This window comes from Flammeovirgaceae bacterium SG7u.111, from assembly GCA_034044135.1.
In the GTDB taxonomy this organism is placed as follows: Bacteria; Bacteroidota; Bacteroidia; order Cytophagales; family Flammeovirgaceae.
In genome coordinates, this window is the sequence record CP139021.1 from 1,881,959 (window position 1) to 1,997,301 (window position 115,343).

Here is a 115,343-nt window from a genome sequence, read left to right on the forward strand (position 1 = left end):
CAGGGATTGTTTTTTTAGAATAGTTTTTTAAATGAAGCACATACCCTTGGGCATTTCCAGAAACAGACTCAATGGCGTTGAGATTTACGACATAAGAGCGGTGGGTTTTAAAAATGAACGGATAAGAGTTTAATTGATCAGCAAATTCTTTCAAGGTCAGTCTTTTTAAGTCTCTTTTATAGTCATTTGAATGATCGCAAAATACTTCTAGATAGTTGCCATCCACTTTTGCATAAAGAAAAGACTGAATATTTAACTTAAAACCCTCTTCTATTATTGGTGTAACAATTTGAGCAGTTGTATTGTTTTCATTGTTACAATGTTGGTTTACAGGTAATTTTTTTAAATCATTTGAGTGCTTGTTAATCATACGCTGCAGATTTAGTGGTAAAATAATTGTCAACAATAAAATACCGACTAAAAAAGCATTTCTTATCTCCTCCCAAAAGTAGTGTAAAGACCAGTTATCGGGATTTGTATAAATAAAATCTCGAATTAAGAAGCTAACAAGACCTATAAGAAGCAGGATTACTGCCAAATGAAAAAACTCCTTGCCTAGAGTCCAGTTTTCAATGTTTTTTACCGATTTATTGAGCAAGAAAAAATAGGCGAAAGCAACAGGAATCGGTATAACTGAATGCAATACTATAATCAATAAGTTATCTATTTTATGTTCGTCAACATTTACAATAAATGGTTCAAATAAATAAGTAAAAAGAAAACTTGCTATTGCAATAAAACAAAGAAATATTAATGCTTTTTTTAAGTCCTCATAATAAAATGGATATGGCTGTTTTAGATAGGTGCTAAATGTCATTAATTTTCTTTGGTTAATTCGGACTGTTTTATTCAGGCTTGTTCGTTAAGATATATGATTTACACAAGTTAAAGATTAGTGTTTACACTAAATTAGTTTCTAACCTTGCATACTGATCTTTGTTTTTTAAGTTGGTTTAAAAATACATTCCGATAATACACTCTCCAAATTTCATTGCCCACAGGTTCTACTCCCACAAATTTTCCTTTCAATGCCGCGGTTAGATAAACCTAATAATATGACTTCCATCGGATGGAACCATTTTGAGTTACTTTAAGGGTTTTCCAGTCATGGTAATAGTGAATAGATGACAATAGACTTTATACCCCATTAGGAACTTACCTTTGTAGTCAGCTGACCAAACTTCATTACACTCTTTAGGGTCGAAAATAGGGAAGAGTGGCTTAAGCCTTCTCATTCTTTTTTTAATAGATACTAACCCATTTTCTTCGAACCGTGTATTAATTTGTAGGCAGTAGGCCTAGAGCTTTCGAAGCTTTTACATAAACCTGTTATGGAGTATTTTCCTGTTCTCCATTCACAGATAAATTCAATTTTTTGTTCTATAGTTGTTGTTTCTTTCCAAGGTATGTCCATCCAATTTTTATGGATTTCTACGTCTAAAAAAGTGTAAAGCATGTCCCTTTACCGTACCCTAATTATCGCTAACGTTAAATGTATGAATCGTAGCTTTGGTCTGTGCGTTTGCCTTGCATGGCTATGCATTATACATATTGTGTGCGCCTTGAATGGTGAATATAGCTCATGAACTTGAGTGTTCCAAAGGCACGCCCAGTGAGGCGCACCGTAGGCTTATGGGGCATGCCTAGTGGCTCTCGACCGCCTACTCAATTGTGTGTAGTTATTTTTTTATTTCATTTTTTAAGTCCAACAATTTCAATTCTTTGTGGTAGTTCTCAATTCTTGAGTGTGCATTTCCGTCAATTATTAAAATGACAATTAACATTGAAATGGTTGTAACACTAATTGCTCTCCAAGTTGGTGTATTAATAAATAGAATTAATAATGCTGCTACGATAATTAATATTGGAACTACTTTAAATACAAATATAAATTGCTTTAAAGTGCTTTCAGAACGTTCAATTTCTGACTGATAAAAGGCAGTTTCATCAGTATTAAAATCCTTATCAAATTGTTTAACCCTTTGAATATTGGTGTAATTAGTACCGCTGCCAATTATTAATAGTAATATACCTGCTACTAACGTTGGAATGATATAAGCCTTTGCTAAATCTGTTTTTCCTAATTGCCAAAATCCAATACTTGCGATTAAAAAGCCAATCGCGAAGAAAATAAAGAAACGTGTTGAGAATACTTCGGCTTTTGCCCATTCGATTGCTAGCTTTAATACGTTCATAGTTTCATTTTTTAATTCTGACTAACGTTTTTTTAAATCATCACAATATCAGGCGTTTACAAATCTTTCAAATTACTCCAAATTTTCATTAAAAATCTAGCTAAACGTTAGCTTCGGAAATTAATCCAGATTTCCGGGATATGGGGAATTACACACAACGGTTTTGTGTATGATTTGTGGGACTTAGAATCCGTAGGATTTTCAGTTGCAGCAAATCAGTTGTTTAAAGATATAAATGTAAGTAGGAGGTTAGTATGGGTTATACATGTTGTTGTGCAACGTTTTTATTTTTCCAATTGTTTATGCGAACCGTCACAATTAGGCATTCGTTTTGATAATCCACAAATACAATCATTTAATCCTTTACCGTTAAAAATTCTATCCATATTTTTTTCTATTCTAGATATTCGAGTTTTTGATTGTTTTGATTGTGCAAAGTGTAAAAGATAACCTCTTTTTCTACCTTCAGTTAGATTATTAAAGGCACTTTCAAAGTTTGAACTTTCTTTGAATTTTGTCATTAGTTCTTCAGGAATCTCAAAGTCAGATGTTTGCTTTTTCTTTACTTTTATTCCTGCTTTTTCAACTTCAACAGCTTCAAAAATATAGGCTTTTATCTCAGCCGTCATGTTTTCAATCTCGCTAAAATGTGTAAACCTTATTTGACGTGTTTCCTGTACGTTTTTCGTTTGCTGGATCAATATATTATGTGTGTCTTTCAGTAAAACACCTTTGAAGAAATTAAGTGCACAATATTCTTTAAAACCATGTATAATTAAGATATTGGACTTTTTATTTGTGTAACAAGGGACACCCCATTTTAATTCTTCAGTTAAGCCGCAATCCAGAACTAAACTTCTTAATATCTCCATTTCTTTTTGCCATTGGACGGCATTGCTTAAAAATTCATCAACCTTTGGATTCATATTTTTCTATTTCGAATCTTTCTTAAATGTTGCACAACTGTTCGTGTGAGGATAGTTGCGTGATTAAGCAACTAACTTAGTAAAAATGGAACGAACCAGAGGAAAATCCGCAGGATTTTCCGAGTAGGCAGGAACCAAGTAATTATTTTATACTTTGTTGGGATTTGTTTTTATATTCATTTATTATTTCGTCGTCCCATACTTGGGCTTCAATATATTTATCATATTTAAACCTTTCTTCTGTCAAACATTTTTCATCCGATGGAACTCCGTATTCATTTATAAGGTCATTCATTTCGTCTAACAAGAAAACCTGTCCGTTACAATCTTTTCTATAGGTTTCAAGTTTTGGCTCATCGTAAAATTGAAATGACACCATACTATCGGGATAAGTAAAACTTATGTATTCAGGCTTAAAGTCGGTTAAAGGAATTTTTATAACTCCTGGCTTTACATACCAAGATTTTGCCCAATCACATTCTCCCAAAGTAAAATAAAAAGGGTCATTTCTATTGGGTTTTCCTCCTTTTAAAATTAATTTTTCTTTAATTCTTTTTTCTAATGCTAATCTTAATTCAATATAATCCTTGGGTCTTTTGCTATTCCAACCTTTTGAGATTTGACTTTGGATTTTTTTAGCTTTTTTATAACCCTTTTCAGTAATATTACGGAATGGCCCGTTATCGAATTCGTAATAATGAAATAAGAATTTCGGTATAGTCATATTATTTTCTTAAATAAAGCCTAACGTTAAATGTATGAGTAGTAGCGGACTACAAAGCGGTTTCGTATCAAGTTACTAAGTAGCCAAAGCTGCACTTTATCTAAATAGTCAAATCGGCAGATTTGGCGGGGTTGATTAGAACTACTTACGCCCAAATACCCACAGAAACCGCTATTACTTATACATATTGTTGGGGCGTCGTGCTTTCTATTTCTCCTCATCAGGTAGAAAATTTGGTTTATAGTCCTCCTTTGTATACTCCTGCCAATACCAATTACTTGCAAATGCATAGTCTTTATTTTTTAAAAAATCTTTTTCCTCAATGTGTTCTGATGTTCCATTCATAAACTCTGTTCCGTCTCCGACACATAAATTAGATAATATATAATCATACACTTTCAAACCTAGTTCAGATGGTCCAGGAAGAACAATAGCAAATTGTCTTGAAATACTTTTTGTCTCTAATCTGAAAATTACAAGAAAACAACGAAGTTCTTTTGGTAATGTAATAATATTAATGCCTTCCATCTGTTTAGGAAATTCATACTTAATCCAAAATACATCTGGAATTATTTTTTTGTCTGGATTCAATATTTGCTCTCGAATTTTATACAATGCTCCATTAATATAAAATCCATTTCCAAGCACAGAATATGCTAATAAGTAAGCAACTCTAAGCAATGCAATTTCAGCTCTCCTTTCGTTTGATGTTTTTTTAAATTTCAAGGAAAACGGGAGAGTCTTAAAACCGTTGTCAAATACCTTATCTGGATAAAACAAAGGGTTGTAAATTGTTCTTGGTGGTATTAAATCTTCATTGAACTTTTGGGCTTTAATTGGATTTGAACGATTCGTTTGTACTTCTAATTTCAACTTTCCTTCTTTGTCGACCTCTACAGTTCCATTTACTTCATTCCCATTAAGCTCAAATGTTGTGTCTGTTTTTGAGTTTGGCAAAAAAGAATGTGAATCTAATTCCAGAAGCCTATTTAATAGGTGATTATCCAATTCATGTCCACTTCGAGAATTGCATGTTTTACATGTTAGAGTAAGCGGTTTACCACCCAATGATTTAGGAGGTACATCTTCAAGTGTTAAATAATTGCTCAAACTTGAATCAAGGTCTTTTTCATAAAAAACCTCAAAGCACAAAGGGCATAGATATCCATTAGAAAAGTCAGGTTGAAAAGATATAGAAGGATGTTCTTTTACCCATTCCAAATTTTGAGAGAACAACTCAAATATTTTTTTCTTTTTATCTCTGTTTTGATTTGCCATTACTCTAATCTAAATGTCTCTGCCTTGCATGCGCCCCAACTTGTTTATATATGCAATTGCACATATATCCCTTATATTTATCTCCTTAAATATAGTACAGAAGAGTTGGTTTTTTGAGTGGAAACCCTAAAAGGTTATATAAAATAAGCGTTTCATAGATCAGAGGACATTATTAACTGATGTTTTGTCTTTCCATCCTTTTTCTTTATTGAATATACAAATAACCTATTTTTCAACCAAAAATAACCGTAAAGTTATACGTTAGTTAAACGTTTAATCCTACGGTTAATAAGGGTTTTAGCTTGAGCAATGCTATTATTCTAACTAATGGTGTTACTAGGCTTGGCGGCTACTTTGTTTTTGGTGTGATATTTAGCTTTTTCCAAGACTTTATCATCCCGCTAGTGTTGGTGTACCATGTATAGAGTTGCTGGGCATTGGCTTCGTAGATGTTTTGCGCTTCGCTTCTTTCCTCTTCGTCTGTTTCTTGGACTAGCTTAAGGCTTACCATTTCTTTATAGAGCTTCATTCCCTCGCTGATGTATTCTTTGGTTATATTTGACGCTACGTAGTGTTCGAGCAAAGCTGCATCGTTGAGGATAGCAGAATAAAAGTTGAAAATCTGCATGCGTCGCTCAGCATATTTAGATTTTCTTATACCTTTGAGCTCTAGCCTTTTTATGATCATTACATCTTCTTTAAATAGCTTTTTTGAGATCTCGATCATTTTACCATAATGCTTCTTAAGGGCATCAATGGCTTCATTGAGGGCTGAAGTGGCACTCATTCTACGTCCTTCTGCCGTAGTTTCTACTTGCTTTAGCTCTATTGTTTTGTTGTAGAGCTTCAGTGCATCTTCAAACTGTTTTTTGGTGAAACCAGCGGCAATTGCCGTCTCCAATTCTTTTGGGCGGTTAAGTGTATGGTTTATAAAGCCCCATACATCTTCTAGTACTTCATTAATTGTCTTGTTCATGCTTAAAAAGAGTTTAGTTTAACATAAATTAGACTACAAATAAAGCCGAGCTGACAACGTAGAACCGTTCGCTTTTCCTATTTTTCTTCTCTATGTAAGAATAAGCTTGGTAGTGAGTGTTTTATGGCTTGAAATAGCAGAAGGGTGTTCTCCTTTTTTTGTCGAGAAATAGGGTTCTGAAGGGATTTGGCAAGTAGAGAGCTTTAAAAGTCACTATTAAAAATCCCTAATTATAGTGAGAGGAATTAAATCAAGAAAATGTAAGAGATGTTAATGGTTAGCCAAGAAACAGGGGGTGTTTTTGATTTTTCTTTGTTATTCTTAGCCGAATTTCAATTTCATTTGTTGAAATACCAATATTCTTTGGTAAGTATCCATAATACCAAATATCCATTGGTATCCTTTGTTTAAATATATCTTTATTCTACCGAAATAGGGTAATTATTTGTTCGAATACCAAATATTCTAGAAGAAAAAGGGCAATATTTACTTCAAATGCGAATATCCCCAAATGAAATGCCAATATACCTTATTCAAATGAGTAAATCCCTTGTTTAAATATTTAAGTCCTTTGTTGAAATGTATTTATTCCCAAATATTATTTGGAAAGGCGGAGTTAGCTATCACGCTATAGTAGTGAATTTTACAAAATAAAGACCTTGCACAGGGCAAGGTCTTTCGGTAGTCATCAATTACTCAACATCTTTACATTTGTTGTTCTTCTGTTTCCTCAGGTACTTCTTTTTTGAGGTATTTATCGAGGAAGGCGAGGATATCACCATAGCCTTTGATGCGGTTTTCCTTTTTGCTGAAGCCATGTCCCTCATCGTCGAAGACTACATATTCTACAGGCACGCCATTATTCTTAACTGCTTCCACTATTTCGTCCGATTCGGCTTTGAGCACCCGCGGATCGTTGGCTCCTTGCAGCACCATCATCGGTTTTTTGATGTTTTCCGCATGGAAGAGGGGAGACTTGTTGTAAAGGGCAATGGAATCTTCTCCATAGGGGTTGCCCATCTCTTCGTACAGCGCATCTTTGAACGATTCCCACCAAGGCGGTATGCTCCTGAGCGTTCTTATCCAGTTGGTTACACCAAAGATATCTACACCCACTTCAAACTCGTCTGGGGCGAAAGCCATTGCTGCTGCGGTCATGTACCCACCATAAGATCCCCCAATGATACCTACTTTTGTAGTATCTACATAGCCAAGCGATTTGAAATATTCCTTCGCCCATATGCAGTCTTTCAAATCCACATCTCCGTGCTTTTGATCATCCATTTTATTAAATGTTTTACCGTATCCGCTGCTTCCTCGGTTGTTTACACCGAGTACTACATACCCGTGGTTGGCAAAATATTGCATAATAGCCGAATAGTTAGCACGGGTTTGTCCACCTGGGCCACCATGCACCCATACCAAAGCAGGAACTTTATTGTCTGCTGTAGCATTGTGAGGTTTGTATAGGATAGAAGGGATTTCCAAGCCATCGAACGATGGATAACGGATTACTTCTGCCGTTACCAAATCAGCAGCATTGATTTCTGGGTTTAGCGTATTGGTCAGTTGGCTTGCTTCGGTTTCCCCCATTTTTCCAAAGAACAAATTGCTTGGCATGTTCGATGCCCCGGCATAAAAAGTCAATACTTCTTCATTATCGCCAATATTCACCGAGGTAATATCTCCGCCTTCTATGCTAGGGAATTGCACCTCTTTTCCAGATGCTATTTCAAACACTTTGATGCTGTTCCTGCCATCTTCGTTGATTCCGATGATGCGGTATTTCTCATTGAAGGAAGAGTAAGCATACATCACATCCCAGTCGGCTTTGAAAACTTCCTCTTTTTCCCCACTTTCCAAGTCGTATTTAGCCAGATACATGTATTCATTGCCTTCGTTGGTGGTAAAGTAAAAGGTTTTGTTATCGAGACTAAATTCTGAAGCCGAATAGCTGTTTCCGTTGGCTGGGGCGAGCAATTTCATCTCTTTGGTTTCAGTATCGTAAATGTACAGCTCATTGCTGCTGGTAGTAATGGTTTTTGAAAGGGCAAAATAGCGCTTGTCGTTGGACATACCTGTAAAATCCATGCCTGCATCGTTTTGGTAGATCATGGTAGGTTCGAAAGTCTCGATGTCCATTTCATATACATCCACAAATTTGTTGTCCCGCTTGTTTGAACCAAAAAAGAACCCAGTTCTTTCCCTGTTCCAGCCATAGAAATTGGAGCGAGCACCTTCCCAAGGAGTAAGGTCGCTGACTTCTCCTTCGGGTGTTTGCATAAAAATGTGGTTTATTTCGTCCCCATTGTTGTCGGCACGGAAAAGAAAACGGTCGTCGTGGGGGAAATAGGCTGATGCAAACACAGTTTGGCTGTCCGATTGGGTGAGCTGTATAGGTTCGCCACCTTCTATAGGAACGCTGTACACATTATAGATCCCAGACTCATCGCTGGAAAACAAAATCTTGGAATAATCGTGGGAAAAGGAACTTCCCCCAATACTTGTGTTACCAAAAAATTGCTCGATGGTATATTCCTGTACCATCTGGGCTTCTTCCTCTGGTGGGGCTTGCTTACTACATCCCCAAAGGGCAAGAGCCATCAATACGAGTATGCTTAAGTTTACTTTCATTATATATAGGTTTTATTGAATAATTTAATATGCTTGATGAATTACTAGGTGTTTTAAGTAGGTGAACATAAAAAACCATATATTTTGACTATTTCTTTTTCTGCTATGCTTTGTTGCAAAATCATTCCGTAGCTGGGCTATGCAAGGATTTTTTGCCTTGCCTAACGAAAAAATAACCGCATCCAAATATATGTTTACTTATGTCCACCTACTTAATGAGTTTTTACCTCTTTATAGATATTGCTGAAGGTTGTTGGTTACGAGTTACTGGTTTTTTACTTAATAAAGCATAGTTTACTTCTGCTTGGTAAAATCATCTAAAGCTTAGTTTATTACCTATTAAATAGTGTAGCGAAGTGTATTTGTGAAAGCTTCTGGATAGATAAAGTATAGGAAGGGAAGTGTTTGTATGGTTCAATTTATGAAAAAGGAAGAGGGAAACAAATAGTAATATGACAAATGGGGCAAATCATTGGTGTATGGAAGTAAGGAGGAATATCTGTTAGCTTTTATATGTAAGTTTGTTGTAGTCACTTTATTCGGAACCAAAATCAATAAAATGAAGATGAAATCGAAATTGCTTTTCTTCTACCTACTTATTTTTAACTTTTATTTTTTATCATCTTGCCAAACCAATAAGCCCCAAGAAGCTCTCAAAGAAACTCTTGCAGAGGAGGTAACAATTGAATCTGTTTTAGCCCAAATCTCTGAGCCGACTATTCCTTCAAATGCCATTAACCTTACTGATTTCGGTGGGGTGGGAGATAGTGCCACGAATAACCAACCTGCCTTTGCAAAAGCTATTGAGGAATTAAAAAATAAAGGAGGAGGCAAGCTCATTGTCCCTGCGGGGAAGTACATCGTAAATGGCCCTATCCATCTTATCAGCAATATGGACTTGCATTTGGAAGAAGAGGCAACGTTGCTCTTCGGTTCGGATGCGAAAGATTACCTGCCTGTAGTGAAAACCAGTTGGGAGGGGACGTTTTTATACAATTACAGCCCATTTATCTATGCATTGGAATGCGAAAATGTGGCGATTACGGGAGAGGGAACAATAGACGGAGAAGCCTCAGAAACTTGGAACACTTGGCGCGATAAGCAGAAGGAAGATCAGTTGCTAAGCAGGGAAATGAACCATACGAATGTGCCCATTGAGAAGCGTGTGTTTGGCGAAGGGCATTTCTTGCGTCCGCAACTTATCCAGTTTTTCGATTGCAAAAATGTAAAAGTAGAAGGGGTTACCATCGAGGATTCGCCTTTCTGGTGCGTGCATTTGCTCCGCTGCGAGAACGTGATCGTGAGAGGGGTGAAATACAATGCATTCAACAAGAACAATGATGGCATCGACCCGGAATATTCTCGCAATGTGCTGATCGAAGATGTCCAATTCAACAATTCTGATGATAACGTGGCGGTAAAAGCTGGCAGGGACGATGAAGGAAGGGCTTCTGAAGTAAGGTCGGAAAACATAGTGGTGCGAAATTGCCATTTCAAGGGCTTGCACGCTATGGTAATTGGCAGCGAGATGTCGGCAGGCGTGCAAAATGTGTTTGTGGAAGATTGTACGTTTGCAGGCTATCTAAAAAGAGGGATTTACCTAAAATCCAACCCAGATAGGGGCGGCTTCATGAAAAATATTCGTGTAAAAAACGTGGACTTTGGGCTGGTAGAAGATTGCATTTACATCACTTCTTTCTACCACAACGAGGGCGAAGGGCATGCCACGGAGATCAGCGATATTTACTTTGAAAACATCCATTGCAACCGTGCGACCAACAATGGAATAGTGATTCAAGGCTTCCCAGAGATGAAAGTCAGGGATATTCATTTCACGAATGTGCAGATAGACACGGCAAAAAATGCCATGAGCATGACCGATACCGAAAACATCATTGTCAGCGATCTGCTCATTGGCGAACCGGCAAACCCTCCTTCTGCGGTGAAGTAATATGGTTCTTATTTCAAGATATTCCCGATTTTGAGAAAAACAAAGGCAAGGATCACCCCGACCAAACCTCCTGATACAATCGCTACAATGAGTTGGCTTTGTGTGAGAAGGTTTTCTTTTTCGAGTTCGAGCAAAATGAATAATGCAAGGGGAAGGTTGATCAATATTCCTGTGATGACCCCAGGTGCGTACTTCTTTAAATAAATGGTAGCGATAAGGTGTGGGAAGAAAACATTTAGGAGGATCATTCCTGCAAATCCGGCAATTACCCAATAGTAAAGGCTTTCGGAGGGGTATAACCCATCAGCATAAACGCTTATGAAACCAAGCAAGGTAAATAGGCTTACCGCTATGGCAAATTGCTTGGTGATAACGGGCTTATGAAAAGAAGGAGGAATGGATTTTGTCCATTTTTCCATACCAAATACCTCTTCGAGGTTATGTAGTGCAAATGCAAACGGAAGTAGCGCAACTAATGTGTGTAGGTTCATAAGATAATTAGGTTAAACCCTTAGTCATTTACCATCAACTTTGTACAAATACCTTCCCGAAGTTAGAAGGGACGCTTAGCGTGACCCATTCATAATCTGAAACGACCTCAAGGGTTTCTCCATCTTTATTTAACTGTTCTATCCAAGTTCCTTTGCGTAGGTATAAGCTAAGCTCTTTGTTGCCTTCGCTAAAATTGATCAATACCAATACATTTCCTGTGGAGTAGTTTTGGTCTTTTATTCTCAAGAATGCGACAAGCCCGTCGTATAAGCGAGATTCTTTATCATAGAAATACGAGAACCTGCTCCGAAGTGCTGGTAGCTCTTGCCTAAGTTTCCCCAATTTGCGGTAGAGGTTTACGAGCGTCCTTCCGCTTTCTTCGTAGAAGTAATTCCAGTGCAACGGCCTTGCGGCAAGCACCCGAGAGCCGCCATCGTCGTGCTTGCCATAGATTTCCCCAAATTCTTGCCCCTGCCAAATCATGGGGATGCCCTCGGAGGTGAGTAGGGCGATAGCAAAAGGTTGCAGCCTATACCATTTGGAAATATCTCTTCCAAAGAGATCGAAACCGCCGTGATAAGAAGAGTGCTGACCGCTCAGTAGATACATTAACCTGCTTTTATCGTGGCATTCGATGAATTGGATAGGTGCAACAGGAAATTCATCCATTCCGTTGTCGTAATTGCTGGGCCAGTTGTGGTTAAAGTCTATCAGCAGCATTTCATCTACAAAAGCCCTTGGGACTTGCCCATAGTTCTTGATCATATCTTGGGATAACAGCATCGGTTCCCAGCGCTTGCTGGCGCTTGTGTAGGTAGTTTCCAATATCTCTTTTGGGCGGGACAAATACTCCGCTGCTTGGATGATTTTAGAATGTTGTGCGTTTTGAAACTTCGGAATAGTTTTGCTGTACTGGTAAGTTTCGTACACCAGCTTTGCATATCCGATGCCCATAGGTCCGTCGTAAATCCCAGGCACGTAATCATAGCGGAAACCATCCATGTGAAATTCTTCCATGAAGTATTTGTTAACGGCTAAGAAATATTCGAAGGTGAAACTCTTGTTAAAATCCGTGCCGACCCCAAACATGTCCTCGGCAAATGGCCCAATCATTGGGTTTTCCTCGCCTACTTCCCAATACACTTTTTTGTAGCAAAACTCATCGTGCATGTGGGAGTACACCGCATCGTGGATCACCGCAATTCCATTTTTATGGCATTCGTTTACAAATTCTTTTAGTCCCGTTTGCCCTCCGTAGCGTTCTTCTATGGCAAAATAGCTCATAGGCATGTACCCCCAGCGGTAGGGCTCGGGAATATTTGTTACGGGCATAAGCTCAATGCAATTGATATGGAGTGATTTGAGGTATTCGATTTTTTCCAATACTCCGCTAAAGTCATGGGCAAAGTCATCTACCATCATTTCATAGATCACCAAGTCATTGACATTGGGCGGGGTAAAACTTGCGTCAGTCCAAGTGAATTCTTCATCGGTTTTGTACGAAAAAGAAGAGTAAGTTCCCGTGCCGCTTTCCTTGGAAAAAGGATCAGAAAAGGATCTGCACTTTACTACATTATTTTTCAAAAGGCGGAAACGGTAAATGTATTTCCCAGCTTTTCCCAACTCGCCATAAGCAGGGTTTTCTTGAAAAGCATTTTTATATTCCCAGATTCCTTTAGCTTGATCCACATTGATTAGCTCCATGGGAAAAGCAGGAATGGCTTCCTTAAATTGATCATTGGAGTGGATGATATCGGCAAAAAGCCTGTATCCTTTGTCACTGGTAATGTTGGGCAAAAAAGCTCTGATGGTAATTTCAGTAGGAGAGACGCCCGAAAAACTAACTCCAAAGTCGGTTGGATTCATGATAGAGAAGATTTTTAAGTTTGAACTATATGGTAGTAAATGCTGGGGGCTGGCGCAAGAATTTTGACTACAAGATAGGCTACAAAACTAATTTCTCAAAGGAAAAGCAATGTTATAAAATGTGTTCTTTACCAATCTGCCCTTTATATAAGTCACTGCCAAGTGAATTTAAGTTCTCACCTTCAGGCAGTTTGAATTATTTTATTTGGAATTGATCTAAATAATTTTCCATCTCTCGATTTTTGCTCTAGATTTGCATCTGTTTATAATAAATCTAAATTAAAATAAGACTTTGAAACAGTACACCAAACTAGCTGTGCTCCTTTGTATATTCATCTGTTCCTCCAAGTTACTTTGGAGTCAAGGCACAGGTAATTCACGTGTGTTTGGAGAGGTCTCTTCAACTTCTGGGGAGCCTCTGACAGGTGCAACAGTCTTGCTCAAAGGCACGGACAAAGGTGTGGTCACGGATGTGAAGGGGCAGTTTGAGATAAAAGGTGTTGGTGCTGGAAGTTATGTCCTTCAAGTGAGTTTTGTAGGCTTTGAAAGCCAAGAGAAACCAGTTCAAGTGAAGAAATCACAAAGCTTGGAGATAAACATTAAGCTGCAAGAAACATCAATGGAGCTTGAAGGGGCGGAAGTTGTGGGGAAATCCATGGTGCGGGAAGTGAGTGAGCAAGCTTTTGCCGTTACGGCTATTTCTACCAAAGAACTTTACAACAGTACTGCCAATGTAAAGGGCGTATTAAACCGCGTTCCGGGTGTCAGGATTTTGGAAGAAGGAGGAGTTGGTTCGGATATCAGTTTTACCCTCAACGGGTTTTCTGGCGATCAGGTGAAGTTCTTTATGGACGGCATCCCCATGGATAATTTTGGCTCATCTTTGAACCTGAGCAATATCCCGGTGAATATGATCGACCGGGTGGAGGTCTATAAAGGCGTAGTGCCCGTTTGGTTGGGGACGGATGCACTTGGTGGGGCGGTGAATATCATTACCAGCTCAAAGCAAAACTTTTTGGATGCCTCTTATTCGATCGGCTCGTTCAACACGCACCGAGTTTCGCTAAACGGCGCATATACGAACCCCCAAAATGGGTTTATTGTAAAGGGAAATATCAATTACAATTACTCTGACAATAACTACAAAGTTTGGGTGCCGATAGTGGAGGGAAACAATGTAGTGGATACTGCCGATGTGGAGCGCTTCCATGATCGATACCGCTCGGGCATGATCAAATTGGAAACTGGCTTAGTGAACAAAACCTTTGCCGACAAGCTCCTTATCGGAATCATTGCCTCTACTGATGACAAGCAAGTGCAGCATGGGGCGACCATGAGTTCTGTATATGGCGGCATCCTGCGCAATAGCCAATCCGTGATTCCGAGCTTAAACTACAGCAAGGAAAACCTTTTTGTAGAGGGCTTGAATGTGAGTTTCCACGGCCTTTACAACGCTACTAAAAATGAAGTGATAGATACGCTGAGCGGGGTAAGCTATAATTGGTTGGGGGAAGCAACGGTAACGCCCGGCTCTGATGACGGGGAATTGTATCGCACGTTCACCACCATGAACGACGATGAATTTAATAGCCAGTTCAACGTGGGTTACACTATTAGCCCTCAACATTCTCTTGCCTTCAACTATTCTTATTCTTATTTCCACCGAGAAGCTTTTGATACTGAGCATCCTGATAACATTGAAAACCAATTTCCTAAATTGCTCCACAAACAGGTGGTAGGCTTGGCTTACAAATTCGATCTGAACCAAAAATGGAGCACAACGCTTTTTGGGAAGTATTACTTTTTGAAGGCGAAGACGAGCAAAGAATTTGATTTTGCACAGGAAACCCAGCGAACCGAAGCATTTGAAACCAACAAAAACAATTTTGGATACGGACTTGCCACTTCTTATTTTTTACTTCCAAAGCTGCAATTCAAAGCTTCTTACGAGCATACGTATCGCATGCCTTGGGCAACGGAAATATTTGGGAATGGCTTGTTTGTAACGGCTAACCCTGACTTGGGACCAGAGCAAAGTGATAATATGAATTTGGGTTTGGCATATCGCTTTAAGCTAAATGCTGATCACCAGTTCACCCTCGAAAACAGCTATATCTACCGCAAGGCAAATGACCTTATTTACCAAGTGGTGAAAGTTTCCAGCCCCGAGACCTATTATGAGAATTTGGCGGAAACCCGCACGCTCGGCGTGGAAGGAAGCGTCAATTACCAATGGAAACAAACGCTGCGCATTGGGGCAAATATCACTTTCCAAGACATTACAGACCAAGCCGATTTTGTATATAATGAATCATACACCAACACGGGTTACCAAAAGAACTTCCAAAAAGGGTACAGACTTCCGAATACTCCGTACTTTTTTGGAAATGCCAATGCGGGGCTTTCTTTCAAAAATGTGCTTTCTGCAGGCTCGCTGTTGAACTTCAACTACTATTTCAATTTTGTGGAACAGTACTTTTTGAGCTGGGTCGAACTGGGCTCTAAGGATACCAAAAAAGTAATTCCCCAGCAAACTTCACACGATTTGGAAGTATCCTACAGCTTACTTGACGGGAAATATAACCTTTCGCTAGAATGCCGAAACCTGGCCGATGCAAGGCTTTATGATAAATATTATTTACAAAAACCTGGACGCGCTTTTTATCTCAAGGTGAGGTATGTGCTAGGTCAATAATCAATGATAGTTTTACAACTTTTAAATAAACTTTTAAAAAAAATGACTTCATCTAGAAAATTCACAAAGTTTACATTTTTGTTTCTAAGCATTATTGCTTCCATTTTTATTGCAGGTTGTAGTGATGAGGACAACGACGACCCTATTGATCCATCTACAGAAGAAAAACCTTTCGTAGTTTCTTTGGCAATACAAGGTAGCGACAATTCTTTCACCTACTACACGGTTCCTTTCGCAGATGTGATGACGGGTTCTTTATCAGCCGTTGGTCAAGGAGTGGAGCAGCCAGGTTATTATGACTTCACCCAAATAGATGAAACGATATACAGCATTGGCGGCCTAGATGACGTCAACGTAGTGGGCATCACTCAAAATGAAGATGGTACACTTGCTCAAATTGGTGATATTTCGTTCGATAACAGCCTTTCTGATATTGTGAAAGGTGACGACAACACGCTTGTGGCGTTGGAATTTTCATCTTCTTCAGACCAAGTAAAATTCCATACGATTGATGTGAACACGGTTGCTGTAACCAATACGGTGCAGCACCCAGTTTCTGATCTTACTAGTCTTTCGGCTCCTTCTTACTCAGGGATGCGCGTGAGTGGCGATCACTTATTTTTGAGCTATTATATAAGCGATCCTTCTACTTGGGCAACAGATTATACCGATACTGCTTGGGTAGCTGTGTATTCGTACCCTGAGTTGGAATTCCAAAAAGTAATTACCGATACCCGTACGGGTTCTATTGGTGGGTTCAACGTAAAAGCAGGTTTGATCAAAGATACTAATGGCGATATCTATGCGCTTTCCCACTCTAACCCAGCAAACGGCTATAGTCAAACAACAAAAGGGGGAGCAATCTTGAAGATCAACAGCGGGGAAACAACGTTTGACCAAGATTATTTCTTCGATATTGAAGCGGCAACAGGAGGTTTCAATACTGCTCACTTAAAATACTTAGGCAATGGTAAAGCTTTTGCCGAAATCAACATGGCTGCAAATGCCGAACAAGAAAGATGGTCTGACGGACCTTTGCAATCTGCGGTGGTTGATCTTTACAACAAAACGGTAACGTTTATCGAGGGAGTGCCAGAGCACGCTGGCAATGGCAGAAGGTTGGCATGTCTTTACGACGACGGTTTCATTTACCTTTGCATCCCTGAAGATTCGGGCATATTTGTGTACAAAATGGATATTGAAAACCATACTGCAACCAAAGGCGCTGAAGTAGAGGCTAACTTTGTGGCAGGGTTCTTCAAATTTTAATTTCCCTTCTTAACTTGCACTACTGGCTTTATAAAAGCTGGTAGTGCTGTTTTTAACTTCTGCGTTGAACAACTTCCCATACATGAAAAACAAATCCAACAAAAGCAAAGTAAGGCAACTCAATGACTGGCTTCACCTCTGGTTAGGCTTAGTTTCAGGAATTGTCGTTTTCATTGTAAGTATTACTGGATGTTTTTATGCTTTTCAGCAAGAAATAAAAGATGCTGCAGAGTCATGGCGATTTGTGGAAGCTCAAGAAAACCCATTTGTGCCGCCTAGCCAATTGCTAGATACGGCGCAGAGCTACATGGGAGATAGCAAACCAACAGGATTGACCTATAGCAATGGAGAAGGAGCTGCGGCAGTGGGCTTTTCTTCTTTTGAAAAAGGGAAACGAAGCTTTTCAGTGGTGTTTATGAACCCTTATACAGGGGCGTTTTTGAAGAAGCAACAGACGATAGGAGAAGGAGAGTTTGATTTTTTTCGCTTCATTATCGATGGACACCGTGCCCTTTGGCTGCCTTATGAAATAGGCCGTCCGATAGTTGGGGTTTGTACCCTCATTTTTTTATTCCTATTGTTCTCAGGCTTGGTGATGTGGTGGCCCAAAAACTTCAAGAAAGCCAATTTCAACAAGAGTTTTAAGATAAAATGGAATGGCAGTTTCAAAAGAGTCAATTATGATCTACATAATGTATTGGGCTTTTACACCCTTGTGCTAGCTTTTATACTTGGGGTGACAGGGTTGGTTTGGAGCTTTGAATGGTTTGAAGATTCGTTGTATTACATCACTTCTGGAGGAGAAGAAAAACCGGGGCATCATCACCCACATTCGGATATTATAAAAGCAGGTGAATTAGCTAATGACAGTATTTCGATGCTTGATAGAGCTTGGTACATAACTATCGCGCAGGAGCAAAATGCCCAAGGCTTTTATATGACGCCCATACTCGAAGACCCAGACGATGCCATCGAGATCATTGCCTATCAGGACAAGGGTTCGTGGTACAACAGGAATGAATATTACTACGATCAATACACCTTGGAGCGGTTTAGGGTGCAAGGCGACCGCTTTTCGGAAGCTAGCTTTGCAGACCAACTGACTATGCTCAATTACGATATCCATATTGGTGCTGCGTTAGGCTTGTCGGGTAAAATCTTAGCCTTTTTCATTAGCCTCGTTTGCGCCAGCCTTCCTATTACAGGCTTGATGGTTTGGCTGAACAAAAAGAAAAAAGGCAAGAAAAAGGAGGGCGACGCCAGTTTGAGTTCGAATAAAAAAGAGAGGCAGTCCAATGCTCAAAGAGCTGCCAAAACTGCTCAGGAAGTTTAAGCAAATGAGAATTAAAGGTAAAACCATACGCTAGAAATCTGCTACTTGAGTTTGGCAAATTTAGATTCAATGTTATTCATCCATTTTGTACGTTTTTCACTTGAAACCATTTCAACCATATTCAGGCTGATTCATTTGCGGTTTTTATACCCTATTTTCCAAAATGTCCCCCCCATCATCTCCTTTTGTATGGCATTTCCGAAAATCGTCCGATAGAAAATGACTTTATCGATGAACCCCTTCATCAAAGCAGGCATAAGCTCCCGCCAAATTGGGGAAAATAAAAACAAGATGGTCGGCTTGTTTAAGCCTATCTGTAAATTCTCAAACTCTCGATGGATGAAATACCATGCCCTTCAAAGAAAAACTGGAAAGTAATATCCTTGTCATTGTTGTTAAAACAAGCCCTTATGCATTCTTTTTCAATGTAAAATGCTTTTTTGAAACCTCCCCTTCGCTCAAAAAGAACTGTTTTTGCAGAGATTTCTAGCCGCTTCAATAGATGTAGGAATTTCTTCCATTTTGTTTCAATTGGAGTTTGCGAAAATGCTACTTAATATTGTTACTAATATCCTAATTATAGGAATATTCCAGTCCACTTTGGATGTTATTTCTCTTATATTTATACCGCAATAATAGGCTGCAAATAATAACACAAAAAACTGGTGGGTTTTCAACTTCCATTATAAAAAATAGTTAATTCGAGTTGTATTATTATCGAGCTTTTACGCATTGATTTAGAATCTTAAACCTGTTTTTTTATATGAGAAGTTATACAATTCTCTTTTTCTTTTTTTGTAATGGCTTTTGCTTGTCTTTATTTGCCCAAGCGCCAGATAATGTTGCCATTGCCGAGCAAATACAAAAATTGAAAAAAGATGCAAGAGGACCTTACAAAGATATCCGTTGGTTTTGCAAAGATGGGTCAATACTGATGCCTACCGAAAGATGTCCCGAAAAAGGGGGCGTGCAAAGAGCGAGGTATAAAGACGAGGTAGTTGCGCTGGCAAAGAACCATCATATTTTTATTGGGCAAATACTTTCCACTACCTTGGTGGATGATTTTTGGGATGCAGCGCATAACCAATCGAGGTTGAAGCAGTACATGTTGGAAAAATACCTCCGCACGGTAGACAACGGTTGGGTGCTTCAAAAAGGGCAATATTACCGTGGTGCTATTCAGATTGAAGATGAAGAAGAGTGGGGGAAAGAGTTTTTCACCTGGTTATTGAAAGATAGTGTCAGTTTAGTGGAGAATTATTTTTTAGTGAGGCAAGCGCTAAAAGACGTGCCGCATTTTGGTGATAACAACAAGGCACAATTAATAAGAAGCCAATCCAAAATACTTGCCGATACTTTCCCTGCTTTCATGAATTTACGAATTAAAATCCATGGACAACCCGATGCTTCGGATATAACCAGTGTGGAAAAGTTTAAAGCAAGCCATAGCCAGCAACTTTCCCCTAAGCTCACCAAGCAATTTGATGGACTCATTGATAATTTGAAAAGCTACTATGAATTGTCTGATGTGGCGGCGCTGAAAAGTGCTACTAACAAACTATCCCCCACTTCAGCCTTGAAAACTCAGGTAAATAGCTATTTATCAGCGCAGTATACGAGTGGGTCTGAAGAGGGACTTATCCAAGCTACCGCACAGTTGATGTGGGAAATTCGGGTGAATTTGCCACAAGAAAAATCCAAGGACAAATTAGCTTTGCTCGATATTTCCAATTTATTGGAAACCTATCTTCTTAAGCAATTATCGAAGTGGAAATGCGAGAACTTGCAGGAATTGCTACATCGTATTCAGTATTTGTCCTTGGCAAGTGCGGGCGCGGGCTTTGTGGAAAAGTGGGAGTGGGAGAAAATAGAAGCCAAGCTTCAATTGGAAGAACAAAATGAGATGAGCTTAGGTGATTTGACCGACTATATGAACCGAGGCAGGAGTCAATTAGAGTGGGGAATCGGGATGAACAAGGCTGTTTTTCAGGAGACGATCAACTTGTTTTATGGCTTTGAAAAAATGGCTTCTGGCTTTATAGACGATAGAATAAGGGCTTCGGTACTGTTGGATTTAGGCAACAGCATTGGGCAATTGGGCGATATTATAGCCAAGGAATCTTCATTGACAAATCAAGTGTTGGGCATTGCCAACCAAAGCCATATTAGGGGACTTAATCCTGGCTTTTCTAAAGGAGAGCTGCAAGTAGTTGAAGGAGTGGCGGATGAAATAGAGGTTGCAGCTAATAAGATTTACATTTTCGAAAGAGCTCCTGCCGACCTGAAACCCGTTGCCGGGATCGCCACGGTTTCGGAAGGAAACATGGTTTCGCACGTACAATTATTAGCCAGAAACTTGGGAATTCCCAATGCCATCGTATCGGATGTCAACTTGAAAGATTTAATGCAATTTTCGGGGAAGCAGGTATTTTATGCGGTTTCTAGCAAAGGAACGGTCATTATGAAAGATACCAGTGAAATGACCGAAGTGGAAAAGAAGTTGTTTGCAGGCAAAAGGATAATGGAGGAAAAAATACGTGTGCCGATAGATAAAATGCAACTCGGCATCACAACACTTCCCAACCTCAGAACCTTGAAAGCCAATGACTCGGGGATAATTTGTGGACCGAAAGCAGCTAATTTGGGCCAGCTAAAGTACGCCTTTCCCGATAATGTAGTCGAAGGATTTGTAATCCCTTTTGGCGTTTTCAGAGAGCACATGGATCAGAAATTACCCGATTCGGAGCAAACCTATTGGGAGTTCCTTACGCAAACTTTTGAAGAAGCGGAGAGTATGGCTGCCAACGGAATTGACGAAGCCGAAATAGAGGAGTTTCAATTGAAACAATTGGCGCAACTACGGGAAGACATAAGTAAAATCACGTTTTTACCTTCATTTCTAGAAAATTTAGAAACTAGTTTCCAAGAAATATTGGGCAAGCCCATGGGCAAAATAGCGGTGTTCCTGAGAAGCGATACCAACATGGAAGACCTCAAAGATTTTACCGGGGCAGGGCTTAACCTTACCATTTTTAATGCCGCAGCGAAAGACAAAATATTGCAAGGGATCAAAAGTGTTTGGGCTTCGCCTTATACCGAGCGTAGTTTCAAATGGCGTCAAAAGTTTCTGTTAAACCCCGAAAATGTGTATCCATCTATCTTAATTATTCCGAGTGTAGATGTAAATTACTCGGGGGTGCTGATAACCAAAGGGGTGTCAAATGGAAACACAGAAGATTTGACCATTGCCTTTAGTCGGGGAGCTGGCGGTGCGGTAGATGGACAAACTTCTGAAACCTATTTGGTGAAAAGTGATGGGGAAAATAGCTTGCTGAGCCCTGCCAGAGAAACCTATTATAATCAATTGCCTACAAGCGGTGGAGTGCTGAAAGGGAAAGCTAAATTCAATAAACCGATTCTTCAACCAGAAAATATAGAAGAGATAAGAAAACTTACTCAGCAACTGAAGGAGGTTATGCCAACTACGCCCGGCATTGAATCGGATGGTCCGTTTGATGTAGAATTAGGCTTTTTGGATAATAAGCTATGGCTTTTTCAGGTAAGACCTTTTGTAGAAAACAAAAAAGCGGTCAGCTCCGATTTTCTACAATCTATTGACCCTGAAGAAGTAGGGACTGATAAAACGGTTTCATTGCTCATGAAGCTTTAACAAAAGGATTCATGCTATTTTGAGGTACAAGAGAAGTTAGAGGCTAGAACTAAAATGTGTTTTTTCAATTTTGCCTTTTTTCTAACCTCCAATTTCTAGTTTTTACCTTCTTCACCATCAAACTTAAATTTTTCTATAGGTTGAATTTTCAAGTAGGTTCATAAAGAACCCTTAAACTATAAAAAAGATGAAAATATCTATTCGTAAAATGATGTTGTTAGGATCGGTTTTAGCCCTGATTATGTCATTTACACTTGCCCCATATCCCATAGACGGATACGAATACACAGGTATTAGGCGGCTACTGCGCTTAGAGCTGATAATGAAGGATGAGCTAAAAGACGCCAAGCCTCCGCTAGGTGCGCAAAAATCAATGGCCGATATTAAGTTAAACTTGGTCGGCAGCCGAGGTGATAGTTTAGATGTTTTGCCTGCTGTTGATCCTGCATTTCAAAAAGCAGTCAGTGGTGTTTTTTCTGGATTGGATGCGAGCTATTCGCTTGCCATAACAGAGATCACGAAAGACAAACCTCTGCGGTTTATGAAGTTGCAAGAGAAAAGGGGCTATCAGCCGGGCAGTGTAGGTAAATTAGCGGTATTGACAGGTTTCTTTCATCAAATAGCCAAGATTTACCCCAAGAGCTACGCAAGCAGGATAGAGCTGATGAAAACCAAGCAAGTACGAGGGGGAAGATGGGTGCTCACCGATTCGCATACCATACCTGTGTATGATATTGAAACTAAAAAACTAACCAAACGAATAGCGAAAGAAGACGATGTTTTCAGCTTATTCGAGTGGATAGACCACATGCTTTCGGTCAGTAACAATGGAGCTGCCAGCGTGGTTTGGAGAGAAGTAATGCTCATGGATGCCTTTGGCGAGAAATATCCCGAACTGACGGATGACGAAGCCAACGAATATTTTAAAAATACTCCTAAAAAAGACCTTTCAGATATTGCCACAAGGGTGGTGAATCAACCTTTGCGTGACTTATGTATTGACGAGCAGGAATGGAAGCTCGGCAGCTTTTTTACTTATGGCGCAAGCAATATTGTACCCGATAAAGGTGGGAGTATTGGGACTGTTATCGGGTTAATGAAATATTTGGTAGCTGTTGAGCGAGGAAAGGTAATTGACCAAGAATCCAGTTTAGAGATAAAACGCCTTATGTACATGACCGATAGAAGGATACGGTACGCGTCTGCCCCAGCGCTGAGTACTGCGGCAGTGTATTTTAAGTCGGGAAGCTTGTACCAATGCAGGGAAGAAGAAGGCTATAACTGCCAAAAATACATGGGCAATAAGTCCAATTTTATGAATTCGGTCGCGATTATCGAACATGAGAATGGTACTACTTATTTGGTGTGTTTGATGTCGAATGTGCTCAAGAGAAACTCTAGCAGCGATCATTTGGCGCTGGCAACTTCTATTGATCGTATCATGCAAAAATAAGCTGGTTTTATTCTTTTATTTGTAGCGCTTTTGAAGCGAATGTCGCAATTTTAATGTTTGGAGCATTTAGGTATTGCTCAACTAAAGGATGAAATTTTTTATCTTTTAATTGGGCAATCAAATGTAAGACCGCCAATGAAATTCGCTGGTCGCTCATGTTTAGAAGAATGGTAAAGCACTCAAGGTCATTCGGGATTTTGATGTGCAATGCTTTTAATGATTCTTCCGTAGGATGATCTAAAAGATTGACTTCAATAATGGGTATGAGTACTTTTTTGAGCTCGAAATGCAACAATATTTCTAAGTACTGGATAGCGGTGACTCTTATTTCTTTTTTGTTATTGGTAATTCCTTTGTAGGTTGAAAGCACATCGTCAGGGGGGTATTTTAACCCTAATAACAAAAAGATTCTTTCCAAGTCGGCGTCTAGCCTTCTCTCCAACAATTCAATCAAACTCTGCCTAGCATCGTATTGCGCATGTTCCTTTCCTATACTGCTAATTTTTTTGGATTGGGCGTACATGGAGCTTAGTACATCTACATAGACTTTAGATTCCTCAATAATTCTGGATATGATTTTTTTATGATAAAATTGTAAATGACCATTTTGTAATTTCAAGTGGCGCAAAGCATTTATGGCTTCCTTTTTAAACGCATGATCGGGCACTTCTAAAAAATAGAAGAGGCAATCTACAGCCTTTTGGTAATTAAATTGTTTGATGATACTCGGTATGTACCTGAGCGAGGCATCAAATTCCTTTTTCTCTACTACCAATTTTTTGAGGCGATCAATAATAGCCAAGCCGTAGTTAACTAGTGCTTTTTGCGCAGTCTCTCGGTACGTTTTATCTTCTAAACACAGTACAAGGGTTTCTATAAAAATAGGATTTAGGCTATACCCAGCACTAGTGATAGCCTGTTTTTTTATGGTTATATTTTCATCTTTCATCTTTTCCCCAATAAAATAATGGAAGAAAACGATGTTGGCGTGGCCTATGACCTCAAGCAAATTGATTGTTTCATTGAGCTTCTGCTCTCTCTCCAATTTTACTAATCCATCAATCTTTTTCTGGATAGTTTGCTCTAGTTGAAACTGCTCCCTAAGGGTCGGGTTATCCCGCGTTTCGGTAGCCAAACTGATGAGTGCGGCATTTAATACCCTTTCGTCAGGGTCATTTAGGTAGGTTGAAAATGTTTGGGTAAAGTCATTTCCCGAATGCTCGATGATATACTCAAATGCGGCAATTCGCACTTCTGCGCTTTCATCCGATACGAAAGGCTCAATTTCTTGTAAGATGATTTTTTGTTTGCAAAAGTATAAGGTGTTAATAACCTTGGCTCTTACCGAGGCTGAAGGGTGGGTCAGCAAGTTTTTTATGGGATCGAAGAAAACAACTACATTGAGGCTTGAAATCTTTTGAAGTATAAAACAGATTTGACTTTCCGTGCCTGTTTGTAATACTTTCAATATACCACTGTTCACCGAAGCAATAGGGATAACAGGCTGTGCTTTTTTCTTTTCGGCAGGTTCAAAAACAGCTAAGTTACTTTTGAATGCAGCTATGTATTCTTTTCTAACAAAATAGACAAGTGTTCCCCAGCCTATAATAAAGAGGATAATAATAAGGTTGATCGTCTGGGTAGAGAGGTTAAACCCTCTAATGACAAAAATAAGAATGATACCTGCCAGCCCCGTTGCGATGCTATCGACTACTACATCTATGAATATCTTTGTTTTGTTTTTTATCTCAAGGGGGATCGGTAGTGCTAGCAATTCGGTTGCCGATTTATTGACCGATTGTTTCAAACTGCCATCGATTGTTTTTAACAAAATAACAATCCCTAGCTCGGGAAATACAACCAGAAGGAGGGTAGCTAATAATATGCCTAAAGGCAAGAATAAAAGCGAACTTCCCACGCCCCAGATACCTACCAAACGGTTGGTCAAAAATACCTGAACAAAGAGTGATAATAAGTTGAGGTTAGATGCCCACAACCCAAAGAAAGCCGTCAGTTCATCAGGGTCTATAAGATGGCGAGAGGCAATATCATTAAATTGATAATCAACGAGTTTGGCTACGATGATGCTCGCCCCAATAATACCTGCTAAGTAGGTCAAATGCTTGGAGCTTAGCACGAGCTTTAGGGGATTGGTAACCCTTCCTACTTCTCTTTTCAATCGCCTAAACTCAGATAATTTATGGATGTTTTTAAGCCATATTTTTCTTAGCAAGAAAATATTGATACCCAAGAAGAAAGTAGCTACTAAAAAGAGGTTTTCGTTACCTATAAATGGAGCTAGGATATTGGTGAGATACCCGCCAAATATTCCACCTGAAATTGCCCCGACACCCACTACGCTAAATAGCCTTTTGGCATCCCTTATATTAAAAACCAAATTGGCTAAAACCCAAAATTGGGAGGCGGTCAGCACACCAAAAATGGAAACCCAAATAAACATAAAATAAAGGATCCACCCGTACAGGAAGTCTAGGGCAAATAGCAATCGGATGAGCAATAAAAAAAGGATAGAGATCCAGAGCGTTTTTTCGATAATGCCTTTTAGCAAGCCTTTTTTTAACCATTTGGAATAAAAAACGGAGGTTAGAATAGCTGCTAAAGCCACCATTATATAGGCTAAGGGGAGTTCTTGAACACCTAAGCTTGAGATAAAAAGTGCATTGATAGTTGGTTTTACTATCAGTAGGGTAGATATTAATAAAAAAATGAACAGTTGCATAAATGCAACTGTTTCAAGTTCCCCGTCTCTAACATTAAATAATTTTTTAAATGCAATTTTAATAGCATTTTCAACTGCAAACATCCATTTTAATTTATATGTAATACTTCTTCTACAGGAAGTATGAGCTGTCTGATGATGCTTTCCCCTTCTGGGTCTTCGATTAGCGCTACTAAAATATAGTGCCTGTCCGACATATCCCAGACTAAAACAGAATCGGAGTGAAAGTTTTTCCACGAGCCAGATTTCCTAAAAATCCGAGCATTGGGCACGATCTGATCAAGCGTATGCACAAACTTATGATGAAGTGCTGGATCTTCCATGATATCAAGCATTTGTTTTGAGCGCTCATAGGAAACGAGCCTACCCGAAACCATCAGGTAATAGAACCGGCTCACCTGATAGGCTGTAGCCGCATGGCTCAAACCTAGGATAGGATCAGGCTTTCGTGCGCCCGTTTTAGCGTATCTTTTGCCTACCCACAATCCGCCATTGTACTTCTCTGAGTATAATTCATATTGCGGGTCTCTGAGTACCGAAGCTATTTTATCGTAGCCCAACAAGTCAATCATGCGGGTGGAGGCGGCGTTGTCCGATCTGCTGATCATTAACTTTAAGTCTTCGTCAATAGCAGGAGTTTCTTCAATTTCGCCTTTTTCAAGGGCATCCATGGCGGTGAGCAATACGGCAATTTTGGGCAAGCTAGCCGCATACATCATTTCGTTATCATTTATACCTGCATATTTGATCTGCTCAGGATCTCTTAGATCGACTACGCCAATGGCCATTTTTTTTTGGGCAATCAATTTCCTCCATTTTTCATTGGTTTTGAGTTTTGTCAATAGTTCTTTTTGCACAGAATCATTTCTATACATATTGAGCTTAGACGTAGATTGATCGGGGAGATCTAGGGGTAACGAATTTTGGTTTTGCATTGAAATGCCTTCTATTGCCTCCCCAGCTTCTTGTCCATGAGCACAGGTCGTTAACAATAAAAGAAAGATAATTTTTATAGAACTTTTCATCTAGCTTAAACACGTTTAAATTTTCCAAACTAATACATGGATTGCTCTCAAATTATGATCCATATATTTAAAGAAGGCTTGTTTGCATAATCATTTTAATGCATGTTTTGCATGGACTTTTGGGTTACTTATTGGTATTCTTTTTTTATTATTGATAATCAGTGTATTATGTTGAATGTTTACTGCTCTTTTTTTTGGAAAATGTAAATAAAATTGATAGGGAAAGAAAAGTTATTTGGGGCTAAAAACCGGTTAAATATTGTGTGCCCCGTGCCATCAGTTGCAGCTGGCAGGGAGTCCTTCTTATTGATTCCGGTTTCCCTAGTTTATGTTGTTTTGAAATAGATAAATGTTTCTACTACAGTTTTCCTTTTCTATCTTTGGCGTAGGTTACTTTGTAACAGTATGTATGTTAAATGAAAATAATCTATGAAACACTCTGCGTATTTTTTCTTCTTATTACTTTTTTTAGGAATTAGCTGCCAAAAGGAAATAAAGCCAGTTACCATTTATATGATTGGTGACTCAACCATGGCGAATAAAAAGCCAAATAAAGCTCCAGAAACAGGTTGGGGGCAGGTATTCAATCAATTGCTTACCGAAAAAGCTACGGTAGATAACCATGCTGTAAATGGGAGGAGTTCTAAGTCGTTCTTAGGGGAAAACCGTTGGAAAGCCGTACTCGATTCTTTGAAGGAAGGCGATTATGTGTTCATCCAGTTTGGGCACAACGACCAAAAAACCGATTCGGCAAGGCACACTACTTTGGAAGAGTACAAGCTCAACCTTGAGAAATATGTAAAGGAATCACATGCAAAAAAAGCCAATCCAATTCTGTTTACTTCAGTGATGAGGCGCAGATTCGATGAAAACGGTAAGTTTTTCGATACGCACATGGGATACCCTGATGCGGTGAGGGAAGTTGCCAAGGAATTGAATGTGCCGTTGATCGATTTGCATAAAAAAACAGAGGAGCTTATTGTCTCTATGGGAGAAGAAGAGTCGAAAAAGCTGTTTTTGATCTTGAAGCCTAGGGAAAGTGAAAATTACCCCGATGGGAGAGAGGACAATACGCATTTCCAAACATATGGAGCTTTGGAAGTTGCAAAACTTACAGCTGCTAGCATTAGGGAACAGAACTTGCCGTTGGCAGCATATTTAAAGTAAAAAAATCCTATTTGTTGCAATGTAAAACGGGGCTCTGAGGCCCCGTTTGTTTTATAAAAGTAAGGAGAGTTATTCTTTATCTAATTCACTACCAAACCAGACCACAGCATAACCGCCATAAATTCCAATTCCTATCGCATTCCAATTGTGTCTGCTCCAAATGCCCTGGTTGATGATTACTGTATTGTGCCCGCCACTCCCTTTCCAGCCATTCAACGAACCTAAAGCAGTTGCTCTTCCACTACTCCAGTGCGATATTTCAAAGCCGTTGCCGGTATAAGAGGTAAGTTCTCTTGGCTTGTCCCACATGCAGCTTGCTTGTTTGTGGTCAGGAGTATAGCAGCAGGGAGACCATTCTCCCTTGTTGGACCAACTGTGCATATTGCATGCTCCTTCGTCTGGGCTGTTATTTTCAAGGTCTTTCACATGGGTTTGGGCCACATAGGTCAAGGATTTTGATAAGGGAATAGCGGGAAGGTCGAGCTCTTGTCTATATTCCATGATCAATGCGTACAGCTTTTCTTCTTCTGAGGTAAGCGATTGGGAAAATGAGCTATTGAGTAGGGATAAGTGTAAAATAATAGCTGATAAGGTGCTTTTTACCATCATAGGTGTGGGTTGTTTTTTTGGTTTTACTTCTGAATATATTGATAGGAACGGTTACCCATGTTTTGTAAAGGGGAATTTCCGCATGTGCGAGAATAACGGAAGAAATCACCCGAAGTTTTCCATGATAATCAAGTATGGCTTTATAATAACCCTATGATAAAAGTTTAAACCACTTCATATCTAAGCTTAAGTAAATTTTATTTTTTTTATTACAAATCCAGTAATGTTCAAGGTAAATCCTATCTATGCTAATAGAGCTGGAATATAATTCATTCTAAGTGAGGCAGGGAATAGGATTAGGAAAATTGAAGCTAATATCAGAATTAAGCCTAATGCAAAAATCAGGGTACTAGTTTTCATAGTTCTGTAGTTTTTAGTGTTTTATCAAAAATAATATAAGGCTTTTGACAAAGTATTGATTTGGTTCTGTTTCTTAAAAAATAATATTGCGAACGGGTAAAAATAAAGAATGTTTCATGCTTTTTTACAAAAAACAAAAGAGCCTGTAAACGACCTTCGATTTCTTCTTGCATATTCTTTTCTTTGGATTCCATCATTTCGAAAAAGAGGTTTGTGCGCCACAAACTATGGGTTGGTATTTCAAGCCATCTTGATTTTCGATTTTATTCTTATCATTTCGCCTAACAGCTTAGTGTTGGTTACCAATTCAGGCATCCCTATTTCATCAGCAAGCCTTGAAATTTCCAAATTTAAACTTTCAATTTCGGTTCTTCTTCTATTTCTGATATCCTCATAGGTAGAAATAAGTTGCCCGTCTGCTCGCTTGCTTATCAGTATTAATTTTTCTTCAATTTCTTTTGGATCTAGTTCGATTTTATATTGATTGGCTAATGCTACACATTCTCCAATTATGATTTTTGCTAGGTTTATAGCTTCAGGATTTCTTTGGAAAATACCATTGTCCACTTCGAGTAATGGGCAAATGGAATTAAATGCACAATTTATTATTACTTTATCCCATACATATTTTAAAATATGTGGCTCACTTTTAAAACCAAAATAGGGTGTGTTAACTTGGTTTACTATTGAATCTAAATTTGTATTCTTTTCTTGTATATTTCCTATTGGAGATGCTGTGACCGTTTTAAAGGCAAGGTTGTTTTCACTTGTAACCTGACTTGTTGAAAATAGAACGCAACGAAAGACTTTATCAAAGTATGCAAAAGGTTGTTCAATATTAAGCCCATTTTGGAGCAAAACAATTGTAAAGTCACCTTTTTTATCTTTTAGTTTTTGGGCAAGCTCAATATTTGCAAATGTTTTGGTTGCAATTAAAACAATACCATTTATTATGGGTAAATTATCTAATGTGATAGTTGTTATTGTTTGCTGAAATGTCTGATTATTTTGATTTGTTACCGTAATTAAATTTTCTATAGTAGGTTTGTTTTCTACACTACCTCTTACAAGAGTAACCTCTTTGTTTGCTTGCTGTAGAAAAACAGCTAATGCTTTTCCAATTGCTCCCGAACCAATGATATAAATTTTACTTCCTCTCATAAGTTTACTTTTTGTTAAAAGCAAACTTATCATTTGTTTTATTAAGTCAAAATAGCCAAGCTTGATTTATCCAATGTTTTTTGTTTAAAGTAGATTTCCTTCTCAGATATCCACCTTATTCTCACATTTTCTCAAACATCCATTTGTATCCTTCGTATGTAAAGTAGGATTCACCTAAGGGTGAAGCCTCTTTTTTTAACAACAACACTTTCCAAATGATACGAAGTTTTGTACTCATAGCTATTACTATTTTTTCTTTCTCACTTTCCCAAGCACAATCTGTAGAAATCACCCGCTGGATGGGGCTTCAGGGCTATCCGTATGGGGTAGAGCATGTCGCTATTTCTAGCGATGGGCGCTACTTTGCCGTACTGCCCAAGCAGCAGAGCAACACGGTTGATCTGTACGATGAGAACTACCAAAAGGTATGGTCGCACCGAGGAGTACTACGAGGGAAATCGAACGTGGCAGCTTTTAGTCCTGATGGCAAGTACTTGTTTTTCTCCAACTACGGAAAGGGCACGGATATAGGCGTGCTAAATGTACAAACCCGCAAAATAGTTAGGAAACTACGGAAGCACATGGGCTTGGTAACGAGCTTAAGCTTTAGTGCCAACGGTAAGTACATGGTGTCGGCTGGTGAAGATGGCTTTATAAGGGTGTGGGAATACACCAACGAATCTTTCTTCGAGATCCAGTCTTTCAAAAGCAATTCGGGGGCAATCCGAAATGTTGCTTTTGCCGATAACGGGCAACTCTTTGCCGCAGCTAACTCTAACCAAACCGTAACGATTTTTTCTTTAGAAGGAAAACAGTTTAAAGCTTCGAGTGCACTCAAGCTCAATGGGGTTCAGGCAAAGGAAATTGTGTTCGGTAAGAATGCCAGCCAGCTAGCCATGGTACAGTCCGACGGCTCGGTGCAGGTGTTCAACCGGTCTGGCTATGACTACCAGTTTGCTTTTAAGCTACCGACAGGCTACGGAACGACAAGCCTTGCTTTCAGCCCAAACGGTGATTATTTGCTAGTGGCAGGCAGCGATAGATCGGTGAAAATGTATGGAATTACTAAGGAAAGGGCACTTTTGAGCGAAACGCTTTGGGACCATGAAAAAGCAGTGGCGGATATTGCCATTTCGGGTAATGGAAAAATGATGCTGACTGCTGGGGCGGAAGGTGTGGCAAATATTTGGAAGGTAGAAGGGATGAAAGGTAGGGGCGAAATCCTAGGGATTTCGGGAGGAACAAGTAGCCGACCTTCGGGCTTGCCTCCAGTGCTTTCTATTGAGGAAATCAGTTTTTCGGAGTCTGTGCTCGATGCCGAAGAATCGGCTGAGCTAAAGGTTACGGTGAAAAACTCGGGACCTGGAGAGGCTCAAAATGTACGTTTGTTGCTCAGAGGAAGTCTTGGTGAGGTATTGATTCCGAAGGAAACGACTTTTCCTTCTATAGCAGCTAAAGGAGGTTTGGAAACGCTTACCGTACGCATCAGTGGCTCGGCAAATTTACCAACTTCTTCGGCATTTATAGATATAGCAGTTGAACAAGCCGATTTTGGTATTCGCTTGCAGGGCAGAAGGCTTACGTTCAATACGAGGCACAGCCCTAAGCCCAGGCTTACACTGGCTAAATTTGCTGTGTTGGAACATGTATCGGCTTCACCCAATAATCAGGTGGATTTGAATGAGATGATAGATGTGAAGTTTGTGGTGCAAAACGTGGGTGAAGGAACTGCCCGGGATGTGGAGTTGAACTTGACAAACAACCAAAAAGGCGTGCTGTACCTAGGCGTGGAAGAGCAAGGCCAGCTTACAAGGCAAAACCCTCGGATTTCTGAAATTCCTTCGGGTAAATATGTGACGGTGGTGTATCGCTATTTTGTGAACAGTGAGTTTGCTGGAACGGACTTGTTATTTGACCTCAATGGTAAAGAACGGTTGGGAAGCTTTGGTTTCAATGAACGCAAGTCGGTAGCCATAAACAAGACCCTGCGAGAGGAGGGACAAATAGTGGTGATGGATGGGAATACACCAGATTATCGCCCTGGCCAAGTGGAAGATGTGCCTGACCTGTATGTGGATGTTAGGCAAAATATTCCGCAGACCCGCAAGGTGAACAACGATGCTGTAGCGGTGGTGATAGGAAATCAGCATTACCGAAACAGAGATGTTCCTTCGGTAGATTTTGCCATAGAAGATGTCCAAACAATGAAGGAATACTTGGTGAAAACTTTTGGTTTTAAAGAGGGAAATATCTTGTATTATAAAGATGCTACGCAAGCAGATTTTAATGCGCTTTTTGGTACGCCTACGAACCCAAGAGGACGGTTGTATAATTATGTAAAAGCGGGAATATCCGATGTATTTGTCTATTACAGTGGGCACGGCGCGCCAGATCCAGAAAGCAAAGAAGCCTTCTTTGTACCTGTAGATTGCGATCCTTCGGTAGTGGCGCTCAACGGCTACGGAGTGAATACCTTTTACAATAATATTTCCCAGATCCCTTACCGCTCGCTTACAGTGGTGGTGGATGCTTGTTTTAGTGGAAGTTCAGCGAAAGGAATGCTCTTAAAGAATATTTCACCTGTGTTCATCCAGCCTAAAATGAAGGTAATTAACGATGAAAAAGCAATTGTATTCACTTCGGCAGGGGGCGAACAAGTCTCCTCTTGGTATCCCGAAAAAAGACATTCCCTTTTCACTTATTATTTTCTAAAAGGCTTGCAGGGCGAAGCAAACACCAACAAAGATAGGCAATTGACCTTGGCAGAACTAGAGAGTTATATCCAAAGCCAAGTGCCGTACATGGCGCGTAGGCTCAATAATAGGGAGCAATCTCCTGAGGTTTTTGGAGAGCAGGAAAAAGTGTTGGTCGATTATTAAGAAAGGTTTTATTCTTGGAAAAAGTAGAAAGCTCCCCATCAGGAGCTTTTTTTATTTTGTAAGGGCTAATGATTGAGAAAAATCAGCTAAAATAATTATAGAAGGCATAGATTAGATAGGTAAAGGATTTAGTTTTGCAAAAGGGCAGAATCCATCTGCTTTTTTTTGATTTTTAACTTACTAAAACAGCGCAAGACCTATGTTTACCGGAATAGTGGAATGTACGGGAGAGGTGGTGACCATCACCAAGGAAAATGAAAATGTGACTTTTGAAATAGCTTCGCCAGTGAGCCATGAGCTGAAGGTGGACCAAAGCGTAGCCCACAATGGTGTTTGCCTTACCGTTACGCACGTAGCCGATGGGAAACATAGGGTTACCGCCATTTTGGAAACCTTGCGGAAAACAAACCTTGGAGATTGGGTGGAAGGCTCGGAAGTGAACATAGAGCGTTGCATGCAAATGAACGGAAGGGTAGATGGACATTTGGTACAAGGGCATGTTGACCAAATAGCTACCTGTACCAGCGTGAAAGACGAAGACGGAAGCTGGTTCTTTACCTTCGAATACGATCCTTCTTTTGGAAATATCACAGTAGAAAAAGGATCGATTACCATCAACGGGGTGAGTCTTACGGTAGTAAATTCCCAAAAAGGGGCACTTAGTGTGGCAATAATTCCTTATACCTATGAGCATACTAACTTCAAACAGTTCAGAGTAGGGACCAAGGTGAATTTCGAATTTGACATCATCGGGAAATATTTACAAAAGATGTTTGAAAACAGTCCTTACTATCAGCACTTTAATCAACCGCCTGCTGCTGAGTAGTGTGAAAGGTATAATGTGCTATTTTATTTGAAGTTGATGCTGTATCACCAAAACTGGTGAAAAAAGCAATCCAGATTTGATTGAATACGGTTTTTATAAAAATATTATTACCTTACAAAAAGGTTCATCTTGTGATAAGTATATTCTGGTTTGTTTTTTAACCAAATATAAGTTTGCTTAAAAATCACAAAGCAATTGAATCTTTCGTTATTAAACCCAAAATCTAACACGCCGACCTCTAGGAAGGCTTAACCTAACCTACTTATTATGAGATGTATAGTTGTTGATGATGACCAAGTATCGAGGACGGTTATCAATGATTATATCGAACGGACGGATGGATTGGAGCTGGCAAAAGATTTTGACAATGCTATTTCAGCATTGCAATATTTAAAATCCGAAGCTGTAGACCTAATCTTCTTGGATGTAGAGATGCCCAAAATGTCGGGTATGGATCTGGTAAGCACTTTAAAAATACTGGATAACCTACCTCACGTCATCATTATGACGAGCAAAAAAGAGTATGCGTTTGATGCGTTTAAGTTTGAATTGACCGGCTTCTTGCTCAAAGATATCAAATATGCTGAGTTTTTAGAGGAAGTGGGGAAAGTGAAGCAAGTAAGGGAGCAAAGTGTAATAGAATCGGACAATCAAGAGGCTATTTATGTGAAAGCCGACAACAAAATCCAGCGAGTGAATTTGTCGGATATGTTGTTCATTGAAGCATTATCCGACTATGTAATTATCAATACAGCGCAGAAGAGGTTAGTGGTACATTCGACCATGAAGGGAATAGAAAAGCGGCTAGCCTCTAACGATTTTGCTAGGGTTCACCGCTCTTATATTGTAAATATTTCTAAGATTGAGTCCATCGAAGACATGAACATCAGCATGCAAGGGAAAAGCATCCCCATAGGTTCTTCTTATAAAAATGACTTCTTGGCTAAGCTTAACTTGCTGTAGTCTTTTTCTTAGGTCTAATGTATTTGTCGGCGAGTAGGTATATTTTGTATGCAAGCCATCCCCAAAATATACCTGCTATAGCGCCAACAGTTATATCTCCCGGATAATGCACCCCAACAGCTATCCTGCTATAAGCCACAATTGCCGCCCAAGCAAAGAGCAACCACAAGTATTTGAGCCTATCTTTGAAAAGTAAATAGATAAACATAGCTATAGCAAAGGAGTTGGATGAGTGGCCAGAAATAAAGCCATAGCCTCCGCAGCCATCGCGAGTGGTGTGTACCAAATGCCCTATTTCGGGGCTGGCGCAAGGCCTGAATCGTTCGAAAAAGGGTTTGCAAAAGCCTGAAGAAAACTGGTCGGCGAAGGTGATGGTCAAGGCTACGCCTATCAGCACGATGAACCCCCGCCACTTGTATTGCCAGAAAATATATGCCAAAATGAGGGCATAGAAGGGAAACCAAGTTTCCTTTTCGGTAATGAACTGCCAAAAAATATCGGAGGTATCGCTGTGAAAGCTATTGAGCCAGAGAAAAAGTTCTTTATCTAACTTATCCAGATAATCTATCATGAGTTTGAGATTAGTGTTGCATGGAAAAAATACCTCGCAAGGATAAGAAAAAACATGTTCCTTTCAAATCTGGGGGCTTAGTTTTGGGTAAATGGAAATTGCCAATAGCGGGGGAAAACCGTACCTGTTTATTCTTTTATAAATCAGAAAGGTTTATTTATATGTCCAGAGAAATCGTGTAGTGGAAAAAAAATATTAGAACATGTCCAATTCCAATTTCCTCATTCGTAGTGAGGGTAAATCAAACTAAAACTTAATACCATGAAGGAATTTATGATGCTTTTTAGAAGTGAACCAAAAATGTGGTCAGAGCTCTCTCCAGAGCAAATGCAATCCAATATGAAAAAGTGGCAAGATTGGATTGGTGGGATTGCTGCCCAAGGAAAGTTTGTAAGTACTAGTCGCTTAGGATTTAATGGAAAAACGGTAAAGCCTGATAACACTGTTACTGATGGACCTTACGCTGAATTAAAAGAGATAGTGGGAGGGAATATGGTGGTAAAAGCGGAAAATATTGATGAAGTTGTCGAAATGGCGAAAGGTTGTCCTTCCTTAGAGATTGGTGGTCATGTTGAAGTTAGGGATACCATGGAAGTTACCCTTTAATTTGAATCAACCCTTAAATAGGACTTACGTACTAACCCTGCCCTTGAAATTACGTGGTTAATCGGTATGTTGAATTTTATACCCAAATGCGTAAGTCCTGATTTTACAGTTTAGATTTTAAATTTCACTACGATGGACAGTATATTTAAAGACACGACAATTAGTTGTTTTATAGAAAGAATCAATAAAATAAGTGAAAGTTCAATTGCTGAATGGGGTAAAATGAACCCTTATCAAATGTTGAAGCATTGCACAGAAAGTGAAAAAGTAAACCTTGGGGAATTGAAGCTGAAAAGATTATTTATAGGGAGATTATTTGGTAGGGTAGCATTGCAGTCCATTATTAAAGATGGAGCTAAGGAAAAGAAAAACTCGCCCACCCATCCAGCTTTGGTCATTTCTGAAACAGGCGATGTAGAACAGCAGAAAGTGGCATTGATCAACCAACTTAAAAAGTATTCTAAAGCGAATCAAAGCGCCTTTGCTAGCCGGATACATCCTTTTTTTGGGAAAATGTCAATTAATGAGTGGGACATGCTTATTTGCAAGCACCTTGACCATCATTTACGACAGTTTGGGGTTTGATAAGTCTTATTAATTATAATTTGAGCAAGGAGTATAGAAAATATGCTAAGTAAAAATGTATGAATCATACAGAGTTGATTCCTAATTTATTCAAATCGGAGTACAGAAAAATCGTTTCTGTACTCTGTAAATTATTTGGTACAGTCCATATTGAGATTGCAGAAGATATCACGAATGATACTTTTTTATTGGCATCGGAGACGTGGGGATTGAAAGGTATTCCAGCTAACCCTAAAGCTTGGCTTTATTTGGTTGCAAAAAATAAGACGAAAGATTATCTCCGAAGAAATAAGCTTTTTACCCATAAAATCAAAGAGGAAATAAGGGATGCTTCTTCTGATTTCTATGAACCAGAAATTGACTTATCTGACAGAAATATCAAAGACAGTCAGTTGCAAATGATTTTCGCTATCTGCACTCCGTTAATTTCCAAAGAAACACAGGTGGGCTTAGCTTTACGAATCTTGTGTGGTTTCGGTATCGAAGAAATCTCCCAAGCTTTTCTCACCAACAAAGAAACGATCAATAAAAGGTTGTTTCGAGGCAAGGAAAAATTGCGGATAGCCAACCTGAAAATTGAATTTCCTGACCAAGAAAGCATAGACGAACGCTTGGAAAATGTGCTGACTACCATTTACTTGTTATTCAATGAAGGGTACTATTCTTCCACTCAACATAAAATACTGAGAAAAGAGCTTTGTATGGAAGCGATGAGGCTTACCGCTCTTTTATTGGAGAATGAACTGACCAACAAGCCTAACGTAAACGCTTTGATGTCATTGATGTGTTTCCATGCATCGAGGTTTGAAGCAAGGGTTTCAGAATGTGGTGATTACTTACTGTATGCCGAACAAGATCGGGATAAATGGAATAGTGAGTTAGTGCTAAAAGGAGAGTACTTTCTAAATGAGTCTGCTACGGGAGATCGGTTGACAAAATACCATTTGGAAGCGGCGATCGCTTTTTGGCATACCGAGGAGGAGGGGGAAACCAGCGAAAAGTGGGAAAATATACTTCAATTATACAATCATTTGCTCCAACTAGAATATTCGCCTATTGCAGCACTGAACCGAACCTATGCACTGGCAATGGCCAATGGAAAACAAGAAGCCATTGAAGAGGCATTGAAGATAAACTTGGTTGGAAACCATCTTTACCATTCTTTATTGGCTGCACTGTACGAAGGGGTTGATTCAAAAAAGCAATTGGCGCAATTACAATTAGCTATTGGCTGTGCTAAAATGGAAAATGACCAAAAGGTTATCCTTTCGAAAATTGAGAAAATAAGTGGGTAATAAGCAATCCTTTTTTAAGAAGGTCACGGTTACGTTCGCTAACGTGAGATGAAGAGCCTATGAAGTACATAAAAAAGGAACATAGAAACTATTAATAGACAGTGTCTCCGAACATGGGAAACACATATTGGCTCAGTAAACGGATAGCCAAATCCTCGTTTATGAACCTGAAAATGCTAAAATAACAAGCAGATAGGATTGATACATTATAGTCAATCTTTTTTCTTTTTCAAAAACTCAGCAGGAACAGCATCGGTAAGCCAAACCCCGTTTGCCGAGAGGAAAAACTGATGCCCTGCCTTAGTCATTTCCCCAGCCAACACTTCTAGCACCACGGGCTTTCCGTGCCTGCTACCTACTTGAACAGCGGTTTCCACATCTTTGCTCAAATGCACATGTTGCCTGTTCCTTTTCTCCAACCCTTTTCCCAAAATGCTGGCAACGTTCTTTTCGGCAGTGCCATGGAATAGGATAGTGGGCGGTTCTATTGGTTCAAATTCTAGATCCACATCTATAGAATGCCCTTGGCTTGCTCTAATCTTTGTTTTGCTTTCATCAAAAGCATAGCGCTTTTTATTGTTGGTTTCAACTATCTTCTCTAGGGTTTCTTGATCGAGTTTTCTTCCCGATGCGCTCACCTTGGTAAGTAACTCATCCACATCTGCCCAGCCGTTTTCATCTAGGCTGATGCTAATTGCCTCAGGCTTGTGGCGTAGCACAAGGCTCAAGAATTTGCCGAGCCGTTTTAGTCTTTTTTCTTCTTCTGTCATTGGTTCGTGTTTTTATTTGTTGCAAAAATAAGGTTTGGTGTATAAAAGGTTGGGAAAAAGGACTACTCTAGTTTCAAGATCAACTTTTTGATGTAGTTCTCATTTTTCTGAATGTCTTCAACTGTACCTTGGAAAGTAGAAACCTTGCTGATATTTGGGAACTTGATCGCCTTTCTGGCTAAAGAGACGGAAGCCATCAAATTGAAATAATTGAAGGCAAGGATAAAGGTTTGGATAGGGTCGGTACTGACTTTTTTCATCCCAATTTTTGCAGCTGTTTTTTCATTGATGATGTAACTCGTTCCTTTTAGGATTACCCCTTTTTCCTCTTGTTGGATGAGCTGAAGCAAGCCTTTTAGATATTCTGCCATGATGAGCTTTGTTCGTTCTTGCCCACTCAGCTCTTTGTCCAGCACAAAGTAATAATCGAACAAAGTTCCACCATGAATGGTGACACTCCCTTTCTTTTTCCTTTCGGATAAAAGGAAGAGGGAATGATAGGTCAAACTTCCTTTTTCTACCAAAGCAGGAATATCAAAAAATGGGGCTACTAGAGATAAATTGATAGCAATTGCGAGAAAAACCAAGGGTAAAAGGTGTAAGTCGATTAGGAAAAGCACTAGCCCAAAGAGGGTAATTCCCAACAAGCTAAAAAGCCCAAGCTTTACCTGAAACAGCGTTTGCTGTTTCTTTGGCATCGAATAAAATTTGTTCATTGTGTCAGTCTGGAGTCACGATGTCGCTCGCAGCGACGTCGTGACTGGTTAATGAAGTGCTTTCTACAACTCCCTAATCTCAATATCCTTAAACCGTATAAAATTAACCGAGTTTTTGTGGAGCTGGATGGCGATATGCCCTTTGCTGCCGACTTTGTGCTTTTTGTGCCCTTTGTCGTCGAGTACGCCAGTGCCGTCGTAGTCCGATACTTTTACATTGTTTACGTAAGTAGTGATCTGGTTTCCTTTACAAATGATGGTCATGTCGTTCCAGCCTGTTCCTTGGTCAGCCCAGTTGTACACCACCTTTTTGGGAGCATATTTTTCCTTGTCTATGTTCCAATCGGGTAGGCTAGGGTTTATCCAACGCTTCGCAGTTCTTGTCTCGTCATAGATGAAACCATTGCGCCAAGGGTTGTTCGGTTCTATGTCTACCTGTGGACCATCTAGCCAGCCTTTTACTCCTTTTTCCACCTCTGCTTTTTCATCGAACCTACTGCGGACTTGCACACCGCTGTTGCCTTTGTGGTCTCGGGTGGCTTGGAATTTCAACCTTAGTTCAAAGTCGGAAAACTCTTCATCAGAATACAACCACATGTAGTTGTGATCTTTTTTGCCTTTCGTATCGCACAAGATTGTTCCATTTTCTACTCTCCAATATCCCTTTCCCTTATCGGCATCGGTGCATTTTACTTCCCATCCGCTCAAATCTTTTCCGTTGAAAAGGGGTTTCCAGTCGTGCTTAGCCGAAAATACTTCTAAGGTATTGAGGTTGCCCCCTCCCTTGTTGGGGCTTCCGGCAGCTATATAGATATCATTTTTGTAGAGGATTGCTCCTGAGCCATGTCGGCCGGTGGTCATGGGGGCGAGTTGCTCCCATTTGCCTGTTTCCAAATCCATTGCTTGGGTGAGGTTATACGCTGAAGCGTAGTTTCCTTCTCCGCCCATGTACAAGATTTTGCCTTCAAACTCCATCAAGCCACCAGCAGCAGTGGGAACGGGAAGGGTTTCTTCTAGGGTTATCCATGTTCCCGCTTCAAAATCATAGACATCTACATAGGGCATGGTCGCCCCAAAAAATGCAGTGAAACGCCCTTTGAGATGGAAACTGGAATTCCTTCCACCTACCAAGTACAGCTTGTCACCTACTACTATGGCTGGAAAATGATCGCGGATATGCGGAGCTTTGGTCAATATTTCCCATTCGCCTGTTTTTGGGTCAAATGCATCAAAATTGTTGTTGGTACCGCTGGTATGTCCATAGTCTATTCCGCAGGCAACGTAGATTTTATCTTTGTACACCACCGCACCAGCACCACCTCTTCGGCGAGCTTCGGGTATCTCCACGCTTTTTTCCCATTTATCTGTTTCGGGGTAATAAATCCACACGTTTTCGAGCGGGGTTTCTTTGGGGTATTGTCCAGTCATTGCGCATACTATGTAGATTGCATCGCCATAAACTACGGGCTGGAAATGGTGGAATTCAAATGGCGTTTTCCCCTTTGTTTCCCACATTTTGGTTTCGGGGTCATATACATCTACGGGGTTTACCCCTCTTCCTCCCATTAGGTAAAACTTGCCCTTGTATTCTATAAAAGTATTTTCATGTCGGGCTTTTGGGTTGCCCGAAGTTTCAACAGCCGTCCATCGATATTGGCTGAGGTCAACTTCTTGGGCAAAGGAAATGGTAGTGATTAAAATGAGTGTTAGTGTGGTAAAGAAATGTCGGATACGTCTCATGAGTTATTTAAATTTTCATATTTGGAAATTTGAACCGAAAATTACTCTTTCACACCGAAGAAACCAGACGTAATCAGTCTTTATTTTTCACTACGAGTTCAGGTTTTGTAAAAACTGAAAGTACGTTTGGTAGGCTAGACTTCAATTTTATAGAGTTAAGAGTTTTTCTACTCTAGCCGATTGTTTTTCGGTAAAAACTTTATCTCCACCAAACAAATAAATACACAATATTTTTATTTAGAAACAAACCCAATATGGGTTTCATACTTGTAGTAATCTTCAGGTTTAAAGATTACAACGCTGTAGGTGTTGCACAAAGAGTACTTAACATTGATCTATGCAACCCCGTTAGGGGTTGTTTTTTTAGCTTAAACCATTTTGCTACAATTATTGGAATCCCTACGGGATTCTTTTCAAAAAAACAGTCGGCTAGAGAAGAACTTTTCCATAGAGCAAAAAAAAGCTCTTGGCCTAAACCAAGAGCTTTCCATATTTCAGTAATACTGACCGTTTTAGTTCAGTATGAATTTTTGAATGAGAATTTTATTTCCAGCAGCTATTTTTGCGAAGTACATTCCTCTGTTATAAGAAGTTAAATCGAGTTGGATAGTACCTGAGCTTAGCTGAGGCCTAGTAAGAACCTCTTCACCTGCTATGTTGAATATACTGAGTTGGGTAGTTTGCTTGGCATCTATCGCATTCAATTGAATATTTACGATACCTTGGCTCACATTCGGATAAACCTCCAGCGATGGCTCTCCAATAGCTTCGTTATCAGTTATCAATAATCCGTTAGCCTGCCTAGCATTGGCCACGGCACTTGCCTCGTCTATCACTTCAAGTTCAAACTCGGTTTTTTCACCTGCAAAACCGAACCAGCCTTTGCCCACATATACGGTCGACGTGAGTTTGTATGATCCTGTACGGTTAAACAAGTACGTATATTTGTTGCGGTTCCAAGATTGGGCAAGCGTATAAGGCGCTTGTGTATCAATAGAGGACACGTACATTTTTCCTGAAAGGATAGTCACCACTCTCGATGCATTTGGCGTGTTTATTTCCGCTCTTATGTCGATATTTTTAGTTGGTAGTTCCGCAAGGTTAAGTGTATCTCCCAAGATACCAATATCTTCTCCGGTATCGCCATTCACTATTACATATTGCTCCACTTTTGCAGAATTAACAACGGTAAAGTCAATGGAAAGCTCAATGCCTTTCAAATGGTTCCTACGGCCTTTTGCCTTGGTATAAGGCGTTGCAGTTAGGTTGTATTCCCCAACCCATGGAAGCCATTTGTCATTTCTGATTAAGGCATAAGGCGCTTTAGTATCGTATGAGCCTGCATAGGTCGCTCCCTTTAGTGAGAGGTTCACACTTTTTATTTCTCCAGTTCCATTCGATGTTTCTGCTATGATGTTTATTGGGTTTTCCAACATAGCCAAGTCAATTTGATCTCCGTCTTCTAGTTTGGTAAGCATTTCACCGGTTTTTGCATCTATTACAGTAAAGCTTGTTACCGTAGGTACATCTAGTGTGCTGGCAATAGCCTCTGTTGCTACAAGTAACCCAAAACCTGTATCGAAGTCAAACTTGGCATCTGTGCCAGCGGGAGGTGTCTTTGTAAGAGGATTGGTAGGTGCGATGTCTATTGCTGTGGAAGTCATTGCCTCTTCTATTTCATCTGGAGTAAGATCCATCCCGTTTGCTTCGAGCATCAATGCGGCTACCGCAGCAGCATGAGGGGCAGATGCCGATGTGCCAAAGAAGTTAGGGAAACCATCGCCTTCGTAATCAAAACCGAAGAAGGTAGTATTTGTACCTTGAACAGCTGAAATTTCAGGCTTCAATCTTAATTCGTTTATTGGGTTTCCTTGGATATCAAAGAAGGTTGGAACACCTCCTGATGAAGAGAATACTTCTCTCAGTGGAGGGTTTACGCCAAATTCTGGAGTTCTATCGTACCTAACTGCACCTACTGAAATTGCTCCGTTTGCATTGGCGTGCCCATAAGAAGTACTGCTTCTACCTACGTATTCGGTAACGAGGTTGTCAGCATAGCTCACATATTTGATCATTTCAGGGTTTGGAGTGCCGTCAGGTACTTTACCAATAGCCAAGTAAGCTGTAACAGCTCCACCAGCAGAGATACCTAAAAGTTCAAATGGATCTGCTCCTACGTTAAAGTCTAACCCTGAAAGGTTGAAAAAGACAGCGCCAGTATCTTCGGCCAATACCAAGAAGAAATCAAGATCGGAAGTAGCGCCTGGGCAACCTGCACAAACAGATGCAGCTGGCTCAGCCCATTGTAATGCAAGCGTGAGTGAACCACCAGTTGCTGGGAATTGGATTTCTTGGAATATATCTACACCTGGTCCTTCGTCAAAATCGTGCATGATATAGTCCCCTAAGGAAAAACCTGAAAATGCGTCAGCAAGTTCGTACGTTCCGCCATCTCTGAAAGGAGCTTCATAAGAAGCATCTAATTGGTTTCCTGCCGAAGAAAAGTAACTTACACCCGCATCTTTAACTATATCTGTTGCTTGCCCGATAATGCCATCTTGGAACATGGGTTCGGCAAAGTAGATAATGTCATCAACAATTACATCGCAATCGTTTTGGGCTAATTCGATGATGCCATTGGCGAAATCCGCAGTACCCAAAAATGCTGTATGGAAAGCAAGTTCTGAGCCTGGGGCAACGTCGTGCACTAGTTCAGCCATAGCACGCCCTTCGTCTGAACCTCCACTAGGTAGGTCTTCGAGTACCTGTACCTCGGTGGTGAAGCCATTAGGGTTGGCTGCGCCAGGTAGGTCACCAGAAACAATGGTTGCATCTGCTCCAAGAAGGTTGTCATAGCTATCGGAAATGATACCTATTTTCACACCAGCTCCATTTACATTGAAAAGGCTTTTTGCTTCATCGGATAGTTGCGCCTCATCTGCTTGACTTGTGGTCAAACCTACGTTTTTGTGAGGTTTGAAAGCCGCTTTCAAGAACTTCAAAGAACTAACTTGTTCCATTTCGGCAATGGACGAGAGTGGCATAAGTCCACTTACCACTCCTCCAAAAGAAGAAAGTTTTTTGCATCCTTTGGCGCTAAGCTCACCCATCAGCTCATTTGCTGATGTGGCAACTATTGCATCGAATACAACATACCCATCGTACACCTGAACCATATCGGAAAGACCTGATTGGAAAATATCGGTAGGCTTTGTCGACTTTCTGAGGCTTTTAGAAGAGGGCGCAATTGTATTGCTCAATTGAGCAGACTGGTTTTCACTTGCCAGATCTAATAATGCCTTACTAACTTTTGAGTTATTTGGAGCTTTTTGTGCATTAGCCAAGTGAAAACAACCCACTTGGAAAACCAGTACTAATAGTACAGTTAAGAGTTTTTTGTCTAGTCTCAGTGCTTTCATAAAATGAATGTTTAAATAGTTGTATATAATGTTTATTTATCTTCAAGTAAAGTGGTTTCTTCCTGCTTTTTCTATGGTAAAAAAAGCGGGAAATAGGTTTGATAAAAGTCTTTATCCTAAAATCAAATGATTGGATAAACGGGTCGCGATTGAAGTGACGAGTTGGAAGTTAAAATAAACCCTATAGTTCAGGGGTCTTTGCTGGTTGTATTTGTGATGATAATGTATTCAAATACTATTGGTAGTCAAAGGAATTTGTAGGTGAACAATCTATCAAGGTTGATAGGTCGTTAGTAGTTTTATGCTTAACTACTTTAAAAGTGATGTCTAAATATAGGTTGATTTATTGAAAATACTACTATTCTTAATCGTTTTTTACTGAGCAGTGACTTATCCGTAGAACATTATATAAAATAAATCCTGTCTTAGGATAAGAAAATGAATATGGACTGAATATCATTTGGGGCAAAAAAAAGCTCCATAGCCTTTTGGGTAAGACTATGGAGCAACAAATGATATTCTAAACTATATTCTATTTCAAATTTTCCTCAAAAAATGCAACGGTTCTTTCCCACGCCAATTTGGCTGCGGGCTTGTCGTACCTAGGCGTAGTATCGTTGTGGAAGCCGTGGTTCACATCAGGGTACATGTACTGGGTGTAGGTTTTATTATTGGCTTTCAACGCTTCTTCGTAAGCTGGCCAGCCTGCGTTCACACGTTTGTCCAACCCTGCATTTTGAACGAGTAGAGGGGCTTTTATAGCTTTTACTTCTTCGGCAGAAGGTTGGCTTCCGTAAAATGGAACTGAAGCTCCTAGGTCGGGTAATTTTACCGCCATCATGTTAGAAACCCAGCCACCAAAGCAGAAACCTACCACACCCACTTTGCCAGTACATTCTGGATGGTTTTTGAGGTATTCGAAAGCTGCGATGAAGTCTTCCAGCATTTCATTTCTATCGCGTGTTCGCTGCATAGTTCTGCCTTCGTCATCGGTTCCGGGGTAGCCGCCTAGCGGTGAAAGCGCATCGGGGGAAACAGAGACGAAACCTGCTAGTGCAGCTCTGCGACCTACATCGGCTATGTGTGGGTTTAGTCCTCGATTTTCGTGGACTACTACTATTCCAGGTAGTTTTCCTTTCGCATCTACGGGGCGGGAAAGCTGAGCTTTTATCGAACCGCCACCCTTGGGCGAATCGTAATTGATAAACTCAGTTTTTAGCCTTGGGTCATCTTCCTTTACCTGAATGTTATCTTGGTAATTGGGCATAATAAAGCTGAGGAGGGCAGGAACGGTGAGGCTTCCTACGGCATAAGTCGATAGCTTTTCAAGAAATACCCTTCTATCAATTCTGTTGTGTGCATAATCATCGTACAGGTCAAATACTTCCTGCTTGATGTCTTCTTTTTTTATCTTCTCCATTGATTTATAATTAGTAATGTTGGTAAAATATATTGAGTGAATCTTGTTGCCTGTCGAAAACAGAGGAGTGTCGAAGTTAAAAGCGAGTTATGCGAATTATCAGAGTTGTCCCCTTTTGTGGTCTTTTGGATTACAACAGAAGGGGTTGTTCTTAAACGAAAATAATAATAAGGGCAAATGCAAGTCCTGCAAGTGTAAAATACACACCTTTCTTAAATACCGATGATTTGGGCGTAAACATCCAGAAAGAGGAAATTACGAAAAATAACAAGGAAAGCCCAAAGAAGATGTTCAAGAAGAAAAGAGGGCGGTCGGAGTTTGCCTTGTGCAGGTGGACCATCTTGTCTAGCACAAAAGGAAGCTCTTTTTTGGTGTAAGTAGCCTCTCCAGTTTGGGTGTTGAACTCACCTCCTTTAAAGTACATAATTCCCTCCTCGGTTTTAGTCACTTTTAGGTTTTTGATGCCCAGTTCCCTTCCTAACATTTCTGTTTTTGTATCTGCCGGAATCGATTTGGTGTATTGGTTTTCTTGTTTTAAAAAATCTGTGTTTCTAAAGATCAACACAATTCCGCTAAGGGCATAAACAGCCATTATTCCTGCTAAAAAAAAGCCTAAGTAGCGGTGGTAAATTCTCATTTTTTTGTTCATACTCTTTGAAAGATTAATTTTTTTTTGAAAATGAAATTGTTCAAAACTGTTTCTTCGTGCTGCACATGGCTGGTTTGGTCTTATACTCCGTCACTTTTCTTGTAAATAAAACCTTTGAACAACTCCAGTGCTAAAAAGCCCATTGGGCATAAGTTATTTATTAGACATTGAACTGCGAAAATTAATCAATGAACAACTGGAAATATCTAATGAACGGTAGGTTTTTTTGAAAGATGTTCTTGTTTGTCGAATAACTAATAAGGAGAGTGCAGTGAGGTTGGCGTTTTATTCGGCTGTTGTTCATAGGTTTAAAAAGGTTGTTTGCCCTATTTTACAAAACAAAAGAACAGACGGATTAATTATAGCTATTAATATTTAGAGCACAAATTAAACATTGGGTAAATTAAATGAAAAAAGCTTTTAAAAAGGGTATTCAGGCAGGTTTTCTTGCAATTCTACTGGCGGCGGCTTTTGGTAGCTGCCAAAGTTCTACTCAAAATGCTGCGGTTGAAGAGGGAGAAGCAACCAGCCAATGGCCAAAGCCTAACTCTTATGTAAATGGTATTCCTACATATAACAAGTTTGCCGATATCGAGCCCTTGTTCCATATGGAAAATGACACCACTTACATTATCAATTTTTGGGCTACATGGTGCAAGCCATGCGTAGAGGAGCTTCCGCACTTTGAAACATTCAATGCTCGCAATGCAAACAGGAAAGTGAAGGTGATTTTGTGCAGCCTTGATTTTCCCAAGCAGCTCGAAAGCAAGCTAGTGCCTTTTGTGGGAAAGCATCAGCTCAAGTCGTCCGTAGTTGTGTTGCTAGATGGGAAGTTCAATGAATGGATTGATAAAATATCTCCCGAATGGTCGGGGGCAATTCCTGTGACGTATGTTTACCGTCAGGGTAAATCTGCGTTTACAGAATCTACTTTCGAAAGTGTAGAAGAGCTTGAAGAATTCATTAATCTAAATTTAACTAATATCTAAAACTAAGAGTCATGAAAAAGTTACTATTGATTTCGATTTCTCTTGCGTTATTTTCTTTTGTCTATCAGCATGAGCTAGGAACAGGCAATGGTGTGGGTATAGGTGAAAAAGCACCGGATTTCAAACTGAAAAATGTGGATGGGAAAGAGTATTCTTTCGAGAATATTATGGATAGTGAAGGGAAAAAGCCTGAGGGGTACATTGTCATTTTTACATGTAATACCTGTCCTGTAGCGCAGGCTAATGAGCAAAGAATCATTGACTTGCACAAGAAATATGGTGCAAAGGGATACCCTGTAGTGGCTATCCAGCCAAATGACCCGAAGATAAAAGCTGGTGATAGCTTTGAAGAAATGAAAAAGAAGAACTATCCTTTCCTCTACCTTTTTGATGAGGGACAAACTGTGTACCCTCAGTATGGTGCAACCAAGACTCCTGAAGTGTTTATTGTAGATAAAGACTTGAAAGTTCGTTATCACGGGGCAATTGATGATAATGCGCGCGATGCGGATGGTGTAGATGAAAAGTTTGTTGAAAAAGCGATAGGTGCTTTGATGAAAGGAGAAGCGCCAAGCCCAGCAAAAACCAAAGCTATTGGCTGTGGAATAAAAGCCGGTGCTTAATAAGAACGACATTACATTGCAAAAAAATAAAAAGGACGAAGTGGGTTTTCCACTTCGTCCTTTTTTTAGTGGAATAAATTGATTGATGGTTCATAAATAATTGCCTTTTTTTTCATTGATTTGTCATCTAAATTTAATAAATGAAGTTGTAATATTGTTTTTTTTAGCTTATTGAAAATCAGTTTTTTAGGGAAGAGGTAGGGCTGAGGGTAATAATGTGCTGAATTTAGATAGTAGTAAGACGCTGTTTGGGAATTATATTTAAAAATTGTTATTGCTTATTTTGGATGCAGAATAAGGCAAAATAGACAAAGATAGTGGAGCTATCTGCGGAGATTTTAACGAGGGCGGCTAGCCGAAATTATGCGTCAAAAGAAGCAATAAGAATTTTGAAGATGCATTTCAAAACAGCTTCTTAGATAAGAAAAGAAATAAGTTAGCGCTTCAAACTTAACCGATAAAGACTATGATAAAGAAAGAGAAACTGTTAAGTACCTTTGGGTCGCTTTTGCAGCAGGCAATCAAAGCTCAAAAAACTAAACTGGAGAAAAAGGCACTTCCACCAGCCTTGGCACAAGACAAGACGCTCCGCAAATTGCTAGATGATGCTAGGGGGACGGCTTTTGGGAAGCATTACGGGTTTGGGCAACTATTGGAGTCATCGCATCCAGCGAAGCTGTTTCAAGAAAATCTTCCTGTTTTTGATTATAATAAATTGCATGATGAATGGCTTTATAGGAGCATTGCGGGTGAAAAAAATGTGACTTGGCCAGGAAAGGTCAGCCACTTTGCCCTCACTTCGGGCACGTCGGAAGCAAGTAGCAAGCGAGTGCCAGTGACAGGTAGGATGATTGACGCAATGCAAAAGACCAGCAGGAGACAGATATTGACGATGGCCGATATGGACCTGCCGCCTGATTTGTACAATAGAAAAATACTAATGCTCAATGGAAGCTCGAAACTCAACGAAGTCGATGGGCATTTTGAAGGGGACTTGAGCGGGATTTTGGCTAGTAAACTTCCCGTTTGGTTTCATAAGTTTTACAAGCCGGGGAAAAAGATTTCCGATATAAAACAATGGGATGAAAAACTAGATGAAATGGTACTGGCTGCCAAAGATTGGGACATCGGGTTTATCGCTGGGGTTCCGGCTTGGGCGCAGATTCTTCTCACCAAAATAATTGATCATTACCAGCTCGATAATATTCATGAGATCTGGCCTAATTTTTCCATCTTCGTGCATGGCGGGGTGGCTTTTGCCCCGTACAAGAAGAGCTTTGATAAACTGATAGGGAAAAAGGTGATTTACCTTGAAACGTACTTGGCTTCGGAAGGATTTTTTTCTTACCAAGTAGCCCTTGATAGAGAAGACATGAGGCTTGTGACGGATAATGATGTGTTTTATGAGTTTATTCCTTTTAATGAGGAAAACTTTGAGGCGGATGGGCAGCTTGTGGACAACCCTCAAACCTTGCTAATAAATGAGGTGGAAGAAGGGAAAGATTACGCATTGCTGATTTCTACATCGGCAGGGCTTTGGAGGTATATGATAGGGGATACGATAAGGTTTACTTCTGTGAAGGATGCTAATATAGTTATTACGGGGCGGACCAAGCATTTTCTTAGCTTGTGTGGGGAACATTTGTCGGTAGATAATATGAACCATGGGATTATTAAAGTAGCCGAGCATTTCAATACGGAGATTAAAGAATTTACCGTGGTGGGAATGCCTCATGAAGGGCTCTTTGCCCATAAGTGGTATGTTGGCGTGACGGAAGAGATGGACGAAGAGGAAATAAAGCGGGTGTTGGATGAGGCACTGAAAGAACTGAACGATGACTATGCCACTGAGCGTGAGCATGCGCTCCATGAGGTTATGGTGCATACGGTGCCTCTTCAGCTTTTCTACGATTTTTTGGGGAAATTGGGCAAATCAGGTGCTTCGCATAAATTTCCAAGGGTACTCAACAAGGCTTTCCAAGAAAAATGGGAAGCTTTCCTCGACGAGGTTCATGCTATTTAATAGGAGACGAAACAAAAAATGCGGACATTTGGCCGCATTTTTTGTTTCGTGAATTCCAATTGTTTAACCTATGGGCAAATCATAACCCCGCAAGTTGGATCATCTCCTGAAAGGTTTTTAAGTCAACTTGATGGCCCATCCATTCACATGTGATGAGTCTAACATTATCTTTAGTAGAAAAATAGCTAAGGTTCAGGTTGGTAGGAATCACATCATCGTGAGCACCTAGTACCACATAGCTACCTACATCTCTTCTTTCTTCTATATTATGGCTCTGTACCCTTACTGAGCGGAAAGGCATGGCAGGATTGAAAAGGAGCTGGTTTTTGCCCAACAAATGACCAAGCCAGTATCCATAATACCCTCCTACAGATGCGCCTATTATATAATCAATTTCATTTGTTTGTGCATATTCTACCAACACGTCGAACGTATCGACTTGCTTTCTGTAATCAAACTCTAAAGAAAAAACGTCATGACCTTTGTCTCTAAGAATTTCTAGTTCGCTTGAGGTCGGAATATTGTCTAGTCCGTGGATGTACAAGATTCTCATAATACTATTGCTGGTTGTAAGTGTTTGTTCGATAATTTAATTTCACCCCATAAACGCCTACTATTATGTTTCATTTCACTTTTTCTTCTTCGTTATTGTCAAAATCCTTACGTAGGGTTTTATTTATAGTTTGATCATTAAAATTCAAGGTTCACTTCATTTGGGGGATACCCTATATTGAGTAGTCTTCTGCAAGAAAAATGTTCTAAGTTCTGATTATCTTGTGATTAGAAGCTGTTTTCCTTTCAAAATAGTAAATAGTATTATAGATTTACAGTTAATAGTACGAGCCTAGGGCGTTAATTCGCTTTTTGGGCATGTATTATTGTTTTTATAAAAATTAATTTGACACTAGGAACAGAAAGCCCGGCTTTATTAGAGCCGGGCTTTCTTGTTTTGTATGGGATGGGGGATTCACCTACCTATTTTTTTCAATATTTAGGGCATATTAATTCGAAAAAGCCTTAAACCTTATTTGGGTAATATGTTAATGTTAGGCAGACATACTGCTGGGGAGTAGGAAATGGCTTCGGGTTTCGCCGAAAACAATCTCTGGGTTTTAGCCCAAGTTTCTTTAAATAGTTCCGATTGTCTGTATCGCTCTAGCGATTCAGTATCTTGCCAATGGCTGTAAGTAGTGAAACTGCTTTTTTGTGCAGCTTCTTTCCACAGCTCTAGGTGTTGGCAGCCTTCGGTAGCAAGTATTTTATCTTTCACAGTTTCAAAGGTCTTCAAAAACTCTTCAGCTTTCTCTTCTCTAAAATGCATTCTTACAATTCTGATTATCATTTTCTAAGGATTTATATCGATTTTGTGCAACTTTGCGGTCTATTTCAAAAATAAAGGTTTAAAGCCTGTCTAAAGTAAGAAGAAGGTTTAGGTTGGTAAAAAAATAGACAAATGAAGACGTCAGATATTAGGTTTAAAGTAGAGTTAGACGATGATAATGTTCCAGAAAAACTATTCTGGGAAGCTACAAATGGTCCATCGGTAGGTTTGCAGGAAACAAAAGCATTCACTATTTCTATTTGGGACCAGATCCAAAAGGAGACTTTGAGGATAGATTTGTGGGGCAAAGAAATGCCAACGCACGAGATGAAGCGCTTTTATGTAGATACTATTGGCGGGCTGGCAAACAGCTTGCGTTCGGCTACGAGCGATGAATTCATGGCAACAGAAATTGAAAACTTGTGTGAAAAACTGGTTGAATACCTCAAAAAGGAAGGGGAGTCACCTGCGTAAACTATATTTTTTAAACTGATAAGAAGTGTATAACCTATGGGAATCCGTTCAGTCCTGAGTAAACCTTTTGCTGCGTATATAGCAAAGGAACAAAAAAAGTGGTCGATGAACCCTATTGGTTCTCAGCAAAAAGTATTTGATAACCTGATTTCCAAGGCTAAGCATACAGTCTTTGGGCAAGATCATTATTTTGAGAATATCCGCAATTATGATGACTTCCGAAAGAATGTGCCCATCCGAGACTATGAGGATTTAAAGCCTTATGTAGAGCGGGTTACCAAGGGAGAAAGCGATATATTGTGGCCAGGGCAGCCTGCTTATTTTGCCAAAACCTCAGGTACTACTTCGGGCACAAAATACATTCCGCTTACAAAGGATTCCATGCCGAACCATATTAATTCGGCGAGGAATGCATTGCTTTCGTATGTTCACGAAACAGGAAAGTCCCAGTTTTTGGACAAGAAGCTGATTTTCCTTTCGGGAAGCCCCGTTATGTTCGAAACCAACGGTGTGCTTACGGGCAGGCTTTCGGGGATTGTGAACCACCATGTGCCGGGCTATCTCCGCACCAACCAAATGCCCAGCTATGAGACCAACTGCATAGAAGAGTGGGAAGAGAAGTTGGAAAAAATTATAGATGAGACGCTTTCCCAAAATATGTCCCTCATTTCGGGTATTCCTCCTTGGGTGCAGATGTATTTTGATAGGATTCAGGCTAGAACGGGAAAAAAGATCAAAGATGTTTTTCCTGATTTTTCTCTTTTCGTTTATGGTGGAGTGAACTTTGAACCTTATCGAGCCAAACTCTATGAAAGCATTGGGAAAAAGGTCGATTCTATAGAAACGTATCCTGCCTCGGAAGGCTTCATTGCCTACCAAGATTCGCAGGTGGAAGAAGGCTTGCTCATGTTGCTAGATAGCGGGATTTTCTTCGAGTATGTTCCTGCTGACGAGTACTTCAACGATAATCCAACTCGATTGAGCATTGAAGAAGTAGAAGTAGGTAAAAACTATGCGCTCATTATCAATTCGAATGCTGGGCTATGGGGGTACTCGATTGGAGATACGGTAAAGTTCATTTCCAAAGACCCGTACCGTTTGTTAGTGACTGGTCGGATCAAGCATTTTATTTCTGCATTTGGAGAACACGTGATAGGAGAAGAGGTTGAGAAAGCGATGAAACATGCGATGGAGTTGCATCCGGAAGTGAAGATTAAAGAGTTTTCGGTTGCCCCACAAGTCACTCCGGCTGAGGGCTTGCCACACCACGAATGGTTGGTGGCTTTTGAAAACGAACCTAATGATCTCGAAAAATTTACCTTGGCCATAGATAAAAAGCTTTGCGAGTTGAATGTCTATTACGATGATTTGATTGTAGGAAATATATTGAGGACTTTGAAAATAACTTCACTGGCTGAAAATGCTTTCCAAGATTATATGAAGTCGATAGGGAAACTGGGGGGGCAGAATAAAGTGCCAAGGCTGGCGAATGATAGAAAAATAGCGGATGCTATTGTGGAATGGCGGAAGTAGTGGCCACGCTTTTAGAGTTATAACCAAAATGTCCAGCCTTACTGCTAAGGCTGGACATTTTGGTTTATCATGTTTTACTAAAGCTTACTATAATCTATTTGTGAGCATTCATTGCACGTATCCTCAATTTCGGTGAAGAGGAGGTTGTCGTATTGTCTTCCAAAAAACACATTATCACTTTGCAGATATTCAGTTCTGGTCATGCAGGCAATGTACACCCGCACATTTGTGCCTTGAACTATTCCTGAAACGCAACCGAGCCCATAAGACCCCGAACTGTTGCATGAGGATAGGGAAAGGCCGTACATCATGCTGAGGGTCAATAAGATTATTGATACAAACTTTTTCATGGGAGCAAAAATATCAATAATCCTTGAAAGTAGATGAGGAGCTTGATTATTCAGCCAAATAAGCCGATAAAGCTGTTGCTACTACATCTTTTACCTCTACCTTGTTTTCTTCGGCAAGTTTTTTTGTTTTTGCCAACTGCTCTTTTTCCATAGGGAGCAGATACATTTCGTACTCTCCTTTTTTTACTGTCAATGCTTTTTTTGCAGGTTTTTCCTTTACCGGTGTCGCTGTTGCTTCTTTTGCTTTTGGAGCTGCATATTCACCAAAAATATCGTTGGCATCTGATGTAAAACTCTTTTTTGACATGGTTATCTCTATTTTATTTTTTTTCTAAATTAAATTCCTGCTCATGCTTTGGAATGTCTTTCCAAAATCTCTACACATAAGTCTGCGTAATCTTTTGCACCGTAGCTATAGGGTGCGTACCTAAATATATCCATACGCTTGCTCGGTGCTTCAGCTAGTGCGATATTGTCCCGTATTTTTGTTTTGAAAAGCTCGTTGGGGAATTGTTGTTCCAGCACTTCCACTACATTTCTGTTCAACACTTTTCTGCTGTCAAATCTTGTAGCAAATACTCCGGTCACTTTTAGCTGGGGATTGAGGCGCTTGGTTATTTTTTCCAAAGATTCGGTTAGTGAAGCCAACCCTTCTAAGGAAAGAAACTCGGATTGCACGGGCACAAATACTTCCGTAGAAGCCAAAAGTGCGCTCATAGTGAGAATGCTTAGCGATGGCGGACAGTCGATATATACATAATCGTAAGTGCCATCAAGCTTTTCCAATTGCTCCTTTAAGATAAAATGATCTCCTTGAGCTGGGTCTAGCTGGGTTTCGGCTTTGCTTAGTTTCAAAGTAGCTGGGGCAAGGTCGAGGTTTTCCGAAATAGATACAATTGGAATATCCGTCTCTTCTGTCAGGGACTCGTAGATGGTCTTTTCGGGCTCTCTTACACCTAATGATTTACTAAGGTTAGCCTGTGGATCGAGGTCGACTAGCAATACTTTTTTACCGCCAAGGGCTATTCCAGCTCCTATATTTACGGTTGATGTAGTTTTGCCTATTCCTCCTTTATTATTTGCTATGGAAATGATTCTCATCTTATATCAAGTGATTTTTGAATTCAAAAAGTCAATTGGGCTTCAGTTTCCGATTAACGCCGTTACTGGCAAATCATTTTCCTGTTTTTAGACTAAATGAGGCTTATTAGCAAGAAAAATGTAACGCTATTGTATATTCTGCGTATTTGTAGAGCATGTAATAAGTATTAGATTCCGTATGATTTTTCTTTTTATAATTAGGCTTTAAAAAAAAATAGTGGTAATTCTTCTACCTAAAGCAAAATGTACAAACCCAATTTTTTTAGTATAATGCAAAGAAAAAGGAATAGAATCTATTTTATCATTCGTACATAACAGAAAGAAGTTTCCCCATTTCATATATTTCTCTACACTGATTCTGCATAAAATAAATCATTCGAAACATGAGAATTTCACTGATCTTTTTACTTGGATTATTATCCTTTAACCTTGTTTTTGCCCAAGAGTACACAACTGGGCTAAACTTTGACGATGAGGAATATGCGAAGATCCCCCGAAAAGCTCCACTTACCCGTGGGCTTTATGTGGAGGCGATGCCAACTGCTATTTCATTAAAAAAATACTGTCCAACTCCCATGAGTCAAGGAAGTTATGGCACTTGTGTGGGTTGGTCTACCAACTGGGCAGCGCGAACCATAGTAGAAGCAATACGCAACAATTGGAATAGTAGGGATCAAATCTCTCAAAATACGTTCTCGCCAGGGTACGTTTATCAGCAAATAAAGGATAGAAATGATGTGAACTGTTCGTTTGGGACAAGTATCCATGATGCGCTCAACTACATGAAGTTCAACGGTTCGGTGCATTATTCGGACTTCGACCAAAGTTGTGCTTCTGAAGTGCCCATGCATTTGAAGGAGAAAGAAAAAGCCTTTAAGATAAAAGACTTTGCTAGGATTTTCAGTATAGACCAAAGTAGCAACTTTAAAATTCAAGCGACTAAAAAAGGGCTTTCAGAAAACTATCCTATAATTATAGGAATGAAATGCCCTCCCTCTTTTTTCAAAGCGAAAGGAGCTTGGCAACCCGAAGAAGATCCGAAAGGTAGTTTTGGAGGACATGCCATGTGTGTGATTGGTTACGATGACAGCAAGTATGGCGGTGCTTTTGAAATTATGAACAGTTGGGGTACAGGCTGGGGTAATGAAGGTTTTATTTGGGTGAAGTATGAAGACTTTGCTAATTTTACCAAGTATGCTTATGAGCTGATCCACGACCCTGGTACGTACAGGCCACCTACACCTGTTGTAGTTGCCAAACCAGATCTTTCCGGCGAGCTCAAGCTGGTGACCGACAGAGGAAAAGCAATGACGGCTTCGCTGAGAGGTGACGAGTACAAGATGAACCAAGCTTATCAGTCGGGAACTAGTTTCCGTATTTTCATCTCAAACAATGAGCCTGCTTATGTGTATGCCATCGGTACGGACAATACAGAAGAAATTTTTCAGCTTTTTCCATATGCCCCAGATATTAGTGCCTCGCTTAACTATAGCCAAAATGATGTTGCTTTGCCGAGTGAAGATCATTATATCACAATGGATAATACTACCGGCACAGATTATATTTGTGTGTTGTACAGCAAAGATGAATTGGATATAGAAGCAATCAAACGAAAAATTGCGTATACTTCTGGCGACTTTAAGGGAAGGGTAGAGTCAGTTTTGGGCGATATGTTGGTAACGGATAATAATATTACCTTTAGTGGGAATGAAATTGGTTTTAAGGCATTCAGTAAAGGAAGAAGCATTGTAGCGTTAATTGTTGCTACGGATCATATATAGTACAAACCATATTGTTAATCTTATGGCTAATCAAGCCCTGCCGATGTTGGCAGGGCTTTTTTTATAGAATGTTGAAAGGATAGAAAAGGCTGTTTTTAATAGCTGTGGAGGTATTTGAAGAGTGGGGTAGTGTAGTTTTTATTTTTTTGAAAATGTTCCACTTTATTACACCCCAATTTGGAGGAAATAGCGTTTAGTCATTAAGATTGAAAACTGAAATTTTAGCATTATGACTTTCGAAGAATACACCCCTTCTCCAGAGAAGCTTAAGGAGCGTGTAAGAATCAACACCAGAAAAATCAATAAGATTTTTTATTATACAATGCCTCTTGGGATGTTGATCAGTTTGGTGTTGGCTACCATTTATGGCAACTTCGAATTTGCTATTTGGTCTTCGGCAAGTGTTTTACTAACATTTTACGGTGCTAAGTTTTTTACGAGAAAGCACCCTGTTTTCCATAAGTATTTGACGGCTATTGTATTGGCTTTATTTTCTCTACAATATATTTTCCAGTCGGGAAATGGACCCAATGTGCTGTTGACTTTTTTAGTATTCAATACTGTTCTTATTCTTTACAATAACTGGAGAGTATTAGGGGTTTCGATGCTTTCAGGAACTGTTGTTTCAATTTTTGGAATGATGAGTAACCTAGGCTACAAATACTGGGGGTTGCCAGAAATAATTCAAGATACAGGTAGTACAGGCATTGAACAAGGGGTTGAATTAGCCAATATTGGACTGTCTATCATTCATTTTACCCTTTGTGTGCTTGTTAGTAACTATTTCAAAAAGGAGTCTTATCAGAATATTAAATATGTTCTATACCTTGAGGAACAGTTGAATATTGAGGAAAATACGAAGTTGGCAAATGATATAGCTAAGGGAGTGTTGGATGGTGAGTATAAACTGAACGAGCACGATATGCTTGGTGAGGCTTTGGTAGAGATGAGGGAAAACTTAAAAGGGTTACAAAGCCAAGATGAAATTTTGAGGTGGCAAAATAAAGGTAGGGCACATCTGAATGAGGTGCTGATCAATAGCAATAACATCAATGACCTTTCAGAGCAGCTGATTTTGAATTTGGTGAACTACATGGGGGTATATCAAGGAGGTTTTTATGTGCTTGAAAAAGATGAAGAAGGAGCTGAAATCCTTGTGCTAAATGCCCATTATGCCTACGATGTTCCCGATAGTGTTTCCCTGAAGTATTATGTAGGAGAAGGGTTGGTAGGAGAGGCCGCAAAGGGGAAAAAGACAATTTTGATTGATAATGTACCTAGCAATTATTCCAATATTGTATCGGGATTGGGTAGTGCCCTTCCAGAAAATATATTACTTGTTCCCTTAGTTTTTAGGGATAATGTAGCTGGGGTAGTTGAAATAGCATCGTTTAAGCAATTTAAGCCACATGAGGTCGAATTTGTTGAGGGGCTGGCAGAAAGTATAGCCGTGACCATAAACTCTGCCAATTCAAAAGATGAGACTTCTCGAATATTGATGGAGGCGCAGCAGATGAACGAAGAGATGAAAAACCAAGAAGAGGCGATGCGTTTGAATATGGAGATGATGGCGGAGGGGCAAGAGGAGATTGAGAGGCTCAATGCTCAGATGTCGAGTACTATGCAGGCGATAGATTCAAGTTTTGCAACTATAGAATATAGTACAGAAGAAGGGAAAATTCTCAGTTGTAATGAACGGTTTGAGGAGATATTTGGCTACTCGGAGCGAGAGCTTCAAAAAGAAACATATGAGTTGTTTGCCTTAGAAGGTGATAAAAATACCGAAGATTATAAGCAGTTTTGGAAAGAAGTATTGGAGGGAGCTACTAAATCTGTAACGGTAAATCGTTTATCGAAAAATGGGCAAGTAGTACAACTTAGGGGTCACTACTCACCCATTTACGATATGAATGGTGAATTGGAAAAGGTGATGAATATTTGCTACGACCTTTCCTCTGATAACGTTTAGGCTTTTCTGTAAAGTAGCGAAGCATCGCCATAGCTCAAAAAGCGGTAGTTGTGGTTCAGTGCTTCGCTGTAAATTTTCCGCCAGTCTTCTCCTACAAATGCAGCAATGAGAAGTATTAGGGTACTTTTAGGCAAATGGTAGTTTGTGATAAGCTTATCGCAAACTTTGAAGTCGTAGCCAGGGAAGATGAATATTTCCGTTTCCCCATAAATTTCTTCTACTCCTTCTTTTTTCATTTTATTCAGAATTGCTTGAACGGCTTCTTCCAAACTGGGAAGCTGTTTTTCTTGGTAAGGGGCAAGTTTTTCAATGAAAAATTCGCTGTCCATCCCTTCTCTAAGCAGTTTTTCACCATACCAGTAAATACTTTCCAAGGTTCGAAGTGAGGTGGTACCTACTGCGGTCACTTGCCTTTTTTCCAAAATAGTTTCCAAGTTTTTCTTGCTTACCAACACCTGCTCTTTGTGCATTTTGTGTTTGCTGACTTGCTCATCCGAAACGGGCTGAAACGTTCCTGCACTCACATGGAGGGTTAGGGCTTCTTCTAGCACGCCATTGACTTTTAGCTCATCTAGCAACTCTGTAGTAAAATGCAAGCCGGCAGTAGGTGCTGCAACTGCTCCTTCACGCTCGCTGTACACCGTTTGGTAATCATCGGTATCGCTGAGCTCTGAGGCTCTTTTGAGGTAGGGTGGGAGCGGGATATTTCCAGCCTCTTGTACCACATCTACAAAATTGAGTTGGGCATCGTTCCACTGGAGTTTTACCAATAAATTATCCCTGTCTTCCACTGTAGCGGAGAGGGTTATCTCTTTGCCTTCTATAACCAACTTACGTTGTAAACTACCTTCCTTCCACCGTTTTAGGTTGCCAATTTTACAAGCCCAAATTGCTTCGTTTTTAACCAGCATTGCCTCTTGAATTACAGGAGTGGGTGCTACCGGATGTAGCAAAAAAACTTCTATGGTAGCACCTGTAGGCTTTTGGAAATAGAGCCTTGCGGGAAGTACTTTGGTGTTATTGAAGCATAAAGTGTCATTTTTACCCAGATGGTTACGGATATCGTGGAAAAGTTCATGGCTGATGTTACCATCTTTATATACCAGCATTTTTGCCTTGTCCCGCTCTTTGAGGGGGAACTTTGCAATATGCTTTTCTGGTAATTGGTAATTGAAATCGCTTATTTTTATTTTTTCTAGTTCTGAAATTGAAATCATTGTTTTAAAGACTTTTTCTCTAGTTAGGTGCTATCTTTGCCGAAAATTCACCCATTTTTTGAGCAAACACTTACATTAAAATCAGATGTACAAACTTGTCAGACCCCTTTTGTTTACAGTCGATCCTGAAACTATTCACGAACGCATAGTAAAATTTTTGAAAACAGGAATGAAGCTTCCTTTGGCTTCTTCTATCAGCCAAGGCTTGTACAATACAAGTGACCCTATTTTGGAAAAGGAAGTGTTCGGAATCAAGTTCCCTTCTCCTGTTGGGCTTGCCGCTGGTTTCGACAAGGATGCAAAGTTAGTGGATGAACTGGCAAATTTAGGGTTTGGCTTCATAGAAATTGGTACGGTAACCCCGAAAGGGCAAGGGGGAAACCCAAAACCAAGGTTATTCAGACTTCCTGCCGACAGTGGGCTCATCAACAGGATGGGGTTTAATAATGGAGGTGTGGAAGAAGCATTGGAGCGTTTGAAGAAACGGAAGTCAAAGGTAATAGTAGGAGGGAATATTGGGAAAAACAAAGTGACCCCTAACGAAAATGCCGTTGATGATTACATTATCTGCTTCAATAAACTATTCGATTTTGTCGATTATTTTACTGTAAATGTAAGCTCTCCCAATACTCCTAACTTGAGGGAGTTGCAGGATAAAGAACCGCTCACCAACTTGCTCAATACACTTCAAGAAGAGAACAATAAGAGAGAAAACCCAAAGCCAATCTTGTTGAAAATTGCTCCAGATTTGACCAATAGCCAACTGGACGATATTGTTGAAATAGCAGAGACTACAAAAATTAGTGGGGTGATAGCTACTAACACTACTATTGACCGAAGTAAACTCACTACTCCGGCTGAGGAGGTGGAAGCGATAGGAAATGGAGGGTTAAGTGGTAAACCGTTGACGAAGCGCTCAACAGAAGTCATTGCTTACCTGTACAAAAAATCGGGTAAGAAATTGAAAATTATAGGGGTAGGGGGGATTCACACTCCCGAAGATGCGATAGAAAAACTAGAAGCAGGGGCTAGTTTGATTCAGGTTTATACAGGGTTTATTTATGAAGGACCTGGTTTTGTGAAAGCGTTAAATAAGGGAATAGCAAAATACCTGCGTTCCAAATAACTTGGGAGGGTTTTCACAAAAAAGGGTGGGTTTCTATTGAAACCCACCCTTTTTTGTGAAAATATAGAACCTTAGTTAATTGATTGAACTATTAGGTTTCATCTTTTTGAACCAAACTATTTCATCTTCGCTTACATTGGTTTCAGAGCAATCTACATACTCTAATTGCCTCAATCTTTCAGCGAACCTGAGAGAAGAAACGGGGGTAAAAGGGCACCAAACTGACTTCAATCTAAATAGCTCAGAAAGAGGACTAAGGTCTTTTATTTCTGTTCCCGATAAGTCAATGGTTTCAAGCTTTTTGAGTCTTTGCACTGGAGCTATGTCTGTAACTTTTGTTCCTGAAATATTAAGGTCGGAAAGGTTGCCAAAAGTAGCAATCATAGAAAGGTCAGCAATTCCTGTGTTTGAGATGCTTAATGACTCTAGTTTACGCATTTTTGCAATTGGGCGAAGGTCATTGATCTTCGTACCAAAAATTCTTAACTCCCTCATTTCTGTAAGCTCAGCCAGTGACTCCAGCGAGGTTATTTGCGTATTGGCGCAATAAAGCTTTGTCATTTGCTTCTTATCAGCCAATACAGAAATATCAGGTATTTCTGTATCAGATACATATAACTCTTTCAGGTTTTTCATCTCACTTAATTCCTCTATGCTCGTGATTTTAGTTTCGTAAAGCGAAACTTTAGTGAGCTGGTGCATGTTACGAATAGGCTCAAGGTCATCTACCAACGTCATCGAAATATCTAAATCTTCAAGCTCTGTAAGGTTTTTGATTTCTTCTATAGAAGTGATTTTGGTATTGGAGCAATGAAGGATTTTTAAGCCCGTGATGTCAGCGATAGGAGCTAAGGACTTTACATTTGAGCCTGTGATGTAAAGAATTTTTACATTTTTTAGTTCAGTCAATGCCTTTAGATCTAGGATCTTATTCTCATTAACACCTCCACCAGTACAAATGATTCTATTCAGGTCATAAATTCTATTGAGCTCCATAAGCGAGGGCTCTCCTTTGAATTTAGCATTTTTCCTGAACACTTTTTTCCACTCGTCATCCACTCCTTGCCACCACTCTGGAAAAAGCACGGGGTAAACGGTAAGGTCATTTCTTGAGCTTCTGAACCTATCTAGCTCTTCGGGGCTAACTTTCGAAAAAGTACAATTTACTTTTTGGAGTTGCCCAATGTTTTCAAGCGGGCTCAAGTCGGTAACTGGAGTTTTGATTAAGTTCAACAACTGTAGGCTGTCTAGGTTCTTTAAAGGCTCTAGACTACTGATAGGTGCTCCTGCACAATTTATGGCTTTTAGGCTGTAAATTGCTTCAATATCCCCTTCGCTTATTACGCTGTCGTTTTTGTTCAGAGCTTTTAAGAAGACCTTTTGCCAAATTTGATCGAGCCCATTCCACCATTCCATCGAAAGCGAATCTTTTCCCTTGGCTTGCCTGATCTCTCCCGCTGAGGGTAACATGGTTGCGCCAGCTTCCATATTCAGTGAAAGGAGAACTATGATAATAAGCATCATTTTAAGCAATGGAGTAAATCTTTTGTAATGCACAATACTGATGTTTTGAGTTTGAACTAGCTTTTTTGAAACAAGCATACTTTGTTGCTGCTGATTGGGATGGTCTAGCCATTCGTAAAAATACAGGGCAACGGTTTTTGATGTGAAGTTGGAGTAAAGGGCATTGCTCTTTACCTGTGATTATTTGGCTTGGAATTATTGCTTAGTCTATGTAAATACGCTGTTTCACTCATTCTTGTATGCAAAAGTCGGGGTATTTTTAAAGAGAAAGGTAGTAAGCCAAGCTCTCTTCTATTTCGGTGGGTGTTATGTTAATGTCAAAGGTTGCTTTACCAATTTTTTCGAGCATCACACATTTGATTTTTCCACCCACGTTCTTTTTGTCTTGGTACATGTTTTCTACTATAGGAGCAAATGCTTTGGTAGAAAACTTAGGTAACCCGAAGATTGAAGAAATGTATTTGGTAATTCCCTCGCTTTCAGAAACTTCTAGTCCAGTTTTTTTGGCAGAAAGGTAAGCTTCGCAAATCATACCTATGGCAATAGCTTCACCGTGTAGCAATCTTTCATCGCCTTCTTCCAAGAAATAGGTTTCAATAGCATGCCCTATGGTGTGTCCAAAATTTAAGATTTTTCTCAACCCTTGTTCGGTAGGATCTTGTTTGACAACATTTGCTTTTATGTGAATAGAATGTTCGATGATATCATGCCACAATTGTTCCTTCAAACTCTTTTGGGAAATTACTTCCCATTTTGATGCGTCGGCTATGAGGCAATGTTTGATTACTTCGGCAAACCCAGAGCGGAGTTCTTGTTCGCTGAGGGTTTTGAGGAAACCAGGGTGAACCCAAACTTCTTTTGGAAGCTGGAAAACCCCAATGTGGTTTTTAAACCCTTTGAAGTCGATGCCCAATTTCCCCCCAACGCTTGCATCTACTTGGGCAAGTAGGGTAGTGGGTATTTGTAAAAAGTCTATTCCTCTTTTGTAAGTTGCGGCACAAAACCCACCCATGTCGCCAATTACACCACCGCCGAGGTTTAAAACAACCGCCTTGCGATCGAACTGGCAATCGGTCATCACACTCCAAATTTCTTGGCAAGTCCCTAGGTGCTTATGTTCTTCGCCAGGGTTGATGTCGATACAAATGTGAGAAGGCAGGAATGGCTCTATAAGAGGGTAGCAGCTGACTCGTGTATTGTAATCTACCAATACAGCAACTGATGAGTATTCACTTAAAAATGAAAAATCTTCTTGTTTGAAGTTGTCAAAAATCTTTACGCTCTTAGTAATTTCCCTTCCAGCCATTTTTCTAGTTTTTAATATATAAGGTGTTTGGTTTTCTCAATTTGTCAAAAAAATATTCCCCTCAAAGTTAAAAACCTCAAGGGGAATATTTACTATTTTATAAGCTCGCTTTTACAAAATGAAAAGCCATTGTTCAAATTATACTATTCAACATTCTCTTTGTTCATGATAGAACTTTGGCGCTTTATAGCTTCATCATGAACTACTTTGAAGAACTTACCGATGAATTCGTCATCAAGGTTAAGTTGCTTACCCCAGTCAACTCTGGTTTTGAATACTTCTAACCATCTGTTAGCTTGGAAAACAGTTACATTGTTATCTTTTTTGTATTCACCCAATTTGTCTACCATAGACTGTCTTGTGGCAAGGTTTTCCAAAATTTCTCTATCTACCTCGTCAATCTGGTTTCTCATGGTCTGTAGGATAGAATTGAACTCCATGTTGTCAGACGATACTTGGCGGATCTTGATCGCATCCAATATATCTTTAAGACCAGCAGGAGTAACTTGCTGTTTTGCATCGCTCATTGCCACACTAGGGTTGCAGTGAGTTTCTATCATCAGGCCATCGTAGTTAAGGTCGATCGCTTTTTGCGAAACTGGCAATAATAATTCCCTGTTTCCAGCAATGTGGCTAGGGTCACATATCATTGGCAAAGTTGGCAAATCACTCTTCATCGCAATTGCCAATTGCCACATAGGGACATTACGGTATTTCGTTTTCTCAAACGAAGAAAAACCACGGTGAATACCTGCGATTTGGGTGATGCCAGCTTGGTAAATTCTTTCGATGCTACCTTTCCACAAAGCCAAATCTGGATTGATCGGGTTTTTGACCATCACAGGAATGTCAACGCCTCTAAGAGCATCGGCAATTTCTTGGACTGTAAAAGGGTTTACCGTACTTCTGGCACCAATCCAGAGCACATCCATGTCGTATTTAAGTGCCAATTCTACATGTTTTGCGGTAGCAACTTCCACGCAGGCAGGCATTTCTAATTCTTTTTTGATTTTTTGGAACCACTGAAGCCCAACTTCGCCAACTCCTTCAAATTGACCAGGTCTAGTTCTCGGTTTCCATATACCAGCTCTTAGCATGGTAATATCTAATTCTTTGATACCTTTGCACGTAGTGTAAAGTTGTTCTTCTGTTTCGGCACTACAAGGACCAGCAATGGCAAATGGAAGATTTTTGATTACTTTCCAACTGCTGATAGGTTGAATATCCATTGTTCTAACTCTCTTTTAATTACTTCATTCACTTAATTTAAAAAGTAAAGTTATCAATATTTTACTGTATTAATGAAAAAAAATTAGTGGATGGAGGTAATTGTTGAAACAGGCTTAATAAAAATGGCTTCACGGTTACAATTAATCAATCAACATAAAGACACTATTAATAAATAAAGAAGCCTTGCCTTGTAGTAGAGGAAAAGGTTTCAAAATTGAGTTTATTTAAATAACCAAAAGCATTAGTGCTTATCCCAAAAAAAACAACACATTTTAGTTTTGAAAGAAAAGAAAAAGAACGAACTAAAAGGCAAGGCTGTAGCTGTAATAGGTGCAGGAAGCTGGGCAACTGCCATCGTTAAAATACTTTCGCAACAATCGGCTAGCATTAACTGGTGGGTGCATAAAAAGAAGGATGCGAAGAAGATAGCTAAGAAAAAGAAAAACCCTCGTTATCTTTCGTCTGTAGAGATAGATATTGATAAAGTAACAGTGTTTTTGGATATAGAAGAGGCGATTCAACATGCAACAACTGTTATTTTAGCTGTTCCCGCAGCCTTTATTGGCGATGTGCTTGAACCTCTTAATGCAAAAAGCTTTGAAGGGAAGGCGGTGATCTCAGCTATCAAAGGGATGATTCCTGAAAAAGGTTTGCTTATTACCGACTATGTACACAAGGAATTTGGCGTACCTACCAACAAGCTAGGGGTGATTGCGGGACCTTGCCATGCCGAAGAGGTTGCAATGGAAAAACAATCATACCTAACTATTTCTTCTGAAGACTTTCAGCTAGCCAAGAATTTTGCTGAGATGTTAAATTGCCACTACATCAAGACCTCGATAAATACCGATATATATGGTGTAGAATATGCCGCCATCATGAAAAACGTATTTGCCATAGCTTGTGGAATAGCACATGGGTTAAATTATGGGGATAACTTTCAGGCGGTGTTGGTGTCAAATGCACTTAGGGAGATAGAGGTTTTCTTGGAAGCCATTAGCAAAAAGGATAGGCAAATTAGTGCATCGGCTTATTTGGGTGACTTGCTGGTGACCACGTACTCGCAATTTAGTAGGAACCGAACCTTTGGAAACATGATAGGGCGGGGGTATTCGGTGAAGTTTGCCCAACTGGAAATGGAAATGATAGCCGAAGGGTATTATGCCGTGAGGAGTTTGTACCAAATTCAAAAAAGGCACAATTTAAACCTGCCCATCATCAAAGCGGTGTATAATATATTATATGAGAAAATCTCGCCTATAATTGAGTTTACCATTCTCAAAAACGAAATGAAGTAAGGTCATTTCTAGAGGTGGTTAAAAAACAAAAAACCCTGATTCAGCAAATCAGGGTTTTAGACTTAAATTATTCACATTATTGAACCAAAATTTTCAGCTACAACTGAAAAATTCTTTATATATCCGTAAAACGAATGAAATTTCTTTAGAAGATAACCAGTGAACGAGTAAACATTTACTCTATTGTAACGGAAGAAAATTATTAAGGTTCTGATAAAACTGGATTTTCACAATTAAATATCCTTTTTCCGTCATTATTTAAATTGTGTCTTTAAAAAATCCAACAAAGTTTTTAATATTTTTTGAATAATAGGCTCTTATCCTTTTATTTTTTTGCGTTTAAGCCAAATCAAATTCTTTTTAAGAAAAATAGAAAATATTTTTTGTGAATTGGGTAACCTATGGGAAATTATAGTAATGAATACGATTTGAGTTAAAATGAGGAGCATTTAAGCATATGTACAATCCTTTTTCCATAACTGTAGTGAGGTAGGCTATGTATTTTTGGAGAGGTTTTTTTATTGGTTTTCTAACGTGTAAAAATTTTCCATGAGTTTGTTCGGAATTGCATCTCTTTTTCCAAACCAATCCTGCCGTAAACCGTAATATAGCTTGACCACACCTTATTCTGCACTGCAATCAATTACATACTATCTACTCCTTTGTTCCAGAAGGAGTCAAGAAGAATCTAATTGAAGTCAAAATGAAACTGCCGTCTGTTGTTACTACAAGAAATTGGCTTGTCCAAATAGCCGTGTTACTTTTTTGTTGTTCCTGTGCTACCATATTTAGCGGTACTACCCAGAAAGTCCGTATCAAGTCAGATCCTAAAAATGCCCGTGTCTTTATAAATGGAAAAGATAGCGGAGTGAATACAAATGGGAAAGTGATCATTCGTAGGGCAATTGGGCGGACAGAGCATAACAATACAAATGAGCAAACTTATATCATCAAAAAAGCCGGTTATGAAGATGCCGTAATTCGAGACCGAAGGACAATTAATGGCTGGGCATTGGCTGGAGACCTGCTTTTCTTTGGAATTCCCCTCATACCTGATTTCCTCAATGGCTCCATTTATCATTATCGCAGGAATATTAGGGTAGATATGGTTCCTATTAGTTCTGCCCCTGGGCAGACTGTCCTAGCAGCTAATAAGAAGGAAAAGCCTGAAATAACCTTGCCTTTACCTGTTCTTAATCAGATTGAGGAATTTTCTGAAGAATTGTTCAAAGATATCCCAACTACTCAAAAGATAAATCACAATGCGATAGCCATCGTAATCGGCAATAAGAACTATGAGGGGAAAGATATTCCTAATGTGGACTGGGCATTGAACGATAGCAGGTTGATGAAAGAGTATTTGATCAAATCCTTTGGTTTTAGAGAAGGCAACGTGATTTATATAGAAGATGCCGACTTGGGAGATTTCTATAGAGTTTTCGGAAATAAAAATAATTACAAGGCTAGGTTGTACAACTTGGTCAAGCCCGATGAGTCAGATGTGTTTATATATTATACTGGTCATGGAGCTCCTGATGTGGAATCGCACGAAGGCTACCTAGTGCCGGTAGATTGCGAAGATGTTTCTTTACTAGAGTTTGAAGGCTTTTCCCTCGATATCCTTTATCAAAATCTATCGAAAATCCCCTACCGTTCGCTCACTTTTGTGGCAGATGCGTGTTTTAGTGGAAACACTCAAAATGGCGGTGCACTCATCAAAAGCGCTTCACCAGTGTATGTAAAAGCCTTAACCAAGCTGCTTTCTGATGAGAATACCTATATAATGACATCTTCAAGAAACGATCAGGTTGCTTCTTGGTACGATGAGAAAAAGCATTCACTTTTTACATATTACTTTTTGAAAGGGCTAAAAGGAGAGGCAAATACCGACCAAAATGAAGGTGCACTCTCGTTTAAAGAGCTCAGGGACTACCTTGAGGAAAATATCCCCTATATGGCGAGGAGTCTACACAACCGGTCTCAATTCCCAGAACTGTTTGGGCAAAACGACAAGGTTTTGTTGGAATATTGAAAATATTTAATTCACTGGTATTTCATACATATGTATATTCAGGTAGCCTAGGCATACTGGGCTGATTTTTTCTTTTATTTGCCTCTAAATATTTGATTAAGATGCTTTTAAAACCTAATGTGAGCAGCTTTCAAATTACTCCGATAAGTGTTTTAACTACTTCAAAAGCTTATCTGTCCTTTGTTTTCCCTACAACCAATTCTATGTCTGTTAAAGCTTTTTTTATTGCGGTAAAGAAATTGTAAACAGATGTAAAGAAAGTTACATCTACAAATCAACTCTGCTTTAACCTACCTGCACGAAATAGCATAGGTGGCCGTTTTTCAATTGATTTACTAACATAACAATTTGAAAGACAGCCAGCTGTTATTGACTGTTTTGGTAACTAACTAAGATTTCAACTCAAACTTTATAGGCAGATGACACCAAGAATAATAACGCTTTTTATCGCACTCCTCATTTCAGCATTTACAGCAATAGCGGGAGGAAGTGGAGAACCTACAAAAGATTCCAAAATATTTCATTTGGTGGGGCAAGTACTAAACCTTGAAACTTCTGAGCCCATAAAAGCAAAGCTATCTTTTAAAAAGCTTCCTTATTATACAAATATTGGTTTCTTCAACAATAAAGTAGAGACAGGCGAATATGCTTTGCCACTCTTGTACGGAGGGAAATACGCCATCGAAGTTTATGCAGAAGGTTACTTCCCAGTTCAGGTAATATTTGATGCATCACAAGTAGGAAACTTAGATGAGTTCAGCAAAAATTTCCAGCTTACTCCAATCCACAGGGGCTTAGCATTGGAGTTGGAGAATATCAACTTTGAGCACAACAAGGCCGAAATTACCGAAGATTCTTACCCAATGTTAGATATGATAGTAAAAACGCTTTCAGATAATTCGGAAATCGCTATCCAGCTCGAAGGTCATACTAGCTTAGGTGGTTCTGAATCGTTCAATATGAAACTTTCAAAAGATAGGGTTGAATCAATAAAAGATTATTTGGTTGGCAAAGGAATAAATAGAAATAGAGTAAAAACAAAAGCTTTTGGTAGTAGCAACCCTGTTATAAGAGATAATTCCCTAGAGGCCAGAGCCCAAAATAGAAGAGTTGAAATAAAGATATTGGAAAACTAACAAAACAACAGCTTTCATTTTCGAAGCCCACAGATTTCTGTGGGCTTTTTTCTTGTGAAATAATTTGACTTCAAAACCCTATAAATGCTTGCTTGACGTTATCATTAGTAGTTCTGTTGTGAGCTATAGTAGTTGCTCTTGATTTGAATTTGCATATATGACATCATACAGTAAAGACTTTTTGTCTGGATTAACTATAAAAGAAGAGGATTTAATGAATTTGAGAGGCAGCATCCATTTTGCCAACCTCAAGCGCTTGCGCCTATTTTCCCTTCTCATTTCTATGCTCTGCTTTTTTCCAGGAATCATTTACAATGTGTATGTAGTCCTTAAAAATGACAGCATCGCAGATATCAAGCACTTTTACCAACTTGTTGTCCTTATTGCCCTTTCGGTAATCCTAACCATGTTTTATTTTCTTTCTACGTATTCCGAAAGGTTCAAATTTTCCACCCTCAAATACCTTGTATATATATTTGCAGCAGTTATTTTTATGCATACCTGCATTCTTACATATATCCAAATGCATTTTGGTTATGGAAAAGAACTTTACCAAATCTCCCTTTTGATGTTACTTGTCGGGTTTTACTGGAGGTATGTAGAGTCATCGGTGATGTATTTTGTGTGGAATATTGGGTATTCTATTCTCATTGTCAATTGGGGAAAGTATGCTCCAGAAGAGGCTATTTCCTACATAATGACCAATGCGGCTATCAGTGGTGTTTTTCTTATCGTTTCCTTTGTGATTTATCAAAAAGAAAAGGCTGATTGGGCAGAAAGAAATGAGCTCAAAAGAAATGTTGGTAAATCAGCTTTCAATACCAATGAGCAGTTATTCGATAAGGATGAGAAGCTGAAGGAGCTGGAAGAGATGGTAAAGCAATTGATAGAAGCAAAGGAAAAAGCTGAGAAAAATACCGATGCCAAGGCTGAATTTCTCTCTACCATGAGTCACGAAATCAGGACGCAGATGACGGCTATAAATGGAGTGAGCCTAATGCTGATGGAAGAAAACCCTCGTCCAGATCAGTTGGAACATATCCAAACCCTTCGCTATTCGGCAAAAAATCTTTTGGTGCTTATCAACGATATTCTAGATTTTAGCAAAATAGAAGCTGGGAAGATCACCTTTGAAGACCTAGATTTTAGCTTAAAAGATTTAATAGAACATGCTAAGCAATCATTTGCCTTCCAAGCGGTAGACAAGGGGGTTACGCTTAAGTTTATGAAGGATTCTGATGTGCCAGATATGCTTGTGGGCGACCCTGTGCGTCTTTCGCAAGTATTGAGTAATCTGATAAGTAATGCGATAAAGTTTACAAAAGACGGCGTGGTTAAGGTTGATGTGATGCTGAACAAACAAAAAGGCAGCATGGTTTCTATCGACTTTTCAGTGACAGATACAGGCATTGGAATTCCAACTCATCGGCTCGAAGATATATTTGAGAGCTTTAGCCAAGCTAGTTCAGATACTACCCGAAAGTTTGGCGGTACGGGTCTCGGTCTTACTATCACCAAGAGGTTGCTAGAAATGCAGCAGAGCAAAATCCGAGTGGAAAGTGAAGAAGGGAAAGGGTCTAGGTTTTATTTTACGCTTCAATTTCAAGTGAGTAAAAAAACAGAGAAATCTTCAAGTAGTTTCAAGCAGTTTAGCCCTAAGCTTAATAGCTTGAAAGGCGTGAAGATTCTTCTGGTAGATGATAATACCATAAACAGTGATATTGCGACCAAGATCTTGGAAAAATGGAAGGCTGAGGTAGAGTATGTGGAAAATGGGCAAGAGGCAATTGATAAAGTGAAATCTACTGATTATGATATTGTCTTAATGGATTTGCAGATGCCAGTAATGGACGGAATTGAAGCGACAAAAATCATTAGGAAGATAGACAATTCAAGGTTTGCTAGCCTTCCGATTTTAGCGCTGACGGCTTCTGCCATGACCGAAGAGCGAGAGAGGGTTTTTGAAGCAGGAATGGATGATTTTGTTACAAAACCCATCGAAAATGCAGAGCTATATTCTAAGATCGCCAAATTCGTAAGGAGAACGGTTGCCTCTCTCGATAAAGAAAGTCAGCAGGGGAATGAAGAATCTGAGATGGTAAATGAAGAAGTAGAAGAAGCTACCGATTTGTTGAGCTTTGGAGAATATTTAGCTGTAGCAGATGGAGATAATGAGTTTTTTAAGAAACTAGTTCAAAAAACAATTGATCAGTTGGAGGAGTTTCGTGAAAACTACCAAAAAGCCTTGAATAACAAAGATTTAAAAGCTGTGTCGAGAGCAAATCATAAATTGAAGCCTGGGCTGATTCGCCTAAAGGCATTACGTTTGCTAGATGAGATGGAAGAAGGAAAAGCGATCATAATAGAAGGAAGAAATGCTGCTTTGGTACACCAAAATATGAGTAAAATAAATTCGCTTGTTGACAAAGCGAAACACGAGTTAAGACAACAAATAAACTAATTCAATAACAATTAAACTAAATTTTATGACTTCAACTATTACTCTTTTTAATAGGGCATTTGTGCGCGGGATTTTATCCATAATGCTATTAGTAGCCATTCAGAGCTGCGAAATTTTAGATGAAATTTCACCAGAAGAAGAAACGGAGATTGAAGAGCCAACGGGCAATTTTGTTCAAAGCGGAATAGCCTCGTATTATGCCGATAAATTTGAGGGAAGATCAACGGCAAGTGGGGAGATTTTCAAACAAGATTTGCTTACTGCTGCACACAAAGATTTACCTTTTGGAACGGAAGTAAAAGTGACCAATCTTAAAAATGGGAAATCTATTACGGTAAAAATCAACGATAGAGGACCTTTTGTGACGGGAAGGATTATCGATTTATCGAAAGCTGGTGCCGAAGCCTTGGACTATATTAATGATGGCTTGGCTGACGTAAGAATAGAATGTGAGCTTCCTCAGTCGGTAGCGGACGAGCTAAATGAAAAGCTTGGGTTGACTCCGTAGTTTATTTAGAGAAAGAAATGAAAGTATTAAGGCATGACCGAAATTTTCGGTCATGCCTTTCTTTTTGAGAACATTTCACTATACTTGAAAATAAGCAAGAAATAGTATGAAAGTATTACACACGGCAGATTGGCATTTGGGGAAAAAGCTCAATGATTTTTCGAGGCACGATGAGCAAGTGGAAGTGTTAGAAGAAATTTGTCAGATTGCCGATAGTGAAGCAGTAGATGTGGTGTTGATAGCGGGCGATCTTTACGATACGTTCAACCCAGCAACGGAATCGGTTGAGCTTTTTTATAAAACAGTGAAAAAGCTTTCAAAAGATGGGAGGAGACCTGTGGTGGCAATTGCAGGCAATCACGATTCTGCCGATAGGATAGAGGCTCCAGATCCTTTGGCTCGTGAGTGTGGGATTATCTTGGCTGGCTATCCCGATTCGGAACCGCATCCCTTCAAATTGGAAACTGGGCTTGAGGTAACTAAATCTGCTCCAGGTTTTATCGAACTTCGTATTAATGAAACACTTCCTTTGCTGAGGCTAATCCTTACCCCCTACGCCAACGAGGCGAGGATGAAACAATATTTTGAAGATGCAGACCATGAAGAGGCTTTGCGCCAAACAATAAAAAAACAATGGGAAACTGCGGCAGAAACTTACTGTGATGAGAAAGGTGTGAATTTGCTAGTGGCGCATTTGTTTATGGCAAAAAAAGGGGCAGAACTGGAAAAAGAACCTGAAGACGAAAAGCAGATTTTACACATTGGCGGGGCGCAGGTTATTTATAGTGACGATGTTCCTTCTCAAATTCAATACACCGCTTTGGGGCATTTGCACCGTTTCCGTGACCTGCACAAAAATTTGGAAAAAGCTCCTGTGGTATATAGTGGAAGCTTGTTGGAATATAGCTTTAGCGAGGCTCATCAGCAGAAGTTTGTTTCTATTATTGAAGCAAAACCTGGAGAGGAGGCTAGTTATAAGTCGATAGGGCTTGCTTCTGGAAAGAGGTTGCATCGTAAGAAATTTGAAGTAATCGATGATGCCATAATTTGGCTGAAGGAAAACCCAGATACTTTTGTAGAGCTGACTATAGTTTCAGATGGTTTTTTGGAAGCAGAAGCGAAAAAAGCATTGTATTCAGCTCATAAGGGGATTGTTTTCCTCATTCCCGAAATAAAAGGAGGGGGCAAGATAGCAAAGGGAGAAAGTATCGATATTACTCAAAATACTGAAGACCTTTTTGTTTCTTATTTTACCCAAAAGAACGGGGTAGAACCTGACTCAGCACTCATGGAAGTTTTTAGGGAAATGATGGGGAAGTAGCTGCTACTTTCTGTAGAAAAACCAAATCTGATGAAGGAGATTTTAGTTTTGTGGATGTACTTAGATGCTCAAAAAAAAGCAATACTGCTCAAAGAAGTATATCCAAGTTTATCCACATCACTCCAAGAGTATCATGATAGTTTTCTGTTTGAAAAAGACCGCTTCCATTTTTTAGCAGGGAGAAAGATGCTAATGGATTCTTTGGTAAAAGAGGGGCTAGGGCAAGAGTTGATCAACCATATAAAGCAAAATGATTTTGGGCGACCTTACATTGAAAATGCCCCAGATTTCAATATTTCTCACAGTGGAGAGCTGGTGGTAATGGCTTGGAGCAAAGTAAGCCGAATAGGTGTGGATACTGAAGAAATAAGAACGATTGATTTTACAGAATATGAGGAGTTTTTTACCCCATTGGAGGTTTTAAGCATTAAAAATAATACAAACCTAGCTGAGCAATGCTTACGAGTTTGGACACGGAAAGAGGCTCTTGGGAAGTATTTGGGAAAAGGCTTGAGCGAAGATCGGCTAGCTTCAATAGATGTACTACAACCATTTGTCAGTATGGAAGGGCAAAACCTGTTTTTTCATGAAGTAGACCTACTCCCTGCATACATCACACATTTAGTGACTGATTTGCCCAATGCGAAAATTACCTTGCTGAGACATTGATTCATTTTTTTATGTACTTCCTTTCTTCAGTTAGCCTTATATTCGGCGGCTCATAAAGGCACGAGACTGCTTTTAACACAGATAAAGTTTTTATATGAAAAAGGTATTAATAATTTCCTATTTTTTCCCTCCATGTACACTTACTGCAGCGCAAAGAACAGGTTCTTGGGCAAGCGAGCTTCATAAAAATGGGTATTACCCTATAGTGATTAGTAGGCGCTGGAATCATCCATTAAAATCATTGAAAGATTGCTCCATACCTTCTAAAGGAGATGTGTTGCATGAAAAAAATGACCGTTTTGAGTCGTATCATTTGCCATATAAGGGCAATATGCGCGATAGAATGTTAACCAAGTATGGTGAAGGAAAGTTTTCTATGTTTAGAAGGATGCTTACACTGCTAGAGCTTATTTTACAGCCACTCTTTTTAAGTATAATTCCTTTCCATAATATGTATAAACAGGCTGAAAAGGTGCTAAAAGAAAATCCTGAAATTGAAAAAGTAGTGATTTCTGGAAATCTATTTATTCAGTTTCGGTTTGGCTATTTACTTCAGAAAAAGTTTGCGGTAAAATGGGTAGCCGACTACCGAGATGCATGGACGACAAGTGAAATCAATCAGTTAGAAAGGAGCAAGCTCTTTAGCCTGTTAGAGCCTTATGAACAATATTTTGAAAAGAAGTGGGTCGGGTCAGCCAGTAAAATCACTTCGGTATCCAAGCCTTTGGCAGATGGGATTTCAGAATTGGTAGGAGTGGGAAATGAGGTGCTCTATAATGGTTTTGTTGCAAAAGATTTTGAAGTAGCTGAAAATAGAGTGCCTTTTGAAGATTTTACCATTACCTACATTGGAACTCTTTACGAGGGTCAAGATGTAGGACTTTTTTGTAATGCTTTGAAGCGTTTTATAGATGTGCACTCAGGGTCAAGAGTAAAATTTTTACTTCCAGGCCTGGCAATTAATCCAGTTCAAAGAAAACGAATAGAAAACCTGCTAGAAGGTTACGAGCAATACTTCGAGTGTACCGAGCGGATTCCAAAAAAAGAAGTACTAGAAATTGAGCTTAGGTCCCACCTCTTGCTTCATGTGGCTTGGAAGGGGTTTAAAGGAATAGTTGCAAGTAAAATTTATGAATACCTTGCCAGCGGTACAACTATATTGGTTACTCCAGGCGACGATGGCTCTATTGATGAGATTATAAAGGCTTCGGAATGTGGAAAGGTGGCTAACTCGGAAGAAGAAATATTGGCAGTACTTGAAGAATTGTACGAGGAATTTTTGAAGGGCAACAAAATTGTCAATAATATTGAACATCCGAGGGTACAGCAATACGCTAGGTCTGAGCAGACCAAAAAGCTTTCGGAAATATTGGATAACCTATAAAAGCCAATTTTCAATGATAAAGAAGGTATTAGTTTGTGTTGGTACGCGCCCAAATCTTATAAAAATCACCCAATTTGAGTCTGTTTTTAAAAAATATCCCGATTTAGAATTTGTTTTATTGCATACTGGTCAGCACTATGATTACCAGATGAACCAGGTGTTTTTTGAAGAACTTCAAATTAAAAAGCCTGATGTGTTTTTGGGTGTGAAGGGTAAGTCCCAATTGGGAACTATTGCCGATATACTTTCAAAAATGGAAGAGGTGTTAACTGAAATGAACCCAGATTTGGTGATGGTGCCTGGCGATGTGAACTCTTCTTTGGCTTGTGCCTTGGCTGCCCATAGGTTGGGCTATCCTGTTGCCCACATAGAAAGTGGCTTAAGAAGTGAGGACAGGACCATGCCAGAAGAGCTAAATAGAATTCTGATAGATGACCTTTCCGATATTCATTTGGTAACCGAGCCAAGCGGTGAGCAAAATCTCAAAAAAGAAAGTAAGAATCATAGTGTAATTGAGTATGTAGGCAATACTATGATTGATTCATTGGTGGCTTATCAACCTATGGTTGCTAAATCTAGCGTATTGGAAAAGTTATCTTTAGAATCAAATTCCTTTACCACAGTAACCTTTCATCGACCAGTCAATGTCGACAATCAGGATAGCCTAATTGAGGTTGTCAATATCATCAAAGGCTTATCAAAATCAATCACAGTAGTATTTCCTGTTCATCCTCGAACCAAAAAGCAACTTGTGGAACATGGACTGTTTGAGTCTTTAGAAAATGAGAAGAATGTTGTACTGACAGAACCGCTTGGATATTTTGACTTTATGAAGCTAGTGAGTAATAGTAAATTTATCGTGACAGACTCAGGAGGAATTCAAGAAGAAACCACCTTTTTACAAGTACCTTGTCTCACTATTCGCCCAAATACTGAACGACCTGTTACGATTACTGAGGGTTCAAATACGCTCTTGCCTTTAGATCAAAAGCTAGTTTTTACCGAAGTGGAAAAAATCATGGATGGAACATATAAATCGGGTGAAGTTCCTGCTCTGTGGGATGGAAAGGCTACCGAAAGAATTGTTAAAGCTATATCAGGCTATTTCAAAAACTAACCCCAAACTTTTTCTTTGTTCCTAGTTTAGAATTCCGAACTTTAACACTTGATTAATTTCTAGTGCAGATTTTCTTTGCCTTTACCTAAGATTATTTAATAAACATATGTCTTCAAAAAAACTATTTCTTCTCGATGCCATGGCGCTGATTTACCGCGCTCATTTTGCCTTTAGCAAAAATCCTAGGGTCAATTCCAAGGGGATGAGTACGGGGGCGGTGTTGGGCTTTACCAATACGCTGTGGGATATTATCAAAAGGGAGCAGCCTACGCACATTGCCGTGGCTTTCGACACGCCTAAACCTACCTTTAGGCATGTGCAATTTCCTGAGTACAAGGCGCAGCGTGAGGCGCAGCCCGAAGACATAACTGTTGCCATTCCTTATGTGAAAAAGATGGTGAAAGCTTTCAATATCCAACTATTAGAAATGGATGGCTTTGAAGCGGATGACGTGATTGGGACAATTGCCAAAAGGTGTCCTTCAGAAGGGTTTGAGGTGTTTATGATGACGCCTGATAAGGATTATGGGCAATTGGTAGACGAACATATTTTCTTGTACAAGCCTGCTTTTATGGGGAATAGTTTTGAGGTGATGGGCATTCCTGAAATCCTCAAAAAATGGGACATTGAGCGAATAGACCAAGTGGTGGATATGTTGGGCATGCAAGGCGATGCGGTAGATAATATTCCTGGAATCCCTGGAATTGGCCCTAAAACGGCGGCTAAGCTTTTGCACCAATTTGGCAGCGTAGAAGGGGTGATCGAGAATTCGGATAAGCTGAAGGGTAAACAAAAGGAGAGGGTGGAAGAAAATGCTGAACAAGCTATCTTATCCAAAGAGCTAGCTAGGATAAAGACGGATGTGCCCATTGAGTGCGAAGTGGAAAGGATGACGTATAATGGTTTTGATGAAGCGGCGTTGAAGGAGCTTTTTGAGGAGCTTGAGTTCAGGACGCTAGGCAAGAGGATTTTGGGAGAGGAGCTTAAAAAGAAAACCAAAGCTGCGCCCAAAAAGCCTGCCCAAGGTCAGCAAATGTCCCTGTTTGGGGCACAGCCAGCAGCTGCAGCTACTGCCGAAGTTGAAGAGGAAGAAGAGCAAGTTCCAGCAACGCACCTAACTATTGACCTTCATCCGCACGATTACCGAGCGGTAACTACTGCTGAGGAAAGAAAGCGATTGATTCATTTTTTGAGCTTGCAAAAAGAATTTTGCTTCGATACGGAAACTACTGGAGTAGATCCTTTTGAAGCTGAACTGGTCGGGATGTCTTTTGGCTGGAAGAAAGGGGAGGCTTTTTATGTGCCTGTTCCTGCCGATGAAGCCGGGGCAAAAGCTATTGTGGCGGAGTTTGCAGAAGTGTTTGCCAACCCAGCCACGATGAAAATTGCCCAAAACATCAAGTATGACATGATCGTACTGGAAAACTACGGAGTAAAAGTGAAAGGGAAGTTGTTTGATACCATGCTTGCCCACTACCTGTTGGAGCCAGATAAAAGGCACAATATGGATGTGTTGGCAGATACGTATTTGAACTACACGCCTGTTTCTATCGAAACTTTAATAGGGAAAAAAGGAAAGAAACAGGGAAGTATGCGAGATGTGGATTTAGCGCTCATCACTGAATATGCTTCGGAAGATGCGGACATTACCTTCCAACTAAAAGAGGAACTTGAACCTTTACTTAAGAAAGAGGCAAAACTTCAAGAGCTATTTTCCGACGTAGAATGTGAGCTAGTACCAGTGCTTGCCGCAATTGAAAGAAATGGGGTAAAAATAGATACCGAAGCGCTAAAGATCTTTTCCGATGAACTTCAAGTGTCTATTTCAGAGCTAGAGAAAAGTATTTACCAAGAAGCAGGGACGGAGTTCAATATTAATTCTCCTAAGCAAATGGGTGAGGTATTGTTCGATAAAATAAAGTTGGTAGATAAGCCCAAAAAGACTAAAACAGGGCAATATGCTACGGGCGAGGAAATTTTGGTAAACTTGGCTTCCGAGCATAAAATAGTAGAAAATATACTTGAATACCGCCAACTCCAAAAGCTGAAATCTACGTATGTAGATGCCCTCCCAGAGTTGATTAGCCCTAAAGATAATCTGATTCATACATCTTACAATCAGGCAGTTGCGGCAACAGGTAGGTTGAGCTCCACGAATCCGAACCTTCAGAATATTCCAATCCGAACGGATAAGGGTCGGGAAATTAGGAAAGCCTTCGTGCCTAGAAATAATGATTACGTGATCATGGCGGCGGATTATTCGCAAGTGGAACTTCGCATCATGGCATCGTTCAGCAAAGACGAGGTGATGATTGATGCTTTCCGCCAAGGCAGGGATATTCACGCTACTACAGCTGCAAAAATTTACAACGTACCGCTTGAAGAGGTGGATGGAGATATGAGAAGGAAGGCGAAAACAGCCAACTTTGGTATTATCTATGGTATTTCTGCTTTTGGTCTTTCTCAACGGTTGAACATTCCACGTAAGGAAGCAGCGGAGATTATTGATGCCTATTTCAATGAATTCCCTTCGATAAAAGCCTACATGGACGAAATAGTGAACTTTGCCAGAGAAAATGAATACGTGGAAACCATTTTGGGTAGAAGAAGGTATTTGAGAGATATCAATTCCCGAAATGCGAACATGCGTGGTTTTGCTGAGCGTAATGCGATCAATGCCCCTATCCAAGGCAGTGCAGCCGATGTTATTAAAATGGCGATGATAAAAATCCAAAACTGGATGGTGAAAGAAGGGTTGAAATCAAAGATGATCATGCAAGTGCATGATGAATTGGTGTTTGATGTTTACAAAAGCGAATTGGAATTGCTTAAGAGCAAAGTGACGGAGCTGATGGAAAATGCAGTTGAGCTTGAAGTGCCTCTAATGGTAGAGGCTGGTGTGGGCGAAACATGGCTGGAGGCTCATTGATTTGCAGAGATTTTGAACAACTTTAATGAATAACCGGCAAGGATTGAATTCTTTTTTTGAATTTAATTCTTGCCTTGCTTTTATAAATTGGACTACTTTACGTTGAATCCTATATAACTTAACTCAACTAATTTAATATTATGAAACCAGTTTACGTACTGCTTTTAGTATTATCAATTTTCCAATTCCCTCAAAATGCTTCGGCTCAAGATGAAGATAAGAAAATCATCGCGGTAACTCCATTTGCTTATGCTGGAACTCGAAGCGCTAAAGCCTATGCTAGTAGCTTGACCGAAGTGGTAGTTGGCTCGGTAGTGAAATCCAACCGTTTCACAGTGGTGGATAGGACAAATTTCGATGACATTTTTTCAGAAGAAAACCTACAAAAGGGAGAAAGCTTCATAGAAGGAGAAGTTGTGGAGCAAGGTAAAAAACTTGGTGCGCAATTTATTATTACCGGAAACCTGATTAGTGCATCTTCTGAGCCAGTGTATAGAGAAGTGCCTGTGAGTAAAGACTCAGAAGAAAAGAAAAAAGTGCTGGATGGTTACAAAGGAAAGGTGAGTTTTTCCATTAAGATCCTAGATGTGACTACGGGTCAGATCATGGCAACTTCTACACTTGGAAATGATGGGAGTGGCAATTTTTGGTATTTCATGAGTAAGTACGGCACTAAGGAAGAAGCGATAACTGAAGCTTTAAAATCAGCTGATAAGCCTGTTTTCCAGTTTATTGATAAACATTTCCCTGTTTCAATGCGCATATTTGAAATTACCGATCAGAAGAAAGGGCGCGCAAAAGAAATTGTAGTTACAGGAGGTAGTTCAAAAGGACTTTTCGTTGGACAGAATTTGAGTATTGTGGAAGTAAGAGAGGTTACTGTAGATGGAAAAGTATTGGAGCGTAAAAAACCAATTGGAGAAGCGGTGATTACGGATATTGAAGATGAGAATTTTTCAAAATGCAAAGTAAGAAGAAGCGGTGCAGAACTTGTAAAAGAGAAATTTGACTCCAACGCAAATGTATTTGTGATCACTGGTCAATAACCTTTTATTGGCCATACCGTATATTGATTTGTGATTTTGAATTGGGGCGATTTACCTGTTTGCCCCAATCTAATTTACCTTACATATGAAAAACTCAAAGCTTCTAGTTTTTGGCCTTGCCTTTATTTTTTTTCTTAGTCCAGCGGCTATCGTTCCATCTGCAAATGCCCAATCTTCACAGAAAAAGCTCAACGCAATAGTGGTACCTATGGCTATGGAAGGGGAAAGCATTTGTGATGTACTCAACAAAAATATTCCTCAGCGCGAAGCAATAGAAGTATTGACCGCCGAACTTCGTGCCAATGGATTCAATGTGACTGATTTCATCCCGATTTCCCGAATTGTGAAATCGAAGGGAGGTTGCAACGGGACTAATGAAGAAATTCTGAACAAAATAATTCAGACGAGTAAGAGCCAAGTGTACTTTACGGCAGAGCCAAATTTTGTAAAGACTTCTACAGGAAATTATGTTTCCCTCAGCGTGACGGCTTTCAATGCGGCTACGCATGATATGATGTCGTACCAATCGGCACAGTCTAATAAATTTTACAGCGAAAATGTAAAGCTTTTGTCAAAAAGGGCTTTTAATAGCCTGAAAGAGCCTTTGTTGGCAGATATAAATGCAGGAGCAAGCCTGTTGGCAGATATAGGCGGTGGGGGAGAAGTAAAAAATAATGTTGGTCCTGCTGAGATAAAGCTAGAATCAGATGTGGATGTGAACATTCCTAGCCTCAATAGAGTAAACAAAGATGCGGTTGCAGTCATCATCGGGAATAGAACCTACGATTCTGAAATCCCTTCGGTAGATTTTGCCCTCAACGATGCTCGAACAATGAAAAAGTACTTGATACAGACCTTCGGGTTTAGGGAAGGAAACATTATTGTGGAAGAAGATGCTACGCAGGGAAATTTCCAAGCTATTTTTGGGAAAGAAGGCGACCATAAGGCAAAGCTGTATAATTATGTGAAGCCCGGAAAGTCAGATGTGTTTGTCTTTTATAGTGGGCACGGAGCACCCGATCCTGAGACAAAGGATGGCTATTTTGTACCAGTAGATTGCGACCCATCGCTGGTAAAGTTCAACGGCTATTCATTAAATACTTTCTACCAAAACCTTGGGCAAATAGAGTACAAAACGCTCAATGTGGTTATTGATGCCTGTTTCAGCGGATCTTCTGACCAAGGGATGTTATTAAAGGATATTTCTCCAGTGTTTATCAAGTCGGAAAACACCGTGCTGAATGATGAAAATGCGGCTGTGTTTACTTCTTGTGCCCCAGATCAGGTTTCATCTTGGTACAGAGACAAAAGCCATGGTTTGTTTACTTATTTCTTCTTGAAAGGATTACAAGGAGATGCAGATAATAACAGCGATAGGCAACTTACTGTTGACGAATTGCGTACTTACTTGCAAGACAACGTTACCTACATGGCTCGAAGGCTAAACAACAGAGAGCAAGACCCACAAATAACGGGTGAGTCTGATAAAGTCATTTTAGCTTATTAAACAAGCATTCTTTAAAAAGTATATTTTTTGTGAGGTACCATCATCTACCCAAAACCAAGTGGTAATTTTTAAGGTATAACTAAAAAAATAGTATTCAAAAATATATTTATTTTATGTAATAATAATAAATCAGAATATTTGTTATAATTCACATAACCTTTCCAATTTTAATTTCGTAAAGCTTATTGTTCTAACTAATTTTATTCGTAATGAAAAAACAATTGATCTTAACTTTAGTACTTGGATTTCTTTTTGCCTCGGCTAATGTTTTTGCCCAAGTCGATGTAAAGAAAAAAGACTTAAAAGCCATAAAACAGGCTAAAAAAGAATCCAAGAAGATGAAAAAAGAAGGATGGAATGTGGCTCCAGGCGCATTGCCTCTCGAAAAATCGCTTGAGCGCTCATGGTCATTGCTCCTCGACATGGATGAGAAAGGTAGGAAGAAGTACATTGATGCTGATGGTAATGCTGTGGCAGAATCAAAATCAGCTGCTGATATTCAGGCGCTTGAGCTTGCAAAATTGAACTTGGCGGGCCAGTTAGAAACAGAAATTGCTGCACTTATCGAGGCTTCAGTTGCCAACCAACAGCTTTCAAGAGAAGATGCTGCTTCGGTAACCAAAGTGGTGGCAGGTTCTAAAAACATGATCAAAAACACAATCACTCAAGTAGATCCAGTTTATAAGGTTTACAGAGATGTTGGAGACAAAAACGTAGAGGTTCAGTTGAAAATATTTTACAACAGGGATGAGGCTTACAACAACGCCAAAAGAGTAGTTCGCAAGAAATTGGAAGAGGAAACTACTATCATCCACCAAAAGTTGGATAATCTCCTTGACCTTAAATAAGAAAGGAATCCAATAAAATAAATATATCAGGTTGGGAATTTTTGATGAACTTCATCTCTGATTCCCAACCTTTTTTGTTTAGCTTTCTACCTAATTCAAGTTTTACTACCCCCGAAATTATTGCTGCTATGAAGAATTTAAGCCTGAGTATTTTTCTTTTGTTGTCACTTGTGCTTTCAGGTTATGCCCAAAAGGCTAAAAAAGCTAAAATCATAAATGTGGAAGGCAAAGCCGAAGTATTACTTACAGATGCCTATTGCATTGGCGATATCAAGAAAAGGATAGTGGACATGGCAAAAATCAATGCCTTGGAAAATGCATTTGGAAAAGTGATAGTGCAAGGTACTAATACGTACATAGAAAATACAACAACTGGTGAGCGAACGGAGACCAATACGAGCATGAATGTGATAGCTAACTCTATGGTGTTGGGGGAGTTTGTAGAAGAGCGCGTGACCAAATTGGAGTGGGTAGTACGCGACGGGCATACCAACAGCACGGGAATGGGGCAAGAGCTTTGGTTATTATGTGAAGTGGATGGAAAGGCTAGGGAAATTACAGGTGCTGCCGTTGATTTTGAAGCATATACCTTGAACTGTAATAATCCTGAAAATTGCCAGACAGAGATTTATAAAAATAATGAGAGACTGTATTTGGATTTCAAAACTCCTGTAGATGGCTATCTCAGTGTGTTTATTAAAGATTTTGAAGAGGACGTGGTGTACCGGGTTTTTCCGTATTCGGGCATGAAGGGACAGTATGAAAGTGCCGTGCCGGTACGAGCAGACCAGAATTACATCTTATTTTCCGAGGCTCATCACAAACAGTATTTTCCTGAGCTAAGTACGCGTGTAATGGACCCAGTAGCAGTGCAGACCAACAAAGAACAGCTTTTCAATAGGCTATTTGTCGTATTTTCCCCAGTGCCTTATAGCAAGCCTATCCTAACTGCACACCCAGAGTGGGGAGGGATCAAGACAGTAGATTTTGAGAAATTCCAAGAATGGCTGAACAAGAACAAGGGGAAAAACCCCAAGTTCCAGACCAGTAATATCGATATCGTGATTAAGCGATAACTTAAAAGTTTTGCTGAGTGATTTCACTCACTTGATTGAGGGAGTTAAAACGGATGTAAAAATTCTTGCTGGCAATGCCGCTTTTTGCACCTTCGCATTGACTCCCTTTTTCTATATAGTAAATATAAAATTTCTGACTGCGTTCGTATAATTCCACTTGATCGGGGCTACCCAAAAGCTTTCTAATTTCACCTTCTTGTTTGCCCATCAATTTCGGACGGATATTTTGGAATTGCTTTACTAATGCGAACCTTTCGTTATTGCAGCCTAACTTGTCATTTTTCCATGTTAGGCTGTCAAATTCCTCTTCCAAGACTTGCTTTCCACCGCAAGAAGTCGTCAAGCTACTGAATATGAATAGAATAAAAAATATCAGTGGTTTCTTAGTTTCCATTTACTACTGGTTTTTTGTTTGGCAAGAGGTTCACTTGCCGTAGGTTGTTGGTTTTCGAGCAGAAAATTAACAAAGGCGGCGGCAATTTCCCCTTCTTTTTCCACATAGTTTTTTTTCAATGCATTTGCGGAGAAGAAATCTTCAATGAATTTGGTATTATAACCACCTTCTGTAAAACTTGGATGTTCGAAAACAAACCGGCAAAAGTCTAAGGTCGTACTGATACCCGTGATGTGATATTCATCTATAACCCTGAGCATCCTTTTTAATGCGCCCTCTCGATTTTGGGCAAAAGTGCATAGTTTGGCTATCATTGGATCATAAAATATCGGTATTTCCATTCCCTCTTCGTACCCATCATCTACCCGCACGCCTGGCCCTTGGGGAGTACGGTAGGTGTGTAACGTTCCTGTATCTGGCAAAAAGCTGTTGGCAGGATCTTCTGCATACACCCTCACCTCAATGGCATGCCCGCTTATTTTTAAGTCCTTTTGTTCAAATGAAAGCTTCTCACCTTGAGCTATTTTGATTTGCTCTTTCACTAAATCTACCTGTGTAATCAGTTCTGTTACAGGATGTTCTACCTGAAGGCGTGTGTTCATTTCCAAAAAGTAAAAATTCAGGTCTTTATCTACTACAAATTCTACCGTGCCCGCTCCCTCATAGTTACACGCTTTGGCTACCTCAACCGCATATTTGCCCATTTCGGCTCGCTTTTCTGCACTAAGCTTGGGCGATGGAGCTTCCTCAATCACCTTTTGGTGTCGGCGTTGGACAGAGCATTCTCTATCAAACAAATGAACCACATTGCCATACTGGTCTCCCAAAATTTGGAATTCGATGTGGCTAGGTGAAGTCACAAATTTTTCAATAAAAACTAAACCACTTCCAAAAGCAGATTGAGCTTCGGAAATAGCCCGCTGCATTTGTTCTTCTAGTTCGTTCTCGTTTTCTACAATTCGCATCCCTTTTCCACCTCCGCCAGCACTGGCTTTTATCAAAACAGGATAGCCTATTTTGTTAGCGATAATTTTCGCTTCTGTTATATCAGAAATAGCATCGGGAGAACCTGGGACAAGAGGCACATTTCGCTTTTTTACCGCTGCTTTCGCCATCAACTTGTCACCCATAGTTTCTATGGACTCTGGCGATGGACCTATCAGCTTGATATCAGCGGCTTTGAGCTGTCGGGCAAAATCAGCATTTTCCGACAAAAAGCCGTAGCCAGGATGAACGGCATCTACTTGGGTTGCTTTGCATGCCTCTATTATTTTTTCGATTTTTAGGTAAGATTCAGCAGAAGGCGAAGCTCCTATATGCACCGCTTCATCTGCATACCTTACGTGCAAAGCATTCCGGTCTGCATCACTATAGACAGCTACGGTGCCAATGCCCATTTCCTTTGCAGTACGGATGATGCGTACTGCAATTTCTCCTCTATTAGCGATCAATATTTTTCCGATTTTCATATTATTAAAATTCATGCATTCGCAAAATGTTTAGCTTAACACAAACTATTTTCACACTAACAACTTCTTATCAAGTTGATGTGTCTTTTTGAATGAAAACTATGAGCATTAAAATGAACAAATTCTTACTTGTACTACTGATTTTTTTTGGGACTGATGTATTAGGTCAACAGTTTGCATTTGAGCACCACGATTCGGTGAAAGTGCTAAGGGATGGTAAGGAATTGTCACTTGTAGGAGGAGGTGGTACTAATTCTGCTCAGTTCAATACCATAGACCTAAATGCTGACGGAGTAGAAGATTTGGTGGTTTTTGATAGAACCAATGACAAAGTAAGCACATTTTTGGCGGTAAATAATCAGTATAAATATGCCCCTGATTATGAAATCCTATTCCCTCAAGACCTAACTTTTTGGATGTTGTTGAGGGACTTTGATGGGGATGGCAAGAAAGATATTTTCACCTCTAGCACAAGCGGAATATCTGTTTATAAAAATATGGCTGCTGGAACAGCCTCTCCAAAATGGGAGCTATTTAAGGAAACGCTTAGCACCTTTGGCTTTTCGGGTAGGCTGATCAATCTCAAAGTAGATGTAACAGATATTCCGGCTATTAGCGACATAGATGGTGATGGTGACTTAGATGTGTTGAATTTCAAACCGTTGTTTGGAGGCACTGTTGAGTTTCATCAGAACATGAGCATGGAAAGGTACGGGAGTGTAGATAGTTTAGAGTTTGATAAAATCACAGATAGATGGGGTGATTTTGAGGAATGCGGGACGTGTAATACGTATATTTTCAACCAATCGGCAGCTTGCCGTACTAAGGCAGAAACACATGCAGGTTCAGCTATTCTAGCCCTCGATCTGAATGGCGATGGCGATAAAGAAATGTTGTTGGGTGAAATCACTTGTGAGAACTTGGTGTTGCTCATGAATGAAGGAACTGTTGCCGAGGCAAAGTTTAATGCTGTTATTTCTTCATGGCCAGCATCTAACCCCATCGATATGTTTGTATTTCCCGCAGCTTTCCACGAAGACCTCGATTTTGATGGAAAAAAAGACTTGGTAGTCAGCCCAAATCTTTTCACCAATGAGGCAGATATGGTCAATTTTTACACTTCCAATTGGTATTACAAAAATACGGGGACAGTGGAGAATCCTGAATTTACCTTTGTCCAAAATGATTTTCTACAATCGGAAATGCTCGATTTTGGAGAGTATGCAGTGCCTGCTTTTGTAGATTACGACCAAGATGGAGACTACGATATGTTTGTGGGAAATAGAGGAAAAGTTGTAGGGGGGGAGTTTTTTGCAACTATCTCACATTTTGAAAACACAGGTGATAACGACTTGCCCATTTTCGAGCTTGTGAATGATGATTTTGCCCAGCTTTCTGATCAGGAGTTGGTGAGTATAAAGCCATCATTCGCTGACCTTAACGGCGACGGAAGAGCCGATTTGTATTTTTCTGCAAGACCATATACTGCTCGGGAATCTGCCATTTACTACCTGCTTGCCACCGGCAGTAGCCCTTTGGTATTTGATGGAAATCTTCAGCAATTCTCTATCAGCATTGAGCCTTCGGACGAGCCCTTGTTTTTTGATGTGGATGAAGATGGAGACATGGATTTATTATTGGGCAAAGAGAAAGGTGCATCGCTTCATTATTATGAGAATCTTGGTGATGATGTATTCGAGCAAAAAAGTATCGCTTTGGGAGGAATAGGTTTCGATTCCAAAAATAGAGAACTGAGCATAGAAATAGCCGATATTCTTCGCGATGGAAAGCCGGAACTTATTACAGGAGATTTTACTGGTAGGCTTACTATTTATCCAGATTTTCAGGAGCAACTTGCACTTGCTGCTGATACACTTATACCTAGCGATGAAATGGTCTATAATTCCATCACCAAACAATATACATCACCTTATTTTGGACAGCGTTTTTTTCCAGCTGCTTTGGGTAGTAATTTGGTATTAGGATCGGTCAATGGAGGGCTACATTTCCTGAAGAGCACCCAAGTAGTTAGTGGGATAGAAGATGGACAAATTGAGCTAGCAGTAGTCCTTTATCCCAACCCAGCTGCCGATGAAGTGTACATTAGCTCTTCTCAGCCTTTCAATGTTAAAGTGTTCAATATTCTTGGGGAACAAATTGCCAATTTGGGGATGGTTTCTCCTATTAAAGACTTCAAGATTGATACTAAAAAATGGGAAGATGGACTATATATAATCAGGTTAGTTGGCAAAGAAGGGTATATGTCTAAGAAGGTGATTATAAAACATTGAGTACTTTTGTTTTTTTATTGTTTTTGATAAAAATGGCAACTGTATAATGAATTGTATCGTAATTTATTTTGGGCATTAAGTGTTATTAGCATTTCAAACAGTGTCAATATTTTGAAATACGATGTTTTTTGATTCTTTTTACTTCTGTAAAGAGAATGTTTGTATTAATATAATACTATGTAGAAATAGTTTGTCTGTTCTACATTAGTTAAGAATGGTATTTGCATAAGTTTAGCTAAAAAGAGTCTGCAAGTAATAAATCATTAAACTGTTTTCTGTTTGTGATACCAATAATAAATAACCACACCAATTAGCTTCTACCATTCGGTAATTCTTTTACTAACATAACTGGATATAAATAATACACTATTTCAACTAGGGTAAGACTTTTCTTTTTATACAGTCCTAAAGGTTATAGAAATTCCTTAATTGATTTTCAGATTTCCTTTATAGATGGCTTGGGTACAAGGGTGCTTGGTATAATTGGATTCGTTCGAAATAATAGTCACTTGTGCTGACCTAAGCGTTACCTGACATTAAGAATAAGAAACTATTAATTATTAGAATCCGAAGTGCATAAGAAGAGAATAATCTACTTTTTCATAAAAAAAATACAAAAAATTAAACATTGTTATATACTAGATCAATAATTCTGGCGTGTAACAGATACTAAATTGTGTAACTCATAGCATATCTAACCTAACTTATCATGATGATTAAAGAACAATGGGTCCAAATCGACTTCAGTGATCCTTTTTTTGAGGTAAAAGTTCAAAATGTAAAATCTGAATACGAAGTATCGAGCTGGGGTCGAGCTAAAAAAGACGGCGAACTTATCGCAGGTTCTACCGTAAATGGCTACAAATTTATCCGAGTATACCTCGGTTACTGCAAGGAGCGCAAACGAGGCATGGAAAAAAGGCTTCCCCTACACCGTGTAGTTGCCTACTATTTTGTGACCAACGATGATCCCGATTACAAAAACTATGTCTCATTCAGAGATAACGATTCTCTAAATTGCCAAGCTCGAAATTTACAATGGATCCCTCATAGCGAAGCTAGCCGTAAAGGATATGAAAGCGCCGTAGCAAGGGGTACATGGAAAGGCGATAGTCCTTTGAGAAAACATGTGAAGCTTAACAAAGAAAAAGTAAAGATCATACGTGAAAGACATTCCAAGGGTGTCGCCCCCAAAAGGTTAGCCCAGCAGTTTGGTGTTTCTACCATGCAAATTTCAAGAGTAGTAAACCATGTAGACTGGAAAAACGCATAAAAATATATAATTGGATTTCTTCTAAAAACTGTGACTAACATTGGTCACAGTTTTTTTTGTTTTCAAAAACTTAAAACTTTCCTATAACACATGATATAAGATTTGGTCTCATAATAGGGCAAATACTTCTTTTGATATCTATAGGATTTAATGTTAAATTGGTAAAAAAAGTTTAGGATTTAACATTTTATGTTCTTGAGGAAAAATGAGGATTTATACCGCCAGTTAGTTGAGCACTCATCAGATGTGCTTTGGTTGTATGACGTGGAAATAGAACGTTTTATGTATGTAAGTCCTTCTATTTTTGAATTATTAGGGTTTACACAAGAGGAATATCTGAGTTTATCAATTACCGAAATTGTAAGTCCTGAGTCTATCAACGATTTGCGTAAGGCATTTGCTAATTGTTTGGCAGAGTTTTCGGCTACGGGATTAGCTCAAAAACATCTGTTAGGATTAGTTTTTTTAGATAAAAAAGGACAGAAAGTAATTGTTGAAATAGAATTTTCTAGTAAAGAAGATCTGTTAACGCAGAAGGTAGAAATAGTGGGGTCTACCCGTGCAGTTACACTTGAGAAAGAATCAGAAAAAGAGCTGCGAAATACTGAGTTTCTAGCTGAAGAAGCTTATAACCTGACTAAGATAGGACTTTGGGAATACTTGGCTGATGATCAAGTTTTTAATGCTTCTCCCGAATGGTTACAAATCTATGGGTTCCAAAAAGAGAGGTTTGATGGTACAATTGAAGCAATTTTAGCTATGATCCATCCTGAGGATAGGGAGCGAGTTTTAGCCCAAACCCAAGAGGCATATACAAAAAATCGACCTAGTCCTTCAACTTTCAGGATTATCACTCCTAGTGGCGAACTTAAATACTTGAGAAGTGTCGGTAAAATGGAGTTTAACGATCAAGGCGATTTGGTCAAGAACATTGGTTTCGTGCAAGATATTACCGAGCAAATGCTTGATAAGATAGGGCTTCAGGAAAAGTATGAGGAATATGAATCGCTAAATGATGAGCTTCAGTGTAAAAATGATGAGCTTTTAGCTGTTCAGCGAGAACTGGAAAATACCAATTTTGTGCTTTCTACTAGAGAAGAGCAACTACTAAATGCAAATAAAGAGTTGGTTGAGTCCAATGAAAGGCTTGCAAAAGCGGTAAACGAAGCGAAGAAAACTGAACAAAACCTTGCAATTGCCCAGAGTTTGGCCAAAGTAGGTAGTTATGAATTGGATGTTGCTAACGATATCTGGCTTGGGTCTAAAGAATTTTGTAGGATTTTTGGTTTTGACTACGGCGCTGAATATAGGTTAGATGATTTCTATAACTGTATTCACCCAGATGACCTGGAGTATGTGAAAGAAGGGTATGAGAAGGCAATTGATGGCGAAAAAAACTTTGTGTTTGAATATAGGGCATTTCGTAGAGGTACAGGTGAAGAACTCTTTATAAGTTCTGTGGGGCAAATAGTATACGATAAAATGGGTAGGGCATCCAAGGTGCTTGGTACAAAGCAAGATATGACCGAACAGAAGTTGATAGAAAAAGAGCTGGAGCAAACTCAAATGCAGTATACAGATTTTATCAATTATTCAAATGATGCTGTCGCCTATTGGAAAGTTCCTGAAGGGTTTAGGATAGATTGGCCTTTGAGGAAGCAGATATACATGTTGTACGAAGTTGAACTTCTGGATTGTAATAGGGCATTTTGGGCAAATTTCGGAAGGTGCAGCAAAGAAGAGCTAATAGGGAAAAAATATATTGATCTGGTAAAAAAGAGAATCTATGACGAGAATTTTTCAAAGTTTATTAAAGGTGATTATAGTTTAAATAATGCAAAGGTGCATGTGACCTTTGCTGACAATAAAGAGTACTTCGGGTTGGATAATTGGTATGGAGTGACTTCCAATGGGTTGCTTACCCATTTTTGGGCGACTTCAAAAAATATAACAGAACAAAAGCTAGCTGAACAGAAACTCCTATTTCAAGAACAGTCAATCAGGAAAATTATAGTAGAAACTTCGGTTGAGAAGGGCAAGGGGTATTTCGATAAACTTGTTTTACTTCTCAATGAAATCATTCAAGCTGATTATACATTTATAGGAAAACTTACGGGGGAAAGGTTTATCGACACAATTGCTTTGTGTAATAAAGATAAGATAATGGAGAATCTTACGTACGATCTAAAAAACACTCCTTGTGACAATGTATTGGATGATTTGCGATCATGTGTCTTTCCTGATAATGTAACTAGTTTGTATCCTGATGATCAACTGTTGGTTGATATGGAAATAGAAGGATATACTGGAGTGTCCATCTTTAATAAAGAAAATAAACCTATTGGTATTTTAGTATCGCTTTTTAAAAAGACGATCGATGACACAAATTTTATAGCGTCTCTATTAGAGCTATTTGCTGTGAATATAGGTACGGAGTTGGAGCGAATGGAAGTTGAAGAGTCGCTCAAAACCAGTGAGGAAAGGCTTAGAAATTATTTTAACTTGGGCTTAGTAGGCATGTCTATTACCGCTCCCGATAAAACATGGATTGAGTTTAATGATACGCTCCATGAAATGTTGGGATATACCCGTGAAGAGTTTATGGAGCTTAATTGGGAAGCATTGATTCATCCCGATGAAAAAGCTAAAATGCAGTACTACAACAGAGCCTCAAGAGGAGAAATAGATAGTTTCGATATAGAGCGGCGGTTTGTCCATAAAGATGGAAGTACGATTTATACTGAGGTGTCAACGAGTGCTGTTCGGAATGAAGCAGGAGAAGTGGAATATGTGATCGGCTTAGTTCATGATGTTACTGAACTTAAAAAATCTACCCAGGCATTGGTAGAAAATGAAGAGAAACTCAAAACTCTATTTGGGGCAATGACCGATATTGTATCCTTATATGAGTTGGTTTATAATGATCAAGGAGAGGTAATAGATTATAGGCTGATCGATTGTAATGATGCATTTATAAATAGTCTGCATTTGGGTGATAAAGATCCGAAAGGCGAGTTGGTTACAGAATTGCACGGTTTGGAAAAACCTTCACATATAGAAGAATATAGCCGTGTAGCCTTAACGGGTGAAAGCTATAATTACACCATTTTTTATGAAGCAATTGCAAGGCACTTTATAGTTTCGGTCGTTTCACCTAAAAGGGAGCAATTTGCCATAGTGGCCAAGGATATTACCGAAATAAAAGAGATTCAGGAAGAGCTTGAAAAACATAAAAACGAGCTGGAGCTCTTAGTAAAAGAGCGAACGGAAGAACTTCAAGCTTCTTACGAGGAATTGTTTCAAGCCAATGAGTCCCTCACATTTCAGCGGGATGAGATAGAGCATGCGCTGAACCAGCTTAGGGAGACACAAGCTCAGCTAGTGCAAGCTGAGAAAATGGCATCTTTGGGGGTATTGACAGCTGGTGTTGCCCATGAAATCAACAATCCTCTTAATTTTATTCATGGCGGGATAACTGGAGTAGAGTACTATGTGAAGGAGAATTTACCTGAACACTATGAGTCTCTTCAGCCACTTATAAGTGGGGTGAAAACAGGTGTGAAAAGAGCTGCAAATATTGTTGCTAGTTTGAGCCAGTTTAGTAGGAAGGACTCTGATAAACATGCGGCTTGCGATATTTATCATATCATAGATAATTGCTTGGTGATGTTGGAGAATTCTATTAAAAATAGGATTGAGGTTGTGAAGGATTTTACAAAAACAACATTTAACTTGGTAGGAAATGAAGGGAAGTTACATCAAGCGTTCTTAAATTACCTTTCAAATGCAGCTCAGGCTATAGAAGATAAAGGGGTAATTACTATTTCTACCGAGGTTGTGTTTGACAAACTGGAAGTGACCATTTCTGATACAGGCTATGGGATAAGCAAAGAGAATTTGCCTAAGGTAACTGATCCATTCTTTACCACCAAACCTCCTGGTAAGGGGACAGGTTTAGGAATGTATATTTCTAACAAAATAATAGATGAACACGGTGGTGAGATCATCATACATTCAAAAGAAAAAGAAGGTACGCAGCTAAAGGTAGTATTGCCTTTGGATTAGGACAATGTACGGGTTCTGGAACAAAGCCACGCCGTGGGACACTTCAAGAATTATTGAATAATAGCTTTTTAAGCCCTATTTATTGTTTTATTATGAGAAAAGATATAACAATTCTTTATGTGGACGATGAACCAGTAAATTTATTGATTTTCAAGACTTTACTTGGTAGGGAGTTTACAATTGTGGATGCCAATAATGGAGTGGAAGGATTGCAGAAAATAAAGGAGCACCCTGAGGTATCTGTGGTGGTTAGTGATTTGCAAATGCCTGTAATGGATGGTCTGCAATTTATAGAAAAGCTAAAGAAAATTCGTCCAGAATTACCTTGTTATGTCATGACTGGTTTTGAAAAAAACGAAGATATATTGAACGCAATAGCAAAAAAACTAGTAGCTGGTTTTTTTGCTAAACCATTTGATGACAAGGATATAATTAAAGAAATCATGAAGGCGGTCAAATAATATGTCCAATTAATTTTGACGACAAACCCCAAGTAAGAGGTGTCGACTCTTACTTGGGGTTTCTTTTTTTTTTCATACATCAAGCCCAGCCCTTATCTCTGGCTTCTTGCACGTGCAAGTGCCTCGCCAACCATTTGTCTTTGTCCTTGTTTAGGTGATCGTCGATATGAATAGGGTCAAAGGGGGTGAAATCACCTCCCCATCTCAGCATCGGATCTTTTCTAACATCTTCAAAAAAAGCATTTGCCTCAGGCGGAAATTTTCGCAGCTTCATGTCATTGTATCGAAGTAACTTCGTAAAACCTGGACCATATTTAATATTGAAATCTATGGCGTGCCCAGCCATATGGTTTGACATCCTTGCAGGAGTAACCACCGCACCTGCTACACGTGAAGAAGTACGGAAAGAGCTCGTGATCAAGAGCTTAATATTGTTCTTCACCAAATAGCTATGGATTCGCTCCAGTGCTGGAATGAAATCGATATCGCACAAGATCTGCTTTCCAGTGAAGTGGGTATTGTCATAGGTGACCAGTGCCGATTGGCTCACTTTTACCTCGCTAGTCGCTATTGGCGTTTCTGTTTCTTTCCAAGTAGGAGGAGGGGTTTCCTTTAGTGTTTCTATCTCAGTTGCTTTTACGATAGGTTTGGACTGCAAGTGGATACTTTTTCTTGTTTTGTACCACTCTTTTCCAAACCCAAAGGCAAGCTCTTTTAACAGAGATTTTGCCATTTTTCTGTCAAAAGTATTCCCATCGCCTTTAAAGCCTCTGTAAATTGAAAAAGCTTGTACAGCGGCGCAAGTGCAGTTTCCATAATCACCATCGTTTTGATATTGGTCCCACTTAAGCTCTGCTCCATAACCAACTTCGTTGAGCAAAGTTTGGAGCGAGGAAATAGCCGGTTTGGCAGAAGAGCCTTTGGTGTAGATCATGCTCACGGTCTTATTTTTCATGTCCCCATAAAGCATCTGCATTTCGTCCAGAATATCGTAATGGTGGAGGAGTACCTTTGCCAGTTGCTCGCTTATCGATTTGCCATCCGACCAAATGTTGTTTTTCTTGGCAAATGACTTTACCGCTTTTTCGGTACATTTGTCATACACACCCGTAGCGTTTGTTTTAGCCCATTTGAGTTCTTTTCCATAGCCCAATTCAAAGAGGATGAGCTGTAGCTCTTGGATAGCTTCCGAATTGCTGCTTCCAACGCAAAGCGCTTTTTCTATGGTTTTTTCTTCTAGTAAGTTTTGAATAATAAGTTCGTGAGTCATAGGATTCTTTGTGTTATAGGTGGTGAATGTTTATAATATTTGATCACGTAAAAGTGGGATTTAAGTTGTTGTAAATGAATTGAGCAGAAGTTGGTTTGTCTGCTCAATGTCTTCGCTCGCAATGTTTTGAAGATCGAACCTATTTTCCTCATTAAAATGTGTATAAATTATCAAGGTCGAATCTGATAGCTCAAAACCCGTGATTTCAAACCAGTTAATGGATTTGTCTTTGAATGAGTTTAGTTTGATTATCAACATATTTTTGTTCCAGTCAATGTAGTTTTTGTGAAAATACCTTTTAAAGAGTTGAATCAGCAATAATGAAAACCCTAAAGCTCGTATTTTAATACTTAAAGAGGAAAATGTTTTAGGTAAAATAAAAGAAAGCAATAGGACTATTGATAGTGCTTTTATAATAGAAGTTTTTATGGGGTTTAACCCTTCAAAATGAATTCTAGCCATGTTTTGTTTTCTTATTCTATTTGAAAGAAACGAATTTATTAGAATAAAGTACAAAATACATTTGGTCAATCAAAATGATTTCTGAATGAGAGAAGCTATCTTTTCAAGATAGCTTCTTCTCTGGTTTATTATCAATCTGTGATTAAAATATTCAAACAAATCACCCTTTCCACTTAACTATATATCCTTTTTCCCTTCCCAGCATCTGCTGTCCCACCGATTTTTTTATATGATGCCCCAAAGCGTGTAGTAACCGGCCCTTTGCAAGGTTTCTTACTGTTACCAGACTGATCTCTCTCAAAGGAACTTCTCCATCAAAATGCTTTATCCTGTTTTGCTGGTGTTCGGGTACTTCAGCGGCTGCTAGCTCGGGAAGTAAGGTGAACCCGCCTTGTGTATCTACCATTTTCCTCAGTGTTTCCAGTGAACTACCTTGGTAGCTGAATGAGCTTCCGTTGTGGAGCGAATCGTAGTTACAAAGCTTGACCGTTTGCGAATGGAAACAGTGTTCATCGCTTATGAGCCAGAGGTCTGGTTGTAAAAGTTGCTCAGCCTCAACTTCATCACTTTTAAAAAGTGGGTGTTTGGGGTTAGTATAAACCATTATTTCTTCGTAAAAAAGAGATCTTTCGAGTATCTCGTTATCATAAAAAGGCGTCGCCATTACCCCGGCATCCAATAGGTCTTTTTTTAACTCACCTACGATTTCCTCGGCTATAATTTCCTTCACTTTCAGAGAAACTTTTGGGTGCTTTTTTACAAAACTATTGATGAGGCGAGGTAGAAGATACGGGGCTATGGTAGGCAAAATTCCTATTTTTAGTTCTCCAGAAAGCTCTTCGTCATGGCTCTTTACTATTTCGTTGAGCTTCCGTGCGTTGCGAATAGTAATTCGTGCTTGGTCTATGATTTCCCTGCCCACATCCGTGGGGATTACCGGCTGGCGGCTTCTGTCAAAAATAGTTACCCCAAGCAAGTCTTCCATTTTTTTTACCTGCATGCTCAAAGTAGGCTGGGTCACAAAACAGCTTTTGGCGGCAGTAGCGAAATGCCTGTGGGTATCCACGGCAACAACATACTCTAATTGGACAAGTGTGATCATATGTGTTTTGTTAAATTAACACTGGTATTCAAAAAGTGAGTAACTGTTTTCCAACAGTATGCGTATAGTTCACCTTTCCAACTGAGTTGCATCCAAAAAAGGAAAACAATAGTGGCCACATACTTCTTTTTTAAAGAAAATAAACTTCAGCTAGGTGAGATTATTACCTATTCGCTAATTCAGAGTAAGAGTTGTTGAAATGAGTTTTGGGTTATTGCCAAAACTGAGTTGAGTTTTCCAGAGTCGTTAATTTTTGCAAGAACACAAACATAACAAAAGCATAGATGTTTTCTATAGAATGCTAATATCTAATTGCTCAAGTTGATGTAGTCTAGTTTCATAACTGAAGAAGTTGGTAGAAGGTTTCCTTACTTTGGTTGAAAAAAGTTTGTGATCATAGCGGAAGGACTTAGATTTAATCTTACTTATAAAACTAAAGGGGCGCACGTGCTTGGTTATACAATAACTCGAAAAAATTTATTGGTTCATTTATATTTTTGGATAGCATTTCTGGCGCTGTTCACCTTTTTTTGGTCGGGTAGGCTAACGTTAGAAGAAGCATTGTTGAGAGGTACCGTACTTACGCTTTTCCAAATGATATTGGTGTACACCAACTTGGCTTTTTTGATGCCCAAGTTTTATGAAAGACAAAAATACGGTTTGTTTATTATCAGCTCTATTCTCCTTATCCTGATCTTGTTTTTGTTGTTCAACTTTGCGGATTTTCAGGTAGCAAAGTGGGTATTTGATATTCCTGATCGTCCGCTCCGAGGACCAAAAGGAGGCGAGCGTGAAGCGGTTGATGCTCTTAATTCTTTTGCTAGAAAAAGGGGGAATGACATGTTTAAGATGGCGATGCGTACCAGGTCTCTGTTCAATGTGAGCTTGTTTGTGTCCCTTTTTGTGATAAGTGTGGCATACAGGCTTTCGCAGATAGCAGCGAAAAAGGAAAAAGAAGCAGTACTGCTCAGAAATGAAAAACTGGATGCAGAAATGAAGTTTTTGAAATCGCAGATTAACCCACATTTCCTTTTCAATGCCCTGAATAATGCCTACACGCTCTCCTATATAAAGTCGGACGATGCCCCCGATGTGATTTTGAAGCTATCGGATATTTTGCGTTATATAATTTATGATTGCAACGCAGATAAAGTACCTTTAGAGAAAGAGGTTACCTATATCAAAAACTATATTGACCTTCAGAAAATTAAGGGAGAAAATTCTGAAAATATAAAAGCAACTTTTAAGCTGCAAGATACTTCGCTCATGATAGAGCCCATGTTGTTGATTCCTTTTATAGAAAACAGTTTCAAGCATAGCCACATAGAAAGTTCTGACAAGGGATGGGTTGATATGGTGTTGAAAGTAACAAGTGAAAAGCTTGAGTTCGAAATAAAAAATAGCTTGCCCGAAACAGAATTTACGAAAGATAAAGTGGGGGGGATAGGTCTTGAAAATGTGAAAAAGAGACTTTCGATGTTGTACCCCGACAGTCATCAGCTTGTTATCAAAAAAATGGACGGGCAGTTTAGCGTGTCAATGCAAATTAGGTTTTAGAAGAAAGTGAAGGATGGAAAAATTGAAATGTTTATTGGTAGATGATGAAAAACTAGCGCTTACACTGCTGGAAAGCTATATCTCCAAGTTGTCAAACTTGGAAGTAGTGGGCAAGTTCCAAGATCCGCTCAAAGCCCTTGCGCTCCTCCAAGATACAGAGGTCGATCTCATGTTTTTAGATATTCAGATGCCCAATCTTACCGGGATAGAGTTGCTCCAAACACTGCCTTCCAACAAAAAACCTTTGGTGGTTTTCAGTACTGCATACGCAGAATTTGCTCTCGATGGCTACCAGCTAGATGTGGTAGATTACCTTCTCAAACCATTTCCCTTCGAGCGTTTCCTGAAAGCGGTGAACAAAGCTTCTCAACTAATAGAATTGAAAAGAAAAGCTGGTAGCACAGAAGGGGGAAATACGCGCCAGGGTAAAAATTTCATGCTTGTAAGGGCAGACCACCGAATCTATAAACTTCAATTTGATGAACTTCTTTATGTAGAAGGGCTAAAAGAATATGTCTCTTATTTTACAAAAAATGAGCGAATCATAGCACTCGAGTCGCTTAAAAAACTAGAGACTATTTTGCCAACCGATCAATTTATGCGCATCCATAAATCGTACATAGCTTCGGTGAGGCATATAAAAGCCATAGAAGGAAGCCAAGTAGTGATAGGCGATAAATTGCTGCCCATAGGGAAAACCTATAAGGAAGCAGTGATGAAAAAAGTGTTTGCAGGAGAGTCCTGAATGTAAGCTTTTTTGCATTCAATCGTCTTTGGTGCTTTTTGTCTTGATAACCTTGAAAAGGCTATTTTCCATGCTTTTGAAGTAATTCATCAATTATTTGCTCGGTTATGTCAGGGTAGTTTACTCTCACTCCCTCAGAGGTTTCTAGCCATTCTTCTATTTTTCCATCTACTCCCGCTAGGCTTTGCAAAACAGGGACGCCCATTTGTTCCAGTGCAGCCGCATTGCAGTGTTGTTCATATTGGTTTTTCATGGGAATTACCATGAGTTTCTTTTCTAAGAACAATGCTTCGGCTGGCGTTTCAAATCCAGCGCCACAGAGCACACCCATGCTGGTAGTCATACTTTTTATAAAACCATCATTGTTCACTGGTCTGATGCTCACATTGCCAGTTTCTAGCGGTTTTTTGTTATGCTTGGAAAATACTTCCCATTTTGCCGCAGGAAACTTACCCAATTTTTCTACCAAGGTTTGGTCTCTGTAAGAGGGGAGGTACACCGTGTAATGCCCTTTGTTTTCAGGATGTAGTTCACGGATTTGTTGGCGAATTACAGGGGTATAAATTTGCTTGTCGAAGGTATCGAAATGGAAGCCATAATTGGCGGTGGTGGGAGCATAATTACTCAAAATGGCTTTGCCTACTGGGTCAAACTTTTGGGGCTTGGGGGTTTTAGGTGAGAAAAGAGCACACTGGTGGCTCAGGCTAATACATGGAATGTTTTTCAGTTTGCAAGCCCAAGCAGAAACAGGTTCAAAATCATTGATAACCAAATCATACTTTTCTACAGGGATCTCTTTTATTTCCCCATAGAGTGTAATTGGGCTGACACTGGTAACTGTTTTTAGCAGATCCACTCCGCCAGATTTGCCAAAAATGAAGCTCAGCCCATTGCATCGGTACTTTACTTCGAAGGGCAAGTCAACGTCGGCTTGGTAGCCACTTACTAACAAATCGAGCTCTCCTTTTTTTTGTAAAATTGGTACAATATCACGAGCTCTGCTCAAGTGGCCATTTCCCGTACCCTGTATCGCATAAAGAATCCTCATTTTCCTAAAAAATTAGTTGGGCAATAAGCATTGCTCGAAACTTGTTTTTTTACAAATAACCTCTGTTTTTTTCATATTCTCAAAAATGCACTTTTTTGACTCAAACCAAGAGGTATAAAGTGAATATTTAAAGAAGGGAAGTTAAGGTATTGTGACGAAAATAGTGGGGAGGGCATGATCGGTTTTCAGTAGTAAGTATTTGTAAAGTGGGGAAAAAGAAAATAGCGACTATACTAATGTGGCTAGTATTTTGATAGATTTTTTATAAAGGTTTGTTTAGATAAGTTTTAAAATACGGCTATTAAACAAAACGTTTTGGAGTAGCAATTTAAATAAACATAATATAAAGATCATTAGGTATGAAGTCAGTAATCCCATTAGCAATTAAAGAAACGTACGAAAAATATTTTGGATCAGAAGATTGGGGAATAGTTCTTCAAAAAGCTGGATTCGACCCAAAGACAGTTTTCTTTAGCCATAAAAACACAGAAGACAAAGAGGTAATGGCTTTGTTGAAAGCGGTTATGGACCATAAGGGTTTGACCATAAATCAACTTTCAGATGTTTTTGGTGATTACTGGGTGAATGATTTTGCTTCCCGACACTATTTTGCTTTTTATCAAAGAGCTAGCTCTGCCAAAGATTTTTTAATGAAAATGAATGATGTTCATGATAAAATTGGAGCAAAAGTGGAAGGGTCAAAGCCACCAAAATTCACATTCAACGAGCTGCCAGATGGAGCAATGGAAATGGGATATATTTCCGAAAGAAACTTGATTGATTTGGTAGTAGGGCTTGTAAAAGGAGTAGGGAAGAGGTTTGGAGAAGAAATCAAGGTTACTAAATTAAGCTCTAGTCTTTTGAGGCTCGAGTTTTTAGGGAAAATTGAAAAAGAAGCTGTTGGAGAAGAGTTGAAAGAAGGTTAAGAAATAAACGAGGTAAACCATTTTCCACCTAAGATAGAGGATATAGACCATAAATACTTGGTCTATATCCTTTATTTTTAAGTACCTATTTCATCAAAAAGAACTCGCCTGCCTCGTAGCCTATTGCAATTTTGTTTACAAAGGAGGTTTTGAAGCTCATTGCCGAAATGTGATTGTTTTTGGTATCTTGGTCATACAACAATTACATTTTCACATTTACTCTATTTAATGAAATGAAAAACAACCTCACAAGACGGAATTTTGTAAAAAAAACGGCTGCTGCCGGATTAGTAGCTTCCTTGGGTACGCCCAATATTTTATTTGGAAAAGATGACAGGAAGGTGCGTCTTGCTTTTATAGGCACTGGAATGAGGGGCAGGAACCATGTATCATTAGCGGCAATCAGAGATGATGTGACCATCACCGCCATTTGCGATATCGATCCGGAAAGCGTTGAAAAAGCAAAGGAGATCATCAAAAAAGCGGGAAAAAAAGAGCCGGCGGTGTATGGGAAAGATGAGTGGGATTTTAAAAATATGCTAAACCGCGATGATATAGATGGCGTGATCATCGCTACGCCTTGGCTGTGGCATACCAAAATGGCCGTAGCGACCATGAAGGCAGGGAAATATGCAGGCGTGGAAGTTTCAGCAGCCAACACCCTTGCCGAATGCTGGGATTTGGTAAATACCTATGAAGAAACGGGGATGCCTTGCATGATCTTGGAAAATGTTTGTTACCGCCCCGATGTGATGGCGGTGCTGAATATGGTGAGAAAGGGAATGTTTGGAGAATTGATCCATGCGGAATGTGGCTACCAACACGACCTGAGGGGAGTGAAGTTTAACGATGGGAAATCTGCCTATGGCAAAGGGGTAGAATTTGGGAAAAAAGGGTATTCGGAGGCTAAATGGAGAACCTTGCACTCGGTAAATAGAAATGGTGATATTTACCCCACGCATGGAATTGGACCCGTGGCAGAATACTTGAACATAAATAGGGGAAACCGTTTTGTTTCCTTGACTTCCACCGCTTCCAAAGCGAGGGGGTTGCATAATTATATTGTGGAAAATGGGGGAGAAGACCACCCAAATGCCAAGGTCAACTTTAAGCTTGGAGATGTGATTACTACAGTAATAAAAACAGCCAACGAAGAGTCCATTATTGTTTCCCACGACACCAACTTACCTAGGCCGTATGCACTAGGTTTCAGGGTGCAGGGTACAAAAGGAATTTGGATGGATGTGAACAAATCTTTGCACCTAGAAGGGGTAAGCCCGGCGCATAATTGGGAAAGTACCGACAAGTATTTTGAGGAATATCAGCATCCGCTGTGGAAAAACCATGCAAGCAAAGCAGAAGGCGCTGGCCATGGCGGCATGGACTGGTTTGTGGTTCATGCTTTTGTAGAATCCATCAAAAGAAAAGCCCCAACCCCAATGGATGCCTATGATGCCGCTGCTTGGAGTGCCATCACCCCACTTTCAGAAATGTCTATTGCCGATGGCAGCGACTCTGTCGATTTCCCAGACTTCACCCGTGGCCAATGGATGACCAATAAGCCGATTTTCGCATTGGATGGCGAGTATTGAGAAATTTTGTTTATAAGTGAAATTTGCCCAGCAAGGCAAGCCTCGCTGTTGAGGGAAGGTAGTTCTACCAAAAAATATCATGAATTACTTTTAAGAACTCCTTTTTTCTAGACTTGGAAATAGGTACAATTTCCTCATTTTCCATGATGATGTAGCCAGTTTCTGTGTTCGATAGCTCTTTAATGTATTTGAGGTTTATTAAGAAAGACCTATGACATCTGAAAAATAAAGATCGGTTTTCTAGTTGTTCTACAAAGAATTTTAGAGGCTTGGTAATCAGTGTTGTATCTTTGTTTTTCAGGTAAATTTTGGTGTACATGCCATCGGCTTTAAGCAAGATGATATCATCATGTGCCACAAACAAAACCCCACGCGGAACCTCTAAAGCGATTTTGTTTACGGACAGCTGCTGTATGTTTTTTTGGAGAATTTCGAGACGAGAATTCAATTCATGTTTTTGGATCGCCTCTTCTGCTTTCTGTACCGCGGTTTTTAGCTCATTGATATCGATAGGTTTGAGGAGGTAGTCAATGGCTGATAATTTGAAAGCTTCAATTGCATATTCATTGTATGCAGTTGTGAAAATGATTTGGAAGTTGACAGGTCCATCAAAGAAATCGAGGATTTGCAAACCATGTATTTTAGGCATTTCAATGTCCAAAAACACGATGTCTGGCTTTTCTTTTTTTATCAGCTGCACGCCTTCCTCTAGGTTAGAAGCTTCCAATATCTGCTGGATAGATGGGCAGTTTTCGTGTATGAGGTGAGTGAGGAGATGTCTCGCTTTTTTTTCGTCATCTATGATAATACTGTTCATCTTGTTCTCTGTTCAATGGGTATAAGGATGCTGACCAAAGTACCTTTAGGTTCTTTTTTTTCTATTAAATCTTTTATTTCTACTTTGATATGGGTTTTATGGCTAGCGTTATATAAGTCTATACGCTCTTGGTTGGCTTTGGTAGCAAAAGAAGCGGGTCGGTTTTTTTGTTGGTTTATTTTTTTTGACATTTCTCTACCTATCCCATTGTCTTCCACGGTGCAAACAAGCCTATTGAGGTTTTCGTCCATGTAAAAATTCACCTTCAGCAACCTGTTGTTTTTTTTGTGCAAAAGCCCATGTTTAATAGCATTTTCTACATAAGGTTGTATAAAAATAGAAGGTACCATCAGGTAGTTGGTATTGAGTTTTTTGTCAATATTTAACTCATACTCCATTTCTTCCTCAAAGCGTATTTTTTCAAGCTCCAGATAAAAGGTGAGGGCATCTATTTCTGACTTTAGGGTCACTTCATTTTTTTGGCTATGCTCTAAGTACATACGAATGAGACGTGAAAACTTAACTAGGTACGAGCTGGCAAGCTCTCTTTCGTTGTGGATGATGTAGTCTTGGATAGAATTGAGTGCATTGAAAATGAAATGAGGGTTCATTTGAGAGCGAAGGTTCTCAAGTTTTAGTTTACTCAGCCTTTTTTCTTGAAGCAGCTTGTCGTATTCTACCATCTGTTTCTTTTCGTGCCTCCTCACTTTCTTTTGGAAATAGAATACTAAAGAAATACTCAAAAATGATACACAGAGGGTAATGAACCACCACTCTTTCCAAAAAGGGATTTTGATTTTGATGTCGATTTGCTTAGTGGTGCTACTTTCTTTGTTTACCCCCATAACGGTTTTTACCTTAAAAGAATAGCTTCCTGCAGGTAAGCTATTGTACTTCACAAATGCAACACCTTGTTGTGTTTTTTGCCAAGTGGTATCGAAACCCTCTAATTTATAGGCATATTTTAAGTACTTCCCTGATTGATACCCATTGGCATGAAAGGAAAATGCTAAGGAGTTTCTGTCATAAGGCAGGGTAAACTCTTTATGGAGGGTAGTGTCTTGGTCACCTATGGTCACTTTGGTGAAGTACACTTCAGGTATTTTTCTGTTTTTGAACAGACCTTGGAAATAGACAGGGATTGTATATAGGTTTTTGCGAGAGGAAAAAACTAACAAACTATCAGTGAAAGCCATGCTTGTGATAAAGTTGTTTAGTCCGTCTTGTTGCGTAAGGGTTGCTACCTCGCCAGATTCCATGTCTATTTTTTGCAGTTGGTTTTTAGAGCTTATCCAAATAGAGTTGCCTACCGAGCAAAGGTTAGAGATATCCTTGCCTACTAGCCCGTCTTTTTGGGTGAATGTTTTTGTTACCTCGCCATCTGTTATTCCAAGCAATCCTAAATGACTGTTTGCTCCCCATATAGTACCATCTTTTGTTTTTACCAAGTGTGTTGCTTGGAAAGGTTCGCCTTTGAAAAAAATAGGAGAGGCATTCCATAAGCTGTCATACTTCATCAATTGGTCGATATATCCAATATAGGTAGTGTTGTTTTTCTGGTCGCTTATCACCGAATAAGGACGTTTGTTTTCTATTATTTTGGTAGAGGGGCTGGGGGAATATATATTTTGATAAAGTAATGCTTTGTTGTAGGTAAGGTAAACTATGTCTTGTCCTATAAGCTCAAACCCTTTAGCTACGGCAAAACGGTTTCCTTCGTCCGTTAGCTTACGAGTGGTAAGGTTGTATGAATAACTCATACGGCTGTTTGTGCTTATGAACAAATGCTGGGTGGAGGGGTCGTAGAGTATTCTGTTCACACTTTTAGAAGATACCAAATCAATCGTTTGGGCAGAATTTGTTTGAATATTTAGTAAATATATCATGCCGTTTGTAGTACCTACTGCCACGTTTTTTTTACCAATGTATTCTAAGCACGATATATTCCCCTCTATCCCTAAGTTGGGCAACTGTTTGATGTGGATGTTGGGAATTACATATATTCCATTTTGGAGGGTGGTGAACCAATAATTCCCATCTTGGTCTTTGAGCATATCGCTCACAATGTCGTCGGGGAAATAGGTTGATTCTAGTATCCAGTTTTGATTGTTTTCTGTGCGGTATACATACACTCCATTGCTGGTGGCAAACCAAAGTTTACCATCTATCTCCTTTACACGGATGATTTTTGATACAGAAAGTAATTCCTTGAATTCCTCCAAGGGTTTTTCATTATTATCTTCAAGCTTGAAAAAACTGCGATGCTCTCTTCTTGAAAAGGTAATAAAAGATGTGTTTTGGTAGGTAAAGAAAAGAGCAGTTGCTCGTAGTTTTTCTTCCCTATAAGAGCCCTCTAGTTTTAATACATGATGCTGATTAAAGGAATAAAAGTCCCCATCGTAGTCGAGGATATATATTTTTTGTCCAACCTTTGCCGAACTGGTTTTGGTTGTTTTACAGAAAAATACTCTTTTTTCGGTATCAATATCAAAAACAAGTATTCCTTCCGACCATACTACATACAGCTCTTTCTCAATTATGTATAGGTCGGCGAGGCTTCCCTTAAGTTCCTGGTGTAGGTCGGCAAATTCTTTGAGCGAATCGCCTTGTGTGTACAAAACCTGCCCGTGGAGGTTTACGCACCAAGTCCGTCCTAAGCTCTCGTCTCTTACTAAAGAAAAAACGGATAACCCTTTTTGATTTTGGCTTGTAAAGTGCTTATACTCTTTGCCGTCGTATCGGTAGAGTCCGCTTCTAGAGGCGAACCAAAAGTAGCCTTCTGCATCGTTTATGATATCATAAAATTCTATATCGGGCAAGCCATCACTTTCAGAAATATTGATAGAAAGAGGGTGTTGGCAAAAAACGGTAGAAAGTGTTGCTATATGTAGCACAAAAATGATTATGAGCTTCATGGGTTCAAAAATAGATATTTGGCCTAAAATAGCAGAACAATTTCCCCGAATAGTCTGTAAATGCATTTAGACATAAATAGAGGATTAGTAAAAAAAGAGGCCGCCAAACGGCAGCCTCTTCGTGGATTGATTCAACCTTGGTATTGCTTGGTTACGAGTAGTTTTTTATGGAAAGATGTGATTTTTAATCACAATCTGTAATGCTATAACTTGCAGATGCGTCTTTAACCCAGCCATTATACGGAACAGGCATAGCATCTACTTTTATACAAGTTAAATTTGGATTATTTTGAAGCTGCATTCTCGTCATGTTACCATTGTTTCCATTGGCAATATTTACAGAGGTAAAACTATTTGAATGGCCTTTGAAATCAACTAATTGAGTTAAGTTTGATATATCAATAGTAGTTAAGTCATTTGATTCAATGAGAAGTTGAGTGACTTTTGTGTTATTTGATAAATCTATTGATGTCAAATTGTTACCAAACAAACTAATCCCAGTAACATTGATAAAGTATTCTATTCCTGTAACATCTGAAATTGAGCTATTTGTTGCAGAAAGAGTTCCTGTAAAGTTTGTTGCTTCAGACTCTGTGATCTCATTATCGTCAATTGTGTTAATAGCTGAATTAGCAAGTAACGCATTTTTAAAGTTAGCATCAGGAATATTGATCACTGCATCAACATAACGTACATTGATTGTTAGGTTTGCCGATTTTGATATTCCGTTGCCATCGGTAACAGTAAGAGTACCTGTTATGGTCGGGTTTGTTTCATAATCGAATAGTGAAGCATCATCCACATATATATTGACCAATCCACCAAATGGCGTAAGTGTTGCCGCATTCGGGTGTGACAAATTGCTCAATACGTAGGTCAGGGTGCCATCAACACTTTGATCGTAACCCGGTACCATTATCTGCGTAATAAAATCACCTGATTCAGGGTTTTCATTTATTGACGCCCAAATATTTTCTGATAACGTCCACTGACCTCCTTCAGTTACATCGTTCAAATTGATGGTGATGTTTGCAGAGTTTGAAGCTCCGTTCGCATCAGTTGCCGTAACCGTTGCCGTGATAGTAGGGTTGGTCTCATAATCGAAAAGAGAAGCATTATTTACATGTACATACATTACCCCAGTTTGGCTAACGAGCTTCAGTGCTGTTGCAGGAGACACGTTTGAAAGCGCATAAGTAATCATTCCATCATTGACTGGATTATATCCTTGCAAGGATAAACTACCTAGTTCATTTTCGGTAGGGTTTTCGTCAATAGTCACTTCAAAGTCGTTGACTGTCCAACTTGCTTCAGCTACATCGTTCAAATTGATGGTGATGTTGCCAGTTTGGGTATATCCGTTTTCATCGCTGATTTGAATTTTCGCCGTAATGGTCGGGTTGGTTTCGTAGTCGAAGAGAGAGGGATCTTTTACAGCCAAAAAGATTTTTTCCTCAAAAAGCTCAATTGCACCAACTGGCGATTCTTCTATCAATTGCATGGTGAAATTTTCCGAATCTTTATCAGAATCGAACCCTACTAATTCAATTCTTCCTAACTCGTCGTCATCTTCTCCAGGGTTTTCATCTATGGTCAGTTCAAAATCTGCAATGGTCCAGCTTGGCCCTTCATCTACATCATTCAAATTGATCGTAATATTTGCTGTTTGAGAGCCTCCGTTCGCATCGGTCACACGCACTTGGGCAGTAAGCGTTGGGTTGGTTTCATAATCGAATACGGCTGGGTTTTCTACAATTATAGCACTCCCTGAATTCCAGTCCATTCCAAATGCCGCAGCCGGTTCCTGGTTGATAAGCTCGTACGTAACCTCATATATGCTTCCATGAACTGTAGGGTCAAAGTTCTGAAGAGAGATGTATCCTAATGCGGTTGAAGCAGTTGGGTTTTCGTCTATCGTTTTGGTAAGATCGGTAACAGACCAAGTTACCTCATACACATCGTTCAAGTTGATAGTGATATTACCCGTTTGAGTGTATCCGTTTTCATCAGTGATTTGAATTTTCGCCGTAATGGTTGGGTTGGTTTCAAAGTCGAAAAGAGATGGGTCTTTTATTGTCAAATAGATTTTATCCTCATAAAGATTAATTGCACCAGCTGGCGATTCCTCTATCAATTGCATGGTGAACTTGTCCGAATCTTTTTCAGGGTTGAACCCTACTAATTCAATGCTTCCTAGTTCGTCGTCATCTTCTCCAGGGTTTTCATCTATGGTCAGTTCAAAATCTGCAATGGTCCAAGAAGGCTCATATACATCGACCAAGTTGATGGTAATGGTTGCCGATTGTGTATATAGTTTTGAGCTACTTACCTCAACTGTCGCTGTAATAGTAGGGTTGGTTTCAAAATCGAATAATGCTGTGTCTTTTACAGTAATGATTCCCTCTTCGCTAATTTGTAAAGCTCCAGATGGGCTTTCGTTGCTTAGCGCATACGATAGTGTTCCATCAACAGCCTCGTCATAGCCTTCTAGTTTGACAGTGTCCAATGTGGTTTCGGTAGGGTTTTCATCAATTGCTAGCATAATTTCGCTTACTGTCCAAGTTCCTTCATATACGTCTGTGATGGTGAGGGTAACAGCAGCGGTCTCGGAAACGTCTCCAGCTGTGGCCTTGATCACGGCGCTGATACTTGAGATTGTTTCATAATCGAGCTCGATGTCTTCGTTCAACATGAGATATTCTCCTGAAATAGAAAGCAAATTTTCTATCGACTGGGAAACGACCGTATAAGTTACGGTCACATCCGATCCGTCTGAAGAACTGACTGTTAAGTAGTCTGAAAGCTTGGCAAGTTGCAGGCTTCCAGTTCCAGAAGGCTCATAAACTTCTGGAAGGCTAAGGGCGATGTCGTCTAGTGTTACGGTTATTTCACCTGGCAAAGGTTCATCATCATCTGAGCATGAGGTTATAACAAGTCCCATGAACAGGCTTAAGAAGAAGATGTGTAGTAGATTGAATTTCTGCAATACGTTTACTTTCTGCATTATGTATAATTTTTAATTAGAGAATAGTGCGAAAGTATAGCTGCTAACTATAGCTAGTTTGGCTTACTTTCTGAATGGAGGGGTTGAGTTTCCGAACAGGCGGTTTCTCTTGCTAAAGGATTTTGGCTTTAGAAGTACTTGAGCCAAATTGCACCTGCGATGCGGCGATTATTTTGTTCAAAGTTGCCATCGGTTAAGAATACCCGACCCGTAAGGACGGGAGTCGTTACACGAAACAAAGCAAGTGGCAAGGTTGCCAGCGGTGACGCTGGAACTGAAGTAATCGGATCGTTGAAGCGGCCAAATGGGAGTTCGAAAGGACATCACGAAGTGAGAAACTGGACACAGAGGCTATTAGAACTGGGCGTCCCCGTCGGCGAAGTCCAAAGCCCTGGCTTTAGATTAGGGACAGTGCCGAAATAGTAGATTCAGCAGGGATAGATACAAGCCACCGTGGCAGCGGGATATTCACCTTACCGAGAGGGCAGAGCGTAAAGAAATTGTCTAGTAGACAATTTTAGCGATGAGCTGTAGGGGAGGGGATTCTGGAAACGGAGCTGAGAAGTCACAGGGACGCCTGCCGGCAGAGGTCATAGTACCCGATCGGGAAACGAGCTGCCAAAGAGAGGCAGAGGACTCACGGGAGAGGGAAGGGCTGAACGTTGAGTTGCCCAAAATTCGATAGGGAGGCTATGCTAGCCCTATCTTAAACTACGGCAAAGGTATAGTTGGTGTAAAGAGCGACTATGCTATGCTTGACGAACCGCCCAGTACGAGATCAGGGACGCCTAGTCCGTACGCTGGGTGGTGTGACCGGGCTGGCGTTCCAGGGGCGCACTGGCTACCGATTGGTAGCCAGCCGTCTACTCGATTAGAAGTGTGTGGCTTTCTGTTATCTGCTGTGTCTGCTGAAAAAATAAAAAAGTTGGGAAGGATAAATTTAATTAAACGATTGTCTATACTTCAAAGGCGATATTTCGGTTTTCTTTTTAAAAAGTCGGTTGAACGATTGTGGTTGTTCAAAACCTAATTCATAGGCAATTTCGCTTACGGATAAATTTGTCGTTAAAAGTTTTTCTTTTGCTTTTTCAATGAGTTTTTCGTGAATGTGTTGTTGGGCGTTTTGTCCCGTCAGCAAACGCAACATATCGCTTAAATAATTTGCGGAGTAATTGAGTTGATTAGCTAAATATTCAACTGTTGGTAATCCGCTATTTAAAGTTTCTGTGTTACTAAAATAATCGTTCAAAAGTTCTTCCATTTTTGCAAGCAAATTATTGTTTACGGCTTTTCGGGTAATAAATTGGCGTTCGTAAAAACGATTGCAATAGTTCAATAGCAAATCAATTTGCGACAGAATTATGTCTTGTGTGTGTTTGTCAATATGCTGGTATTCTTTTTCTATTTTTTGAAAAATATCAACAATATTTTGCTCTTCCCGTTGCGAAAGGTGCAATGCTTCATCTAGGGAATATGAAAAATAGCCATAATTTTTGATTGAGCTTTGCAATGGGTGTTTTTTCAAAAAATCAGGATGAAAGATTAATACATATCCTGTTCCAATGGTTTCATAAACATTGGTTGTATCTACTTCAACAGTTTGGACTTGTTTAGGTGCAATAAAAGTCATTGTTCCCTTATCAAAGTCATAATATTGTTGCCCATATTTTACTTTGGATTGGATATTATTCTTCAGAGAAATTGTATAAAAATCGGTAGAAAAATGTTGCCACACATCAGAATTTACAGCGTGTATTTCTGAAACCAAAACCACACTTACCAATGGATGCAAAGGCGGTGGAATGGAAAGTAAACGATGAAATTCGGATAAAGAATTAATTGTCTGCATATATATATAAAATTCCAAAGATGATTAATGCAACAATTTCTATAGTTAGCCATAATAATTGTTTTGAAAAAAATCCGTCTAACACAAACCCGAATAATCTGGCAAAAACAATTCCCAGAGTCAGAAAAAACAATGAAGCAAACACCGTTTGTTTCCAATTACTCCATTGATTGAAAAAAATCAATAGAATACCCAAACCCATTAGAAAACCCCATTTAACCCGCATTTCAATTATTTGATATGGATTTTCTGGTAAAGGAATTTTGCTAATTAAGTTGGGCTTGTATGTTAGAACCCAACCTGCGATTAGTAAAACCCCTCCAATTATTTTCAGAAAAATTGTCATTATTCCTGTAAAAGATTTTCTTGAAAAAATGGAACTAATTCATCCAATGCTTTTGCTGTTGCTTCTGGTCCATCGTATAAATCATAATGACCCGCACCATTTACAACATGGATTTTTTTGTTTTTGGAAGCGGCTTTTTTGTATAAGTCAAAACCGTCTCTATATGAACCGAAACCACCAATTTTATTGCCTACAATAACCAACAAAGGTTGCGTAAGCAAAATTTCGGCAAGATGAAAAGCGTCAAACATTATTAAGTTCGCCATACTTGCAAAAAGCAATTTATTGTTTGAAGTAGGGTGTTCGCCTCTTGGCGTTCTGTAATAATCAATAGCTTCTAACATATCAAATTCGTTTATGCCTGCTTTTTTTGCTTCTTCGGAAGAATTGGGCGTCCAATTTGTAATCATTGGCTCTGCTCCGTTGGCTTCCGCAGTTCGTTGCGAGGAAACAGCTTCTAATGTTTCTAAAATATTTGTTTCTCTGAAGGCTCTGCCCATATTAATTCCTGAAACTGTTGCCACTGCTTTTATTCTTCTTTCTTTCAATGCAGCCTTTGCAGCGTAACCACCGCCTGCACAAATGCCCAATAAACCGATACGGTTTTTATCTACAAAACTTAATGTAGTAAGATAATCTGCGGCATAGCATATGTCTTCTACACGGATGGTTGGGTCTTCCAAATATCTTGGTTCACCACCGCTTTCCCCTTGAAAAGAAGCGTCATAAGCCAAAGCAATAAATCCTTTTTTGGCAAGTTTCCCTGCATACAAACCTGTGGTTTGTTCTTTTACGCTACCTCCCGGATGAACGCAAACAATAGCCGAATAATTTTGTGTTTCATCAAAATTGTCGGGCAAATGAAGATTGGCTACTGTGTCCCAATTTCTGTTTTTGAATTTTACTTTTCGCATCATTTTATTTTTTAAGTTTTACAATGCAAAATTTGTCATTCTTTAAAAAGTAAATGTTTCCAAATCAAGGTCATTTGTAACCAAATTGGGGTTGAGATGTGGAATTGTGTGGCTCGTGTCGTTTGGTGTCTTAATTTCGGGTGGGTGTCGCTTTACCATTACTGCCAACATTTGACAATATGAAACGGTTGGGTTTTCGGAGCGCGTTCGTATCCACCGTTGAAAAAGTTGGATTGAAAAACAAATGCCTGCAAACCACTGAACCCCAACTATTTTATATTGTATGTGTGTGCCTTGAATGGTGGATATAGCTCATGAATTTGAGTGTTCCAAAGTGTGAAAGACTGGGCGTCCCCGACCCGTAAGCACGGGAATCATTGTCCGAAGCAAAGCAAGTGGCAAGGTTGCCAGCGGTGACGCTGGAACTGAAGTAATCGGACCGCCGAAGCGGCCAGATGGGAGTTCGAAAGGACATCACGAAGTGAGAAACTGGATACAGAGGCTATTAGAATTCCAGACGGTACGCTGGGTGGTGTGACCAAGCGCGTACTAGGGGCACGCCTAGTACCTTACGGCCGCCTACTCATATTATGTGGATTTCAATTTCACTAATAATGCTCATACAAGTAAACTGCTGATTGTAGAAACTTGTCATTTAAATCATATTGTCTCAATCGCAATCGTAACCCTTGTTCATTTAATTCAAATTTTTTCTTAAACCCTCCTTCACCGGCAAAGTTTTGCTCATAGATGTTTTCTATTTCCCTTCCATTTTTATCATACAAATAGCTTGTGGTAGTCGGGTATTCTGAATTGATCATGGATTTCATTTTTGAAAGGCGCTGTTCACTATCAAGCTCGTATATAGTGTGATTGATCAATGCATTGGTCTGATCAAATTCTTTAACCGTATAGACAGAACCAGTTCCGTCAACAGACATTTTAGTAACACGTTTTAAATTAGCATCTTCAAAATAATGTTCTTCATTTGGTTTATTTCTTGGAATTACTCTTTTATATCTGGAACCATTATGTTGTTCAACAAGGTTATCTTTAGTGTTGTATTTCCAGATTGTAACTGAACCCATTGGTATCCTTGAAGATCCATCATATACAGCTTCCTTAGTTCTACGTCCTATCGAATCATATTCTGACACAATACGCCTAAACCCTCCTCTATAAAACCGTTTGATCTCAATCAGTTGACCTTTTTTGTCATAATGATGTATTTCAGTAGTATCAAGTTTTATTGATTTTTCATCGTTTCCCGAAACTTGTATTTCTGAACAGAGATACACCGTTTTTATTTTATTGAGTGCAAACAGTTGTTGATTGCGATTGGATCTGTTTCTAAATGGGGTTTCCAATAGATTTTGAGCAAAAAGACTATTGAATGAAAGTAAAATAAAACAAAGGATATTCAAAATCTTAAGTACTTTTTCCATCAGACTAGAGCATTCCCACATAACGTTGTTGTATATGGTTTGTTGAGTGGTTTAAGCACGTAATTTAGCAAATAAATAAAAACCGAATAGAAAATCCGCGAGGATTTTCGTAAGTAGGCTTGCACTAGCAATTTTTTATATACTGTACGCGCACCTTGAATGGTGAATATGGCTCATGAATTTGAGTCTTCCAAAGGGTGAAAGACTGGGCGTTGTTACGCGAAACAAAGCAAGTGGCAAGGTTGCCAGCGGTGACGCTGGAACTGAAGTAATCGGATCGTTGAAGCGGCCAGAGGGGAGTTCGAAAGGACATCACGAAGTGAGAAACTGGATACAGAGGCTATTAGAATTCCAGACGGTACGCTGGGTGGTGTGACCAAGCGCGTACTAGGGGCACGCCTAGTGAGGTGAACTGGCTACCGATTGGTAGTCAGCCGTCTACTCATATCTTTATGGTCACTTGTCAAATTACAATTTTTAGTATCTTGTTTAATTAGAAAAGAAAATACAAAACCAGTCTACGAAACACTATGATG

General features: G+C 39.5%; 87 protein-coding genes (1 of these 87 cut by a window edge). 44 read left to right on the forward strand and 43 right to left on the reverse strand.

The features are described from left to right. From R9C00_07455 to R9C00_07485, 7 genes are all read right to left on the reverse strand, one after another. A protein-coding gene (locus tag R9C00_07455) for a LytTR family DNA-binding domain-containing protein (protein ID WPO37282.1) crosses the window boundary here: on the reverse strand, positions 1-817 show its 5' portion. 59 nt of this gene lie to the left of the window's left edge; 817 of the gene's 876 nt are visible here — the first part of the coding sequence; it begins with the start codon at positions 815-817; the stop codon falls past the left edge of the window. 862 nt (positions 818-1,679) lie between these two features. Next, a complete protein-coding gene (locus tag R9C00_07460) occupies positions 1,680-2,195 on the reverse strand; it encodes a hypothetical protein (GenBank protein WPO37283.1) in 516 nt (171 codons plus the stop codon). A 284-nt stretch (positions 2,196-2,479) separates the two neighbouring features. Beyond that, a complete protein-coding gene (locus R9C00_07465) occupies positions 2,480-3,121 on the reverse strand; it encodes a DUF1801 domain-containing protein (GenBank protein WPO37284.1) in 642 nt (213 codons plus the stop codon). A gap of 142 nt (positions 3,122-3,263) precedes the next feature. Further along, positions 3,264-3,845: a hypothetical protein gene (locus tag R9C00_07470; protein ID WPO37285.1), complete on the reverse strand. Its 582-nt coding sequence runs from the start codon at positions 3,843-3,845 to the stop codon at positions 3,264-3,266. Positions 3,846-4,052: 207 nt separating this feature from the next. After that, positions 4,053-5,123 carry an HNH endonuclease gene (locus R9C00_07475; GenBank protein WPO37286.1) on the reverse strand — a complete coding sequence of 357 codons (1,071 nt, stop codon included), beginning with the start codon at positions 5,121-5,123 and terminating at the stop codon, positions 4,053-4,055. Positions 5,124-5,472: 349 nt separating this feature from the next. Then, positions 5,473-6,099: a hypothetical protein gene (locus R9C00_07480; GenBank protein ID WPO37287.1), complete on the reverse strand. Its 627-nt coding sequence runs from the start codon at positions 6,097-6,099 to the stop codon at positions 5,473-5,475. Between the two features lie 705 nt (positions 6,100-6,804). Next, positions 6,805-8,733: a prolyl oligopeptidase family serine peptidase gene (locus R9C00_07485; GenBank protein ID WPO37288.1), complete on the reverse strand. Its 1,929-nt coding sequence runs from the start codon at positions 8,731-8,733 to the stop codon at positions 6,805-6,807. A gap of 559 nt (positions 8,734-9,292) precedes the next feature. Here R9C00_07485 and R9C00_07490 point away from each other — a divergent pair. Beyond that, on the forward strand, positions 9,293-10,684 hold the full coding sequence (locus R9C00_07490) for a glycoside hydrolase family 28 protein (GenBank protein WPO37289.1): 1,392 nt from the start codon (positions 9,293-9,295) through the stop codon (positions 10,682-10,684). Between the two features lie 8 nt (positions 10,685-10,692). Here R9C00_07490 and R9C00_07495 read toward each other — a convergent pair whose 3' ends face one another. Together R9C00_07495 and R9C00_07500 are read right to left on the reverse strand one after the other, a co-directional pair. Beyond that, positions 10,693-11,175 carry an HXXEE domain-containing protein gene (locus tag R9C00_07495; GenBank protein WPO37290.1) on the reverse strand — a complete coding sequence of 161 codons (483 nt, stop codon included), beginning with the start codon at positions 11,173-11,175 and terminating at the stop codon, positions 10,693-10,695. A gap of 34 nt (positions 11,176-11,209) precedes the next feature. After that, entirely contained in the window at positions 11,210-13,042 is a 1,833-nt protein-coding gene (locus R9C00_07500; protein WPO37291.1) for an alpha-amylase family glycosyl hydrolase, read from the reverse strand. Between the two features lie 292 nt (positions 13,043-13,334). Between R9C00_07500 and R9C00_07505 the strand changes: the two genes are divergently transcribed. The 5 genes from R9C00_07505 (at position 13,335) to R9C00_07525 (ending at position 23,462) form a co-directional block, all read left to right on the forward strand. Then, a complete protein-coding gene (locus tag R9C00_07505) occupies positions 13,335-15,737 on the forward strand; it encodes a TonB-dependent receptor (GenBank protein ID WPO37292.1) in 2,403 nt (800 codons plus the stop codon). Between the two features lie 42 nt (positions 15,738-15,779). Next, positions 15,780-17,006: a DUF4374 domain-containing protein gene (locus R9C00_07510; GenBank protein ID WPO37293.1), complete on the forward strand. Its 1,227-nt coding sequence runs from the start codon at positions 15,780-15,782 to the stop codon at positions 17,004-17,006. Positions 17,007-17,088: 82 nt separating this feature from the next. Continuing rightward, complete coding sequence (locus R9C00_07515; protein ID WPO37294.1) at positions 17,089-18,339, forward strand: PepSY-associated TM helix domain-containing protein; 1,251 nt, start codon at positions 17,089-17,091, stop codon at positions 18,337-18,339. A gap of 763 nt (positions 18,340-19,102) precedes the next feature. Then, a complete protein-coding gene (locus R9C00_07520; protein ID WPO37295.1) occupies positions 19,103-22,009 on the forward strand; it encodes a PEP/pyruvate-binding domain-containing protein in 2,907 nt (968 codons plus the stop codon). Between the two features lie 187 nt (positions 22,010-22,196). Next, a complete protein-coding gene (locus tag R9C00_07525; protein ID WPO37296.1) occupies positions 22,197-23,462 on the forward strand; it encodes a serine hydrolase in 1,266 nt (421 codons plus the stop codon). A gap of 7 nt (positions 23,463-23,469) precedes the next feature. Here R9C00_07525 and R9C00_07530 read toward each other — a convergent pair whose 3' ends face one another. Beyond that, positions 23,470-26,202 carry a HEAT repeat domain-containing protein gene (locus R9C00_07530; protein ID WPO37297.1) on the reverse strand — a complete coding sequence of 911 codons (2,733 nt, stop codon included), beginning with the start codon at positions 26,200-26,202 and terminating at the stop codon, positions 23,470-23,472. Between the two features lie 89 nt (positions 26,203-26,291). Continuing rightward, complete coding sequence (locus R9C00_07535) at positions 26,292-27,227, reverse strand: serine hydrolase (GenBank protein WPO37298.1); 936 nt, start codon at positions 27,225-27,227, stop codon at positions 26,292-26,294. 429 nt (positions 27,228-27,656) lie between these two features. On the opposite strand from R9C00_07535, the gene R9C00_07540 reads away from it, so the two are divergent. Beyond that, on the forward strand, positions 27,657-28,394 hold the full coding sequence (locus R9C00_07540) for a rhamnogalacturonan acetylesterase (GenBank protein ID WPO37299.1): 738 nt from the start codon (positions 27,657-27,659) through the stop codon (positions 28,392-28,394). 69 nt (positions 28,395-28,463) lie between these two features. On the opposite strand, the gene R9C00_07545 is transcribed toward R9C00_07540, so the two are convergent. The 3 genes from R9C00_07545 to R9C00_07555 all read right to left on the reverse strand — a co-directional run bounded on the left by R9C00_07545 (position 28,464) and on the right by R9C00_07555 (position 30,524). Beyond that, on the reverse strand, positions 28,464-29,003 hold the full coding sequence (locus R9C00_07545) for a CAP domain-containing protein (GenBank protein ID WPO37300.1): 540 nt from the start codon (positions 29,001-29,003) through the stop codon (positions 28,464-28,466). Between the two features lie 356 nt (positions 29,004-29,359). Then, on the reverse strand, positions 29,360-29,560 hold the full coding sequence (locus R9C00_07550) for a hypothetical protein (GenBank protein ID WPO37301.1): 201 nt from the start codon (positions 29,558-29,560) through the stop codon (positions 29,360-29,362). A gap of 43 nt (positions 29,561-29,603) precedes the next feature. Continuing rightward, a complete protein-coding gene (locus R9C00_07555) occupies positions 29,604-30,524 on the reverse strand; it encodes a 2-dehydropantoate 2-reductase (GenBank protein ID WPO37302.1) in 921 nt (306 codons plus the stop codon). 215 nt (positions 30,525-30,739) lie between these two features. On the opposite strand from R9C00_07555, the gene R9C00_07560 reads away from it, so the two are divergent. From R9C00_07560 to R9C00_07570, 3 genes are all read left to right on the forward strand, one after another. Further along, entirely contained in the window at positions 30,740-33,403 is a 2,664-nt protein-coding gene (locus tag R9C00_07560; GenBank protein ID WPO37303.1) for a caspase family protein, read from the forward strand. A 199-nt stretch (positions 33,404-33,602) separates the two neighbouring features. Continuing rightward, on the forward strand, positions 33,603-34,229 hold the full coding sequence (locus R9C00_07565; protein WPO37304.1) for a riboflavin synthase: 627 nt from the start codon (positions 33,603-33,605) through the stop codon (positions 34,227-34,229). 267 nt (positions 34,230-34,496) lie between these two features. Then, positions 34,497-35,192: a LytTR family DNA-binding domain-containing protein gene (locus tag R9C00_07570; protein WPO37305.1), complete on the forward strand. Its 696-nt coding sequence runs from the start codon at positions 34,497-34,499 to the stop codon at positions 35,190-35,192. Here the strand turns inward: R9C00_07570 and R9C00_07575 are convergent. Beyond that, positions 35,179-35,763 carry a phosphatase PAP2 family protein gene (locus tag R9C00_07575; protein ID WPO37306.1) on the reverse strand — a complete coding sequence of 195 codons (585 nt, stop codon included), beginning with the start codon at positions 35,761-35,763 and terminating at the stop codon, positions 35,179-35,181. The genes R9C00_07570 and R9C00_07575 overlap by 14 nt on opposite strands. 261 nt (positions 35,764-36,024) lie before the next feature. Here R9C00_07575 and R9C00_07580 point away from each other — a divergent pair, with 261 nt between their 5' ends. From R9C00_07580 to R9C00_07590, 3 genes are all read left to right on the forward strand, one after another. Beyond that, positions 36,025-36,369, forward strand: a complete 345-nt coding sequence (locus tag R9C00_07580; protein WPO37307.1) for a YciI family protein — start codon at positions 36,025-36,027, stop codon at positions 36,367-36,369. A 132-nt stretch (positions 36,370-36,501) separates the two neighbouring features. Next, positions 36,502-36,954, forward strand: a complete 453-nt coding sequence (locus R9C00_07585) for a DUF1569 domain-containing protein (protein ID WPO37308.1) — start codon at positions 36,502-36,504, stop codon at positions 36,952-36,954. Positions 36,955-37,013: 59 nt separating this feature from the next. After that, entirely contained in the window at positions 37,014-38,249 is a 1,236-nt protein-coding gene (locus R9C00_07590; GenBank protein ID WPO37309.1) for a sigma-70 family RNA polymerase sigma factor, read from the forward strand. A 212-nt stretch (positions 38,250-38,461) separates the two neighbouring features. Here R9C00_07590 and R9C00_07595 read toward each other — a convergent pair whose 3' ends face one another. The 6 genes from R9C00_07595 to R9C00_07620 all read right to left on the reverse strand — a co-directional run bounded on the left by R9C00_07595 (position 38,462) and on the right by R9C00_07620 (position 47,047). Beyond that, complete coding sequence (locus R9C00_07595) at positions 38,462-39,019, reverse strand: RNA 2'-phosphotransferase (protein ID WPO37310.1); 558 nt, start codon at positions 39,017-39,019, stop codon at positions 38,462-38,464. Positions 39,020-39,081: 62 nt separating this feature from the next. After that, positions 39,082-39,717 (reverse strand): hypothetical protein, encoded by a 636-nt coding sequence (locus tag R9C00_07600; GenBank protein ID WPO37311.1) that lies wholly within the window; start codon positions 39,715-39,717, stop codon positions 39,082-39,084. Positions 39,718-39,798: 81 nt separating this feature from the next. Then, positions 39,799-41,475, reverse strand: a complete 1,677-nt coding sequence (locus tag R9C00_07605) for a family 16 glycoside hydrolase (protein WPO37312.1) — start codon at positions 41,473-41,475, stop codon at positions 39,799-39,801. A gap of 512 nt (positions 41,476-41,987) precedes the next feature. Then, complete coding sequence (locus R9C00_07610) at positions 41,988-44,894, reverse strand: T9SS type A sorting domain-containing protein (GenBank protein WPO37313.1); 2,907 nt, start codon at positions 44,892-44,894, stop codon at positions 41,988-41,990. A gap of 532 nt (positions 44,895-45,426) precedes the next feature. Further along, positions 45,427-46,314, reverse strand: coding sequence for a dienelactone hydrolase family protein (locus tag R9C00_07615; protein WPO37314.1), 888 nt, complete (start codon positions 46,312-46,314; stop codon positions 45,427-45,429). A 151-nt stretch (positions 46,315-46,465) separates the two neighbouring features. After that, the gene (locus R9C00_07620; protein ID WPO38765.1) at positions 46,466-47,047 is read right to left on the reverse strand and encodes a PepSY domain-containing protein; all 582 of its coding nucleotides are present in this window, start codon (positions 47,045-47,047) and stop codon (positions 46,466-46,468) included. A gap of 323 nt (positions 47,048-47,370) precedes the next feature. Between R9C00_07620 and R9C00_07625 the strand changes: the two genes are divergently transcribed. The 3 genes from R9C00_07625 to R9C00_07635 all read left to right on the forward strand — a co-directional run bounded on the left by R9C00_07625 (position 47,371) and on the right by R9C00_07635 (position 50,598). Then, positions 47,371-47,952, forward strand: coding sequence for a TlpA disulfide reductase family protein (locus tag R9C00_07625; protein WPO37315.1), 582 nt, complete (start codon positions 47,371-47,373; stop codon positions 47,950-47,952). Positions 47,953-47,963: 11 nt separating this feature from the next. After that, positions 47,964-48,575 carry a thioredoxin family protein gene (locus R9C00_07630; GenBank protein WPO37316.1) on the forward strand — a complete coding sequence of 204 codons (612 nt, stop codon included), beginning with the start codon at positions 47,964-47,966 and terminating at the stop codon, positions 48,573-48,575. 466 nt (positions 48,576-49,041) lie between these two features. Next, positions 49,042-50,598, forward strand: a complete 1,557-nt coding sequence (locus tag R9C00_07635; GenBank protein ID WPO37317.1) for a GH3 auxin-responsive promoter family protein — start codon at positions 49,042-49,044, stop codon at positions 50,596-50,598. Positions 50,599-50,677: 79 nt separating this feature from the next. Here the strand turns inward: R9C00_07635 and R9C00_07640 are convergent, their stop codons facing one another. After that, positions 50,678-51,151 (reverse strand): YqiA/YcfP family alpha/beta fold hydrolase, encoded by a 474-nt coding sequence (locus R9C00_07640; GenBank protein WPO37318.1) that lies wholly within the window; start codon positions 51,149-51,151, stop codon positions 50,678-50,680. A 471-nt stretch (positions 51,152-51,622) separates the two neighbouring features. Further along, positions 51,623-51,940 (reverse strand): antibiotic biosynthesis monooxygenase family protein, encoded by a 318-nt coding sequence (locus R9C00_07645; protein ID WPO37319.1) that lies wholly within the window; start codon positions 51,938-51,940, stop codon positions 51,623-51,625. 111 nt (positions 51,941-52,051) lie between these two features. Here R9C00_07645 and gldC point away from each other — a divergent pair, with 111 nt between their 5' ends. Further along, entirely contained in the window at positions 52,052-52,393 is a 342-nt protein-coding gene (gldC, locus tag R9C00_07650; GenBank protein ID WPO37320.1) for a gliding motility protein GldC, read from the forward strand. 36 nt (positions 52,394-52,429) lie between these two features. Beyond that, complete coding sequence (locus R9C00_07655) at positions 52,430-53,926, forward strand: GH3 auxin-responsive promoter family protein (GenBank protein ID WPO37321.1); 1,497 nt, start codon at positions 52,430-52,432, stop codon at positions 53,924-53,926. Between the two features lie 77 nt (positions 53,927-54,003). Here R9C00_07655 and R9C00_07660 read toward each other — a convergent pair whose 3' ends face one another. From R9C00_07660 to R9C00_07670, 3 genes are read right to left on the reverse strand one after another with little or no spacing between them, the layout of a single operon-like run. Beyond that, the gene (locus R9C00_07660; protein WPO37322.1) at positions 54,004-54,276 is read right to left on the reverse strand and encodes a hypothetical protein; all 273 of its coding nucleotides are present in this window, start codon (positions 54,274-54,276) and stop codon (positions 54,004-54,006) included. Between the two features lie 46 nt (positions 54,277-54,322). Continuing rightward, a complete protein-coding gene (locus tag R9C00_07665) occupies positions 54,323-54,583 on the reverse strand; it encodes a hypothetical protein (protein WPO37323.1) in 261 nt (86 codons plus the stop codon). 41 nt (positions 54,584-54,624) lie between these two features. Beyond that, positions 54,625-55,377, reverse strand: a complete 753-nt coding sequence (locus R9C00_07670; protein ID WPO37324.1) for a ParA family protein — start codon at positions 55,375-55,377, stop codon at positions 54,625-54,627. A gap of 383 nt (positions 55,378-55,760) precedes the next feature. Between R9C00_07670 and R9C00_07675 the strand changes: the two genes are divergently transcribed. Both R9C00_07675 and R9C00_07680 read left to right on the forward strand, forming a co-directional pair. Next, positions 55,761-57,158: a C1 family peptidase gene (locus R9C00_07675; protein ID WPO37325.1), complete on the forward strand. Its 1,398-nt coding sequence runs from the start codon at positions 55,761-55,763 to the stop codon at positions 57,156-57,158. Between the two features lie 229 nt (positions 57,159-57,387). Next, complete coding sequence (locus tag R9C00_07680; GenBank protein ID WPO37326.1) at positions 57,388-59,127, forward strand: GAF domain-containing protein; 1,740 nt, start codon at positions 57,388-57,390, stop codon at positions 59,125-59,127. On the opposite strand, the gene R9C00_07685 is transcribed toward R9C00_07680, so the two are convergent. Next, positions 59,124-60,344 (reverse strand): S-adenosylmethionine:tRNA ribosyltransferase-isomerase, encoded by a 1,221-nt coding sequence (locus R9C00_07685; protein WPO37327.1) that lies wholly within the window; start codon positions 60,342-60,344, stop codon positions 59,124-59,126. The two genes, R9C00_07680 and R9C00_07685, sit on opposite strands and share 4 nt — an antisense overlap. 85 nt (positions 60,345-60,429) lie before the next feature. Between R9C00_07685 and R9C00_07690 the strand changes: the two genes are divergently transcribed. Next, positions 60,430-61,470 (forward strand): quinone-dependent dihydroorotate dehydrogenase, encoded by a 1,041-nt coding sequence (locus R9C00_07690; protein WPO37328.1) that lies wholly within the window; start codon positions 60,430-60,432, stop codon positions 61,468-61,470. 75 nt (positions 61,471-61,545) lie between these two features. On the opposite strand, the gene R9C00_07695 is transcribed toward R9C00_07690, so the two are convergent. The 3 genes from R9C00_07695 to R9C00_07705 all read right to left on the reverse strand — a co-directional run bounded on the left by R9C00_07695 (position 61,546) and on the right by R9C00_07705 (position 65,529). Next, entirely contained in the window at positions 61,546-63,027 is a 1,482-nt protein-coding gene (locus R9C00_07695) for a leucine-rich repeat domain-containing protein (protein WPO37329.1), read from the reverse strand. Positions 63,028-63,253: 226 nt separating this feature from the next. Continuing rightward, on the reverse strand, positions 63,254-64,300 hold the full coding sequence (gene aroB / locus R9C00_07700) for a 3-dehydroquinate synthase (GenBank protein WPO37330.1): 1,047 nt from the start codon (positions 64,298-64,300) through the stop codon (positions 63,254-63,256). A gap of 143 nt (positions 64,301-64,443) precedes the next feature. Beyond that, positions 64,444-65,529, reverse strand: a complete 1,086-nt coding sequence (locus R9C00_07705) for a bifunctional 3-deoxy-7-phosphoheptulonate synthase/chorismate mutase type II (GenBank protein WPO37331.1) — start codon at positions 65,527-65,529, stop codon at positions 64,444-64,446. A 279-nt stretch (positions 65,530-65,808) separates the two neighbouring features. Between R9C00_07705 and R9C00_07710 the strand changes: the two genes are divergently transcribed. The 14 genes from R9C00_07710 (at position 65,809) to R9C00_07775 (ending at position 84,862) form a co-directional block, all read left to right on the forward strand. Further along, positions 65,809-66,828 carry an NAD(P)H-dependent glycerol-3-phosphate dehydrogenase gene (locus R9C00_07710; protein WPO37332.1) on the forward strand — a complete coding sequence of 340 codons (1,020 nt, stop codon included), beginning with the start codon at positions 65,809-65,811 and terminating at the stop codon, positions 66,826-66,828. Positions 66,829-67,531: 703 nt separating this feature from the next. After that, positions 67,532-68,860: a caspase family protein gene (locus R9C00_07715; GenBank protein ID WPO37333.1), complete on the forward strand. Its 1,329-nt coding sequence runs from the start codon at positions 67,532-67,534 to the stop codon at positions 68,858-68,860. Positions 68,861-69,279: 419 nt separating this feature from the next. Next, entirely contained in the window at positions 69,280-69,996 is a 717-nt protein-coding gene (locus R9C00_07720) for an OmpA family protein (GenBank protein ID WPO37334.1), read from the forward strand. A 157-nt stretch (positions 69,997-70,153) separates the two neighbouring features. After that, entirely contained in the window at positions 70,154-72,457 is a 2,304-nt protein-coding gene (locus tag R9C00_07725; protein WPO37335.1) for a response regulator, read from the forward strand. 25 nt (positions 72,458-72,482) lie between these two features. Beyond that, positions 72,483-72,965, forward strand: a complete 483-nt coding sequence (locus R9C00_07730; protein ID WPO37336.1) for a septal ring lytic transglycosylase RlpA family protein — start codon at positions 72,483-72,485, stop codon at positions 72,963-72,965. Between the two features lie 106 nt (positions 72,966-73,071). After that, positions 73,072-74,286 (forward strand): exonuclease subunit SbcD, encoded by a 1,215-nt coding sequence (sbcD, locus tag R9C00_07735; GenBank protein WPO37337.1) that lies wholly within the window; start codon positions 73,072-73,074, stop codon positions 74,284-74,286. A gap of 30 nt (positions 74,287-74,316) precedes the next feature. Continuing rightward, the gene (locus R9C00_07740) at positions 74,317-74,955 is read left to right on the forward strand and encodes a 4'-phosphopantetheinyl transferase superfamily protein (GenBank protein WPO37338.1); all 639 of its coding nucleotides are present in this window, start codon (positions 74,317-74,319) and stop codon (positions 74,953-74,955) included. A 94-nt stretch (positions 74,956-75,049) separates the two neighbouring features. Next, the gene (locus R9C00_07745) at positions 75,050-76,339 is read left to right on the forward strand and encodes a hypothetical protein (protein ID WPO37339.1); all 1,290 of its coding nucleotides are present in this window, start codon (positions 75,050-75,052) and stop codon (positions 76,337-76,339) included. Between the two features lie 13 nt (positions 76,340-76,352). Further along, entirely contained in the window at positions 76,353-77,456 is a 1,104-nt protein-coding gene (gene wecB, locus R9C00_07750; GenBank protein ID WPO37340.1) for a UDP-N-acetylglucosamine 2-epimerase (non-hydrolyzing), read from the forward strand. Positions 77,457-77,562: 106 nt separating this feature from the next. Continuing rightward, entirely contained in the window at positions 77,563-80,385 is a 2,823-nt protein-coding gene (gene polA, locus R9C00_07755; protein ID WPO37341.1) for a DNA polymerase I, read from the forward strand. A gap of 140 nt (positions 80,386-80,525) precedes the next feature. Then, positions 80,526-81,431, forward strand: a complete 906-nt coding sequence (locus R9C00_07760; protein ID WPO37342.1) for a CsgG/HfaB family protein — start codon at positions 80,526-80,528, stop codon at positions 81,429-81,431. 85 nt (positions 81,432-81,516) lie between these two features. Continuing rightward, positions 81,517-82,938: a DUF6175 family protein gene (locus R9C00_07765; GenBank protein WPO37343.1), complete on the forward strand. Its 1,422-nt coding sequence runs from the start codon at positions 81,517-81,519 to the stop codon at positions 82,936-82,938. Between the two features lie 209 nt (positions 82,939-83,147). Further along, a complete protein-coding gene (locus R9C00_07770; GenBank protein ID WPO37344.1) occupies positions 83,148-83,786 on the forward strand; it encodes a hypothetical protein in 639 nt (212 codons plus the stop codon). Positions 83,787-83,914: 128 nt separating this feature from the next. Then, positions 83,915-84,862, forward strand: a complete 948-nt coding sequence (locus R9C00_07775; protein WPO37345.1) for a hypothetical protein — start codon at positions 83,915-83,917, stop codon at positions 84,860-84,862. A 1-nt stretch (position 84,863) separates the two neighbouring features. Here R9C00_07775 and R9C00_07780 read toward each other — a convergent pair whose 3' ends face one another. After that, positions 84,864-85,256, reverse strand: coding sequence for a hypothetical protein (locus R9C00_07780; protein WPO37346.1), 393 nt, complete (start codon positions 85,254-85,256; stop codon positions 84,864-84,866). Next, positions 85,235-86,725 carry an acetyl-CoA carboxylase biotin carboxylase subunit gene (gene accC, locus R9C00_07785; GenBank protein ID WPO37347.1) on the reverse strand — a complete coding sequence of 497 codons (1,491 nt, stop codon included), beginning with the start codon at positions 86,723-86,725 and terminating at the stop codon, positions 85,235-85,237. The genes R9C00_07780 and accC overlap by 22 nt, the downstream gene beginning before the upstream one ends. Before the next feature lie 113 nt (positions 86,726-86,838). Between accC and R9C00_07790 the strand changes: the two genes are divergently transcribed. The 4 genes from R9C00_07790 to R9C00_07805 all read left to right on the forward strand — a co-directional run bounded on the left by R9C00_07790 (position 86,839) and on the right by R9C00_07805 (position 94,815). After that, positions 86,839-89,016: a T9SS type A sorting domain-containing protein gene (locus tag R9C00_07790; protein ID WPO37348.1), complete on the forward strand. Its 2,178-nt coding sequence runs from the start codon at positions 86,839-86,841 to the stop codon at positions 89,014-89,016. Positions 89,017-89,725: 709 nt separating this feature from the next. Continuing rightward, positions 89,726-90,289, forward strand: coding sequence for a hypothetical protein (locus tag R9C00_07795; GenBank protein ID WPO37349.1), 564 nt, complete (start codon positions 89,726-89,728; stop codon positions 90,287-90,289). 189 nt (positions 90,290-90,478) lie between these two features. Further along, positions 90,479-94,354: a PAS domain S-box protein gene (locus R9C00_07800; GenBank protein ID WPO37350.1), complete on the forward strand. Its 3,876-nt coding sequence runs from the start codon at positions 90,479-90,481 to the stop codon at positions 94,352-94,354. Positions 94,355-94,473: 119 nt separating this feature from the next. Then, a complete protein-coding gene (locus R9C00_07805) occupies positions 94,474-94,815 on the forward strand; it encodes a response regulator (protein WPO37351.1) in 342 nt (113 codons plus the stop codon). Between the two features lie 79 nt (positions 94,816-94,894). Here the strand turns inward: R9C00_07805 and R9C00_07810 are convergent, their stop codons facing one another. The 3 genes from R9C00_07810 to R9C00_07820 form a co-directional block, all read right to left on the reverse strand. Next, a complete protein-coding gene (locus R9C00_07810; GenBank protein WPO37352.1) occupies positions 94,895-96,085 on the reverse strand; it encodes a M15 family metallopeptidase in 1,191 nt (396 codons plus the stop codon). A 60-nt stretch (positions 96,086-96,145) separates the two neighbouring features. Beyond that, positions 96,146-96,343 carry a hypothetical protein gene (locus R9C00_07815; protein ID WPO37353.1) on the reverse strand — a complete coding sequence of 66 codons (198 nt, stop codon included), beginning with the start codon at positions 96,341-96,343 and terminating at the stop codon, positions 96,146-96,148. 364 nt (positions 96,344-96,707) lie between these two features. Next, positions 96,708-97,649 carry a hydrogen peroxide-inducible genes activator gene (locus R9C00_07820; protein ID WPO37354.1) on the reverse strand — a complete coding sequence of 314 codons (942 nt, stop codon included), beginning with the start codon at positions 97,647-97,649 and terminating at the stop codon, positions 96,708-96,710. 480 nt (positions 97,650-98,129) lie between these two features. On the opposite strand from R9C00_07820, the gene R9C00_07825 reads away from it, so the two are divergent. Continuing rightward, positions 98,130-99,206 (forward strand): sensor histidine kinase, encoded by a 1,077-nt coding sequence (locus R9C00_07825; GenBank protein WPO37355.1) that lies wholly within the window; start codon positions 98,130-98,132, stop codon positions 99,204-99,206. A 13-nt stretch (positions 99,207-99,219) separates the two neighbouring features. Beyond that, positions 99,220-99,951 (forward strand): LytTR family DNA-binding domain-containing protein, encoded by a 732-nt coding sequence (locus tag R9C00_07830; protein ID WPO37356.1) that lies wholly within the window; start codon positions 99,220-99,222, stop codon positions 99,949-99,951. Positions 99,952-100,012: 61 nt separating this feature from the next. Here R9C00_07830 and R9C00_07835 read toward each other — a convergent pair whose 3' ends face one another. After that, the gene (locus tag R9C00_07835) at positions 100,013-100,999 is read right to left on the reverse strand and encodes a glycosyltransferase family protein (protein ID WPO37357.1); all 987 of its coding nucleotides are present in this window, start codon (positions 100,997-100,999) and stop codon (positions 100,013-100,015) included. Positions 101,000-101,358: 359 nt separating this feature from the next. Here R9C00_07835 and R9C00_07840 point away from each other — a divergent pair, with 359 nt between their 5' ends. Together R9C00_07840 and R9C00_07845 are read left to right on the forward strand one after the other, a co-directional pair. Then, positions 101,359-101,925, forward strand: a complete 567-nt coding sequence (locus R9C00_07840; GenBank protein ID WPO37358.1) for a heme NO-binding domain-containing protein — start codon at positions 101,359-101,361, stop codon at positions 101,923-101,925. Between the two features lie 233 nt (positions 101,926-102,158). Then, on the forward strand, positions 102,159-103,517 hold the full coding sequence (locus R9C00_07845; protein WPO37359.1) for a Gfo/Idh/MocA family oxidoreductase: 1,359 nt from the start codon (positions 102,159-102,161) through the stop codon (positions 103,515-103,517). Between the two features lie 64 nt (positions 103,518-103,581). Here R9C00_07845 and R9C00_07850 read toward each other — a convergent pair whose 3' ends face one another. From R9C00_07850 to R9C00_07860, 3 genes are all read right to left on the reverse strand, one after another. Then, positions 103,582-104,334, reverse strand: a complete 753-nt coding sequence (locus R9C00_07850; GenBank protein ID WPO37360.1) for a LytTR family DNA-binding domain-containing protein — start codon at positions 104,332-104,334, stop codon at positions 103,582-103,584. Then, entirely contained in the window at positions 104,331-107,249 is a 2,919-nt protein-coding gene (locus tag R9C00_07855; protein ID WPO37361.1) for a histidine kinase, read from the reverse strand. The genes R9C00_07850 and R9C00_07855 overlap by 4 nt, the downstream gene beginning before the upstream one ends. Positions 107,250-107,433: 184 nt before the next feature. Continuing rightward, on the reverse strand, positions 107,434-110,253 hold the full coding sequence (locus tag R9C00_07860) for a hypothetical protein (GenBank protein WPO37362.1): 2,820 nt from the start codon (positions 110,251-110,253) through the stop codon (positions 107,434-107,436). Positions 110,254-110,412: 159 nt separating this feature from the next. On the opposite strand from R9C00_07860, the gene R9C00_07865 reads away from it, so the two are divergent. Then, positions 110,413-110,676: a hypothetical protein gene (locus R9C00_07865; GenBank protein WPO37363.1), complete on the forward strand. Its 264-nt coding sequence runs from the start codon at positions 110,413-110,415 to the stop codon at positions 110,674-110,676. A gap of 517 nt (positions 110,677-111,193) precedes the next feature. Here R9C00_07865 and R9C00_07870 read toward each other — a convergent pair. The 4 genes from R9C00_07870 to R9C00_07885 form a co-directional block, all read right to left on the reverse strand. After that, the gene (locus R9C00_07870; protein WPO37364.1) at positions 111,194-112,102 is read right to left on the reverse strand and encodes a helix-turn-helix transcriptional regulator; all 909 of its coding nucleotides are present in this window, start codon (positions 112,100-112,102) and stop codon (positions 111,194-111,196) included. Beyond that, positions 112,089-112,448, reverse strand: coding sequence for a DUF4345 family protein (locus R9C00_07875; protein ID WPO37365.1), 360 nt, complete (start codon positions 112,446-112,448; stop codon positions 112,089-112,091). Before R9C00_07875 ends, R9C00_07870 begins: the two co-directional genes overlap by 14 nt. After that, positions 112,448-113,365, reverse strand: a complete 918-nt coding sequence (locus tag R9C00_07880) for an alpha/beta hydrolase (protein WPO37366.1) — start codon at positions 113,363-113,365, stop codon at positions 112,448-112,450. Before R9C00_07880 ends, R9C00_07875 begins: the two co-directional genes overlap by 1 nt. Before the next feature lie 605 nt (positions 113,366-113,970). Continuing rightward, positions 113,971-114,807 carry a hypothetical protein gene (locus tag R9C00_07885; GenBank protein WPO37367.1) on the reverse strand — a complete coding sequence of 279 codons (837 nt, stop codon included), beginning with the start codon at positions 114,805-114,807 and terminating at the stop codon, positions 113,971-113,973. Positions 114,808-115,343 lie beyond the last annotated feature (536 nt).

Bases quoted from the DNA above. Each gene is read 5' to 3' on its own strand.
- R9C00_07460 (WPO37283.1), bottom strand. From the start codon at position 2,195: ATGAACGTATTAAAGCTAGCAATCGAATGGGCAAAAGCCGAAGTATTC.
- R9C00_07465 (WPO37284.1), bottom strand. From the start codon at position 3,121: ATGAATCCAAAGGTTGATGAATTTTTAAGCAATGCCGTCCAATGGCAA.
- R9C00_07470 (WPO37285.1), bottom strand. From the start codon at position 3,845: ATGACTATACCGAAATTCTTATTTCATTATTACGAATTCGATAACGGG.
- R9C00_07475 (WPO37286.1), bottom strand. From the start codon at position 5,123: ATGGCAAATCAAAACAGAGATAAAAAGAAAAAAATATTTGAGTTGTTC.
- R9C00_07480 (WPO37287.1), bottom strand. From the start codon at position 6,099: ATGAACAAGACAATTAATGAAGTACTAGAAGATGTATGGGGCTTTATA.
- R9C00_07485 (WPO37288.1), bottom strand. From the start codon at position 8,733: ATGAAAGTAAACTTAAGCATACTCGTATTGATGGCTCTTGCCCTTTGG.
- R9C00_07490 (WPO37289.1), top strand. From the start codon at position 9,293: ATGAAGATGAAATCGAAATTGCTTTTCTTCTACCTACTTATTTTTAAC.
- R9C00_07495 (WPO37290.1), bottom strand. From the start codon at position 11,175: ATGAACCTACACACATTAGTTGCGCTACTTCCGTTTGCATTTGCACTA.
- R9C00_07500 (WPO37291.1), bottom strand. From the start codon at position 13,042: ATGAATCCAACCGACTTTGGAGTTAGTTTTTCGGGCGTCTCTCCTACT.
- R9C00_07510 (WPO37293.1), top strand. From the start codon at position 15,780: ATGACTTCATCTAGAAAATTCACAAAGTTTACATTTTTGTTTCTAAGC.
- R9C00_07515 (WPO37294.1), top strand. From the start codon at position 17,089: ATGAAAAACAAATCCAACAAAAGCAAAGTAAGGCAACTCAATGACTGG.
- R9C00_07520 (WPO37295.1), top strand. From the start codon at position 19,103: ATGAGAAGTTATACAATTCTCTTTTTCTTTTTTTGTAATGGCTTTTGC.
- R9C00_07525 (WPO37296.1), top strand. From the start codon at position 22,197: ATGAAAATATCTATTCGTAAAATGATGTTGTTAGGATCGGTTTTAGCC.
- R9C00_07530 (WPO37297.1), bottom strand. From the start codon at position 26,202: ATGCAACTGTTCATTTTTTTATTAATATCTACCCTACTGATAGTAAAA.
- R9C00_07535 (WPO37298.1), bottom strand. From the start codon at position 27,227: ATGAAAAGTTCTATAAAAATTATCTTTCTTTTATTGTTAACGACCTGT.
- R9C00_07540 (WPO37299.1), top strand. From the start codon at position 27,657: ATGAAACACTCTGCGTATTTTTTCTTCTTATTACTTTTTTTAGGAATT.
- R9C00_07545 (WPO37300.1), bottom strand. From the start codon at position 29,003: ATGATGGTAAAAAGCACCTTATCAGCTATTATTTTACACTTATCCCTA.
- R9C00_07550 (WPO37301.1), bottom strand. From the start codon at position 29,560: ATGATGGAATCCAAAGAAAAGAATATGCAAGAAGAAATCGAAGGTCGT.
- R9C00_07555 (WPO37302.1), bottom strand. From the start codon at position 30,524: ATGAGAGGAAGTAAAATTTATATCATTGGTTCGGGAGCAATTGGAAAA.
- R9C00_07560 (WPO37303.1), top strand. From the start codon at position 30,740: ATGATACGAAGTTTTGTACTCATAGCTATTACTATTTTTTCTTTCTCA.
- R9C00_07565 (WPO37304.1), top strand. From the start codon at position 33,603: ATGTTTACCGGAATAGTGGAATGTACGGGAGAGGTGGTGACCATCACC.
- R9C00_07570 (WPO37305.1), top strand. From the start codon at position 34,497: ATGAGATGTATAGTTGTTGATGATGACCAAGTATCGAGGACGGTTATC.
- R9C00_07575 (WPO37306.1), bottom strand. From the start codon at position 35,763: ATGATAGATTATCTGGATAAGTTAGATAAAGAACTTTTTCTCTGGCTC.
- R9C00_07580 (WPO37307.1), top strand. From the start codon at position 36,025: ATGAAGGAATTTATGATGCTTTTTAGAAGTGAACCAAAAATGTGGTCA.
- R9C00_07585 (WPO37308.1), top strand. From the start codon at position 36,502: ATGGACAGTATATTTAAAGACACGACAATTAGTTGTTTTATAGAAAGA.
- R9C00_07590 (WPO37309.1), top strand. From the start codon at position 37,014: ATGAATCATACAGAGTTGATTCCTAATTTATTCAAATCGGAGTACAGA.
- R9C00_07595 (WPO37310.1), bottom strand. From the start codon at position 39,019: ATGACAGAAGAAGAAAAAAGACTAAAACGGCTCGGCAAATTCTTGAGC.
- R9C00_07600 (WPO37311.1), bottom strand. From the start codon at position 39,717: ATGCCAAAGAAACAGCAAACGCTGTTTCAGGTAAAGCTTGGGCTTTTT.
- R9C00_07605 (WPO37312.1), bottom strand. From the start codon at position 41,475: ATGAGACGTATCCGACATTTCTTTACCACACTAACACTCATTTTAATC.
- R9C00_07610 (WPO37313.1), bottom strand. From the start codon at position 44,894: ATGAAAGCACTGAGACTAGACAAAAAACTCTTAACTGTACTATTAGTA.
- R9C00_07615 (WPO37314.1), bottom strand. From the start codon at position 46,314: ATGGAGAAGATAAAAAAAGAAGACATCAAGCAGGAAGTATTTGACCTG.
- R9C00_07625 (WPO37315.1), top strand. From the start codon at position 47,371: ATGAAAAAAGCTTTTAAAAAGGGTATTCAGGCAGGTTTTCTTGCAATT.
- R9C00_07630 (WPO37316.1), top strand. From the start codon at position 47,964: ATGAAAAAGTTACTATTGATTTCGATTTCTCTTGCGTTATTTTCTTTT.
- R9C00_07635 (WPO37317.1), top strand. From the start codon at position 49,042: ATGATAAAGAAAGAGAAACTGTTAAGTACCTTTGGGTCGCTTTTGCAG.
- R9C00_07640 (WPO37318.1), bottom strand. From the start codon at position 51,151: ATGAGAATCTTGTACATCCACGGACTAGACAATATTCCGACCTCAAGC.
- R9C00_07645 (WPO37319.1), bottom strand. From the start codon at position 51,940: ATGATAATCAGAATTGTAAGAATGCATTTTAGAGAAGAGAAAGCTGAA.
- gldC (WPO37320.1), top strand. From the start codon at position 52,052: ATGAAGACGTCAGATATTAGGTTTAAAGTAGAGTTAGACGATGATAAT.
- R9C00_07655 (WPO37321.1), top strand. From the start codon at position 52,430: ATGGGAATCCGTTCAGTCCTGAGTAAACCTTTTGCTGCGTATATAGCA.
- R9C00_07660 (WPO37322.1), bottom strand. From the start codon at position 54,276: ATGAAAAAGTTTGTATCAATAATCTTATTGACCCTCAGCATGATGTAC.
- R9C00_07665 (WPO37323.1), bottom strand. From the start codon at position 54,583: ATGTCAAAAAAGAGTTTTACATCAGATGCCAACGATATTTTTGGTGAA.
- R9C00_07670 (WPO37324.1), bottom strand. From the start codon at position 55,377: ATGAGAATCATTTCCATAGCAAATAATAAAGGAGGAATAGGCAAAACT.
- R9C00_07675 (WPO37325.1), top strand. From the start codon at position 55,761: ATGAGAATTTCACTGATCTTTTTACTTGGATTATTATCCTTTAACCTT.
- R9C00_07680 (WPO37326.1), top strand. From the start codon at position 57,388: ATGACTTTCGAAGAATACACCCCTTCTCCAGAGAAGCTTAAGGAGCGT.
- R9C00_07685 (WPO37327.1), bottom strand. From the start codon at position 60,344: ATGATTTCAATTTCAGAACTAGAAAAAATAAAAATAAGCGATTTCAAT.
- R9C00_07690 (WPO37328.1), top strand. From the start codon at position 60,430: ATGTACAAACTTGTCAGACCCCTTTTGTTTACAGTCGATCCTGAAACT.
- aroB (WPO37330.1), bottom strand. From the start codon at position 64,300: ATGGCTGGAAGGGAAATTACTAAGAGCGTAAAGATTTTTGACAACTTC.
- R9C00_07705 (WPO37331.1), bottom strand. From the start codon at position 65,529: ATGGATATTCAACCTATCAGCAGTTGGAAAGTAATCAAAAATCTTCCA.
- R9C00_07715 (WPO37333.1), top strand. From the start codon at position 67,532: ATGAAACTGCCGTCTGTTGTTACTACAAGAAATTGGCTTGTCCAAATA.
- R9C00_07720 (WPO37334.1), top strand. From the start codon at position 69,280: ATGACACCAAGAATAATAACGCTTTTTATCGCACTCCTCATTTCAGCA.
- R9C00_07725 (WPO37335.1), top strand. From the start codon at position 70,154: ATGACATCATACAGTAAAGACTTTTTGTCTGGATTAACTATAAAAGAA.
- R9C00_07730 (WPO37336.1), top strand. From the start codon at position 72,483: ATGACTTCAACTATTACTCTTTTTAATAGGGCATTTGTGCGCGGGATT.
- sbcD (WPO37337.1), top strand. From the start codon at position 73,072: ATGAAAGTATTACACACGGCAGATTGGCATTTGGGGAAAAAGCTCAAT.
- R9C00_07740 (WPO37338.1), top strand. From the start codon at position 74,317: ATGAAGGAGATTTTAGTTTTGTGGATGTACTTAGATGCTCAAAAAAAA.
- R9C00_07745 (WPO37339.1), top strand. From the start codon at position 75,050: ATGAAAAAGGTATTAATAATTTCCTATTTTTTCCCTCCATGTACACTT.
- wecB (WPO37340.1), top strand. From the start codon at position 76,353: ATGATAAAGAAGGTATTAGTTTGTGTTGGTACGCGCCCAAATCTTATA.
- polA (WPO37341.1), top strand. From the start codon at position 77,563: ATGTCTTCAAAAAAACTATTTCTTCTCGATGCCATGGCGCTGATTTAC.
- R9C00_07760 (WPO37342.1), top strand. From the start codon at position 80,526: ATGAAACCAGTTTACGTACTGCTTTTAGTATTATCAATTTTCCAATTC.
- R9C00_07765 (WPO37343.1), top strand. From the start codon at position 81,517: ATGAAAAACTCAAAGCTTCTAGTTTTTGGCCTTGCCTTTATTTTTTTT.
- R9C00_07770 (WPO37344.1), top strand. From the start codon at position 83,148: ATGAAAAAACAATTGATCTTAACTTTAGTACTTGGATTTCTTTTTGCC.
- R9C00_07775 (WPO37345.1), top strand. From the start codon at position 83,915: ATGAAGAATTTAAGCCTGAGTATTTTTCTTTTGTTGTCACTTGTGCTT.
- R9C00_07780 (WPO37346.1), bottom strand. From the start codon at position 85,256: ATGGAAACTAAGAAACCACTGATATTTTTTATTCTATTCATATTCAGT.
- accC (WPO37347.1), bottom strand. From the start codon at position 86,725: ATGAAAATCGGAAAAATATTGATCGCTAATAGAGGAGAAATTGCAGTA.
- R9C00_07790 (WPO37348.1), top strand. From the start codon at position 86,839: ATGAACAAATTCTTACTTGTACTACTGATTTTTTTTGGGACTGATGTA.
- R9C00_07795 (WPO37349.1), top strand. From the start codon at position 89,726: ATGATGATTAAAGAACAATGGGTCCAAATCGACTTCAGTGATCCTTTT.
- R9C00_07800 (WPO37350.1), top strand. From the start codon at position 90,479: ATGTTCTTGAGGAAAAATGAGGATTTATACCGCCAGTTAGTTGAGCAC.
- R9C00_07810 (WPO37352.1), bottom strand. From the start codon at position 96,085: ATGACTCACGAACTTATTATTCAAAACTTACTAGAAGAAAAAACCATA.
- R9C00_07815 (WPO37353.1), bottom strand. From the start codon at position 96,343: ATGTTGATAATCAAACTAAACTCATTCAAAGACAAATCCATTAACTGG.
- R9C00_07820 (WPO37354.1), bottom strand. From the start codon at position 97,649: ATGATCACACTTGTCCAATTAGAGTATGTTGTTGCCGTGGATACCCAC.
- R9C00_07830 (WPO37356.1), top strand. From the start codon at position 99,220: ATGGAAAAATTGAAATGTTTATTGGTAGATGATGAAAAACTAGCGCTT.
- R9C00_07835 (WPO37357.1), bottom strand. From the start codon at position 100,999: ATGAGGATTCTTTATGCGATACAGGGTACGGGAAATGGCCACTTGAGC.
- R9C00_07840 (WPO37358.1), top strand. From the start codon at position 101,359: ATGAAGTCAGTAATCCCATTAGCAATTAAAGAAACGTACGAAAAATAT.
- R9C00_07845 (WPO37359.1), top strand. From the start codon at position 102,159: ATGAAAAACAACCTCACAAGACGGAATTTTGTAAAAAAAACGGCTGCT.
- R9C00_07850 (WPO37360.1), bottom strand. From the start codon at position 104,334: ATGAACAGTATTATCATAGATGACGAAAAAAAAGCGAGACATCTCCTC.
- R9C00_07855 (WPO37361.1), bottom strand. From the start codon at position 107,249: ATGAAGCTCATAATCATTTTTGTGCTACATATAGCAACACTTTCTACC.
- R9C00_07860 (WPO37362.1), bottom strand. From the start codon at position 110,253: ATGCAGAAAGTAAACGTATTGCAGAAATTCAATCTACTACACATCTTC.
- R9C00_07865 (WPO37363.1), top strand. From the start codon at position 110,413: ATGCGGCGATTATTTTGTTCAAAGTTGCCATCGGTTAAGAATACCCGA.
- R9C00_07870 (WPO37364.1), bottom strand. From the start codon at position 112,102: ATGCAGACAATTAATTCTTTATCCGAATTTCATCGTTTACTTTCCATT.
- R9C00_07875 (WPO37365.1), bottom strand. From the start codon at position 112,448: ATGACAATTTTTCTGAAAATAATTGGAGGGGTTTTACTAATCGCAGGT.
- R9C00_07880 (WPO37366.1), bottom strand. From the start codon at position 113,365: ATGATGCGAAAAGTAAAATTCAAAAACAGAAATTGGGACACAGTAGCC.
- R9C00_07885 (WPO37367.1), bottom strand. From the start codon at position 114,807: ATGGAAAAAGTACTTAAGATTTTGAATATCCTTTGTTTTATTTTACTT.